Genomic DNA, 106415 nt, shown 5'->3' on the forward strand with positions numbered 1-106415 from the left:
AGATCGTTCCCGAACGACGCCGTCTCCGAGGTGAACCGGTCACCCGTCAGCTGCATCCCGTCACCCGAGTCACCCGCAAACCGGATGATGACCCGGTCCAGGCGCTGTACGTCCTTGTCGCCCGCGTGCTTGCGCTGCTCTCCGACCACTGCACCATCGGCCTGCTCGGCCGGGCTACTGACCTGGCTGGTCACTGAACTGGACCTCCCTCGAGGCGGCTCTGCGGGAGTGGCCGGCCGACCGGCCCCTCCATGGCCCACCCTACGTCGGTAAGGGTCGCCTTCCCCGGATGGTTCGCATGATGGACGTGACAATGAGACACCTCAATGACCTTGTTTGTCACGATTTACCCACCCCCGCGGCCCCCCGTTCGAAGACGCGCCCACTCATCCTTTGGTTCTAGGGCCGGTTCGGGTCCGGCCCGGAGCCGCTCCGGAACCGGCCGGCCGATTCCCGCCATATCTGACAGGGTGTCAGGTCGTCACGAGTTCAGGTAGGTGAGCACCGCCAGAACGCGCCGGTGATCCCCGTCACTCGGGGACAGCCCCAGCTTCAGGAAGATATTGCTGACGTGCTTCTCCACCGCGCCGTCGCTCACGACCAGTTGACGCGCGATCGCCGAGTTCGTCCGCCCCTCGGCCATCAGGCCGAGCACCTCACGCTCGCGCGGGGTCAGTCCCGCCAGCACGTCCTGCTTGCGGCTTCGTCCCAGGAGCTGGGCCACCACCTCGGGGTCGAGCGCCGTACCGCCCTGCGCCACCCGCACCACCGCGTCCACGAACTCGCGCACCTCGGCCACCCGGTCCTTGAGCAGATAGCCCACGCCGCGGCTGGAACCGGCCAGCAGCTCGGTCGCGTACTGCTCCTCCACGTACTGCGAAAGGACCAGTACCCCGAGCCCCGGGTGCTGTTTGCGCAGCAGGACTGCGGCGCGCACGCCCTCGTCCGTGTGCGTCGGCGGCATCCGCACGTCGGCGACCACGACGTCCGGCAGCGCGCCCTGCGCGGCCAGGTCGGTGATGGTCTTGACCAGCGCGTCCCCGTCGCCCACGCCCGCCACCACGTCGTGCCCGCGGTCGGTCAGCAACCGGGTCAGGCCCTCCCTGAGCAGCACTGAATCCTCGGCGATGACCACTCGCACTCTGTCCTCCACGATTCTCGGCCCCCCACAGCCCGTCCCACCCGTTCAACAGCCATCAGCTTCAACAGCCATCAGCTTCAACAGCCATCAGCTTCAACAGCCATCAGCTTCAACAGCCATCAGCATCCCAGTATCCGGACAGTCCCGGGCCGCGGTGGCGGGATTGGCCGGGAAGCGGGATCGGCAGAAGGGATGCCAGGCGGACGCGCGTGTGCGGTGCACCCCCGGAAGGGTGCACCGCACACGCGCGAGCTGGTCGTCAGGCGCGCCGCCAGGGCAGTTCCGCCGTGATCCGGGTCGGGCCCGTCGCCGGAGAGTCCACCAGGAGGATCCCGTCGACGGCGTCGAGCCGCTCGGCGAGCCCCGCGAGGCCGGAGCCGGCGAGGGCGTCCGCGCCGCCCACGCCGTTGTCCGTCACCTGGAGCATCAGCCGGTTCTCGACCCGCCACACGTCGACCGTGGCGCGGGTCGCCCGGCTGTGCTTGCTGACGTTCTGCAGGAGCTCGCTGACCGTGAAGTAGGCGATGCCCTCGATGGCCGGCGCGGGCCGCGCGGGCAGGTCGACCTCGACCTGCACCGGGACCGTGCAGCGGGAGGCCACGGAGGACAGGGCCGCGTCCAGGCCGCGGTCGGTCAGGATGGCCGGGTGGATGCCGCGGGCCAGGTCCCGCAGCTCCTGGAGCGCCGTCTTCACCTCGCCGTGCGCCTCGTCGACCATGGCGGCAGCGGCGTCTGGGTCCTCCAGGAGCTTCTCCTTGGCGAGACCCAGGCCCATCGCGAGGTTGACCAGGCGGGCCTGCGCGCCGTCGTGCAGGTCGCGCTCGATGCGCCGCAGGTCGGCGGCGGCCGTGTCGACGACGACGCCGCGGTCCGACTCCAGCTCCACGACGCGCGTGGCGAGCCGCGAGGGGCTGAGCAGCCCGCTCACCAGGGCACGGTCCACGGAGGCCAGCGCCCTGATGATCCACGGTGCCGCGAGCGTGACCAGCAGGCCGACCGCCGCGGTGACCGTGATCTCGAAGGGGTTGTCCAGGTACACGTTGTGCGCGCCGTCGCCGTACAGCTGGATGCCGCCCTGGCCCGCGTACATGGGCAAGACCCACTGCCACAGCGGATACGTGAGCAGGGACCAGCCCACCGTCCAGAAGACCAGTGCCACGTTGAACGCGAAGACCGCCCACGGGAAGTGCACGACCGCGTACAGCAGGTTGCGCCACGACTCGCCGCTCTTGAGGACGGCGCCCATCCACGCCATCGGGCCTTGGGCGCGGGGCCGCAGCGGAGCCGGCGCGCCGACGTCGATGCCGAGGAGCGCGTGCGCCCTCGCCCGCTCCATCGCGGCGAACCCGCGCGCCCCGGCGAGCGCGCCCGCCAGCACGGGGATGCCGAGGAACGTGATCAGCAGGCCGGCGCCGAGCGACACCATCGTCACCGCGTACACGAACGTGATGATGCTGACCGGGAGGCTCAGGAGCAGGTAGCCGAACTCGCGGAACGTACGGGCCTCGAACGGCGCGCGCAGCCCGGCCGGGAGACGGTGGCGCCGCTCCCAGGCCACCGCGTCGTCGCGGTAGCCGTGTCCCTGTCCGTGCTGCGTGGGCGTGGTCATCGGTGGGGTCCGTCCGTTCTGCTCGTCCGCCTGGTACTTCCAGATTCCCCGCGGCGGCGCCTCGCGGCCATGGAGCCGGTCGGCGTCTTGGACCGGGGGTTTTCCCTACCACCGGGCCAAGACGCCGTGTGCTCACGCGGGCGTGCGGTCGCGCCAGGGCAGCTCGGCGGTCACCGTCGTCGGGCCGCCCTCCGGCGAGTCCACGACGAACAGGCCGTCCACCGCGCCGAGCCGGTCCGCGAGGCCCGACATGCCCGTGCCCTTGTCGAGGCTCGCGCCGCCGCGTCCGTCGTCCTGTACCTGGATCAGCAGCCGGTCCGCGGAACGCCACACGTCGACCGACGCCGACCGCGCACCACTGTGCTTGCTGACGTTCTGGAGCAGCTCGGACACCGTGAAGTACGCGATGCCCTCGATCGCCGCGGCGGGCCGCTGCGGCAGGTCCGCCGTCACCTTCACCGGGACCGTGCAGCGGGAGGCCACGGAGGACAGGGCCGCGTCCAGGCCGCGGTCGGTCAGGACGGCCGGGTGGATGCCGCGGGCCAGGTCCCGCAGCTCCTGAAGGGCCAGCTTCACCTCGCCGTGCGCCTCGTCGACCATGGCGGCAGCGGCGTCTGGGTCCTCCAGGAGCTTCTCCTTCGCGAGGCCGAGGCCCATCGCGAGGTTGACCAGGCGGGCCTGCGCGCCGTCGTGCAGGTCGCGCTCGATGCGCCGCAGGTCGGCGGCGGCCGTGTCGACGACGACGCCCCGGTCCGACTCCAGCTCGGCGATCCGCCGCTCCAGCTCGTCCGACGGGGACAGGAGCGCCCGCGCCATCGCCCTGTCCGCGTTGGCCAGGCCCCGCACGATGAACGGAAGCACCGGCCACAGCACGAAGAGCCCGGTCAGCGTGATGGCGAACGTGAGCACACCCCACGGCAGCCGTATGAACTCGTACAGCACCGTCCGCCAGCCCACCGGGTCCTTCAGGCCGGACCACAGCCGGCCGAAGAAGCCGTTCTCGCTGCTGCGCGGCAGCGGGCTCGGCTCCTCGATCGTCAGCCCGAGCAGCGCGCGGGCCCGTGCCCGCTCACCCTTCCCGAGGAGGCGCGCACCGAGCAGACCGGCGGCGAGCACCGGCAGACCGATCACCGTCACGGCCAGGCCGACGCCGGTGGCCACCATCGTCACGACATAGACGAAGCCGAGCACGGCGACCGGCAGATTGCTGAGGAGATACGCGATCTCCTTCCAGGTGTGCCGGTCGAAGGCGAGGCGCGGGGCCGGCGGACGGTCCACGTCCGGCTCTGGGGTGATGATGCGAGCGGTCATATGCGACAGCGTGCCCGGCCGGGCGCCGGGGCGCCATGAGGCGGGCTGCCGGACCTGACGGGGGATAACCCCACCTCAACCCTGGACGCCTGCTTACCGTCTCTTTAACAGGCCCTAGACTCCCGTGCGTACAGATCGTCGAACACCACGAGCGAGGGGCGGACGTGCCGGAACCGACCATGGTCGCCGCGGACTACTTCCAGTCGTACTCCGTCGTCGGCGTGCTCGCCGTCGTGGGCGTCCTCTTCGTGGCCGTCGCCTTCGGCGCGGGACGGCTGCTGCGGCCCGTGGTGCCGACCCCCGAGAAACTCCTGACGTACGAGTGCGGCGTCGACCCCGTCGGCGACGGCTGGGCCCACACTCAGGTCCGCTACTACGTCTACGCGTTCCTCTACGTGATCTTCGCCGTCGACTCGATCTTCCTCTTCCCGTGGGCGACCGTTTTCGCCGATCCGCAGTTCGGCGCGGCGACGCTCGTGGAGATGTTCATCTTCCTCGGCTTCCTCGCCGTGGGCCTGCTGTACGCATACAAGAAGGGCGTCCTCACATGGACGTGACCCCCTCGGAGCCCGTGCTCCTGCCGGATCCCGTCGGCCCGAAGAAGCTGGGCGTGCTGTCCCGCCTGGCCCCCGAACCGATGAAGGTGGTCCTCAACTGGGGCCGCCGCTACTCGCTCTGGGTCTTCAACTTCGGCCTGGCCTGCTGCGCCATCGAGTTCATCGCGGCGTCCATGGCGCGGCACGACTTCATCCGCCTCGGCGTCATCCCCTTCGCGCCGGGCCCGCGCCAGGCGGACCTGATGATCGTCTCCGGCACGGTCACGGACAAGATGGCCCCGGCCGTGAAGCGCCTCTACGAGCAGATGCCCGAGCCCAAGTACGTCATCTCGTTCGGCGCCTGCTCGAACTGCGGAGGCCCGTACTGGGACTCGTACTCGGTCACCAAGGGTGTCGACCAGATCATTCCGGTCGATGTGTACGTGCCCGGGTGCCCGCCCCGGCCGGAGGCACTGCTCCAGGGGATCCTGAAGCTTCAGGAGAAGATCGCGCGCGAGTCGCTGGGCGAGCGGTACGCGTCCGCCGACGCGGCGGCCGGGCGGCCTTCGGCGGCCGCCCTCAGCAGCGGCCTCGTGAAGCCCCCGGTCCCCGCGGCCGGCAACTCCGGGGAGGGCGAGCGGTGACCGGCTGGCTGCCCCGCCCCGTCGAGGAGCTCTTCGGCCCGGACGCCACGGCCGAGGAGTCGTACGAGGTCCTCACCGTCGACGTTCCCGCGGACACCTGGACCGCCGCCCTCGAAACGGCCCGCGCCACGCTGGGCTGCACCTACTTCGACTGGCTGAGCGCGGTCGACGAGCCCGGCACGGGATTCCGCGTCTGCGCGCACGTCGTCGCCCTGTCTCCCGTGCGTCGGCTGCTCCTGCGCACCACCGTCCCGCACGACGCCCCCGTCCTGGCCACCGCGGTCGACGTGTACGCGGGTGCGGGCTGGCACGAGCGCGAGACGCACGAAATGTTCGGCGTCCACTTCGAGGGCCACCCGCACCTGGTGCCGCTCCTCCTTCCCGACAGCTTCGAGGGCCACCCCCTGCGCAAGGACTTCGTACTCGCGGCGCGCGTCGTGAAGGCGTGGCCGGGGGCCAAGGAGCCGGGGGAGGCTGCGGCGGGTGCGGGACACGGTGGGCCGAAGCGACGGCAGATGCTGCCGCCTGGTGTTCCGGATCCGAACGAGTGGGGCCCGCTGAAGGGCCAGCTTCCGCCCGCCCCGGCCCGCCCGGCCCGTGGCGCGGGCCGCGCGGCGGGCGACCGTCCGGCGCGGCGGACGCGCACGGCGGGGGAGGGGTCGGCCAGCCAGGCGGGTCCGGCGGGAACGGACGCGGCGGCGGGTCCGGCGGGAACGGATGCGGCGGCGGGTCCGGCGGGAACGGATGCGGCGGCGGGTCCGGCGGGAACGGATGCGGCGGCGGCCGCGCCGCCGAGGCGTTCGCGGAGTGCGTCGCAGGGGTCGACTTCACAGACGCCGGCGACTCCTGAGACGCCGGCAACCCCTGAGGCACCTGCAACCCCTGAGGCACCTGCAACTCCGGGGGCCCCTGCGGCGCCTGAGACACCTGCCGCGCCCAAGCCGGACGCCGCGGGCAAGCCCGGCGACACCGGCGACGCGCCCTGGCACCACGCCCGCCCGGCCTTCGACGAGCCGAAACCGGCCGCGCCGGAGGAGCCCACGCCTGAGGCACCGGACTCCCCTGAGGCACCGGCCACCCCGGAGGCACCGGCCACCCCGGAGACGGCACCGGAGGCACCGGACTCCCCGGAGGTACCGGCCACCCCGGAGACGGCACCGGAGGCACCGGACTCCCCGGAGGTACCGGCCACCCCGGAGACGGCACCGGAGGCACCGGCCACCCCCGAAACCCCGGAAGCCGAAGAAACCCCCGACGCCCCCGACGCCCCCGAAACCCCCTCAGGAGGAACGGAGTGAACGACGTGCTCGATGTCGCTCTGCGGCTCATCGTCGTCTTCGTCGCCTTCCTCGTCCTGCCCCTTGTCGTCGGCCAGACCGAGCACAAGGTGATGGCGCACATGCAGGGCCGCCTCGGCCCCATGTACGCGGGCGGTTTCCACGGGTGGGCGCAGCTCGTCGCCGACGGTGTGAAGTTCGCGCAGAAGGAAGACATCGTCCCCGCCGACGCGGACCGCCGCATCTTCCAACTCGCGCCCGCCGTCGCCCTCTTGCCGTACCTCCTCGTCCTGCTGGCCATCCCCGTCGGCCCGAGCGAGGGCGCGGTCGGCCAGGTCGTCGACGCCGGCATCTTCTTCGTGCTCGCCGTCATGGGTGTCGGAGTGCTCGGCTCGCTCATGGCGGGCTGGGCATCGGCCAACAAGTTCTCCCTCCTGGGCGGCCTGCGCACCGCCGCGCAACTCCTCGCCTACGAACTGCCGATGCTGCTCGCCGCCGCCTCGGTCGCGATGGCCGCAGGCACCGTCTCGCTGCCCGGCATCCTCGACGCGTTCGCGTGGTGGTGGGTGCCGTGGCAGATCGTCGGTGCCCTCGTCTTCTTCGTGGCGGGCCTCGCCGAACTCCAGCGCCCGCCCTTCGACATGCCGGTCGCCGACTCCGAGATCATCTTCGGCGCGTACACCGAGTACACCGGCCTTCGCTTCGCCCTGTTCCTGCTCGCCGAGTACGCCGGGATCGTCGTTCTGTGCGGCCTCACCACCGTCCTGTTCCTGGGCGGCTGGCACGGGCCGTGGGGCGGCGACGGCCTCGGCTGGGTCTGGACGCTGCTGAAGACGGCCGTCCTCGCGTTCGTCGTGATCTGGCTGCGTGTCACCTACCCCCGTCTTCGCGAGGACCAGCTCCAGAAGCTCTCCTGGACCCTCCTCGTCCCCCTCGCACTCGCGCAGATCGCGCTCACCGGAATCGTGAAGGTGGCGATCAACTAGTGGCTCCGATCCCAGGCGCAGGTCTCGCCAAGGGCCTCGCCGTCACCCTCCGCACCATGACGCGGAAGACCGTCACCGAGCAGTACCCGGACGTCCAGCCCGAACTGCCGCCCCGCACGCGTGGCGTCATCGGCCTGTTCGAGGAGAACTGCACGGTCTGCATGCTGTGCGCCCGTGAGTGCCCCGACTGGTGCATCTACATCGACTCCCACAAGGAGACGGTGCCGGCCGCCGTCGAGGGCGGCCGCGAGCGCAGCCGCAACGTCCTCGACCGCTTCGCCATCGACTTCGCCCTGTGCATGTACTGCGGTATCTGCATCGAGGTGTGTCCTTTCGACGCGCTGTTCTGGTCCCCGGAGTTCGAGTACGCGGAGACGGACATCCACGAACTCACGCACGAGCGCGACCGCCTGCGCGAGTGGATGTGGACGGTCCCTGCTCCGCCCGCGCTCGACCCGGCGGCCGAGGAACCCAAGGAACTCGCCGCCGCCCGCAAGACCGCCGACAAGCTGGCCGCCGCGGAGGCCGCCGCACAGGCTGCCGCCCTCGAAGAGCCCTCCGGCCCGGAAGCCACCGGCCCTGGAAAGCCCGGCCCCGCAGAGCCCGGCCCCGGACAGGAGGGATCCGCGTGAGCGCCCTCGCAGCGGCCGCCGCCGCGGCCACGCAGACCCGCGGTTTCCTCTCGCCGACCGGCGTCGAGATCGCGTTCCTCCTTGTCGGCCTGGTCACCTTCGGCGCCGCGATCGTCACCGTCACCACCAAGCAGCTGGTGCACGCGGCCCTGTGGCTGGTCGTCGCCCTCGGCGGCCTCGCCGTCGAGTACCTGCTGCTCACGGCCGAGTTCATCGCCTGGGTGCAGGTCCTCATCTACGTCGGCTCCGTCGTCGTCCTCCTCCTGTTCGGACTGATGCTCACGAGGGCGCCCATCGGCCGCTCCCCGGACGCCGACTCGGGCAACCGGTGGGCCGCGCTGACGGTCGCGGTCGCCGCGGCAGCCGCCCTCGTCTGGGTCGTCGTGGACGCCTTCCGTGCGACCTGGGTCGACCTCGACGGTGCTCCTCAGGGCACCACCGAGGTGACCGGATCGATCCTCTTCCAGCACTGGGTGCTGCCCTTCGAGGCCCTCTCGGTCCTGCTGCTCGCGGCCCTCGTCGGCGCGATCGTCCTGTCCCGCAGGACCGCCAAGGCACAGGACATGAACACCAAGGCCCGGGAGGGGAACCGCTGATGCACCTCGCCTACCCCGCCGTCCTCTCCTCCCTGCTCTTCTGCACGGGTCTGTACGGAGTGCTGGCCCGCCGCAACGCGGTCCTGGTCCTGATGTCCGTCGAGCTGATGCTCAACGCCGTCAACCTCAACCTCGTCGCCTTCGACGTCTGGCTCAGCAAGGCGGCCCGCGACACCCTCCACTCCGGTCAGGCGCTGACCCTCTTCACCATCGCCATCGCCGCCGCCGAGATCGGCATCGGCCTGGCGATCGTGCTCGCCGTGTACCGCGGCCGCGGTACCTCCGACATCGACAAGCTCCGCGACACCGCCGAGTCCCCGGACGACGGCGGACCCCACGGCTCGGCACCGGACGGCTCCGCCCCGGACGCCGGCGCCGGGGCCGCGACGGACGAGAAGGCCGAGGCCACCGCGTGACCACCACGACCCTCGCCGTACTCGTCCCCCTCCTCCCGTTCCTCGCTGCCGTGGCGGGACTGCTCCTGGGCCGCACCGCCCCCGGCTTCGTACGGCCCCTCGCCGTACTGCCGACCCTCGCGGCCCTGGCCCTCGCCGTCCTCGTCGCCGTGCGCCAGGCCGGCGGCCCGAGCATCGACGCGGCCACCGAACTCACCCCGACGGGCTCGGTCCCCATCGAGCTCGCCCTGCACATCGACGGCTTCGCCGCGCTCGTCGCCGTCCTGGTCTGCTTCGTCGCGTCGTGCGTGCAGATCTACTCGACGGCCTACCTGCGCGACGACCCGCGCTACGCGTCGTACGCCGCGCTCGTCTCCCTCTTCACCTCCGCGATGCTCCTCGTCGTCTACTCGGGCGACCTGATGGTGCTGCTCGTCGGCTGGGAAGTCATGGGCATCTGCTCGTACTTCCTCGTCGGGCACTACTGGGAGACACCCCAGGCGCGCGCCGCCTCCCTCAAGGCGTTCCTGGTCACCAAGCTCGGCGACGTCCCCTTCCTGATCGGCCTGTTCGCGCTCGCCACCGACGCCGGGTCCTTCCGCATCACCAAGGTGCTCGGTGCCGTCGCGAGCGGCGGCCTCGACCACCCCACGCTGATCGCCCTGCTGCTCCTCGCGGGCGTGGCGGGCAAGTCGGCGCAGTTCCCGCTGCACACCTGGCTGCCCGACGCGATGGCCGGCCCCACGCCGGTCTCCGCGCTGATCCACGCGGCGACGATGGTCGCCGCCGGTGTCTACTTCGTCGCCCGGCTCCTTCCTGTCTTCGCGGCCTCCGGCGCCGCCCTGGTCGTCCTCGCCGTCATGGCCGCCGTCACGATGACCGGCTCGGGGCTCGCCGCCCTCGCGCAGGACGACATCAAGCGTGTCCTCGCGTACTCGACGATCGGCCAGCTCGGCTACATGACCGGCGCCCTCGCCGTCGGCGACCGCGGCGCCGCCGTCTTCCACCTCCTGTCGCACGGTGCCTTCAAGGCGCTGCTGTTCCTCGGGGCCGGTGTGGTCATCCACGCCGCCGGAACGAACTCGCTCGCCGCCATGTCCCGCATGAAGAACCTGCGGGAGCGCGTCCCGGACGCCTACTGGACGATGACCGTGGCGCTCCTCGCGCTCGCCGCGATCCCGCCGTTCAGCGGCTTCTTCTCCAAGGAGGCCGTCCTCGGCTCCGCCGAGCACGCGGCCACCGGCCACGCCGAGGCGATCCCGTCCTCGGCGGGCTGGATCGTCCTCGTGTCCGGCCTCCTCACGGCCCTGCTCACCGCCGCGTACGCCACGCGCCTGTGGCTCCTGGCCTTCCGGGGCCACGGCGCCGAGGCCCCGGACCATGGCAAGCAGCCCGTCGCGATGAACGCCGTCCTGTGGGTCCTGGCGATCCCCTCGCTCGCCTTCGGCCTCACCGTCGGTGTCCTGCCCGGCTGGTTCGACGGGCGCTCGCTGACCCCGACCCTCACCACCTCCGTCCTCGGCACGGGCGTCGCCCTCGTCGGCGGGCTCGTCACCTACGCGGCCTGGCGCCACACCACGGCCCTCGCCGCCGGCGCCCCGCTGGGCGCCGTGGCCGCCCACCCCGACGCGGACGGCGGCCTCGTCGAGGCCGAGGCCATCGCGACCCACACGGCCGCGTACGGGGACATCGCCTACGCTCCCGACCCGGCGGACCCCGGCCGTCTCCTGCTCGGCCCGCTGCACCGCCACGTGGCCACCGGCTTCCACCTGGACGCCGTCTACACGGCCCTGTTCGTCCGGCCCGTCCTGGCCGCGGCCTCACTGGTCCGCTTCCTCGACCGCGAGGTCGTCGAGACCTATGTGCGCGGCGCCGCCGCCGTACCCAACTGGCTGGGCCGGGCCGTCCGCCGCGCCCAGACCGGCAACGTGCAGACCTATCTCAGCGCCCTGCTCGCAGGGACCGTCGTCCTGGCGATCGCCGTCGTCCTCGTCGCCACCGCCGGAGCGTGAGCAGCCGTGATCGATATCAGCGAATCCGTGATGCAGTTCCTTCTCGCACTGATCGTCGTCGGCCCGCTCATCGGCGCCGCCGCCGCTCTTCTCCCCGCCCCGCCCGGACTGAAGGGGAAGTCCCCGGACCAGGCAGTGCTCCGCCACGGCGTGACCGTGACCGGCGTGATCCTCGTCGCCGCGATCGTCCTCGCGCTCGGCTTCGACCATGACCACCCGTCAAAGATGCAGGCCACGACCGATATCAGCTGGATCCCCGCACTCGACGTGCGCATCCACCTCGGCATCGACGGCATCTCGCTCCCCCTCCTGGTCCTGACCGCGCTGCTGACCTTCCTCTGCGCGCTGTACAGCTACTTCAAGATGCCGAAGGGCCCGTCCCCCAAGGCATTTGTCGCGCTGATCCTCGTCCTCGAGTCCGGCACCCTCGCGACCTTCGCCGTGCTCGATCTGCTGCTCTTCTTCCTCGCCTTCGAGATGGTCCTCATCCCGATGTACTTCCTCATCGCCCGCTGGGGCGGTGAGCAACGAACCAGGGCCGCCTGGAAGTTCATCCTCTTCACGCTCCTCGGCTCCGTCGTGATGCTGCTCGGCATCCTCCTCATCGGGCTCAAGTCCGGCACCTTCGACATGGTGGCACTCGCCTCTGACAATGGCCGCGGCCTGAGTACGTCCGTGCAGGTCACCGCCGTTCTGACAATCGGGATCGGGCTCGCGGTCAAGACGCCGATGTGGCCGCTGCACAGCTGGCTGCCGGACGCCCACACCGCCGCGCCCACCGTCGGCTCGGTCCTCCTCGCCGGCGTACTGCTGAAGATGGGCACGTACGGGTTCGTCCGGATCCTGCTGCCGATCACGCCCGACGGCATGCGCACCTTCGCGCCGTACCTCGCCGCGTTCGCCGTCGTCGGGATCATCTACGGGTCCCTGGCCTGCCTCGCCCTCGCGCGGCCCGGCGCCAAGGGCGACCTCAAGCGCCTCATCGCGTACTCGTCCGTCGGGCACATGGGCTTCGTCCTGCTCGGCATCTCGACGATGTCCCCGACCGGCGTCAACGGCGCCCTCTTCGCGAACATCGCCCACGGCCTCATCACCGGCCTGCTGTTCTTCCTCGTCGGCGCCCTCAAGGACCGCACGGGCAGCTCGGACCTCGACACGTTGGCCCAGCAGGGCGGCATGGCGCTCTACGGCAAGGCGCCCCGCCTCGGCGGCCTCCTCGCCTTCGCCGCCGTCGCCTCTCTCGGGCTGCCGGGCCTCGCCGGGTTCTGGGGCGAGATGCTCGCCCTGTTCGGGGCGTTCAAGCCGGCCGCCGGCCTGAGCCGCCCCGCGTTCCTCACGTTCATGGCGATCGCGGCGTTCGGCACGCTGCTCACCGCCGCGTACATGCTCGCCGTCGTCCGCCGGGTCTGCATGGGCCCGCACGAGGCCGAGACGCCGAAGCTCGCCGACGTCCAGGGCTACGAGTTCGCCGCCTGGACCCCGCTCGTCGCCCTCACCGTCGTCGGCGGGCTCTGGCCCGCGGCCCTGATCGGCCTCACCGACCCGGCCGTGCAGAAGCTCCTCGCAGGAGGCCTCCAGTGACCGCCGTCGCCGCGCCCTCCGTGGTGTCCCTCGTCCAGTCCGTCGACTGGCTCGCGATCGCGCCGCCCACCATCGCGGCGGTCGTCGCCCTCGTGGTGCTCGTCGCGGACCTGTTCCTCGGTGAGCGCAGGAAGGCGCTGCTCGGCTGGGTCTCCGTCGCGGGCCTCGCCGCCGCCGCGCTCGCGCTGCTGCCGCTCCTGGACGGCGACCGCTCGACCTTCTGCCTCAGGACACTCAAGGGCGAGCAGGCGGCGTGCAGCTACACGGCCGACCACTTCACGCTCGTCATCCAGTTCCTCGTCCTGGCCGGCGCCCTGCTGACCGCGCTGCTGTCCATCACCGGCATCAAGGACGCGAAGAACACGGCAGCCACGGCGCCGCTCCCCGAGGGGGAGTTCTGGTTCCTGCTCCTGTCCTCCGCCGCGGGCGCCGCGCTGCTGCCCGCCTCGCGCGACCTGGCCACCCTCGTCGTCGCCCTGGAAGTGGCGTCCCTGCCGGCGTTCGCCCTCGTCGGCATAAAGCGTGACGACCGGCGCTCCTCCGAGGCGGCCCTGAAGTTCTTCCTGTCCTCGGTCACGGCGACGGCGGTCACCCTCCTGGGCGTCAGCTTCGTCTACGCGACGACGGGCACCCTGCACCTCACGAGGATCGCCACCGCTCTGACGCACGTCGACGGGCAGTTCCACACCCTGGCCCAGGCGGGCGTCGCCCTCACTCTCGTCGGCTTCGCCTTCAAGACCGCCGCCGCGCCCTTCCACTTCTGGGTGCCCGACACCTACGTAGGAGCCCCCCTCCCGATCGCCGCCTACTTGTCGGTGATCGGCAAGGCGGTGGGCTTCTCCGGGATCATCCTCGTCACCGTCGTCGCCTTCCCGTCCTACGCCGACGTGTGGGGCCCTGCCCTCGCCGCCCTTGCCGCGCTCACCATGACCGTGGGCAACGTGGCGGCCCTGCGTCAGCAGGCCACGCGCGCGTACAGCGCGGTACGCCTGCTCGCCTGGTCCTCGGTGGGCCAGGCCGGCTACCTCCTCGTCCCGATCGCCGCGGCCGCCTACTCCAAGGACGCCGACAAGGCCATCGGCTCCACCGTCGCGTACGCCCTCATGTACGCCGCCGTGAACCTCGGGGCCTTCGCGGTGGCCGCCCTCGTCGCCCGCACGAAGCCCCTGAACCGCATCAGCGACTACCGCGGCCTGTATCAGTCCCGCCCGCTGGCCGCCCTGGTCCTCGGCTTCTTCCTGCTCTGCCTCGCGGGCCTGCCGCCCGGCATCATCGGCCTCTTCGCGAAGGTCACCGTCTTTTCGGCGGCCGTCGACGCGGGCCTCGGCTGGCTCGCCGTCGTCATGGCCGTCAACGTCGTGATCGCCCTCTACTACTACCTTCAGTGGACGGCGACCCTGTTCCGCTCCGCGGAGGGCGAGCAGGCGGTACAGCGGATTCCGGCTCCGCTCACCGCGGCGATCGGGCTCACCGCCGTCATCGGGGTCGCCCTGTCGGGCGCACCTCAGATGGTTCTCCGTTTTGCCTCGACGGGCCTCTTCTAGGCACCCTCGTACCGACCCCCCGACGTCGTACACCAGGGAGACACTGCCGTGCTGAGCGGGTTCAAGGACTTCATCCTTCGCGGGAACATCGTGACCATGGCGATCGGCCTCGCCGTCGGTTCCGCCTTCACCGCCGTCGTCACGGGCTTCAGCACGGCGTTCATCGCCCCGCTCATCGGCCTCGCGACGAGTTCGGCCGGCGACTTCAGCAAGGCGCACTTCCAGGTCGAGGGCACGGACTTCCCGTACGGCAAGTTCGTCTCCGCGGCGATCGCCTTCGTGATCACTGCGGCGGTGCTCTACTTCCTCGTCGTCGTCCCGATGATGAAGCTCCAGACCCGCCTCGACCGCGGCAAGCCGGTCGACCTCAAGGCCACCCTGCGCGACTGCCCGCGCTGTTTCAGCCAGATCCCCGCGATCGCCACCCGCTGCTCCCACTGCACCAGCGAGCTCAAGGCCGACCCCGAGGTCCTCGCGCTCGCCGGGCTCCCCGAACAGCGCTGACCCCGGCCGGTGGGGCACCGCCCCACCCGTACGGCCTACACGCGCCCTGTGCGCGCGCAAGGGAACTCGTCCTCCTCGTCTGGCGTTGACCAGTACAGGAGGGTCCACTGGAGCGTGGAAGCACCCAGCACCAGCAAGCAGAGGGTTCCCCTGCCGCACCACATGGAGGGCGTACCGTGCACCGCCGGCACAACGGGCTGAAGACCGCCGTACTCCTCGGCGGACTGTCCGCCCTCATCATCGTCATCGGCAGCTTTTTCGGCCGTACGGGGCTGATCGTGGGCCTCGCCATCGCCCTCGCGACGAACGCGTACGCGTACTGGAACAGCGACAAGCTGGCCCTGCGCGCGATGCGCGCGCGCCCCGTGAGCGAGTTCGAGGCCCCCGCGCTCTACCGCATGGTCCGCGAGCTGTCGACGCAGGCCCGCCAGCCGATGCCCCGCCTGTACATCTCGCCGACGGAAGCCCCCAACGCCTTCGCGACGGGCCGCAATCCGCGCAACGCCGCGGTGTGCTGCACGGAAGGCATCCTGCGGATCCTCGACGAGCGCGAGCTGCGCGGTGTCATCGGGCACGAGCTGAGCCATGTCTACAACCGCGACATCCTGATCTCGTCGGTCGCCGGCGCCCTCGCCTCGGTGATCATGTTCCTGGTCAACTTCGCCTGGCTGATCCCCATCGGCCGCTCCAGCGACGACGACGGGCCCGGCCTGCTCGGCATGCTGATGATCATGATCCTGGGCCCGCTCGCGGCCACGGTCATCCAGCTCGCCATCAGCCGCTCCCGGGAGTACGAGGCGGACGCGTCGGGCGCCCAGCTCACCGGCGACCCGCTGGCACTGGCGAGCGCCCTGCGCAAACTCGACGCGGGGACGAAGCAGTTGCCCCTCCCCCCGGAGCCGCGGATCGAGACCGCAAGTCACATGATGATTGCGAACCCTTTCCGTCCCGGGCAGGGCATGTCCAAGATGTTCTCCACGCATCCGCCGATGGCGGAGCGCATCTCCCGGCTCGAGCAGATGGCAGGTCGTCACCCGTGAAGACAATCCTCAACATCATTTGGCTCGTGCTGAGCGGCTTCTGGCTGTTCCTCGGCTACCTGCTCGCGGGCCTGATCCTCTGCATCACGATCATCGGCATCCCGTTCGGCATCGCGGCGTTCAGGATCGGCGTGTACGCGCTGTGGCCGTTCGGCTATACGACGGTCGAGCGCCAGGACGCGGGCGCCCCGTCCTGTATCGGGAACGTGCTGTGGCTGATCCTGGCCGGCTGGTGGCTCTGCCTCGCCCACATCGTGACGGGCATCGCGCAGTGCATCACGATCATCGGCATCCCCCTGGGCATCGCCAACTTCAAGCTGATCCCGGTCTCCCTGATGCCGCTCGGCCGCGAGATCGTCAAGACGGACCAGCGGTTCGGGGCGCGGTAGCCGGACGGGATCAACTCCGCTGTACGGCCAAAGAGTTGTCCCCACTTTTGCGTAGCAAAGGGACCCCGCGTGCTCCGTGTGGAAGCATGGTCGGTGCACGGGGGAGGTGGGCAGGGCAGGCCCGAAACGTCGTGAAGCCGTGGCCTGCGCGCGAAGATGCAGCACGATTCCGCAGAGAGTGCACAGAGTCCGGACAGTCCCGAAACCGGTTCCAAGAACGGCTCGGGCGGCGGTCCTCGAGGCGGTCCCGAAGGCCGTTCCGTGCGCCTCTTCACGGACGGCTTCCTCGACCCGGACGCCCTCGGGGACGAGCGCACCGCGGCCGTCCTGCTGTCCGCCGCGGAGCGCGCCACCGAGCGGCTGCGCCCCGGCGACATCCTGTACGCGGTGCTCGACGCCCGCGACCTCGCGGTCCTCCCCGCGTTCGAGGGCGCGCTCGCCGAGGGCGCGGCCCCGCACCACCTCCTGGAGACACTCGCCGTCTACGCGCCGCCGGGGAACGGCTACGCGTTCGACGGCGCGCGCGACCACGTGAGCCCCGAACTGGCCGCGGCCTTCGAGGAGTTCGAGGACCGCTGCGTACGGGAAGCGGTGGGGGCGGAGGTCCGCCTGGAGCTCCTGCTGGCCTGCCTGCTGGACGCCCCCTCCGCGGACGAGCGGGACTTCCTGGCCCCGCTCCTCGACCTGCCGCTGGCCGCCGAGGCGCTGCGCAGGCAGGTGGGCGTCCACGCCGACGAGCCGCCCGAGCTGTACGACGACGCGTCCGGCCGGCTGCGCTCCGAGGAGTTCACGAACGACGCCTGGGCGGTCCTGGAGCTCGCCGCCCAGCGCGCCGCCGAGCTCGGCTACGACCGGCTGCTCCCCCCGCACTGTCTGATGGCTCTCCTCGCGGAGACCGAAGGGCCCGCCGAGCGCCTCTTCAGGCTCCAACTGCCGCTCCAGGTCGGCCTGGTGAAGGCATTGGAGATCATCACGCAGGCGTTCCGGATCACCGAGCAGGGCAGCCGGACCGCCCCCCGCCTCGACCGCGACGGGACCGGCGAGTCCCTGCGGGACCTGCTGCACGCGGCGCGCGCGACGGCCGCCCGCTGGGACGCCGAGCAGATCGACACCCCGCACCTGCTCGCGGCCCTCCTGGACAGCCCGCCGCAGCGGCTCGCCTCCGTCCTGTCCGCCGAGCCGCTGCGCCTCGACATGAAGCGACTGCGGGAGAGCGTCCGCGACGTACTGGGTGAGTCCCGGTCGACGGCGCCCCGCGAGGTCCCCTTCCGGCTGCCCGCGTTCCTGCCGCCCTCCGAGGACCTCACCTGGCTCGCCAGGACCGGGGCCATCGGCCCGGCCGCCCACCTCGACGGCTATTTCGAGCCGCTGTGCCGAGCCCTGCACCGTACCGAGAACAACCACGTACTGCTCACCGGCCTGCCCGGCATCGGCACCACCACCCTGCTGCGTGAGCTGGCCCGGCGGGCCGCCGCGGGCGAGATCCCGTTCCTGCGCCGCAAGCGGTTCCTGCGCGTCGACTGCAAGGACGTCGCCGCCGAGCGCAGCGGCGAGCAGCTGACGGCGCTGATCAGCCAGGTCGCGGGCCGCACCGACCTGGTCGTCTGCGTCGACGGCCTGGGTCCCCTGCTGCGCGGCCCGCACGGCGCCGACCACCTGCTGGAGCTGCGCCGCGCCCTGAAGGAACGCAGCATCCACCTCATCGGAGTGCTCGCCGAGCACGACTACGACGACCTGGTCGCCGCCGACCACGTCCTCCAGGAGCTGACCTGCCGCATCGACATGGCAGAGCCGGAGCGGGACGCGGCGCGGGCCATGGTGCGCCTCGCGGCGGACGCGCTGGAGACGGAGTTCACCGGGATCCGGATCGAGCACCACGCGGTGGCCAGGGCCGTGGTCCTGGCGGGCGACTTCGTCCGCCACCAGCGGCTGCCGTTGTCCGCCGTCAAGGTGCTGCGCCGCGCCTGCGAGGACCTCGACTACGCGCGCAGGCAGCACGGCGACGAGCGCAGCGCCGTCACGCTGGACGAGGTGGCCGACGTGGTGTCCGAGCTGTCCGGGATGCCGCGCGAGCAGATCGCCGGCACGGGCGGCGAGCGGGTCGACTACGCCATGGCGCTCGGCGCCGATGTGGTCGGGCAGGACCAGGCGGTCCGGGTGGTCGCGGACGAACTGCGGCGCATCAAGGCGGGCCTCGCGGCGGTCAGTTCGGGACCCGCGTCCGTGCTGCTCTTCGCGGGCCTGACGGGCGTCGGCAAGACCGAGCTGGCCAAGCGGGTCGCCAGTCTCTACTCCGCGTCCAAGCGGCTCCAGACGTACCCCATGGAGAACTTCACCGAGCCGCACAGCGTGTCCGGCATCCTCGGCTCCCCGCCGGGCTACGTGGGGCACGATCGCGGCGGGCGGCTCATCAACGAGCTCAACAGCGACCCGTACTGCGTGTTCCTCCTCGACGAGGCGGAGAAGGCGCACCCCGAGGTGCTGCGGCCCTTCCTCAACCTCTTCGACGAGGGCTGGATCACCGACCAGCGGGGCGTCAAGGCGCACGGTGACCGCGCCATCTTCATCCTCACGACGAACGCCGGGCACGAGATCATCTCGCGTTTCGGCGAAGGCAGTTCGGACGAGGAGATCTCCGCCGCCGTGCGCGCCAAGCTCGCGTCCGAGCGCAGCCGGGACGGCACGCCCGTGTTCACCCCCGAGTTCCTGGCCCGCGTCCGCCGCATCATCGTCTTCCGCCCGCTCGCCGGCGACGCGATGACCGCCATCGGCCGCAAGGTGCTCGACCGGCAGGCGGCCTTCTGGCGCGAGAAGCGGGAGAAGGAGCTGATCGTCCCCGAGGACCTGGTGTGTTACGCGGGTGCGCTCGGCCACCGTCTCAACTCCGAGGCGGGCGGCCGCGAGGGCGGCCGCATCATGGCCAAGGTGCTCTCCGACCTGGTCGAGAACCCCGTTCTCGCGGCGGCCGAGGAGCGGGCCGAGGAGTTCCAGGCGTGCGACCGGATCGTCGTCGAGTTCGTGCCCCCACCGCCGCCGGGCGTGCGTGACGCCCTGTTCTCCGGCCGGGACGAGGCGCCCGACGCATCCCGTACGCGGGTGCGCTTCCTGTCGCCGGAACCGGCGGACGGGGCACAACTGTCCTCTGTGGAAGGCGGGTTGACCAAGTCGGGCGGGAGCGGAGAGGGGGACGCACACGATGAACCAGGCCGCACCGGATGAATCCGATCTGCGCGGACTCGAAGGCCGGGTGGTCGACGGCCGCTACGCACTGAGCGGGTGGATCGGCGGCGGCGGTTTCGGCGCGGTCTTCCGTGCCGACCAGTACATCCTCGGCCATCCCGTGCGCAGCGTGGCCCTCAAGCTCTCCCGGCGCTCGGGCCTGACCGAGGAGAACGCCGCGGAGCTGTTCCAGGACGTCCTGCTGCTCGCCGAGGCGATGGACACCATGGCGGACGCCGAGGCGCGCCGCCATCTCGTGCACGTGTACGACGGCGGCCTCGCCCAGGGCCTCGGGGGCCGCGCGTTCCTCGCCATGGAGTACGTCCCCGGGGCCACTCTCGCCGGACAGTTCGCCGAGATGGGGCGGGTCCCGGCACCGCTCCTGGTCAAGTGGGCGCGGCAGATCTGCGTGGCCCTGCGCGGCCTGCACCGCCTGGACCCGCCGCTTCTGCACCGCGACCTCAAGCCCGACAACGTCCTGCTGGGCAGCGACAACTGGGTCCGGCTCATCGACTTCGGCCTGGCCGCCAGGATGCTGGAACTCGGCCATGTCCCGGGCACGGTCGGCACCCTCCAGTACATGGCGCCGGAGACCGCAGCCGGCTCCAGCGTTCCCGAGTCCGACCTGTACTCGCTGGGCCTCCTGATGTACGAGGGCCTCACCGGACGCCACGCGTACGCCCATCTGACACCGCCGCCCGCCCTGCCCGAGTCGGCGCACGGCGACTGGCTCCAGGAGCAGAAGCGCAACGCGCCGCCCCTACGCCCCTCGGTCCACAACAACCTCGTCCCGCCCGCACTGGACGCCCTCGTGATGCGCCTGCTCGAACTGCGGCCCGCGCAGCGGCTGCGGAGCGCGGAGGACGTGATCGCCGCCCTGGACGTGGCCCTCGACAAGCCGGTCGTCCGGCAGCCGGGCGAGGCCGAGCTGGAGAAGGGGCGGCAGTTGAGGGCGCAGGGCCAGGCCGCGGCCGCCGCGGCCGTGCTGCGCAGGGGCCTCGAACGCAGCCACGTCCCCGACCCGTTACGCCTGGGCCTGCTCACCGAACTGGGGCAGGTCCACGAGTCCACCGGCGATCACCTGGCGGCGGCCCACTCCTGGGCGGACGCCTGTGAACTCGTCCGCGGGCGCGCCCTGATGCCGTCCGGAGCGGACCGCGCCAGGCTCGCCCGCCGAGCGGAGGAGGCGTTCCGCAAGGCCGGTAACCGTTTCCAGGCGGAGCGGTTCGGGCGCCTCGCCCGCGCCGAGCGGAACGGGGGGTGACGGGTGGAGCCACAGCGGTCCCTGAGGAAAGGTCTGTCCCGGCGCGGCCGACTGGAGAACGCCTGGGCGAGCGCGCTCGCCGACGCCGATCCGCGCACCGGCCTGGAGAGTCTGCGCGGGGTCCTCGCCGGCATCGAGGAGTACCCGGACCGCACCGCTGACCTGTGGCCCTCCTTCCAGCAGTCCTTTCTCGGCCCCCGCTTCCTGCCGCTCGTCGAGGCCGCCGACCTGGACCGCCTCGCCCAGGCCGGCGAGCGCCTGGCGGCCGAGGGGCGCATCGGACTCCACCAGAGCTGGGTCCCGCTCGCCGACGCCGCCGTGGCGCGGTCCGGCGCAGGCGACCGGGACTTCGCCGTGTCCCTGTACACCCGGCTCTACCGCAGTGCGTTCGTCCACGAGGAGTCCCGCTCCATCGCCGCCACCGCCCTGGCCCGGCTCGGCGCCGACCAGGACGACCAACTCGCCATCTACGTGGACATCTTCAGGCGGTACGCGACCGTGCCGCCCGAAGTGCACCAGGTGGTGGGGCGCCTCCTCTCGGCCGGATTCGCCGACGAGACCGGTCGTGTGGAGCGGGCCTTCGCGTTCGCCGGGCAGCTGTCCGCGGCGGGCCTGCGCCTCGCCGGCCTCGACCGGACGCTCGGCCTCGGCGCCCTGCTCCTGCACCGCGAAACGGCCGGCGCGGCGGACCACTTCACCCGCGCCTGCACCGCCGACCCCACCGACGGCGAGGCCCTGCGCGGTCTCATCGCCGCCCGCCTGCACAGCGGCGCGTACGCCGACGCCCTCGCCGCCGTACGCGGACGGGAAGCCGTCCTCACCCCGCGCGGCGCCGAACTGACCGACCTGTGCCGGATGCTGGAGTGGCTGGAACTGGATCCCGGGCGCGAGGGACCACCGGGCCCCGCCACCCCGCCCCCGCTGACCGCCGTACGGCTCGCCACGATCGGCGAGGGCGGCGACAGCCGGCCCTGGGGGCGCTACGCCCTGGGCCGCGCCCAGCTCCTCGAAGGCAACGCCGACCTGGCCACCAAGAACCTCGTCGTGGTCGCCGACGCGTTCCCGGACCGGCCCGACCTCGGCTACCACGCGGCCTGGGCCCAGCTGCTGTGCGGCGAGCACGAGGAGGCGGGGCGCCGCTGCCGCGCGCTGCTCGCCGGCGGCGACGCGCGCGTCTGGCCGCTCGGCTGCCTCCTGACGGACGCCGATCCCGGCCACCGCGCCACCGATGAGGAACGTACGGTCATGAAGGGCGCGGCACACGCCTTCACCGCGGTGGTCACGGCCCGGCTGAGGCTCGCCGAGGGACAGGAGCCCGGCGTCGACCTGGCCTGGGACCCGCTCGGCGCCGAGGGCGCCACCGTCCCGGAGCTCCTGGAGGCGCTGCGCACCCTCCTCGGCGCAGAGGTCGCCGGCGGCCGCCGGAATGCGGTCGGCCACCTGACCGCACTCTCCCTCTTCGGACGCCTGCCCCTGCCCGAACAGCAGCTGTGGCGCGGCCTGCTGGCGCTCCCGGAGGACCCCGGCCGGGCCCGCTCCCTGCTCGAACAGGCCCACGGCCAGGGCCACGACCGCGCCACCCTCGTCCTGGCGGTCACCGAACTGAACGCCGGACACCCAGACCGGGCGGCGGACCTGCTCGAAGGCACACGCGGCCCCAAGGCCGAACTTGTCCGCGCCCGCGCCGAACTGGCCCTCGGCCGCACGGCCGAGGCCGGGCGGCGCCTCGACCGCCTGCCCATGCCCCGGGCCCGTTACGACAGCGGCGTACTGGCGCTGCGCGAGGCCACGGCGCTGTGGGCCGCGGGGGAGAGCGACCGGGCCGTGCAGTGCGCCGAGCGGGCGGCGGCGCGGCTCATCGACGCGCAGGTCGGCGGGGACGGCGCCCTCCCGCCCGTCCCCGCCGACGCCGGACGCCTCGCCCGCGCGGCCCGCCTCCTCGCCGAACGGGCCGGGCGCCCCGCCGAGGGCACGGGCGCCGCACCGTGGCGGGTCGTGCGCCATCACCCCCGTACGGCCTGGCAGCTCGGGCTCGGACAGCTGCTGGTGGACCCCCGCGGGGCGGAGCCCGTACTGGTGGAGGCGCTGGTGGGGTGGGCGGGGGAGGCTCCCGACGGTCCGGCCGACCGTGATGAGGGCGACGCCCGTGCCGTGGAGGTGCTCGCCATGGGGCTGGGGCGGGCCTGCCTGCTGGCCGAAGACCCGGCGGGTCAGGGCGAGTTGGCGCAGGCGCTCGGCCTGCTCGCCGAGGCGTGGCCGCTTCCGGTGGTGGCCCGCGAGGCCCGCCGTGCGGCGTCGCTGGCCGGGCTGCACGACGCGACCGTCCCGCAGGCGGATGCCACGGCCGACGTCAGGGACGACCCGCTGCTGGCGCTGCCCCTCGCGGCGGCCGCCCTCACGGCCGGCGACAAGGCGGATGCGGTACGGCTGCTACGGGCAGTGGGCGGCACACGGGGTGAGGGCGCGGAGGACGCCGAGGGCACGGACGGTACTGATGACGCGGCCGAGGGCACGACCGGCACTAAGGACGCGGTCGAGAGTACGGACAGCGCCGCCGAGGCCCCCGACCACGCTGCCGTGCACGTCGTCGCCTTCCTCGCCGAGGCCCTCGAAGGCAAGCCGCCCAAGGAACTCCCGCCCGTCAGCGGCAACCCCGCCCTGCCCGCCCCCCTCCTCGTCGTCCAGGCGGCCGGCCACCTCCCGGCCCAGCGCGCGAAGGCGGCCGAGGCGCTCACACTGGCCCTGCGCGACCACGACCTGACCGGCCTGGTCGACGTGGCCGCGACCCTGCCCGCGCTCTGCGCCAGGGTGGCCCGCGCAAGGCGGCGGGACGGCCGCGCCCAGGCCCTGGCAGAGGTCGTACGCCGCCTGGCGGACCGCCTCCCCGAGGGCGCACCGGAAGGCGGAGCGCCGGACGAGGACGGCCCCGTCCCGCTCGACGCCCTCACCCTCGCCCGGTGCGCCGCCGCCGTCGGGGACCACGAGGTGGCCGACGGGCTGTGGCGGCGCGTTCTGAACGCCGACGCCGACGCGGCCGCCGCCGAGTACGGGAAGTACCTCTGCCACCGCGCGGTGGCCGCCCACGCGGACGGCGACCCCGCACGGGCCCTGGACCTCCTGGGCCGGGCGGCCGGTCATCTCCCCGGGGAACACCCGGCCCACCGGCACCACGACGACCTGGAGCGCAATGACCGTTCCGGCGCCCTCCTGAAGCACCTCTTCCCGGGCGCGGCCCACACCTGGGAACGCCCCGGCAGGCTCCCGGCACTGGAGGACGCGATGGCGGAGCACCCCGTGTGGCAGGCCCTCGCGACGGATCAAGCAGACGCCATAGAGCGGCAGTTGAGGGGGTTCTTCGCGCGCAAGGCCGCCCGTGACGACATTCCCGTACTGCACTCGCTGGCCGTGGTCTACCGCGAAGAGGCTCTGGCGAAGCTGGCCCGCACGGGAGCCGCCGACGAGGACCTGGTCACCGCGACGGTCCTGTGGGTCCTGCTGCTGTGCCACCCGGGCTTCTGGGAGGCGTTCGCCGTCCGCCCGGGGGCCGACGACACGGGAGATCCCGGTGCCGACGCGGCGACCGCTCCCGACGCCGGGTATCTGCGCACCTCGTTGACCGAGGAGCTCCTGACCCTGCACCGGAGCCACGGCGCCCGTGCCCTCGCCGAGCACCGCGAGGACCAGGCCCGCCTCCATCTGAACTGCCTGACCGCCCTGCGCCAGGGCATCCACGTCACCCGCACCCTGCTGGCGGAGGGGCCGCTGGCCGGGGTGCTGCCGGGCGTGGACGAGGACCTCTTCGCCGTCGTCGCGGACCGCGCGGGCGCCCTGCTCGACGACTGGTCCACCGACCTGGTCCGCGCGGCCGAGAAGCGCGTCGACGACCCCGAGCGGGTCCGTGCCCTGCCGGACGGCATCGACAAGGACTACGAAGAGGGCATCAACAGCCTGGCGAACGCCGTCGACCACGGCTTCGCACCCACGAGCGTCCTGAGCACCGTCGTCGCCTGGCACAACGAGTGGCAGAACTGCCTCTACCAGATGGGCGACCGGGACCACATGCGTACCGTCGTGACCAAGGCGGTGCGGTACGCGGAACTGCTCGCCCGGGGCGCCGTCCAGGGGCGCCCGCACCTGCGCGAGAACCAGCTGCTCGCCGCCCACTACGTGGACCGCGGTCTCCTCGACCGGGACACCGGCAAGGCCATCGCGTACTTCGAGCTGGCCACGGCGTGGAACCCGGCCAACACCAACGCCCCGCAACTCCTGGAGCAGTACCGCCAGGACGCCCTGTTCAGCACCGCCCTCGACCACATCAAGGCGCGCCGCTACCCGAAGGCCCTCGCCGAACTCGACCGCGTCCCGAGGAACGACGCCACCAGGAAGACCCTCGACCGGCTCCGCACCAGCACTCTGATCAACCACGGCTACGTCCTGCTCGACGCCGAACGGCTCGACGAGGCGGAACGCGCGATGCGCGACGCCGAGCGCATCGCGGCCGCCGGCGACGACCCCAAGATGCGCGAAGAGGCCGCCAAGGCGCTGCGCGCGCTGGCCACCGGGATGAACAACCGCGCGGTGGCCATGAGCAACTCCGCACTGAGCAACATCGAACGCTCCGTCCGCACCGGTCCGAACGCCGTGGAAGGTGAACTGCGGGCGGCCGTCACCCTGTTGCGGCGGGCGGAGCGGATCGCCCCGGAGGCTGCCACCCGGGACAACATCACCCGTATCGAAGACATCTTGCGAAGGCTGCGCTCATGACGACACCCGCGTCGGCGAACCGTCGGCCCAACCCGTTCCACGTACTCGGACTTCCCGTCGACGCCACCAAGGCGCACATCGTGGAACGGGCCGAGGAAGGCATCCAGACCGCGTCCACCGCACAGGACCGCGACCTCTACAACTGGGCGATGCGGGAGCTGATCCTCAACCGGCGGGACCGGCTGCGGTACGAGGTGACCGAGCCGCCCGGCACCGATTACCGCGACCGCCGCTGGGACGCCTTCGCGCGCGCTCACCGCACCTACCCGGAGGACCTCGGTGGCCAGAACCTGCGGCCCGAGGACTTCGATCTGCCCCAGGCGCTGCGCCGCACCGTCCGCGCGCTGGCGACCGCGCCCGTCGCGGGGACCGGCGACGCCCTGCGTACGACCCCTGCGGCAGCCCACGCCCAGGACGAGGAACCAGAACTGGAGGTGCGTGATGTCCTCTTCGGCTGAGCCGGGCGACCTGCCCGGCTGGGACGACTTCGCCGAGCGCCCGGTCCCCGAGGTCCACGGAGCGACCACCGCGCCGGAGGCCGAGCTGGCCGGCGTACTGCAGCGACGTCAAGAAGAACTGGCCGCGGCCCGCGGCGCCTCCGCGGCGGCGGCGGCGCGCGCGCAGGCGCACCTCTTCGAACTGGCGGTGCTCGTCGGCACGTTGGAGCAGCAGGTCACCCGGGCGGAGGAGCCGCTGGCGGCCGTGGGTGAACAGCTCCGGCACCGCGAGCTGAAGAACGTCAAGGACCGGATGCTCGACCTGCTGCGCGGCGCCGGGGTGGAGGTGCGCGACCCGCTCGGCCTCCCCGCCGAGGACGTCCTGGACTGGGCGGACCCGGTGCACTGGATGCAGAGCCCGGACTTCGACGCCGAGGTCGTGGCCGAGACGAACCGGTACGCCGTGTTCCACGACGGCGCGGTGGTGAGCTTCGCCCAGGTGGTCATGGGCGCCCCGGCGCCCGCCCCGGAAAGCGAGCCCGAACCGAAGCCGGACCCGGAACCGAAGCCGGATCCCGAGGCCCAGCCGGATCCCGAGGCGCAGCCGGACCCCGAGCCGAAGCCCGTCCAGGACCCCGCGCCCACGGACACCTGACACCACCTGACACGGACGCCTGACACGCACGCCTGACACCGACCCACCTGGACGAGCAGGCCAAGAAGGAGCGGTCACCCCACATGAGCCAGCAGATCGTCAGCAAGGCCGTAGGCATCGACCTCGGCACGACCAACAGCGCCGTAGCCGTCATGAACCCCTCCGACAGCGAGATCGTGATCCACCGGGACCCGATCTCGAAGTCGTACACGACGCCCAGCTGCGTCTGGCGCAGTCCGGCCGGCGGTGAACTGGTCGTGGGCCGCAAGGCGTTCGCCCGCAAGGGCAGCAACCCGGAACCGGTCACGTCGGTGAAGCGCCTGATGGGCAGCCGTACGACGGTCGACCTGGCCGGCGAGGAGTACACCCCGCCGCAGGTCTCGGCCGCGATCCTGGCCGAGATGAAGCGCCGGATCGAGACGGACGTGGCGGCGTTCGACAGCCCGGACGTCCGCTGGATCGTCGACCGCGCCGTGGTGACCGTGCCGGCGTACTTCGACCAGCCGCAGATCGACGCCACTCGCAAGGCCGCGGAGCAGGCCGGGCTCGAAGTCCTCGGTCTGCTCCACGAGCCGACCGCCGCCGCCAGCCACTACTGCTGGCGCACCGCCACCCGCGACGGCACCTTCCTCGTGTACGACCTCGGCGGCGGCACCTTCGACGTCAGTGTCCTGCGCTGCACGGCGGGCACCTTCGAGGTCCTCGGCATCAGCGGCAACAACCGTCTGGGCGGCGACGACATCGACGAGGCCTTCGCCCGGCACCTCCAGAAGATGCTCCAGGCGGACGGCTACGCCCTCGACCTCGACCCGGAGAACGACCCCGAGGACCGGCTCCGCTTCAGTCAGCTGAAGATCCTCGCGGAGGGCGCCAAGAAGGCGCTCACCGACCAGCCCGACTACATGCTCCGCGACACCGGGCGCCTCACCGACCAGGAGAAGCGCCCGGTCGTCATCGACGCGCTCCTGGAGCGGCCCGAACTCGACGACATCGCCCGCCCGTTGATCGAGCGGACCTTCACCTACTGCGACGAGGCCCTGCGCCGTGCCGAGGACCGGGCCGGCATCACCCTCGCCGACGTCGACCACATCATCCTGGCGGGCGGCTCCACCCACATGCCGCTGGTCAGGGAGATGGTGACGCAGGAACTCTGCGCGAACCCCGCGCCCGGGTCCGCCCGCCAGGTCCGCGCGGCCTGCGAGACGCCGGTCGTCGAGCACGCCGACACGGCCGTCGCGCTGGGCGCCGCGGTCCGCGCGGCAGCCGTGGGCGGCCTGGCCGTCTACGACGAGGACCGCACCGTACGCGTCTCGTTCCGCGGCAGTGCCACCACGGGGTCGGCGGCCACGCACATCGGCGGTTCCGTCGAGGCGCTCACCGACGGTCTGGACTTCAGCGGCGGGTACGTCCGCCTCACCACCACCGCCTTCGAGGACCAGGCGGACCTCTCCGAAGAGGGCGCCTTCTCCTTCACCCAGGTCCCGGTACAGCCGGACGCGGAGAGCCTGCTCACCTTCGAGGTGTACGACGCCGAGGGCGACCTGGTCGCCACGGCGGGCCGCGCGGTCGCCCACAGCTCGGGAGAGCTCCCGCCGGACGGAGGCACGGGGGGAGCCGCCCTCAACTCCAAGGCGATCCACCTGGAAGTGGACCGGGGTGACGGGCGCACCGGCCGTCGCGTACTGATTCCGGCCATGGAACAGCTGCCTTACGCGGCCGACTACGACTTCGGACACCCCGGCACGGAGGACGTGGAGCTGCGCCTGTTCCAGCAGGGGGTGCCGATCCAGGTGATCAAGGTGAGGGTCCCTTCCTCGACACCTCGGGGAACGGCGATCAGGCTGAATGTGGCCATGCAGGAGAACGTGTCCATGACCGTCCAGGGCTCCATCGGCGAGGACACCACCTTCGACGCCCTCCTCGAAGTGCCGGTGGACCCGCCGCTGCCCGAGGCGCCGGCGGTCGACGAGCTCTACCGCCGCTTCGAGGAGAACGTCGGCTATCTCGCGGCGGGCCCGCAGGCCGTGGTCCGCGCCAAGTGGACCAAGGCCCGCCGTGCCTTCGAGGAGGCCCGCGACCGGGGTGACGTACCCGCGGCGGTCCACGAGTTCCGCGAGCTGGAGGAGATCGTGGCCGTCCTCGGCGAGGCCGGCCAGGAACTCCAGCCGCCCAAGCGGGACTTCGACGCCCTGGTCGAGGACTGCCTGCGGCTGCACGCCCACCTCGCCGAGTCGGGGCCGGCCGGTGACAAGCCGTTCGACGGCCCCGAGGTGATCCGTGCGATCGAGGCCCAGCGCGCCGAGGGGGAACGCGCCCACGCCGCCGGCGACCAGCGCCGGTACGGCGAGGCGATCGCCCAGCTCCAGGGCCACTTCACCTACTTGAGGAGCCTGCTGCGCTCCTCCCCGGGCGGCGAAATCTCCGCCCAGGACCGCGCCGAGGGTCTGCTGCGCTTCGGGTTCCAGCAGGTGGAGGAGCTGAGCCGGGTCGCCCTGGCCCGCGGCAGGACCAGTGAGGAACGCGACCTGGCCGCCGTCAAGAGCCGCCTCGAACAGCTCGTCCCGCTCCTCGCGACGAACCCGGATCAGGTGGTCCAGGACGCGGGCAAGCTGGCCGCACGGCTGCGCCAGCTCGCCCAGATCCTGCTCGGCGCCCAGAGCGAGGGCCCCGGCCTCCCGGAAGACCGGACCGGGAACTGGACGCCGTCGGGGGGGAACCTGTGACGCACGAACCGGGCCGCCTCGTCTGCCCCCTGCCGCGCTGCCGGGCCGTCAACAGCGCCACGGCGGAGACCTGCCGGGCCTGCGCCACGCCGCTGCGCGCGTGGGCGCGGCTGAGGGCCCACCCGGCGAATCTCTTCAACGCGGGTCTTCAGGCGGCCAGGTCCGGCCGCACGGCCACCGCGCGCGACCACTTCGCGGCCGTCGTCCACTGGTGCCCGGGCGACGCAGAGGCCCGCAGCGCCCTCGCGCTGACCTGCCTCCTCCTGGACGACCCGGAGGAGGCCCGCCACCACTGGGGCCAGGTCCTCACCCGCCGCCCGAACGACGCGACGGCCGTGAAGGGCCTGGCCCACCTGGACTCCCGGACCCCGGAGCCGACACCGGCGACGGGGGTCACAGTCACGGAGAGTCCGGAGCCTCCGCAGCCTCCGCAGACGTCTGAGAGTGGGCAGACGGAGCCTGCAGCGACTGAATGACCAGCTCCGGCGCCACCCCCAGGCGCCGCAGCATCGTCCGGGCCGTGGAGTCCTCGTCGGTGAGCAGCGCTATCAGCAGCGTCTGCTCGTCGACGGGCTCCTGCGCGTCCCGGCAGGTCTCCTGGACCTTGGACAGCGTCCGCGAGGAGAACTCCCTCGGCTTGGGATTCCCGAGCCCGGCCAGCTTCCGGTACGCGGCCGCGCCGTCCTCGCCCTGCGCGGCGAGCGCCCCGCGCAGCGCCTCGCTCCCGACGATTCCGAACGCCCGCAGCATCATGTACGTGCTGATCTTCTTGCGCTGCACCGAGGCGAGCAGCCGGGCGCACTGCACGGCGGCGGTCGCGCGCGGGTCGAGCGCTCCGATGTCCACCCGCTCGTCGTCGGCCTGCGCCGGCGCGTCCGAGTGCGGCAGCAGCAGCCGCTCGGGCGCGACCCCGATGAGCTGCAACAGCTCGGCGCAGCTTCCGCCGCCGGTCGCGAGGAACGCCAGGGAGATGTCGTCGACACCGATGTCCCGCCCGGCCTCCTGCGCCCGCGCCTCGGCCCCGTCGAGGACCCGGGTCACGGTGCCGGAGAGGCCGATCCGGGGCCGGTTGCCGTTGACGGCGGCGAGCGAGGCGCTGCTCGACCCGGCATGGGTCCCGCTCCCGCGGGGCGTCTGGCCCTGGATCTCGCGCAGCACCTTGGCGAGCAGGTCCATGCGCTGGGCGCCGATCCGCGCGGCGGCCCGCTCCCGTACCTCTTCGTCCTCCAGCAGGGCCATCAGCAGATCGACGGAGGTGACCAGGCCGCGTACGGCGGCGAACTTCCGCGTCTTGTGCAGCAGTTCGGCCGCTTCCGGGGTGAACTCGGGCCGCTCCGGCGCGGTGGCGGGCGGTGCGGCGGGCCCGGCCGCGGTGGAGATCCGCACCTCGGGATCCCCGTAGAGCACGAACGACGCCCAGGCCCAGTCCGCCCGCCGTTCCAGATCGGCCCGCGCCTGCCGCATCGCGGCCCCTGCGGTGATCTGGTCCTGGAGCTGGCCGTAGAAGGCCTCCGCGAAGCGCAGCGCGCTCCCGTCCCCGACCGGCGTCCGGGTGCCGACGACGGTCTTGGCCCCCATGACCATGAAGGACATGCAGGCGCTCATGGTGAGGGAGGCCTCGGCGAGCGCCCGCGAGGCCGGTTCGAGCGCGGGGTCGGCGGACGCGCAGCCGTTGATGAAGACGACGGGCGGCGCCCCGAGCCCGGCCAGCGGCTGGAGGGCGTCCATGTCGATGAGTTTGCGGTTGTGCACCATGAGCCCGGCGGCCCCGTCGACCCCGGACACATGCCCCGAGTAGTGGAAGAGGTCGTACGGCTCCTCGTCCTCGGCCAGCTCCTGGATCACCCGGACCAGGGTCGCGTCCCGCCCGATGAGGACCGTGCACGCGACGCCGTGCCCCTCCAGCCAGGCGCTGATCCGCTCGCTCTCCTCACGGGCCGACGCCAGGTCCCCCAGGGTGTCCCCGACGATGAGCGCCCGCCGCACCTGCGTGCACTCGCGCCCGCCCACCACCGGCCTGCTGACGACGGACCGCCGGCCGAGCTCGTGCACGAGGCCGAGGAAACTGTCCCCGTCGTGCAGCAACTCCCACGGCACCAGGGACTCGTTGGTGCTCACCAGGAGCGAACCCGTCGACTCCTTCAGCTGCCGCACCATCTCGCCCCCGCCGGTGCGCGGAAACAGCGAATCGAAGAGGAGTCTCCCCTTCTGCTTGAGCACTCGGCCCAGCGCCGGGTCGTCGTCACGGGCGTTCTTGAGCGCCTCGTCGATGTCCTTGCACAGGTCCTTGACCAGGTCCTGGCTGACATCGACGGCATGCTCCTGCTCCAGCGGCCCCACCACGGACCCGCCACCGGACTTCAGCCCGTACGCGTACTGGGTGCGCCCCGGACCGTGCGCCGAGGTGCGCACGTCGAGGGTGGTCATCGCCCGTCCCGCCGGTGCAGGTCCAGAAAGCGCGCGATGGCATCGCTCTGCGCCCGGTCCGAGGGATACGTGATCTCCAGGCGCTGGTCGCCGATGGTGATGACGACGGACGGGACCACGTCGTCCGCGCCGGCCGGGGCGGGCTGCCGCGCCGCAGCCTCCCGCCGCCCGGCGAGCCAGCCGCGTACGGCCTCGACGATCGCGACCACGTCCACCGCCCCGCCGACGAGCAGCGTGCAGACCTGGACCAGCTCGGCGACCCGCTGGTCGGAGCCGGGCGCCGTGAGCCGTACCTGATCGACACTGGCGGCCCCCGCGGCCGTCAGCGCCTCGTGGAGGGTGGCCAGATCGGGCCCCGGATCCGGCCCGTGCAACGCCAGTTCGAGGGTGGAACCTGCACCGACCGTGGGTTCTGCCGCCACAACAACCTCCAGTGCCCTGTGGGCAGCGGGAATCTAGTCCCACCAGCCTCGCACCGGGAGCGGCGGCAGACCATCACGTCAGGACAATTGCCCCTGCTTCAGCGACAGTTGCGGTCACCCTCTGGCTTTGTCCGCTGTCCTTACCGGTAGTTCACGAACTGCAGCGCGAAGTCGAAGTCCTGCCCCTTGAGCAGTGCCTGCACGGCCTGGAGGTCGTCCCGGCTCTTCGAGCTGACGCGCAGCTCCTCGCCCTGGACCTGCGCCTTCACGCCCTTGGGGCCTTCATCGCGAATGATCTTCGCGACCTTCTTGGCGTTGTCCTGCGAGATGCCCTCCTCGATGGAGGCGAAGATCTTGTACTCCTTGCCGGAGAGCTGCGGCTCTCCCGCGTCCAGGGCCTTCAGCGAGATCCCGCGCTTGACCAGCTTGGTCTGGAAGACGTCGAGGATCGCGTTGACGCGGTCCTCGGAGTTCGCCTCCATCAGGATCTTCTCGCCGGACCACGAGATCGAGGCGCCGACGTTCTTGAAGTCGTAGCGCTGCGAGATCTCCTTGGCGGCCTGGTTGAGGGCGTTGTCGACCTCCTGCCGCTCGACCTTCGAGACGATGTCGAAACTGGAGTCGGCCATGTCCTGTGGCTCCTTGTAATAGGGGTGTGAAACGGCTTGCGCCTGCATACGTCATCCACGGCCCTGGCTCCCTGGGCCGCACCCGCCAAGCCTAGCCACCGCCCCGCCCCCGGGTGCCGATCAATCGGGTGGCGAAGCACCCCCGTCCATCAGGTATCGTTTACGTCGTTGCCACGGAGCACCGCCCCACAGCGGAGATCCAAAGCAGCAAACCCATGGCGGTGTGCCCGAGCGGCCAAAGGGAGCAGACTGTAAATCTGCCGGCTCAGCCTTCCCAGGTTCGAATCCTGGCGCCGCCACTGGAAGGTAAAAGGTCCCCGACCTGCTGTTTCAGCAGGTCGGGGACCTTTTCTTTTGCCCTCACGCGGGGGCAGGACTGTCTCGCTCTCTCTCGCTCTCGAACGCTCCGTCTCAGAGCGCGTGGACGGGGCGTGGACGGAATCTCCAGGGCCTGTCCGGCGGATCATGTGACCAGCAGCGGAGGGATCCCTGTTCCTCTGGTGGGGCGGGGTGACCTGGCAGGGCATCGGTCCACTTGGCAACGGATCGCAGGACCGAGTGCGGGGTCGGCAGCGTCTGGTCGGTGGATCGCGGGCGGTATGACGGTGTGTCTGTACGGCCGCGCTGGGCGGGTGTGGCTTGATCGTCGGGCGGTCCCGGCAGGGGCCTGAACGCCAACCGACGTCCGTGGCATGTCCTGAGTGCCGCGCTCTTTGTCGAGGAGTCCCCATCGTGAGACCGACCCTGCAACATGCCATGTTCCTTCGACGTGGCGCCGGAGCCGCGGGTGAGCGGCGGCGCCCGGCCAGGCGTGTTGCCGTCCTGCTCGCCACGGTGGCGCTGCCGGCGGCACTGGTGGTGCCCTCGGCCACGCCCGCTGCTGCGGCGCCCGTGACGGTCACCTTCAACGCGGGCGCCAACCAGCCCTTCACCGTCCCGGCCGGCGTCACCCAACTGACCGTCGCCGCCACCGGCGCTGCGGGCCAGAACGGGACCGATGGCGGCGCAGGCGGGAGCGGCGCTACCGTCACCGGCAACGTCACCGTGCCGCCGAGCACCACCACCCTCTATGTCAACGTCGGCACGGGCGGCGGCGCCGGCGGCGGAGTGGTGGCTTTCACGGGCGGTGCCGGCGGCGGTTCCAGTGACGTCCGCACCTGCAGCTCGGCCGGCCCCGGCTGCACCCTGACCGGCGTCCCCGGCACCGACCCCCGCCTCATCGTCGCGGGCGGCGGAGGCGGCGGCGGAACCGGCGTCCCCGGAGGAGGCCAGGTCCCGGAGGCCACCGGCGGAAACGCCGGAAACACCGGGGGTGTCGGCGGCAGCAGAACGAACAGCGGCCAGGGCGGCGGCGGCGGAACCCAGACCGCCGGCGGCGCGGGCGGAGCCGTATGTCCCTACGCCGGTTCATCCGGCACTCCGGGCACGGGCGGTGCGGGCGGCAACGGCGGAGGCGGCTTCGGGGCGGGCGGAGGCGGGGGCGGCTGGTTCGGTGGAGGCGGCGGCGGAGGCTGCAACGTCATCGCGGGTGGCGCCTCTCCCAGTGCCGGTCCCGGTGGTGGCGGTGGTGCGTCGAACCGTGTCCCCACGGGTGGTACCTCCGCTCCCGCTGCGGGGCCGGCGCAGGTGACCATCACCTACGAGCCGCTGCCCCCCACCTGCGCGACTGCCACGGCCACCATCACCGGTACCAACGGCAACAACGTCCTGGTCGGCACTCCCGGCAATGACGTGATCTTCGCTCTCGGTGGCAACGACGTGGTTGACGGCCGCGGTGGCAACGACATCATCTGTGGCGGCGACGGCAACGACGTGCTGTCCGGCGGCGACGGCAACGACCGCATCGAAGGCGGCAACGGCACCGACAACCTGAACGGCAACAACGGCAACGACGCCCTCTTCGGCGGTCCCGGCAACGACGCCCTCTTCGGCGGCCCCGGCACCAACACCAACGACGGCGGCCCCGGCACCAACGCCTGCTTCAGCCCCTCCACCGGCCCCGGCTGCTTCTGACCCACCCCCACCCCACACGCCTCGGACCTCATCGACGAACATCAGAAACGGGCCCCGGCGCATCCCTCGTCGCAGGGCGACCCACGCACGAGGCCCGTTTCAACGCCCTCAGTCCTGCCGGTTCAACCGAGCGGAGATCTTGGCGTTCGCGGCGTCGTCCCCGTCGGTGAGGAACTTGGCGTACACCCGGAAGAGCACGGCAGCGGCAGCCCGCAACGCTGGATTCGCCACCGGATTCCCTCCGCCGGCCCGGCCCGTCGGCCGACGGCAGAACCGCGCAGCGGATACAGAGGGTGACATTCGCCGAACTATCCAAAGCACTTATTAACTGAATGGGTAGATAAAAGGAGTATGTCGCAGCTGCTCCTGCTACGGAGAGTCATATACGGTGACGCCCGTCGCGTCGACCGGGCGTCGGCGCGTGCCTGGTCCTTCGACCAGGTGCATGTCTGGCTCTTCAACCATCCAGAAGGAGTGAGCGTGAACGTTCGCTTTGGCATGAGCCGGGGGACGGCGCTCGTGGTCACCGCACTGGCCGCGATCGTCGCCTCGACCCTCCCGGGATCGGCATCTGCCGACTCGGGCGGAAAAGGAAGTTCCGATCACTGGGGCGTCATCGCGCGCAACACGGTCGGCTCTCCCGTTGCCGCGCTGCGAAAAGGCCCGTTCGGCACCTACGGCGTGCTGGGCCCCCTCGCCATGCCGCCCTATGGAGCGGGCAGCCTCGGGATCGAGGTGGCGGACCGTTCCACCTCGCAGGCAGATCCCGCCGAGAAGATCGACTTCGGCAACGAGGTCGACTTCTACAACAAGCCGGTGCTGGACTTGGACAAGCTCGGCTTCCACGTCTTCCAGACCGGTGAGAACGTCGAATACGGGGGCACGAAGAACCTGCCGAACATCAGGTTGGAGATCGACGCCAACCTGAACGACCCGACGACGGACGACTACACCACCTTGGTGTGGGTGCCGGACGCCGTCCCGGTGACCAATCAGTGGAGCGGCTACATCGACGCCACCGCCTCCGGCTACTGGTTCCTCACCGGCGCCGAGGGCACCGCCACCGGCTGCACCGCTTCCGCTCCCACGCCGTGCACCTTCGCCCAGGTGAAAGCCGCCCTCAACGACGGCGGCGACGCACCCAAGATCCTTACGGTCGCCGTGGGCAAGGGCCGCGACCACCTCTGGGTCGGCGCCGTCGACGGCCTCCGGATCAACGACACCATCTACGACTTCGAGGCCAACGGAGTCAGAGCCCTTCGCGCCGGCTGACGCGACCGGCCCGCCCCGCGTATTCCGTCGGAACGGGGCGATCTGACGCTCCGGCAGTCAGGACGCAGCACCCTCGGAGTGGACGGTCAGGGAGCCGGACACCCTGGCGTCGCCACACGGCAAACAACCCCCTCCGGACTGCGGAAACGCAGTTCGGAGGGGGTTCTTTGCATACCGCAGGGTTCTTTGCATTCCGTGCGCCCACGCTGCCCACTAGGGCGCGATGGGGAGTTGGCGCTTGTGGTCCGTGAGGCGGTAGCGGTGGACGATCGTCTCGAAGGCCCGCTCGTCCACCGGCTTGCCCTCCAGGAAGTCGTCGATGTCGTCGTAGGTGACCCCGAGCGCGTCCTCGTCGGCCTTGCCGGGGTCGAGGGTCTCCAGGTCGGCCGTCGGGACCTTCCACACCAGCTCGGCGGGTGCTCCCAGCGCGTCCGCGACGGCACGCACGCGGCGCTTGGTCAGGCCGGTCAGCGGGACCAGGTCGGCGGCGCCGTCGCCGAACTTGGTGAAGAAGCCGGAGACCGCCTCGGCGGCGTGATCGGTGCCGACCACCAGGCCGTTGTGCGCACCGGCCACCGCGTACTGGGCGATCATGCGCTGCCGGGCCTTGATGTTGCCGTGCACGAAGTCCTGGTGACCCTCGTCGCGGAAGCTCACCCCGGCGGCGAGCGAGGCTTGGAGCGCGGCGTCGCCGGCGGGCTTGATGTCCACGGTCAGTACGTGGTCGGCCCGGATGAAGGAGAGCGCGAGCTGCGCGTCGTGCTCGTCGGCCTGGACCCCGTAGGGCAGCCGCATCGCGTAGAACCGCGCCTCGTGTCCGGCGGCCCGGGCCCGCTCGACGGCGAGCTGGCACAGCCGGCCCGCGGTGGTGGAATCGACGCCGCCGCTGATGCCGAGCACGAGGGAGCGCAGGCCGGTGGAGGTCAGCCGATCGGCGAGGAAGGCCACCCGGCGTTCGATCTCACGCTCGGCCTCGAAGGTCTCGGTGACCTGGAGTTCCCGGGCGATCTCCTGCTGTAGGCCGTTGGACGCCGGCTCGCTCACGTCTGCTCCTTGCTCCGGTTCCTTAGGTGCTGGTCGCGCCCAGCCTACTTGGGGTGGCCGGCCGGTCAGGGGGCGCGGATGCGTCCCTCCGGGCTGTGACATCAGCGTTCGGAGAGGGCTTCTTCGTATGTCCGTACAGCCCGTGGCACAGACTGATCCCCATGTCCGTACCGTCGGCGTCTCGCCGCAGAAACTGCCCCGAGTGCCGCCGCGACATCGCCGTCGTGGCCGGCCGCTTCGCCCGCCACGACCCGCCCGGGGCCCGCAGCGCGGGAGAGCTCGTGTCCTGTCCCGGCTCCCGCAGGCCCGCGCAGCTCGGCGCCGCGCAGCCGTCCCTCGACGGCTACGTGGTGCCCGCAGTGCCCGGCCAGCTCCCGCTCTTCTGAACCGCGCTCAGTTCCCCGCGACCGACTTGACCGCCACCGACACCGGTGCCGACCCGGAGATCAGCTCCAGCGTCAGCCCCGCGGTGGCGGGGGTGTCCAAGAGCTCCGCGAGCGCCGCCGCCACGTCGTCCCGCGGCACCGGACCCCGCCCGGTGGACACCTCCAGGCGTACGAGCCCGGTGCCCGCGTCGTCCGTGAGCATCCCGGGGCGCACGATCGTCCAGTCCAGGCCGGACCGGGCCCGTACGGACGCGTCCGCCTCGCCCTTCGCCCGCAGATACGCGTCGAAGACCTCGTCACCCTGATGGGCCGGGTCCGCGCCGATCGACGACACCACGATGTGGCGCCGCACCCCGGCCCGCTCCGCCGCGTCCGCGAACAGCACGGCCGCGCCGCGGTCCACGGTGTCCTTGCGTCCGGCCGTACTGCCGGGCCCCGCGCCCGCCGCGAACACGGCCGCGTCCGCGCCCTCCAGAAGCCCGGCGACCTCCTCCACGGACGCCGATTCCAGGTCGCACACAAGGGGCTCGGCCCCGGCCTCCCGCAGGTCGTCCGCCTGCTCGGCACGGCGGATGATGCCCGCGACCTCGTCTCCGCGTGCGGCGAGCAGACGCTCGAGCCGCAGCGCGATCTGACCATGACCTCCAGCGATGACAATGCGCATGCTTCCGACCGTACGCCGGGCCGCTCCCGTTCGCCGCGCAACCCTGCACGTGCCTCGTGAGTCTCCTCAGCGACCCGTGCCGCCGGCGGCGGCCGGGTCTCTCATCGGACCTCTGCGGGAGACAGACATCAGCGCCATACGTACCACCACCCTCACCGCGGCCGGCTGCGCCGCACTGCTGCTCGCGACCACCGCCGCCTGCGGCACCGTCGAGAACCTGACGGCTGGTCAGAAGATCGCCAAGGCCGCGGACCAGCTCGGCGAACAGAAGTCGCTGTCCTTCGAGTTGGGCCTCGACGCGAAGCCGGACGCACTCCTGGACCTGGCCGGCGGGCAGGGCGACGAGGCCATGCCGCCGACCGTCGCCAAGGCGCTCGCCGGCGCCCACGTCACCTTCTCCGTACGGTCGAAGAAGCCGCTGTCCGACTCGGACGAGAAGGACTTCGTCGGGATGGGCGTGAAGCTCTCGGTCCCGGGCGGCACCCTGGCCGAGTACCGGCTCGCCGGAGACTTCGTCTACTTCCGCCTCGACATGCAGAAGTCGTCGGAGCTCATGGGCTTCCCCCTCCCTTCGCCGAAGGACCTCCCGAAGGGCGAGGAGGGGCTCGCGAAGGCCCTCGAAGGCGAGTGGGTCAAGGTGGACGTCGTGGACCTCAAGAAGAACACTTCGGGCAAGGGCTCCAGCGATTCCACGGGCTCCAAGGACTCCAAGAGCTCACTCGACGAGAAGACCCAGCGGAAGGTCCTCAAGGCCCTGCGCGGCGTCATCGCCGACGACGTCACCCTCCGCAGCGCCGGTACCGAGAACGGTACGGAGCGCATCGTCGCCAAGGCGTCCTTCCGCGAGCTCCTGACGGACCTCTTCGACAAGCTCGGGCCCCTGAAGGACGAACTGCCGCCCGGCGCCGGATTCCCCACCGCCAAGGACCTCAAGGACGCCCCGGCCAAGAAGGTCGCCGTCGACTTCTCCCTCACCAACGGCGCGCTGTCGAAGATCTCCTTCGACCTCGCGACCCTCGCCGACGGCGAGAAGGGCGCGAAGGTCCCGCTGGTGGTCAAGTTCGGCAAGGCGGGCGACATCAGCGCACCGTCCGGCGCGACCGAGGTCCCGCTCGGCGAGCTCGGCGGCCCGCTCCTGTCGGGTGCCCCGATGGGCGGCTTCTGACGGTCCATCAATGTCGCTGATGAGTGCGGCAGATGGGCTTGACGGCAGTCCTTGGCAGTAGTCCTTGACAGCAGTCCAAGGGCCCCGCGTGCGGGCGGGGCCCTTCAGCCCTGCCCGCAGCCCCCGCCCTCCAGCGGCTCACCCGCCCGCCCCTGCCGCGGCAGATCGAGCGCCGACGCCGAGTCGCAGAACTCCCGTACCGCACTGGTGCGCGCCACCACCCGCCCCCGGTGCACCACGATCCGGCTGTACGCGAGGGAAAGCGCACCCGCGAGCCCGTCGCCGCGTACGGCGAGGAGCTCCGCGGGGAAGCCCGCTTCCACGCGCACCTCCGGCAGCCCGAGCGCGGCCCGCGCCGCCCCGCTGACACAGTCGTACGCCTCCTCCGGGCGCAGCCCGTAACGCGAGGCCAGCAGGTACGCGGCCTCCAGCGGATCGCCGCGCCCCACCGGGTTCGCCACGTCCCGCAGCGCCCCGCTGCCCGCCGCGACCCGCACCCCGGCCGCACGCAGAAGCCGTACGGGAGCCGTCCCGCGACGGTCGACGCCCGTGCAGCCGCCCTGCGGCAGGCAGACCACCGTGACGCCCGCGGCGGCGAGTTGGTCGGCGGTGCGCGCGGCGACCTCGCGCGGCAGCCGCCCCAGCCCGCCGCACGGTCCGACCGTGACGCCGGGCCGCAGCCCTCCGGCCATCGTCGCGATCCGCCCGAGCCGGGCCGGATCGCCGCCGTCCGTATGCAGGTCCACCGCGCAGCCGTGCTCCGCCGCGATCTCCAGGACGGCCTCCACGTGGCCGGTCGGGTCGGGGTCGAGATCCGGGCACCCGCCCACCACGGACGCGCCCGTCTTCACCGCGTCCCGCAGCATCGCCAGGCCGTCGGCCCCTGCCAGGCCCGTCAGGAGCCGGGGCATCGCCACGGTCCGCAGATCGGTCAGCCCGCGCAGCGACCGCCGCGTCTGGAGCACCGCCTCCAGCGGGCCGAGGCCGTGCACGTCGCCGATCCGCACGTGCGCGCGCTGCGCGGTGGCCCCGTGCCCGAGCTGGAGCAGCGCGGCCTCGCAAGCGCGCTGCTGCACGTCGGGCCCGTCGTACGACACGGGCCCCTCCGTCTGTGCGGACAGCGCCGTGTCGGCATGGGAGTGGGGTTCGACGGGGGCGGGGAGCAGGAGGTAGCCACTGAGGTCCACGCGCGCGGGGTGGGCGGTGAGGCTGCCGGCCGTGCCGACGGCCGCGATGCGCCCGTCGTCGAGCCGCACGTCCACGGTCCGGCCGTCGGTGAGCCGGGCGCCGCACAGGAGGAGTGCGGTGCTCTCGGCGTTGGAGTCGTTACCGATGGGGCGGGGGTGCTGCGGCCGGCTGTCGGGCATCGCGCTCCTGGGGTTCGGGGGCGGCGGCCGCGTGGGCGGGGGCCGCCCCGGACCGGGGCGGGCCGGAAGGGGCGTACAAGATCACGCAGCGCGGGTCGAGCCTAGGGCTGCGGCAGGCCCGCTTCGCGGAGGAGCGCAATAGTCGTACTGCTGTGGTGCGCGGTGCCGATGAGGCGGCCGTGGGCGGCTGTTGCGGTTCCGGAAGGGCCGCGGTCCTGCCCATGGGCGGCGGCCGCGAAACGGATTTGGGCGATCGGCGGGCGAGCGTGTAATGTCTTCATCGCTCGCCCCAATAGCTCAGTCGGTAGAGCGTCTCCATGGTAAGGAGAAGGTCTACGGTTCGATTCCGTATTGGGGCTCTGGTGTGAAGTTCCCTCACCTTAGGGTGAGGGGCATCGCATCAAAGCGGTGTAGCTCAGTCGGTAGAGCAAGCGGCTCATAATCGCTGTGTCACCGGTTCAAGTCCGGTCACCGCTACACACAGTAGCCGATTGTGGGGTCGGTCCTCCGGTCGGCTACTATTCATGCGTTCATCCGTCAACCGTCCGTCCAAGGAGCACTCACGTGGCTGCCACCGACGTCCGCCCGAAGATCACGCTGGCCTGCGTGGAGTGCAAGGAGCGGAACTACATCACCAAGAAGAACCGGCGTAACGACCCGGACCGTCTTGAGATGAAGAAGCACTGCCCGCGCTGCAACCAGCACACGGCGCACCGCGAAACGCGCTGACTCAGGCTCGTACATGAGGCCGTCCCCTTTACCGAGGGGGCGGCCTCATGTCGTTATCGCGCGTGTGCGGCCGGCCGTAAGATCCGGCAACATCCGGCAACAGTGCAAAATCCAGGAGGTGCCGAGTCCATGGCGCTCGACCAGTCCTTCGTGGGACGGTCCTACCCGCCCACCGATCCCTATGAGGTCGGCCGGGAGAAGATCCGCGAATTCGCGGAGGCGGTGCGGGACGCCAATCCCGCCTACGTCGATCCGGAGGCGGCCAAGGCGCTCGGCCACCCCGATGTGATCGCTCCGCCGACCTTTGTGTTCGCCATCACGTTCAAGGCCGCGGGCCAGGTGATCGAGGACCCGCAGCTCGGCCTCGACTACAGCCGCGTCGTGCACGGCGACCAGAAGTTCGCGTACAAGCGCCCGGTGCGCGCCGGTGACCGGCTCACCGTGACCTCGACGATCGAGGCGATCAAGTCCCTTGCGGGCAATGACATCCTGGACATTCGCGGCGAAGTCCACGACGAGGCGGGCGAGCACGTCGTGACCGCGTACACCAAGCTCGTGTCGCGCGCGGCCGAGGGGGCGTGACCATGACGACGACGATTCAGTACGCGGACGTGGAGGTCGGCACGGAGCTGCCGGCCCAGACCTTTCCCGTGACCCGTGCCACGCTCGTGCAGTACGCGGGTGCCTCCGGGGACTTCAACCCGATCCACTGGAACGAGAAGTTCGCGGTCGAGGTCGGGCTCCCCGACGTCATCGCCCACGGCATGTTCACCATGGCCGAGGCGATCCGCGTCGTGACCGACTGGGTCGGTGACCCGGCTGCTGTCGTGGAGTACGGCGTGCGCTTCACCAGGCCCGTCATCGTTCCGAACGACGACAAGGGCGCGACGATCGAGGTCAGCGGCAAGGTCGCCGCCAAGCTCGACGACGGCCGTGTGCGCGTCGACCTGACCGCCACGAGTGACGGGCAGAAGGTCCTCGGGATGGCTCGGGCGGTCGTTCAGCTCGCCTGATCGGCATCTACGTAGCTGTGAGTAAGGGGCGCCCTCCGTGGAGGGCGCCCCTTACTCGTGTCCTTGCCCACATTCGGGGTTGACTTAGGTAGTGATTGGCCACTAACTTCATCGCATGGTCAGGATGAGTGCGGAGGAGCGGCGCGAGAGCGTCATTCGTGCGGCGATGATCGAATTCGCCCGCGGCGGCTACAAGGGCACGTCCACCGAGGCGATCGCCAAGCGGGTGGGCGTCTCGCAGCCGTATCTCTTCCGGCTCTTCCCGGGCAAGCAGGCCATCTTCCTTGCGGCGGCCCGCCGTTGCTGCGAGCGGACCACCGAGGTGTTCCGCAAGGCGTCGGAGGGCCTCGAAGGTGAAGCGGCCCTGCGCGAGATGGGGGCGGCCTATCAGGCGCTCATCGCGGACGACCCGGACGTGCTGCTCATGCAGATGCAGATGTACGTCGCCGTCGCCTCCGCGGAGGCGACCGGTGACCGGGAGTTCGGCGAGACGCTGCGGGCCTGCTGGATGGAGATGTATGACACGGCCCGGCTGGCGCTGGGTGCGGATGTCGGTGAGACGACGCAGTTCCTGGCCTACGGGATGCTCATCAACGTCCTGGTGTCCATGGGTTTCCAGCCCGACCACAGGGTCTGGGCCGGCTTCTACGAGTCGGCGCAGCCTCAGCGGTCTCAGCGATCCGAGTAGTGCGGCGCGTGTGTCACGGGGTGCGTATTTTTGCGCCCGCGAAAGTTAGTCATCAATAACTAACCAAGGTCTCAGGGGGAAGCGATGTCACAGCGGACAGCAGCACCACAGCGCGGGGGAGCCGTCTGGGCCCTCGTCATCACCAGCGTCGCCGGATTCATGGCGGCCCTCGACAACCTCGTCGTCACCACCGCACTGCCCTCCATCCGCAAGGACCTCGGCGGAGCGCTCGACGACCTGGAGTGGACGGTCAGCGCCTACACGCTCACCTTCGCCGTGCTGCTGATGTTCGGCGCGGCCCTGGGCGACCGGTTCGGCCGCCGCCGGCTCTTCCTCGTCGGCCTCACCGTCTTCACCGGCGCGTCCGCCGCCGCGGCCATGGCGCCCGGAATCGACTCGCTGATCGCCGCTCGCGCGGTCCAGGGCGTCGGCGCCGCGATCATGATGCCGCTGACGCTCACCCTGCTGACGGCGGCCGTCCCGGCGGCGAAGCGCGGGATGGCGTACGGGATCTGGGGCGCCGTCAACGGCCTCGCGGTCGCGAGCGGGCCGCTGATCGGCGGCAGTCTCACCGAGCACGTCTCCTGGCACTGGATCTTCTGGCTGAACGTGCCGCTCGGCCTCGCCCTGCTCCCGCTCGCCCGGCTGCGCCTCAGCGAGTCGCACGGTACCGGCGCCCGGCTCGACCTGGTCGGCACTCTGCTCGCCAGCAGCGGCCTCTTCGGCATCGTGTACGCCCTGGTCCGCGCGCCCCGCGACGGCTGGACCAGCGGACTCGTCCTGCTGAGCCTGTTCGCCGGCGCTGCACTGCTCGTCGCCTTCGCCCTGCACGGCACCCGTGCCAAGAACGCGATGCTGCCGATGCGCCTCTTCCGCTCCCGCGCCTTCGCCGGGATCAATGCGGCCAGCCTGCTGATGTTCCTCGGGATGTTCGGCTCGATCTTCCTGCTCAGCCAGTACATGCAGGGCGTCCTCGGCTACTCGCCCACCGAGGCGGGCCTGCGGATGCTGCCCTGGACCGGCATGCCGATGCTCGTCTCGCCGATCGCGGGGTACCTCTCCGACCGGATCGGCGGCCGCCTGGTCGTCGCCACCGGCCTCTTCCTCCAGGCCGCGGGCCTCGCCTACTACGCCTCCGTGATCGCCGCCGACGCCTCGTACACCGCCCAGCTGCCCGCCCTGATCATCAACGGCATCGGGATGTCCCTCTACTTCGCTCCCGCGTCCAACCTGGTCATGTCCAGCGTCCGCCCGCAGGAGCAGGGCATCGCGTCCGGCGCGAACAACGCGCTGCGCGAGGTGGGCGGAGCGCTCGGTATCGCCGTGATGTCGTCGATCTTCGCGGCGCAAGGCGGCTACGGGTCCGCGCAGGCCTTCGTCGACGGCATCCAGCCCGCGCTGTGGGTGGGCGCGGCCACGGTGGCCGTCGCGGGAGCCGCGGCCCTGCTCATCCCCTCCCGCCGGCGCGCGGCCGAGGGCCCCAGGAGCGAGCCCGAGCCCCGATCCGCCCCTGTCCTGGAGACCGCGTCGAACTGAGATCGGCCCCGCACCGAACCGGCACTCTTCGAAGGAGCCCGTCATGCCCACACTGCCCTGGACCGTCCCGAACACCCCGCCGGCCGGCGCAGAGGCCCACGTCATGGCCTCCCGCTTCGAGACCCGCACCCTGTGGGGAGCCCTCCGTTTCTTCGCGAAGACCCCCTCTGTCTGGCGCCAGGTGAGCAAGGCGCCCGGCGCGTACGGAGCCTCGGTGAAGGCGGCTCCCCTGCGGCGGACCTTCTGGACCCTGTCCGCCTGGGAGTCGCCGGACGCGCTGAAGCGCTTCGCGGGCTCGGCGCCCCACGGCCCGGCGGCTGGTGGTCTGCGCTCACAGATGAAGGACGCGAAGTTCGTGCGCTGGCAGACCACCACGGACGAGCTGCCGCTCGACTGGGCGGAGGCGCTGCGGCGCCTGACATGAGCCGTGAGGCGAGCTCGCCAGGTATCGAAGGAGAAGACTCGCCAGGTATTGAAGGAGACGAACGGCCCCGCCACGACCGGCGGGGCCGTTCTCGTACTCTTGAGCGCGTGCAGGAACTCCACGACGCCCCCCTCGCCCCCCTGACCACCTTCCGTCTCGGCGGCCCCGCGGCCCGGCTGCTGACGGCGACGACCGACGACGAGGTGATCGCCGCCGTCCGTGAGGCCGACGCGGCGGGCACCCCGCTGCTGATCGTCGGCGGTGGCAGCAACCTGGTCATCGGCGACAAGGGCTTCGCGGGCACCGCCCTGCGGATCGCCACGAAGGGCTTCTCGCTCGACGGTACGAACCTTGAGCTCGCGGCCGGCGAGGTGTGGACCGACGCGGTCGCCCGCACCGTCGAGGCCGGTCTCGCGGGCATCGAGTGCCTCGCCGGGATCCCCGGCTCCGCGGGCGCCACGCCGATCCAGAACGTGGGCGCGTACGGCCAGGAGGTCTCGTCGACGATCACCGAAGTGATCGCGTACGACCGGAAGGCCGGCGAGACTGTCACGATTCCGAACGAGGAGTGCGCCTTCTCGTACCGGCACAGCCGTTTCAAGGCCGATCCCGACCGCTTCGTGGTGCTGCGGGTGCGGTTCGGGCTCGAGGACGCGGGCGGCATGAGCGCCCCCATCAAGTACCCCGAGACCGCCCGCACCCTCGGCGTCGAGGCGGGCGACCGGGTCCCCGCGGCCCTCGCCCGCGAGACTGTCCTGAAGCTGCGCGCGGGCAAGGGCATGGTGCTCGACCCCGAGGATCACGACACCTGGTCGGCCGGGTCGTTCTTCACCAACCCGATCCTCACCGAGCAGGAGTTCGCCGCCTTCCACGCGCGCGTGGCGGACCGTCTCGGCCCCGACACCGCCCCGCCCGCCTTCCCCGCCGGCGAGGCCCGCGTGAAGACCTCGGCTGCCTGGCTCATCGACAAGGCCGGCTTCACCAAGGGGTACGGCAGCGGGCCCGCCCGTATCTCCACCAAGCACACGCTCGCCCTCACCAACCGCGGCGAGGCGACCACCGACGACCTCCTCGCGCTCGCCCGCGAGGTCGTGGCCGGCGTCCACGACGCCTTCGGCGTGACGCTGGTCAACGAGCCGGTCACGGTGGGCGTGACCCTCTGACCCTCTGACCCTCTGACTTTCTGACCTTCTGCCCTTCTGGCTGAACTTCTGGCCTTCTGACCTGCTAGTACGCGACCCCGACGCCCTGCTTCACCGTCGCGGGGTCGCCGATCATCGCCAGCATCGCGTGCGCCACATCGGCCCGCGAGATGCTCCGGCCGCTGCGCGGATTCCCGCCGACCACGGTCCGGTACGTGCCCGTGAGTGGCTTGTTCGTGAGCTTCGGCGGGCGTACGGAGGTCCAGTCCGTGGCGCTGGCCGCGAGCTCGCCCTCCATGGCCCGCAGATCGTCGTAGACGGGCTTGAGCAGCGAGTTGATGGCGCCGATCATGGCGCGGTCGAGGAGCGGTGAGCGCTCGGGCTCGGGGCCGACCGGCGCCGCGCTGACGACGAGCAGACGCCGTACGGCCTCGGCCTCCACCGCCCCCAGTACCGACCGAGTCAGCTCGGTCGCGATGCCCGCGTCCGCACGCTTGCGAGCGCCGAGCCCGGACAGGACCGCGTCCCGCCCGGCGACCGCGGGGCGCAGTGCCTCCGGGTCCCGCACGTCCGCCCGGAACACCTCCAGGTCCCCGCCCGTCACCGTGAACCGCGCGGGGTCCCGGACGACTGCGGTGACCTGGTGTCCCGACGCCAGCGCCTGCCGGACGATTTCCTGGCCGATACCGCCGGTCGCGCCGAAAACGGTGATCCTCATGACATACCCTCCTAGGGTGGGTGAGTGTTCACTCACCCCTTAGAGTGAGTGAACACTCACCTGCTCGTCAAGCTCGGTTGGAGTCCGCATGCATCAGAAGCCGGCCCGGGTCCGCATCGTCGACGCGGCCCATGAACTCATGCTGAGCATCGGCCTCGCGCGCGCCACCACCAAGGAGATCGCCAAGGCAGCCGAGTGTTCGGAAGCGGCGCTCTACAAATACTTCGCGAACAAGGAAGAGCTGTTCGTGACCGTTCTCAGCGAGCGGCTGCCCAAGCTCGGCCCCCTTCTGACCGACCTCACCAAGGAGCCGGGCGCGCGCAGCGTCGAGGCGAACCTCACGGAGATCGCCCGCGAAGCCGCCCTCTTCTACGAGCAGACCTTCCCGATGGCCGCGTCCCTCTACGCGGAACCCCAGCTCAAGCGCCGTCACGAGGCGGCCCTGCGCGAGATGGGCGCGGGCCCCCACCGGCCGATCCAGGGCCTGGACGCCTATCTCAGGTCCGAGCAGGACGCGGGCCGCATCAGCTCCGGCGCCGACACCTACGCCGCCGCGTCCCTCCTCCTCGGGGCGTGCGCCCAGCGCGCGTTCGCATACGACGCGGCCCCCGACCGCAAGCCCCCGCAGCCGCTGGACGAGTTCGCCGCGGGCCTCGCCCGCACTCTGCTCACAGGGATCGCATAGAGTCCCTCTTTTTCCGGGAGGGCAAGATCATGCTGCGAGGAAGAGCGCGCCGGGCCGCCGTGTCGGTGCTGGTGGCGGCGCTGACGGGAGTGCTTGCCGCCGGGTGCGGCCGGGGATCCTCCGGCGGGGACGGGACCTCCGACAAGAAGCCCGAACGGTTCGCGAACTCCGGGCAGTTGCCCGAACACCTCGCCGCCGACGGCACGACGGTCGTCGTCGGGTCATCGAAGGCGGACACCGTCGTACGGCTCTACGAAGACCTGCGCTGTCCCGTCTGCCGTGACTTCGAGGAGGACGGCGGCGCCGGCGCCCTGCGGAAGATGACTCTCCACGGTGAGGTCACGACCGAATACACCCTGGCGTCGTTCCTGGACGACCGACTGGGCGGCAAGGGCTCGAAGAAGGCGGCCAACGCGCTGCGAGCCGCGCTGGAACAGGGAAAGTTCGTCGAGTACCACGATCTCCTCTTCCAGGAACAGCCCGAAGAGGCCGTCGACGGCTACACGGACGCGTTCCTGCTCCGCATGGCCTCACGTGTGAAGGGCCTGCGCGGCGCCGAGTTCGACGCCGCGGTGAAGGGCATGAAGTACCGCTCCTTCGTCACCGCCTCCGAGAAGGCCTTCGAGGCGGACAAGGCGTCCGGCACTCCGGCCTTCGCCGTGGACGGCACCCTCCTCAAGAAGGACTGGTGGAACTTGATGTTCGACGCCGAGTCCGTTCCGCTGGTGGTCAGGATGGCCGTCGTGTCGAACTGACAGACGGGGGACCGGACCTGATCAGGAGGCGGCGGCCAGCCAGTCGTCGACCCCCGACAGCAGCTTCGCCCTGATGTCCTGTGGCGCCGCCGAGCCGCGCACCGACTGCCGTGCCAGCTCGGCCAGTTCGGCGTCGTCGAAGGCGTGGTGGCGGCGCGCGATCTCGTACTGGGCGGCCAGGCGCGAGCCGAACAGGAGCGGGTCGTCGGCGCCGAGCGCCATGGGTACCCCGGCCTCGAACAGAGTGCGCAGGGGTACGTCCTCCGGCTTCTCGTAGACGCCGAGTGCGACATTGGAGGCGGGGCAGACCTCGCAGGTCACACCCCGGTCCGCGAGCCGCTTCAGGAGCCGGGGGTCCTCGGCGGCCCGCACCCCGTGCCCGATCCGCACGGCCTCCAGGTCGTCCAGGCAGTCGCGTACGGAGGCGGGCCCGGTCAGCTCGCCGCCGTGCGGCGCGGCCAGCAGGCCGCCCTCCCTGGCGATGGCGAACGCCCGGTCGAAGTCCCGGGCCATGCCCCGCCGTTCGTCGTTGGACAGCCCGAAGCCGACGATGCCGCGGTCCGCGTACCGCACGGCGAGGCGGGCCAGCGTGCGCGCGTCCAGCGGATGCTTCATGCGGTTCGCGGCCACCAGGACGCGCATGCCGAGACCCGTGTCGCGCGAGGCGGTCTCGACGGCGTCCAGGATGACCTCCAGGGCCGGGATCAGCCCTCCGAGCCGCGGCGCGTACGACGTCGGGTCGACCTGGATCTCCAGCCACCCCGACCCGTCCGCGAGATCCTCCAGCGCGGCCTCGCGCACCAGCCGCTGAATGTCCTCGGGCTCGCGCAGGCAGGCCCGCGCGGCGTCGTACAGCCGCTGGAAGCGGAACCAGCCGCGCTCGTCGGTGGCCCGCAGCTTCGGCGGCTCGGCCCCGGTCAGGGCGTCCGGCAGCCGGACCCCGTACTTGTCGGCGAGCTCGAGCAGGGTCGTGTGCCGCATCGACCCGGTGAAGTGCAGATGAAGATGGGCCTTGGGCAGCTGCCTTACATCACGTGGTACGCGCTCCATTCCAGGATCTTGCCGCACGCACCCGCCACCCGGGAAGCGGCTTCCTCTTTCGTGGCCTTGCCCGAACGGAAATCCGGGCGAAGATCCGGACGAAGGTCCGGGCGGAAATCCGGACGAAAAAACGGGCCGCCCCCGGGAATCCCGGAGACGGCCCGCACCACGCGGAAGACGCGTCAGTCGCGCGCCTCGGCGAGCAGCTTCTGGATCCGCGAGACACCCTCGACCAGGTCCTCGTCGCCCAGGGCGTACGACAGACGCAGGTAGCCCGGCGTGCCGAAGGCCTCGCCCGGGACGACCGCGACCTCGGACTCCTCAAGGATCAGCGCGGCCAGCTCGACGGAGCTCTGCGGACGCTTGCCGCGGATCTCCTTGCCGAGCAGCTCCTTCACCGAGGGGTACGCGTAGAAGGCGCCCTCGGGCTCGGGGCAGAACACGCCGTCGATCTCGTTCAGCATGCGCACGATCGTCTTGCGGCGGCGGTCGAAGGCCTCGCGCATCTTCGCGACGGCCGTCAGGTCGCCGGACACGGCGGCGAGCGCGGCGATCTGCGCGACGTTCGACACGTTCGACGTGGCGTGCGACTGCAGGTTGGTCGCGGCCTTCACGACGTCCTTCGGGCCGATGATCCACCCGACGCGCCAGCCGGTCATCGCGTACGTCTTGGCGACGCCGTTCACGACGATGCACTTGTCACGCAGCTCGGGCAGGAGCGCCGGCAGGGACGTGAACTTGGCGTCCCCGTAGACCAGGTGCTCGTAGATCTCGTCGGTGAGGACCCACAGGCCGTGCTCGACGGCCCAGCGGCCGATCGCCTCGGCGTCGGCCTCGCTGTAGACCGCGCCCGTCGGGTTCGACGGCGACACGAACAGGACGACCTTGGTGCGCTCGGTGCGCGCCGCCTCCAGCTGCTCCACGGAGACGCGGTACCCGGTCGTCTCGTCGGCCACGACCTCCACCGGGACACCACCGGCAAGACGGATCGACTCGGGGTACGTCGTCCAGTACGGCGCCGGGACGATGACCTCGTCGCCCGGGTCGAGGATCGCGGCGAAGGCCTGGTAGATGGCCTGCTTGCCACCGTTGGTGACCAGGACCTGCGAGGCGTCGACCTCGTAGCCGGAGTCGCGCAGCGTCTTCGCGGCGATCGCGGCCTTCAGCTCGGGCAGACCGCCGGCGGGCGTGTACCGGTGGTACTTCGGGTTCTTGCAGGCCTCGATGGCCGCTTCGACGATGTAGTCCGGGGTCGGGAAGTCGGGCTCACCCGCGCCGAAACCGATCACCGGACGTCCGGCGGCCTTGAGGGCCTTGGCCTTGGCGTCGACGGCGAGGGTCGCGGACTCGGAGATCGCGCCGACACGGGCGGAGACCCGGCGCTCGGTGGGCGAAGAGGGAGGAGTAGCAGCAGCGCTCATAACCCCATCGTTCCAGACCGGAAACCCGACGGGCACACGGGTTTCACGGACGATCAACGACCGGCCCGGTTCTTTCTGTTCGACGGAGGGCCGCGGAACACGTACACTCACTGCTCGTTGGCCTTCACCGGCCGCCCTCTTCCGGCACACATCGTGCAGTCGGAAGGATGCGGTACGTTGGGGCAGACAAAGGGTCGTAGCTCAATTGGTAGAGCACTGGTCTCCAAAACCAGCGGTTGGGGGTTCAAGTCCCTCCGGCCCTGCTACACACTCCTTCGCCAGGACGTGTGCGCATGTACGTACTGCAAATGCACCGCCGTGCGGCTCAACCGGGCGCGGCACGGCCACGACCCGGAATTCAGGTGAGGACGCGTGACGGACGCCGTGGGCTCCATCGACATGCCTGATGCCCAGGATGAGGCGCCGGAGTCCCAGAAGAAGCCCCGTAAAGGTGGCAAGCGCGGCAAGAAGGGCCCCTTCGGCCGTCTCGCGCTCTTCTACCGCCAGATCGTCGCGGAGCTCCGCAAGGTTGTCTGGCCGACTCGAAACCAGCTCACCACGTACACCAGTGTGGTGATCGTGTTCGTCGTCATCATGATCGGTCTGGTGACCGTGATTGACTATGGCTTCAACCACGCCGTCAAGTACATCTTCGGCTGAGCCGAGAGCGAAGGGCGCCGTTCCCGGCGCCCCTTTCGCGTGTTCCACCCCTATGTATCCAGGAAGAAGCAGCCACAGTGTCTGACCCGAACCTGAACGAGGCGATCGAGCCCGTCGAGTCCGTTGAGGACGAGCTCGACATTGTCGAGGCGGCGGACGCCGAGAACGCCGAGGACACGGTCCAGGCCGAGGCTGCCGACGAGGCAGCCACTGAGGCTGACGCGCACGTCGAGGACGAGGTCGAAGCCGCCGAGGAGTCCCTCGAGCACGCCGCCGAGGACGACGCCGACGAGGAGTCCGCCGAGGACGCCCCCGAAGCCGAGGCCGACGAGGAGTCCGTCGAGGAAGCCGCCGAGGAGTCCGAGCCGGTCGACCCGATCGTCGCCCTGCGCGAGGAACTGCGCACGCTGCCCGGCGAGTGGTACGTCATCCACACGTACGCCGGTTACGAGAACCGCGTGAAGACCAACCTCGAGCAGCGCGCAGTCTCGCTGAACGTCGAGGACTTCATCTTCCAGGCCGAGGTGCCGCAGGAAGAGGTCGCGCAGATCAAGAACGGCGAGCGCAAGACCATCCGTCAGAACAAGCTCCCCGGCTACGTGCTGGTGCGCATGGACCTGACGAACGAGTCGTGGGGCGTCGTCCGCAACACCCCCGGCGTCACCGGCTTCGTGGGCAACGCCTACGACCCGTACCCGCTGACCCTGGACGAGATCGTCAAGATGCTCGCCCCGGAGGCCGAGGAGAAGGCCGCCCGTGAGGCCGCCGAGGCCGAGGGCAAGCCGGCTCCGTCCCGCAAGCTCGAGGTCCAGGTCCTGGACTTCGAGGTCGGCGACTCGGTCACCGTCACCGACGGCCCGTTCGCGACGCTGCAGGCGACGATCAACGAGATCAACGCCGACTCGAAGAAGGTCAAGGGCCTCGTCGAGATCTTCGGCCGTGAGACCCCGGTCGAGCTCAGCTTCGACCAGATCCAGAAGAACTAGCCCCTTCCGGGACCTTCTGGAACAAGCACTTCCGAACAGGTCAGACGGGCTCTCAAAGCCGGTCTGACCTGCTCGGTTTTTAGCCGCACTCGGATACCCGTTATCGTGGTGCGGTATGCCTCCATCCGGATGACCGGGTGGTCGGCTGAAAACTCTCACTAGGACCCGGAGAGAGCAATGCCTCCCAAGAAGAAGAAGGTCACGGGGCTTATCAAGCTCCAGATCCAGGCCGGTGCCGCCAACCCGGCCCCGCCGGTTGGTCCCGCACTGGGCCAGCACGGCGTCAACATCATGGAGTTCTGCAAGGCCTACAACGCCGCGACCGAGTCGCAGCGTGGCTGGGTCATCCCGGTGGAGATCACGGTCTACGAAGACCGCTCCTTCACCTTCATCACCAAGACGCCCCCGGCCGCCAAGATGATCCTCAAGGCTGCGGGCATCGAGAAGGGCTCCGGCGAGCCTCACAAGACCAAGGTCGCGAAGATCACCGACGCGCAGGTCCGCGAGATCGCCACCACCAAGATGGCCGACCTCAACGCCAACGACCTGGACGCCGCCGCGAAGATCATCGCCGGTACCGCGCGTTCCATGGGCGTCACGGTCGAGGGCTGAACACCCTCCTCCCCGTAAGACCTTTCAGTGGCAGGGCCAGCGCCGGCCCGGACCACGAACTCCATACCTGAACTCCAGGAGTAGCAGTGAAGCGCAGCAAGACTCTCCGCGCTGCGGACGCCAAGATCGACCGGGACAAGCTCTACGCCCCGCTCGAGGCCGTCCGTATCGCCAAGGAGACCTCCGCGACGAAGTTCGACGGCACCGTCGAGGTCGCCATGCGTCTGGGTGTCGACCCGCGCAAGGCCGACCAGATGGTCCGCGGCACCGTGAACCTCCCGCACGGCACCGGCAAGACCGCCCGGGTCCTGGTCTTCGCGACCGGTGACCGTGCCGCGGCCGCGGAAGCCGCCGGCGCCGACATCGTCGGCTCCGACGAGCTCATCGACGAGATCTCCAAGGGCAACCGCCTGAACGAGTTCGACGCCGTCGTCGCCACCCCGGACCTCATGGGCAAGGTCGGCCGCCTCGGCCGCGTGCTCGGTCCGCGTGGCCTCATGCCGAACCCGAAGACCGGCACGGTGACCCCGGACGTGGTCAAGGCCGTGAACGAGATCAAGGGCGGCAAGATCGAGTTCCGCGTCGACAAGCACTCGAACCTCCACTTCATCATCGGCAAGGTGTCCTTCGACGACACCCAGCTGGTGGAGAACTACGGCGCGGCCCTGGACGAGATCCTTCGTCTGAAGCCGTCCGCCGCCAAGGGTCGCTACATCAAGAAGGCCGCCATCGCCACCACGATGGGCCCCGGCGTTCCGCTCGACCCGAACCGCACCCGCAACCTCCTCGTCGAGGAGGACCCGGCTGCGGTCTGAGCCTGACAGCTCAGCCAAGTCGGCTCGGGCCCCGCACCTTTCGAGGTGTGGGGCCCGTTCCCGTTTTCCCGCTAACCCCTCCGGACGCCGGTGCGCTCCGCTAGCGTGCGGGGTCGACCTGGGGCTCGGCGGGGGGGAGCGTATGAACGGCAGGACATGGGTGCGGCGCGCGACGGTCTGCCTGGCGGTGGCCGGCCTGGTGTCCTGCGGCACCAAGGATGCGCCCAAGAGCGACGAGAGCGTCATCGGGGCGCTGAAGGCCGCCCGCTCCGAGGTCGCCGCCGCCGGGTCCGCGAGGATCGAGGCGACCAGCAGTACGGGCACCAGCCTGTCCTCGCGGAGCGTCGGCGTGCTGCGCTGGTCGGGCGGGCTGCGAGGCACTCTGAGGGTGACCACGACCGGCGGCTCGATGGCCTCGACGACCAGGCTCATGGGCGGCTCCCCGTCCCAGTCCCGCTTCCTGCCGGACGCGTACTACACGCGCATGACCGACAAGTTCGCCGCGCTGTCGGAGGGCAAGCACTGGATCAGATACCCGTACGACTCAGGGGCCGACCTCTCCCCGGCGGCCTCCCTGAAGCTGCTGCTGGCCTGCGGAAACGTGCGAGAGGTGGGCCGGGAGACCGTGCGCGGCGTCCGGGCCACGCACTACACGGGCACGGCCGACGGGCAGCGCGTCGACGTCTGGATCGGCCGGGGACACCTCCTGGTCAAGCGCGTCCAGCGGGCCCGCACGGCCTCCGGTGCCTTCTCCGGGACGGTGCACTACGCCGACTACGGCGCTCGCGCCTCGGCCGAGCGCCCGCCGGCGCGGGACACCGTCGACTTCAAGGACGTCGTCAATCGAAAGCCCGCCGCCTGACCCTTTCGGTAGGGTGCGCCCACCTACGTGTATCGATCATGTGTTTCTAGGGGTGGGGTCATGACAGCGAAGAGAGCGGTGGGGGCCGTACTGGCCGCCGCGGTGCTGTGCGGCGGGGCCGCCGCCTGTACGTCGTCGGGGGGCGACGGAGGGAGGCCGGATTCCTCGCCGCGGATGGCGGCGGCCGCGGCCGTCCTCAAGGCCACGAGGAACGGTGAGTGGCTGACCTCGTTCGGCTACCGGATGACCGGTGAGGTCCCCGGCTCCGGCCGGATCAACGGCGAGGCCGCGATCAGCGTGCAGCCGATGGCGATGCGGATGAGGATGACCTCGCCCGACCAGGGCTCCGACGGAACCCTCGAGATGCGCGTCACCGGCGGCGCCCTGTACATGGGCGGTGGCAAGGGCGCCGCCAAGGAGACGGACGGCAGGAGCTGGCTCAAGTTCGACATCTCCGGGCCGAAGTCGCAGGAGGCGGCGGCGTCGAACCCGCTGGCCGGCCAGGCGGACCAGAACCCGGCCGAGCAGGTCACGTTCCTCAACGGCTCCAAGGACCTCGAGCGCGTCGGCGAGGAGACCGTCGAGGGCGAGAAGACCGCGCACTACAAGGGCACCGTCACGCTCGACCAGATGCGCGAGAGCTACGAGAACGAGGACGCGGCCACCAGGAAGCGCCGCGACAAGAGCCTCTCGATGTACGAGGGCCTGGGTGTCGACAAGCTCGCGGTGGACCTGTGGATCGACCGGGACGACCGCACCAAGCGCTTCCGCACCCGCGGTGCGGCGGACAAGGGTCGCTTCGACATGACGATGACCTTCTTCGACTACGACAAGCCGGTCACCGTGCAGGCCCCGCCCGCCAAGGACGTGGTGGACCTGGCCGCGATGATGAAGGGCGCGACCAGCAGCTGAGTGCCCCGGCGGGGGCCGGCAAGGGCGGATTTGCCTGAGGCGGACCCCGTCACGTAATCTCCTCAAGAAGCCAAAGACCGCTGGTCGTTGCCGTGGCCTCGTGAGAGGAACCGGCGACCGAAGGATCTGCTGAAAGCAGACGACCTGCGCAGGTGACTGTGGAAAGTTCCCGGACGCTGTTCTTCATTGAGCACAGCCGGTCGAGCTACGCCCCGTGCGCCTGCGCCGGGGCGTTTTGTTTTGTACAGCCCCTTCTGAGCGGTCCTCATCACCCGGAAGGAGGCCGACGCTCTATGGCAAGGCCCGACAAGGCTGCCGCGGTAGCCGAGCTCACGGACCAGTTCCGCAGCTCGAACGCCGCCGTGCTGACCGAGTACCGGGGTCTCACCGTGGCGCAGCTCAAGACGCTGCGTCGTTCGCTCGGTGAGAACGCCCAGTACGCCGTGGTGAAGAACACGCTGACCAAGATTGCGGCCAACGAGGCCGGGATCAACACGCTGGACGACCTCTTCAACGGTCCGACGGCGGTTGCCTTCATCACCGGTGACCCGGTGGAGTCGGCGAAGGGTCTTCGTGACTTCGCCAAGGAAAACCCCAACCTCGTCATCAAGGGCGGTGTCCTTGACGGCAAGGCGCTGTCCGCCGACGAGATCAAGAAGCTTGCGGACCTCGAGTCCCGCGAGGTTCTGCTCGCCAAGCTGGCGGGCGCCATGAAGGGCAAGCAGACTCAGGCTGCTCAGGTCTTCCAGGCGCTCCCGTCGAAGTTCGTCCGCACCGCGGAGGCGCTTCGTGCCAAGCAGGCCGAGCAGGGCGGTGCCGAGTAATTCGGCTCGCGCAATGATCGCCGCCCGCTAGGGCGACGGTCGCAGCGGGCCGAACGTACGCCCGCCTACATGTAACTCCGGCACCTGCCGAATTAGTGGAAGGACGCCATCATGGCGAAGCTGTCCCAGGACGACCTGCTCGCGCAGTTCGAAGAGATGACCCTCATCGAGCTCTCCGAGTTCGTGAAGGCCTTCGAGGAGAAGTTCGACGTCACCGCCGCCGCGGCCGTCGCCGTTGCCGGCCCGGCCGGCCCGGGTGCCGCCGCTGAGGCCGTCGAGGAGCAGGACGAGTTCGACGTCATCCTCACGGGCGCCGGCGAGAAGAAGATCCAGGTCATCAAGGTCGTGCGCGAGCTCACCTCCCTGGGCCTCAAGGAGGCCAAGGACCTCGTCGACGGCGCCCCGAAGCCCGTCCTCGAGAAGGTCGCCAAGGAGGCCGCTGAGAAGGCCGCCGAGTCCCTCAAGGGCGCTGGCGCCTCTGTCGAGGTCAAGTGATCTCAGGAGTCTTCTGACTCCTTGCTGAGCGGCTCTCCTGTAGGGCTGTAACGCGAACGTACTGAAGGGCGATCACCCATCTGGGTGGTCGCCCTTCAGGCTTTTCGGATGGCCGCTCAGCGCTCCAGCTTCGGCTGCCTTGCACTGACGGTCCCGACGAGTATGGTGATCTTGGTTGTGCCTGGAGCCGGTGCCTGGAGCGGGTTCCTGCGGGCGCCCGCTGGTGAGTGCGGGGGTCGGGCCGGCCCCGTTCGTACAGGAGGGGGCCTTGACGAACCGCACGCGGCGCGCAATTCTCAGGACGCGTCGTCACAACGATCCGGATCCGAGGCATGGATCGACGACGAAGAGGGCAGTAAGGATGTGCGTGCCACGAGTGACGTGGTGACGTGTTGCAGCTGTTGAGAACAACGAGGGTCTGACGAGGGTCGTTGAGGACAACGAGGGTCTCAAAAAACCCGCACTGGACATCAGTGAGCCAAGTGGCTACACTGACCCTTTGCGCTGCCTGTTAGCTGCTCCCTGCCCGTCACCAGGGGCATGTCCTCGCTCCAGCACCGTTGGACTGAAGTCGTCCTGACCTGGCCCTCACCGGTCGATTCGGGAAGCTTCTGCCTCCGTGCCAGCTTGGGACCGGTACGCGCGTAGTGAGTCCGAGCCCTCGGAAGGACCCCCTCTTGGCCGCCTCGCGCACTGCCTCGACCGCGAATACGAACAACGGCGCCAGCACCGCCCCGCTGCGCATTTCCTTTGCAAAGATCAAGGAGCCCCTCGAGGTTCCGAACCTTCTTGCGCTGCAGACCGAGAGCTTCGACTGGCTGCTCGGCAATGACGCGTGGAAGGCTCGTGTCGAGGCGGCTCTGGAAAGCGGACAGGACGTCCCCAGGAAGTCCGGTCTGGAGGAGATCTTCGAGGAGATCTCCCCGATCGAGGACTTCTCAGGGTCGATGTCCCTGACGTTCCGCGACCACCGCTTCGAGCCCCCCAAGAACTCGATCGACGAATGCAAGGAGCGCGACTTCACGTTCGGCGCCCCGCTCTTCGTCACCGCCGAGTTCACCAACAACGAGACCGGCGAGATCAAGTCCCAGACGGTCTTCATGGGCGACTTCCCGCTCATGACCAACAAGGGCACCTTCGTCATCAACGGCACCGAGCGTGTCGTTGTGTCGCAGCTCGTCCGCTCGCCCGGCGTCTACTTCGACTCCTCGATCGACAAGACGTCCGACAAGGACATTTTCTCGGCCAAGGTCATCCCGTCCCGGGGTGCCTGGCTCGAGATGGAGATCGACAAGCGCGACATGGTCGGTGTCCGCATCGACCGCAAGCGCAAGCAGTCCGTCACCGTTCTCCTGAAGGCTCTCGGTTGGACGACCGAGCAGATCCTCGAGGAGTTCGGCGAGTACGAGTCCATGCGCGCCACCCTGGAGAAGGACCACACCCAGGGCCAGGACGACGCGCTTCTGGACATCTACCGCAAGCTGCGTCCGGGCGAGCCGCCGACCCGTGAGGCCGCGCAGACGCTGCTCGAGAACCTCTACTTCAACCCCAAGCGCTACGACCTCGCGAAGGTCGGCCGCTACAAGGTCAACAAGAAGCTGGGCGGCGAAGCCCCGCTGGACGCCGGCGTCCTGACCGTCGAGGACATCATCTCGTCGATCAAGTACCTGGTGAAGCTGCACGCCGGTGAGACCGAGACCGTTGGCAACAGCGGTGCCTCGATCGTCGTCGAGACCGACGACATCGACCACTTCGGCAACCGTCGTCTGCGTAACGTCGGCGAGCTCATCCAGAACCAGGTCCGCACGGGTCTGGCTCGTATGGAGCGCGTCGTCCGTGAGCGCATGACGACTCAGGACGTCGAGGCGATCACGCCGCAGACCCTGATCAACATCCGGCCGGTCGTCGCCTCCATCAAGGAGTTCTTCGGCACCAGCCAGCTGTCGCAGTTCATGGACCAGAACAACCCGCTGTCGGGTCTCACCCACAAGCGCCGTCTGTCGGCGCTTGGCCCGGGTGGTCTCTCCCGTGAGCGGGCCGGCTTCGAGGTCCGTGACGTGCACCCGTCCCACTACGGCCGTATGTGCCCGATCGAGACGCCTGAAGGCCCGAACATCGGTCTGATCGGTTCGCTGGCTTCCTACGGTCGCGTCAACGCGTTCGGCTTCGTCGAGACGCCGTACCGCAAGGTCGTCGAGGGCGTCGTCACCGACGACGTCGACTACCTGACCGCGGACGAGGAAGACCGCTTCGTGATCGCCCAGGCCAACGCCGGCCTTGGCGAGGACATGCGGTTCACCGAGAACCGCGTCCTGGTCCGCCGTCGTGGTGGCGAGATCGACTACATCCCGGGCGACGACGTCGACTACATGGACGTCTCGCCGCGCCAGATGGTGTCGGTCGCGACCGCGATGATCCCGTTCCTCGAGCACGACGACGCCAACCGTGCCCTCATGGGCGCGAACATGATGCGTCAGGCCGTGCCGCTGATCAAGTCCGAGGCGCCGCTCGTCGGCACGGGCATGGAGTACCGCTGCGCCACCGACGCGGGCGACGTGCTCAAGGCGGAGAAGGACGGTGTGGTCCAGGAGGTCTCCGCGGACTACATCACCACCGCCAACGACGACGGCACGTACACCACGTACCGCCTCGCGAAGTTCTCGCGCTCCAACCAGGGCACCTCCGTCAACCAGAAGGTTGTCGTGGACGAGGGCGCCCGCGTGATCGAGGGCCAGGTCCTGGCCGACGGTCCCGCGACCGAGAACGGCGAGATGGCGCTCGGCAAGAACCTGCTCGTGGCGTTCATGCCGTGGGAGGGTCACAACTACGAGGACGCGATCATCCTGTCGCAGCGCCTCGTGCAGGACGACGTCCTCTCCTCGATCCACATCGAGGAGCACGAGGTCGACGCCCGTGACACCAAGCTCGGCCCGGAGGAGATCACCCGGGACATCCCGAACGTCTCCGAAGAGGTCCTCGCCGACCTCGACGAGCGCGGCATCATCCGTATCGGTGCCGAGGTCGTCGCCGGCGACATCCTCGTCGGCAAGGTCACGCCCAAGGGTGAGACCGAGCTGACGCCGGAGGAGCGCCTGCTCCGCGCGATCTTCGGTGAGAAGGCGCGCGAGGTGCGCGACACCTCGCTGAAGGTGCCGCACGGTGAGATCGGCAAGGTCATCGGCGTCCGCGTCTTCGACCGTGAAGAGGGCGACGAGCTGCCGCCGGGCGTGAACCAGCTGGTTCGTGTCTACGTGGCGCAGAAGCGCAAGATCACGGACGGTGACAAGCTCGCCGGCCGCCACGGCAACAAGGGTGTTATCTCGAAGATCCTTCCGATCGAGGACATGCCGTTCCTCGAGGACGGAACTCCGGTCGACATCATCCTCAACCCGCTGGGTGTGCCGTCCCGAATGAACCCGGGACAGGTCCTGGAGATCCACCTCGGCTGGCTCGCCAGCCGCGGCTGGGACGTCTCCGGCCTCGGTGACGAGTGGGCCCAGCGCCTGCAGGTCATCGGCGCCGACCAGGTCGCCCCCGGCACCAACGTCGCGACCCCGGTCTTCGACGGTGCGCGTGAGGACGAGATCTCCGGTCTCTTCGAGGCCACGATCCCGAACCGCGACGGTGACCGCCTGGTCCAGCCGTCCGGCAAGGCCAACCTGTTCGACGGCCGCTCCGGTGAGCCGTTCCCGGACCCGATCTCGATCGGGTACATGTACATCCTCAAGCTGCACCACCTGGTCGACGACAAGCTCCACGCCCGTTCGACCGGTCCGTACTCCATGATCACCCAGCAGCCGCTGGGTGGTAAGGCTCAGTTCGGTGGCCAGCGATTCGGTGAGATGGAGGTGTGGGCGCTTGAGGCTTACGGTGCCGCTTACGCCCTCCAGGAGCTCCTGACGATCAAGTCCGACGACGTGACCGGCCGCGTGAAGGTCTACGAGGCCATCGTCAAGGGCGAGAACATTCCCGAGCCGGGCATTCCCGAGTCCTTCAAGGTGCTCATCAAGGAAATGCAGTCGCTCTGCCTCAACGTGGAGGTGCTGTCCTCGGACGGCATGTCCATCGAGATGCGCGACACCGACGAGGACGTCTTCCGCGCGGCGGAGGAGCTCGGTATCGACCTGTCCCGGCGCGAGCCGAGCAGCGTCGAAGAGGTCTGACGGGCCTGGCCGGGGGCTCCCACAAGGAGCCCCCGGCCATCCCCGGGACCGTTCAGACCATGATGAAGCGCCTAATTCTCGCTAACGCGAGGGGCACAACCCCGAAAGAGGGATTGACGCACAGTGCTCGACGTCAACTTCTTCGACGAGCTGCGGATCGGCCTTGCCACCGCGGACGACATCCGGACCTGGTCTCACGGCGAGGTCAAGAAGCCTGAGACCATCAACTACCGCACCCTCAAGCCCGAAAAGGACGGACTCTTCTGCGAGAAGATCTTCGGTCCGACCCGGGACTGGGAGTGCTACTGCGGTAAGTACAAGCGTGTCCGCTTCAAGGGCATCATCTGCGAGCGCTGCGGCGTCGAGGTCACTCGCGCCAAGGTGCGTCGTGAGCGGATGGGTCACATTGAGCTGGCCGCCCCTGTCACGCACATCTGGTACTTCAAGGGCGTTCCGTCGCGCCTCGGCTACCTGCTTGATCTCGCCCCGAAGGACCTCGAGAAGGTCATCTACTTCGCGGCGTACATGATCACGTTCGTGGACGAGGAGCGCCGCACCCGCGACCTGCCCTCCCTCGAGGCGCACGTCCAGGTGGAGCGTCAGCAGATCGAGAACCGTCGCGACTCCGACCTGGAGGCCCGCGCCAAGAAGCTCGAGACCGACCTGGCCGAGCTCGAGGCCGAGGGTGCCAAGGCCGACGTGCGCCGCAAGGTGCGCGAAGGCGCGGAGCGCGAGATGAAGCAGCTGCGCGACCGTGCGCAGCGCGAGATCGACCGCCTCGACGAGGTGTGGAACCGCTTCAAGAACCTCAAGGTCCAGGACCTCGAAGGTGACGAGCTGCTCTACCGCGAGCTGCGTGACCGCTTCGGCACGTACTTCGACGGCTCCATGGGTGCCGCTGCCCTGCAGAAGCGCCTGGAGTCCTTCGACCTCGAGGAGGAGGCCGAGCGCCTCCGCGAGATCATCCGTACCGGCAAGGGCCAGAAGAAGACCCGTGCGCTCAAGCGCCTCAAGGTCGTCTCCGCGTTCCTGCAGACCAGCAACAGCCCCAAGGGCATGGTGCTCGACTGCGTGCCGGTCATCCCGCCGGACCTGCGTCCGATGGTGCAGCTGGACGGCGGCCGCTTCGCGACCTCCGACCTGAACGACCTGTACCGCCGCGTGATCAACCGCAACAACCGCCTGAAGCGACTCCTTGACCTCGGCGCCCCCGAGATCATCGTGAACAACGAGAAGCGCATGCTTCAGGAGGCCGTCGACGCGCTCTTCGACAACGGCCGTCGTGGTCGCCCGGTCACGGGCCCCGGCAACCGTCCGCTGAAGTCGCTGTCCGACATGCTCAAGGGCAAGCAGGGTCGTTTCCGTCAGAACCTGCTCGGTAAGCGAGTCGACTACTCGGCGCGTTCCGTCATCGTCGTCGGCCCGCAGCTGAAGCTGCACCAGTGTGGTCTCCCGAAGGCCATGGCGCTGGAGCTCTTCAAGCCGTTCGTGATGAAGCGCCTGGTCGACCTGAACCACGCGCAGAACATCAAGAGCGCCAAGCGCATGGTCGAGCGCGGCCGCACGGTCGTGTACGACGTCCTGGAAGAGGTCATCGCCGAGCACCCGGTTCTGCTGAACCGTGCGCCGACGCTGCACCGCCTCGGCATCCAGGCCTTCGAGCCGCAGCTGGTCGAGGGCAAGGCCATCCAGATCCACCCGCTCGTCTGCACCGCGTTCAACGCGGACTTCGACGGTGACCAGATGGCCGTGCACCTGCCGCTCTCCGCGGAGGCGCAGGCCGAGGCCCGCATCCTGATGCTGTCCTCGAACAACATCCTCAAGCCCGCCGACGGCCGTCCGGTGACGATGCCGACCCAGGACATGGTCCTCGGTCTGTTCTTCCTCACCACCGACGGTGAACTCCGTGACACCAAGGGCGAGGGCCGCGCGTTCGGCTCCACGGCCGAGGCGACCATGGCGTTCGACGCCGGCGAGCTCGCGCTTCAGTCGTCCGTCGACATCCGCTTCCCGGTGGGCACCATCCCGCCGCGTGGCTGGACGCCGCCGGCCGCCGAGGAGGGCGAGCAGGAGTACCAGTCGGGCGACAGCTTCCGTCTGCGTACGTCCCTGGGCCGCGCGCTCTTCAACGAGCTGCTGCCCGAGGACTACCCGTTCGTCGACTACTCGGTGGGCAAGAAGCAGCTCTCCGAGATCGTGAACGACCTCGCCGAGCGCTACCCCAAGGTCATCGTGGCGGCGACGCTCGACAACCTGAAGGCGGCCGGCTTCTACTGGGCGACCCGTTCCGGTGTCACCGTGGCCATCTCCGACGTCGTGGTCCCCGCGGCCAAGAAGGAGATCGTCGCGGGTTACGAGGCGCAGGACGAGAAGGTCCAGAAGCAGTACGAGCGCGGTCTCATCACGAAGGAAGAGCGCACTCAGGAGCTCATCGCGATCTGGACCAAGGCGACCAACGAGGTTGCCGAGGCGATGAACGCGAACTTCCCGAAGACGAACCCCATCTTCATGATGGTTGACTCGGGTGCCCGAGGAAACATGATGCAGATGCGTCAGATCGCCGGTATGCGTGGTCTGGTGTCGAACGCCAAGAACGAGACGATTCCGCGTCCCATCAAGGCGTCCTTCCGCGAGGGCCTCACCGTCCTCGAGTACTTCATCTCGACCCACGGTGCTCGTAAGGGTCTGGCTGACACCGCTCTGCGTACCGCCGACTCCGGTTACCTCACCCGTCGTCTGGTCGACGTCTCCCAGGACGTCATCATTCGCGAGGAGGACTGCGGCACCGAGCGTGGTCTCAAGCTCGACATCGCCACGCGCGGCGCCGACGGCGTCCTGCGCAAGGCGGACGACGTCGAGACCAGCGTGTACGCGCGCTGCCTGGCCGAGGACATCGTCGTCGACGGGAAGGTGCTCGCCCCGGCGGGCGTCGACCTCGGTGACGTGCTCATCGACCAGCTGGTCAACGCGGGCGTCGAGCAGGTCAAGACCCGTTCGGTCCTGACCTGTGAGTCCGCCGTCGGCACCTGCGCCATGTGCTACGGCCGCTCGCTGGCCACCGGCAAGCTGGTCGACATCGGTGAGGCGGTCGGCATCATCGCCGCCCAGTCCATCGGTGAGCCCGGTACCCAGCTGACGATGCGTACCTTCCACACCGGTGGTGTGGCCGGTGACGACATCACCCAGGGTCTGCCCCGTGTCGTCGAGCTCTTCGAGGCTCGTACGCCGAAGGGTGTCGCCCCGATCTCCGAGGCCGCGGGCCGTGTCCGCATCGAGGAGACCGAGAAGACCAAGAAGCTCGTCGTCACCCCGGACGACGGCAGCGACGAGACGCCGTTCCCGATCTCGAAGCGTGCCCGTCTGCTCGTGGGCGAGGGCGACCACGTCGAGGTGGGCCAGAAGCTCACCGTGGGTGCCACCAACCCGCACGACGTGCTGCGCATTCTGGGCCAGCGTGCCGTCCAGGTCCACCTGGTCGGCGAAGTCCAGAAGGTCTACAACTCGCAGGGTGTGTCGATCCACGACAAGCACATCGAGATCATCATCCGGCAGATGCTGCGCCGCGTGACGATCATCGAGTCCGGCGACGCGGAGCTGCTGCCGGGCGAGCTCGTCGAGCGCTCGAAGTTCGAGACCGAGAACCGTCGTGTGGTCACCGAGGGCGGTCACCCCGCCTCCGGCCGCCCGCAGCTGATGGGTATCACCAAGGCCTCGCTGGCGACGGAATCCTGGCTGTCGGCCGCCTCCTTCCAGGAGACGACCCGAGTCCTGACGGATGCGGCGATCAACGCCAAGTCCGACAGCCTCATCGGCCTCAAGGAGAACGTCATCATCGGTAAGCTCATCCCGGCCGGTACGGGTCTGTCCCGCTACCGCAACATCCGGGTCGAGCCGACCGAAGAGGCCAAGGCCGCGATGTACTCGGCCGTCGGTTACGACGACATCGACTACTCGCCGTTCGGCACGGGCTCCGGCCAGGCCGTTCCGCTGGAGGACTACGACTACGGTCCGTACAACCAGTAAGGCGTATGTCTGACGAAGGGCGCCCATTCCGCTTCTGCGGGGTGGGCGCCCTTTCGGCTGTCCTGGGTCTGCCGGTGTGCCTCAGCGCGGTGGCTGCTGCGGTGGCTGTTGGGGCGCGTAGGGCTGGAGGTAGGGCTGCAGGTGGTGGAGCCGGGTGTAGTGGTCCGGGTGTGAGGAGAGCAGCCTGCTCAGGGGGCTCTCTTTGAGGGGGACGCTGCGGTTGAGGGCCTGCGCGGCGGCCGTCCGCTGCTGATCGGAACGGTGCAGCTTGTCCAGTACGCCGGCCAGCATGGGCGCGAAGCCGAGGCCCGCCGCGTGCCGGTCGGCGCGCAACTCCGCGCGCCTGCTGACCGCGGCGAGCGCGTACGGCAGGGCGAGGATCAGCAGCGGCAGTCCGTACAGGCTGCTGATCGTGGTGAGGGCGACGCTGCCGAAGACGAGCAGGAAGAACCCGACTCCGAAGCAGGAGAAGGACTTGGACACCTTGAACAGGGCCCGGCCGATGACTCGGAAGACCCGCCAGGCGACGCGGCCCGGCAGCGCGTACCAGTAGCCGAGCAGCGAGGACCAGGTATGGCCTCCGACGTGGTGACCCAGCTCGTGGGCCATCACCGCGGCCAGCTCGCCGTTGGGCAGCTCGTTCATGGCGAAGCGGGTGACGCCGACGATGTGGCCGGCCGCAGCGACCGCGTTGAGGTCGTCGCTGTCCTCCACCCACAGCTCGTACGCCCGCGCGTCTACGCCCGCGCGGGCGGTGACCTCCCGCCAGACCGGTTCGAGGCGCTGCCGCTCCTGTGCGGTGGGGTAGCGCAGATGCAGGAAGTGGCGGGCGATGGCGCTTTCGGTGGGCCGGTGGAAGACCAGCAGTCCGCTGATCAGCCAGGCGAGGACCACGAGGAGGCCGAGCCCGCCGAAGACGAGGGAGGCGAGGCCGATGACCAGCAGGCTGCACAGGAAGTTCGGGACGTACAGCAGCAGACTGCCGACCGCGGTGGCGTCGACACCCCGCTGATGCGAGCTCAGGTACGCGCGTCGTCGCTCGGTGGAGATGTGGTGGGGGTGCCCTTCCGCAGGCATGGCGGGCCCTGCGGCGTACTGGGATGGGACGGCGGGAGTGGGGCCCGGGTGGACGGGTCCGGGGGACGAGGGCTGAGCGCCCGTCGACGGGTACTGCGGCGGGCCGGGGGCCGGGCCGGCGGTGGGGTACGTGGGTGGCGGCGTCGAGGACGAGGGGTACTCGGGGGGCTGTGCGCCAGAGGGCTGGGTCATCTGGGATTCCTCCGTGTGGGAACGTCAGCCGATGAGCAGCGCCGCGGGGAGCAGCACCGTGCCGACGGCGAATGCGATCAGCCCCGTGCGGATCCACTGGTGTTTGCGCGCGGCGATCCGGCTGGTTTCGGTGAGCGCCCTAGTGAGCCCGTCGGCGGCGCGGCGTTCGGTGGCCATGAGCGCGGCGGTGAGCTGTCCGGCGCGCGCGGCCTGCTGGATGTCCCCGAAGTGCGTGAGCGGTTCACCCGGTGTCCAGCCCCTGCTGCGGTAGCGCGGCAGGACGGCGAGGAGCAGGGCGAACAGCGCGAGGGCGAGGGCCCCCGCCCCGGCCCACCAGGCAGCCGTGCCGGGACCGGAGAGCACGGCCGGTGACCAGCCGCCGCCCGCGAGGAGGCCGCTGAACACTCCCGCGGTCATGCCGAGCGCGGCGACGAGGACGGAGGCCTTGCTGTCGGCGCGGGCTATCTCGCTGCGCAGATCGGCCAGGAGCGTCTCACCGGTGCGGGCAGCTGCCTGCGAGAGGGGCGCTGCGGGTGCCGGTGGGTCGTCGGGGGTGGTGCGGTCCGGTGTGGCGGGGCCGCTCATGACGGGGTACCCGGGGTGTCAGGGTCTTCCTCCGGGGGCGGCGGAGCCTGATCCGTCCCCGGAGGGGTGGCGGGGGGAGCGGCCAAGGGCTGCGGAGGGGTGCCGGGCAGCGTGGGGGAGCTGCCGTAGCCGGGCGGCGGCTGCCACGGGGGAGCCGGGCTCGGCATGGTGGGCGGAGCGGGCTGGGAAGGGGAGCCGGCGGGCGGCGGGGTGTACGCGGTCGTGGAGGAGGGGGTCCGAACAGGAGGCGGGCCGTACGGGCGATCCTGCTGGGGCGCGGGCGCCGGCGCCGGCGCCGGGTGGCTCCCGTCTGCCGCGTCCTCCACGAAGCCGTTGGCCATGGGCCCCTGGCCGTCCGGCTCGGCCGGACCCTGCTGTTCGGGCAGCACCGCGGACGGCGGCCGGCGCTGAGCAGGGGGCGGATCCTGCGGAACGCCCGGCAGACGCTGGTTGAGGATGTCGCTGACCGTGCGCAGGGCCAGTTGCTTGGGACCCTCCAATTGGTGCATCTCCGCGTTGTCCCCGCTCAGGAGCTGGCTCACGAGGTCCATCTGCGCCTGGATGAGGCGTAGTTGGTCCGCCCGCATGCTCTCCATGACGAGCCGGGAGTCCTCCGGGTGCTGTGCCAGGTGCAGGGCCCACATCTGGACACCACCCTGCTGGAGGTGCCACTGATAGAAGTCGATCTTCTCGGTCTCGATCTTCTGGAGCTCCAGCTGCTGCCGGCCTTGGAGCATGGCTTGCTCGTGTGCCCACTCCAACTGCCGCTTGGCCAGCTCCTGCTGCTGCTCGCCGAACGCCGTGGCGCGGGACATCTGGAGCATGTCCTGCTGCCGGTTCCGCAGGTCCTGGGCCATGTCGACGGCCATGCCCTGCTCCTGCGCGGCGATCTGCTCGGCCGCGCTGTGCCTGATGGCCTGGATCCGGATCTGGTGGTCGATGTTCTCCTGGTCCCGGCGCAGCCGCACGGTCCAGGCGGCCTGAATGCCGGCCGCGAGCCCGAGCGGTCCTGTCGCGGCCAGGGCGCGCAGCATCTCCGTCTCGGCCGCGGCGCTGTCCCCGATGGCGTGGTGCCGCGTCACTGGGCGGGCCGCCTGCTGGAGTTCGGCGACGACCAGCGCGGGAACATCGCGGTGGCCGCTCGCCACGAACCGCGCGGGATCGGCGACCTGCCAGCTCAGTTCGACGGTCGCGCCGAACTCGAAGGCGTCGTTGTCGCTGGGCAGGGCGAGCTCCGTGCTGTACGGGTGGACGCCCATGTCCACCTCGTAGACGGACGTGTAGCGCTTGGCCGCCACCTCCGAGCGGGAGGGCCGCAGCGGTGGCAGGTAGGTGTCGTACGAGCCCTTCGGGCCGGTGAAGACCAGTGCGTGGTCCATGCGGGCGTGGGTCTTGCGGGAGAACTCGAAACGCGAGAGCTGGCGCACGGTCAGGACGGGATCGACGATCTCGCTGTGCCGGTGGGCCGGCTGCTGCCACTCGGGTGGCCGGAACTGCGGCATGGAACCTGTCTCCTGGAAGGAAGGGGCGAGGTGGGCGGGGCGGGGGAGGCGGCGGTTCAGCGGATTTCGGGCGGCAGCACCGTGTGCAGACGCACGGTGACGGGTGGCGGGGGCGAGCCGTCCTCGCCGGGCATCGTCCGCAGCAGGTGGGAAATCCGCTGCCGTTCGAGTTCGGTGGTCGTGAGCTCGGGCAGCAGGGACGCGAGGGCCCACTCGGCCGCGGTGTTCCGGTCGGCGACGAGTACCCAGTCGCGCAGCACGTCGAGGGCATCGCGGGTGAAGGCCATGGTGCCGAGCGCCGCCCGCCACAGGGCGGCGATGTTCTGCCGGGCGGTTCCGGCGGGTTCCGGAGCGGCTCCGTCCGGTGGGTCCTGCGCATACCAGCCGAGGATGAGCGGCACCCCGGCCGGCTCGTCCCGCTCGGTGTGGTCGCACGCGCCGATGAATCCGCCGAGCGCGAGCTCTTTGACGGCCTTGTCGTCATGGAGCGTGCGCAGGAGCTCGCGAAGCACCCGCTCGCGTGCGCTGGAGAGCAGCAACAGGGCGACGGACTCGGCGAGTTCACCCGCGAGCTCGGCGTCGGTGCCCTCGCCGTCCGTGGCGTTCTCACGCAGCCGGCGGGCGGCGGCGCGCAGAGCCTTGAGGGTCTCCTCGGGCCGCTCGTGCCCGATGAGTGCGTGGGTACGGATGGCGACCCAGCTCAGTCCCGGCTCACCCGAGTCGCACCAGTCGTCGAGGATGCGGGGGACGTTCGGGGTGTCCAGGAAGTACGTGAGCGCGAGGGCGTTCACTGCGACGAGCCTTCGGCGGTACCGGTTGGAGGACGCCCACGGCTCGATGACCAGAGCCATCGCGGACGGCAGATCGGTGCGGGCCAGGACGGCGACGGTGGAGGCGGCCCGGGTCCGTACGAGGGGGCGGCCGTCCTCGGTGAGCCGTTGCAGCCAGGCCACGAGGGCGGGGCGGGCCGAGGGGTGCCCCGTCCACAGCTCGCGCAGCAGCACCAGCGCGGTCCGGGCGTCCGTGAAGGCTGCCTTGGACTGGGTGACCGGGCCCCATTCGGTGGTCTCGTCCTCGTCGTAGCGGTGGGCACGGGCGAGCTGGAGGCGTTTGCCGATATGGGTTCCGAACACGGGCACAGCCGGGTGCAGGCCCGGGTTCTCGGTCCTGAGCAGGAACGCGTAGAGCAGGTCGCTCAGTTCGGCCGTGAGCGCGTACGGTCCGCCGTCGAACGAGGCGAGGGCGATGAGGAAGGCCTTGTCCCGCAGCTGGACGGTGGTCTCGTCCTCCTCGAACCACTCCTGGACCTGGTCTTCGAGGGTGGTGAGCGAGAATTCGCCGACCGCGGCCTCTTCGAGAGCACCGTCCGCGTACTGGCGCAGCACCTCGGCGAAGCGGCCGACCTCCCGTAACTGGTGGCCGTGGGCGAGGAATTCCGTCGTGGCGGGGAGCGCCAGCAGATCACCGGCACGCTCGGGGCCGGCGAGGACCTTCAGGTGGGCGGCGAGGACTTCGTGGGCGGGCGGGGATTTCCAATGCGTAGCGAGGACTCCGTCGAGAGCGGCGACCGGGCCGACCGTGATCACCAGATACGCGTCGTCCTTGGCCAGCCGCTCCCGCGCGGCGAGCAGATGGGCTTCCCTCAGGGGCCTGTCCCGGCGGGTCACCAGGTCGCACAGGAGATAGCCGCGGGCCCCAGGCTCCTCGCTGTCCGCGCCGGTACTCCCGCCGAGCGTGCCCAGACTCGCGGGGTCGGTGTTACGGACCAGCGTGCGCACCGGGGTGAGGCCGAGGCGGTGCAGCAGCATGAGGGCCGCTGTACGGCGCCCCGAGAAGTCGGGCCCGGAGAGGACGAGGACCCGTTCCTCCCGCAGCCGCTCGACGAGGGCCGTGAAGGCGGGCTCGGCAGCCACGAAGTACGGCGCGAGTCGGTCGAGCGTGGCACGGGGGATCTCCCCGGAGGTGTGCCCGGCCGATCCGGAGAAGCCGAAACGGTAGTGGATCTCCGTCTTGCTGCCCATGATCACGTCTCCGGCGACCCGGCCGCCGGAAACTCCGTGCTGATCTCGGCCGACGAAGCTGCCGCCGAAGCGGGCGTCGTCACCCACCTTCATCGTGCGGGGGCTGTGGTCCCACAGATCCCTGCGGGCCGACCACGCGTCCTGCGGCCGGTCCTGCTGCTCGCCCGCCTCTCCTTCGCCGGTGCTCTCCCCCTCGCCGGAGCTCTGGACGTCACCCGCCGCGGCGGCCGCACCGGCGTCACCGGGGGACGCCTTGTCCTTTCCGGCACCCGGTCGCCCGGGTGGCGCGGCGCCTGCCGCGCCGGGGGCCGGCTGCTCGTCCGCGCTCACGCCGGCTCGCCCTTTCCCGCCTCGCGCCCGCCGAGGTGGACGTCCCCGGTGACCTGGCCCCCGGAGACCCCATGCTGGTCGCCGAACACCTGACTGCCGCCGAATGAAGCGGCGCCCTGGAAGTGGACGGCGGGACCGGATTCGGGGCGCCGAGGCGACGGCGAGCCCGGCGCCGGATGCTCCCCCGGGCCACCCGGCGCCGGGCTCTCCCCCTCCCTCCGCTCACCGCGGCCGTCGCCGCCCGTGCCGCTCCGCGCCGGTACGGGACCGTGCAGCCACGCCCGCAGCGGGCCGTTCTTGCTGTCGGCCGTGACGGTGTGAAAGGCGTCGCGCGGGATGCCCGGATGGTCGTGGCGGACGATCCCGCTGTGCACGCTCTCCGAGACACACAGGGCGAAGTCGTCCGGGCGCTCGCCCAGCGCGTCCCGCAGCACCTGTGCGTCGAGGAGGCGGCAGGCGTGGTTGAGAGCGGAGCCGACCCAGCCGTCGAGCGGGTCCACGGCCACGAACCCGGTGGCCACGACCCCGCGCAACCGGATCTGGGCCGACCGCGACGCCATCCGGTTCACGGCATGCAGCTGTGCGGGAACCTCGGTCAGAAGGGCGCGCAGCAGGCCGGTGACGGAGGCGCCCGCGTCGATCAGCTCCATCACGGAGTCACCCCGGTCGGCCCGCATCCGCCGCGTTTCGTCGATCCCGGCGGCTTCCAGCGTCCGGTCGGCGATGGCGTACAGCATGCGCCGCAGATAGGCCTGTTCGACGTCGTCGCGGTTGCTGAAGCGCTCGATGTCGAACAGCAGGATCGTCCTGCTGACGGGCTCAGTAGTCATGCCCGGCAGCATGTCGCCGGTGGCGGGAGGGGTGTGAGGGCAGATGACTCACTGGAAGTGTGACCGTGTGCACAGTCCCACTTGCTGTGGCCCCAGGGGGGTTCAGCCCGCCAGCAGTTGCCTCAGGATGTCGGGCCGCAGAATCACCAGGGACCTGCGGCCGGTCACCACGGCACGCTGCTCACGCAGTTCCTTGAGCAGCCGCTGGACCATCTCCCGCGAGGCGCCCACGGATCCGGCCAGTTCCTGCTTGCTGAGCGGCACGGCGAGCTCGATACCCTCTTCCGTACGGCGTCCATGGGTGCGGGCCAGGTCCAGGAGCAGTGCGGCGAACCGCTCCCGCACGTTCAGGGAGGCGAACTCGAGGCGTCTGCGGTCGGCGGCCCTGGTGCGGTCGGCGGTCAGGCCGAGCAGTTTCAGGGCGACCTGGGGTGAGCCGGAGAGGAAGCTGGTGAAGCGGTCGTGTTCGACGGCCACGGCCTGTACCGGTTCGAGGGCGGTGACCGTCGCCGACCTGGAACGCCCGGTCAGCGCCGCGGACTCGCCGACGATGTCGCCGGGGCCGCGCAGGGCGAGCAGGGCCTCGTAGCCGTTGGCCGCGGCGGCGGTCACCTTGGTCCAGCCGTGCAGGATCAGCAGGACATGGGCGGACGGCTCGTCCTGGTGGAGCAGGGCCACGCGGGGGGAGTAGCGAAGGGCGCCGCCGAGGGCTAGCAGGGCCGCCCGGTCGTCCGCTTCCAGACGGGCCAGGAAGGGCACCCGGTCGTCAAGGCCTCCGTCGCCCGGTAACTGCACCACCGCTGTGTCCCCCCGATCCAGCAAGATCCAGCAAAGCCGATCGATCAACGTAACTGAAGCGGAACAGGCGGGGACGGGTGAACAACTGAATCGTGTCCATGCCGTGCGCGGGGGGCCTCGGGCGGAGCGTGACAAGTCCGGCGTGTCGCGGTGGACTGCATTTGTTTTGACCGAACCCGATGAGGTAGGTACGCTCAGACCTTGTGCCTGGGGTGTGCCTGGGCTCCTGTGCGTGTCGTCAGCCGCTACGGGAGTCCGCGATGGGCCACCGTAATCTGCGCCCTTCCCGCTTGGCGGCGGGAGTCCACAGTATTCGACACACCCGACCGCGTGGGTCGGGAAATGTTCCAGGTTAGCTTTACTATTCGGCACACAGAAACCGGAGAAGTAGTGCCTACGATCCAGCAGCTGGTCCGGAAGGGCCGGCAGGACAAGGTCGAGAAGAACAAGACGCCCGCACTCGAGGGTTCGCCCCAGCGTCGCGGCGTCTGCACGCGTGTGTTCACGACCACCCCGAAGAAGCCGAACTCGGCCCTCCGTAAGGTCGCGCGTGTGCGTCTGACCAGCGGCATCGAGGTCACGGCCTACATCCCGGGTGAGGGACACAACCTGCAGGAGCACTCCATCGTGCTCGTGCGTGGCGGCCGTGTGAAGGACCTGCCTGGTGTTCGTTACAAGATCATCCGCGGTTCGCTTGACACCCAGGGTGTCAAGAACCGCAAGCAGGCCCGCAGCCGCTACGGCGCCAAGAAGGAGAAGTAAGAATGCCTCGTAAGGGCCCCGCCCCGAAGCGCCCGGTCATCATCGACCCGGTCTACGGTTCTCCTCTGGTGACCTCCCTCATCAACAAGGTGCTGCTGAACGGCAAGCGCTCCACCGCCGAGCGCATCGTGTACGGCGCCATGGAGGGTCTGCGTGAGAAGTCGGGCAGCGACCCGGTCATCACGCTGAAGCGCGCGCTGGAGAACATCAAGCCGACCCTCGAGGTCAAGTCCCGCCGTGTCGGTGGCGCCACCTACCAGGTGCCGATCGAGGTCAAGCCCGGTCGCGCCAACACGCTCGCGCTGCGCTGGCTCGTGGGTTACTCCCGCGCCCGCCGCGAGAAGACCATGACCGAGCGCCTCATGAACGAGCTGCTCGACGCCTCGAACGGTCTTGGCGCTGCCGTCAAGAAGCGTGAGGACACCCACAAGATGGCCGAGTCCAACAAGGCCTTCGCGCACTACCGCTGGTAGTCGCTACCCACATCGAGACCGAGAGAAGACTGAGCCGAGATGGCTACCACTTCACTTGACCTGGCCAAGGTGCGCAACATCGGCATCATGGCTCACATCGACGCGGGCAAGACGACGACCACCGAGCGGATCCTGTTCTACACCGGTGTTTCGTACAAGATCGGTGAGGTCCACGACGGCGCCGCGACCATGGACTGGATGGAGCAGGAGCAGGAGCGTGGCATCACGATCACCTCTGCTGCCACCACCTGTCACTGGCCGCTGAACGACGTCGACCACACCATCAACATCATCGACACCCCGGGCCACGTGGACTTCACCGTCGAGGTGGAGCGTTCGCTCCGCGTCCTCGACGGTGCCGTGACGGTGTTCGACGGCGTTGCCGGTGTTGAGCCCCAGTCCGAGACTGTCTGGCGTCAGGCGGACCGCTACGGCGTGCCGCGTATCTGCTTCGTCAACAAGCTCGACCGTACGGGTGCCGAGTTCCACCGCTGCGTTGACATGATCGTCAACCGCCTCGGTGCGACCCCGCTCGTCATGCAGCTGCCCATCGGCGCCGAGATGGACTTCCAGGGTGTCGTCGACCTCGTCACGATGAAGGCGTTCGTCTGGTCCGCCGAGGCGGCCAAGGGCGAGGCGTACGACGTCGTCGACATCCCGGCCACGCACGTCGAGGCTGCCGAGGAGTACCGCGGCAAGCTGCTCGAGGCCGTCGCGGAGAACGACGAAGAGATGATGGAGCTGTTCCTGGAGGGCACCGAGCCCACCGTGGACCAGCTGTACGCGGCCGTGCGTCGCATCACCATCGCCTCCGGCAAGGGCGGCGACACCACCGTCACCCCCGTGTTCTGCGGCACCGCGTTCAAGAACAAGGGCGTTCAGCCCCTGCTCGACGCCGTCGTGCGCTACCTGCCCTCCCCCCTGGACGTCGAGGCCATCGAGGGCCACGACGTCAAGGACCCGGAGACGGTCGTCAAGCGCAAGCCGTCCGACGAGGAGCCCCTCTCGGCGCTGGCGTTCAAGATCATGAGCGACCCGCACCTCGGCAAGCTCACCTTCGTCCGGGTTTACTCGGGCCGCCTGGAGTCCGGCACCGCCGTGCTGAACTCCGTCAAGGGCAAGAAGGAGCGCATCGGCAAGATCTACCGCATGCACGCGAACAAGCGTGAGGAGATCGAGTCGGTGGGCGCCGGTGACATCGTCGCCGTCATGGGTCTGAAGCAGACCACCACGGGCGAGACGCTCTGTGACGACAAGAGCCCGGTGATCCTGGAGTCCATGGACTTCCCGGCGCCGGTCATCCAGGTCGCCATCGAGCCGAAGTCCAAGGGTGACCAGGAGAAGCTGGGTGTCGCCATCCAGCGCCTCTCGGAGGAGGACCCCTCCTTCCAGGTCCACTCGGACGAGGAGACCGGCCAGACCATCATCGGTGGTATGGGCGAGCTTCACCTCGAGGTGCTCGTCGACCGCATGAAGCGCGAGTTCCGCGTCGAGGCGAACGTCGGCAAGCCGCAGGTCGCTTACCGCGAGACGATCCGTCAGGCCGTCGAGCGTCACGACTACACCCACAAGAAGCAGACCGGTGGTACCGGTCAGTTCGCCAAGGTGCAGATCGCGATCGAGCCGATCGAGAGCGGCGAGACGTCGTACGAGTTCGTGAACAAGGTCACCGGTGGCCGTATCCCGCGGGAGTACATCCCGTCGGTGGACGCCGGTGCGCAGGAGGCCATGCAGTTCGGCATCCTGGCCGGCTACGAGATGACTGGCGTCCGCGTCATCCTTCTCGACGGCGGCTACCACGAGGTCGACTCCTCCGAGCTCGCCTTCAAGATCGCCGGTTCGCAGGCCTTCAAGGAGGCCGCGCGCAAGGCGAAGCCCGTGCTGCTCGAGCCGATGATGGCCGTTGAGGTCACCACGCCCGAGGACTACATGGGTGACGTCATCGGCGACATCAACTCCCGCCGTGGCCAGATCCAGGCCATGGAGGAGCGCAGTGGCGCCCGTGTCGTGAAGGGCCTCGTGCCCCTCTCGGAGATGTTCGGCTACGTCGGAGACCTCCGCAGCAAGACGTCGGGTCGCGCAAGCTACTCGATGCAGTTCGACTCCTACGCCGAGGTTCCGCGGAACGTCGCCGAGGAGATCATCGCGAAGGCCAAGGGCGAGTAACTCACCCGAGTTCACGCTTTAGGCTTGACACCGACCGCTGGGGTTCGTAACCCCGGACCCCGGCGGCGGGTTTCCCAGCAAAGATCACCTGGCGCCGATGAAGCAAGGCGTACAGAACCACTCCACAGGAGGACCCAGTGGCGAAGGCGAAGTTCGAGCGGACTAAGCCGCACGTCAACATCGGCACCATCGGTCACATTGACCACGGTAAGACGACCCTCACGGCCGCCATTACCAAGGTGCTGCACGACGCGTACCCGGACCTGAACGAGGCCTCGGCCTTCGACCAGATCGACAAGGCTCCTGAGGAGCGCCAGCGCGGTATCACGATCTCGATCGCGCATGTCGAGTACCAGACGGAGACGCGTCACTACGCGCACGTCGACTGCCCCGGTCACGCGGACTACATCAAGAACATGATCACGGGTGCCGCGCAGATGGACGGCGCCATCCTCGTGGTCGCCGCCACCGACGGCCCGATGCCGCAGACCAAGGAGCACGTGCTCCTGGCCCGCCAGGTCGGCGTTCCCTACATCGTTGTCGCCCTGAACAAGGCCGACATGGTGGACGACGAGGAGATCCTGGAGCTCGTCGAGCTCGAGGTCCGTGAGCTCCTCTCCGAGTACGAGTTCCCGGGCGACGACCTGCCGGTCGTCAAGGTCTCGGCGCTCAAGGCGCTCGAGGGCGACAAGGAGTGGGGTGAGTCGATCCTCAAGCTCATGGCCGCTGTGGACGAGTCGATCCCGCAGCCCGAGCGTGACGTCGACAAGCCGTTCCTGATGCCGATCGAGGACGTCTTCACGATCACCGGTCGTGGCACCGTCGTCACCGGCCGCATCGAGCGTGGTGTCCTCAAGGTCAACGAGACCGTCGACATCGTCGGTATCAAGACCGAGAAGACCACCACCACGGTCACCGGCATCGAGATGTTCCGCAAGCTGCTCGACGAGGGCCAGGCCGGTGAGAACGTCGGTCTGCTCCTCCGTGGCATCAAGCGCGAGGACGTCGAGCGCGGCCAGGTCATCATCAAGCCCGGTTCGGTCACGCCGCACACCGAGTTCGAGGCCCAGGCCTACATCCTGTCGAAGGACGAGGGTGGCCGTCACACCCCCTTCTTCAACAACTACCGCCCGCAGTTCTACTTCCGCACGACGGACGTGACCGGCGTTGTGACCCTCCCCGAGGGCACCGAGATGGTCATGCCGGGCGACAACACTGAGATGAACGTTGCGCTCATCCAGCCCGTCGCCATGGAAGAGGGCCTGAAGTTCGCCATCCGTGAGGGTGGCCGGACCGTGGGCGCCGGCCAGGTCACCAAGATCGTCAAGTAATTTCCTTGACGGTTTGACCTGGTAGCTCCAGCGAGCACCAGAAGGGGCCCGTACGACTTCGGTCGTACGGGCCCTTTCGTATGCCGATGCGCTGTCCCTTTTGCGCTGTTTCCCTTTTCTGGGGCTCAGATCTTGTTTCTGGGGCTCAGATCTTGCGGGCGGTGCCAGTGCCGGTGGAGCTGTCCGGGTACCACAGCCACGGCCGGGCGGCGGGGGAGAGGCCGGCGGCCACGGGGCCGTTCCGGGTGGCGCTCAGGGCGGGTCCGTCGAGGGTGACCAGGTCGCGCGCGGCCCGCTGGATCCGGCCGCTGCGGCCCCGGTGCAGGAGCTGGAGCGTTCCGCTGGTGTCCCGGCCCAGGAGGTACGGTCCGGCGGCGGTCACGGGGCCGTAGCCGGGGAAGTCGACCGGCGGGCCCGCCGTCGCCGTCAGCGCGGACGAGGCGGGGGTCCGGTAGTAGAGCCGGCCGCCCACGGCGGCGACGGCGTCCGCGGGGACGGGCAGCCCGGCGAGCGGCGCGGGCCCCTCCGGCGTCCAGTGGTGGACCGTGTCGCGGCCCGGCGCGTACACATGGACGCCGCCGTCCTCACCGACGACCGCGGTCAGACCGTCCTGCACGGGCCCGCCGCCGAGGCCGCGCCACGGCGACCAGCGCCCGTCGAGAGCGCGTACCCGTGTACTGATGCCCTGGTCCGCGTCCCGGACGAACAGATGGACCCGCCCGTCGCGTGCGGTGACGGCGACGGGGACGCCGATGCGGCGGCCACGCACGGGGTCGGTCTCCGGGTTGCCGAGGCCGGTCCAGGCGCCGAACTCCCCGCCGACGGCGCGCTGTTCGAGGACGACGATCTCGCGGAGGTCGGATCCGCCGCGTCCTTCGAGGGCCGCGAGCCGCAGGCCGAGGAGCAACTGCCGTCCGTCGCGGAGTGACGCGGAACCGAGGGCCGGCGCGAGCGGGCCGCCGCCGAGGTCGGTCGGCCGGCCGAAGACACCTTCCGCGGTCTCGCGCCAGCGGACGGCGCGCATGCCGAGGACGCCGTAGCCGGTCAGCTTCCCGTCCGGCTCCTGGGCGAGAGCGATCCGCGGGCCCGGGTAGCGGTAGTGCGTCGAGCGGACCCAGCCCTTGCGGTTGGTGAGGGGGCGGTACCCGCCGACGTTGTAGTCGCCGCAGCCGGAGGGGTTGCCGCACTGCCAGTCGGGGGCCGCGCCGTACGGCATCAGGTGCTCGGCCTTGGCGTGCAGCACGGACTCGGGGAGGTTCTCGGGCCAGTGGTGGTTGTAGTAGCCGCGGAAGGCGGTGGCCGCGAACGGGGGCGGCCCGCCCGCCGCGGTCTGCGACCAGCGGATCAGCGCGGCCCAGGTGAACGCGGCCACGGCCGTGTGGTCGGCGTGGTCGGAGAAGCCGGGCTGCTCGCTGTCGCGTATGCGCGTACGCAGATCGCTGTGCTGGATGTCCGGGTCCGGGTCGAGCGTGTGCACGAGGGTGGGCCGGTAGCGCTCGAAGAGGGCCACGAGTACGTCGACCAGGTCGTCGTAGTCGTACGTCTGTACCCGGCGCAGCGGCGACCCGTCGACGACGACCGTGCGCAGCGGCAGGCCGTTGTCCCGCCACAGTGCAGGTGCGCCCATGTGGCCCGCGGGCGTGTGCATCGCCAGATCGAGAAAGACCAGCTCGACGCGGCGGCCGCGGTGCTCCAGCGTGTTCACCTCGGCCTGGGGACCGCCCGCGAGCGTGGTGACCTCGGTGCGCCAGCCGCTGAAGACGGGCAGGCCGAGCTGGGTCGCGTAGGACTGGCGGAGGCCCTGGTGGCGGGCGGAGGCGTACGCAGACTTGTCGGCCGGGGGGTGCGGCCGGCCGGGCATCTTGTTGACGCCGTCGGCCTCGCCCGCGGTGACGTACACGCAGACCAGGGGGATGCCCGCGGCGACGGCCTGGCTGGTGTCCGGGTTCATGAAGTACAGGTCGTCGTCGGGGTGCGCGAGGACCTGGAGCAGCAGGGCGTGCTCCCCCTCGGCGGCGGGGCGGCCGGAGGCGGGGGAGGGGGCGGTGGCACGGGTCGGGGGCGGGGTCGCTCCGCGGGTATGGCCCACGATGGCGGCCGCGGTGGCGGCGACGGCGGCGGACCCGATGAGCAGGGCCCGGCGCCCGTGCAGGCGGGGTGCCGCCGGGGAGCCGTCGCCTCCGTGGACGCGGGGTGCCGCCGGGAAGCCCTCGCCTCCGTCGGCTATTCGGCTGCTGCTGCTGCTGCCGTCCTCCGCGCTCTGATCACGCTTGTCCTGTCTACGTCCGCGTCGCACGCGTCGCCCTCCGTCCGCCGTACGCAGCGGTCGGAATGTGCGCTGCTTCTCGGTGCTTCAGTCGAGAAGAGGCTCGTCAGTGGGGTCAGGTTCCATGCACGGACATGTTCTGTTCACACGTTTTGGGACTCTTGGGAAGCTCTTGGTTTCCCGTTGCTACGAGGCCTCAGCCACGCGCCCTCAGCCGCCGACGGCCCACCGCACGGCCGCGGTGACCCCGAGCATCAGGACGGGCACGGAGTGGGGTGATGCGTCCATTGCCGGGTGTTTTCCCTGTTCAGCGAGTGTCTGGCTGGTTCGGCTCAGGTGCATCGCCGGTGCAGTCCGGCGCGCGGCACTCGCGGCACTTGCCCGGCTCGGGGCCGCGGAAGGCGCGGTCGCACTCGTCGCAGTTCCGGAGCGGATGACGGACGGGAGGCGGGGCCGCGGCCGGGGCCCGGAACGGGGGCGGCGGTGGCAGCAGCGCTGTCAGCCGGTGGGCGAGGAAGGCGGCCGGGTGGCGCAGGCCCTCGCCGGGCAGATCGCTGGTCAGGGCGTGGCGTACGGCGGTGGGGGCGAGGTCGCGCTCCAGCCAGGCGGCGACGCCGGGTGCGAGGTGCTGTGTGTCGCGGGCCGAGAGGGTGAGACGGGGGTCGGTGCGATGCAGGCCGGCGAGGAGGTCGGCGGCGGTCTGGAGGAGGAGCGGGGAGGCGTGGGCGGGGTGGGGGACGGTCAGGGGTCGGGCCGGTCGCTTGGTGCGAGGCTGCGGCGCCGGGCAGGTCGGCACGTCGTCGCCCGCCGATGGCTCCGGCGCGGCGGCCGGTGTGTGGGCGGCGCGGCCCGGCTGGTTGCAGGAGACCGTGCGCGTGACGATGCGGCCGTCGGGTACGCGGTGGCGCTCGCGCCGGAGGTAGCCGTGGGCCTCCAACTCCCTTAGAGCAGCGGCGATACGGGTCGCCCCTTCGGGGAAGCGGGCGGTGAGGGTCTTGATGTCCACGCGGGCGCCGGTCGGCAGCGACTGGATGTGGACGGCCAGCGCGATCGCGACGAGCGAGAGCTCGCGGTGCTGGGCCAGGTGGTTGCCGATCACCGTGAAGCGGGTGGCGTGGCGGGTGTTGGCGTGGGTGATGCCAAGAGGCGCGGGGCCCCGTTTCGGGCGGGCTTTCCCGGCAACGCGGGACTGGGCGCGCGGGGGCGCGCTAGGGTTCTGGGTACCCATCGGGAAGCTCGATTCTTCCTCGGTGGTCAGGCCCTCGATCGGGATTGCGAGTCCCGGCCGGGGGCCGTCGCATGTCTGCGGTTGTTTTGAATGCTGAGGTCTCGCGCTGAGCGTATGGCAGTCAACAGGGGCTTTGGCCAGCTGAGTTGGCGACATTCACCTGTGTGAGTGAAGTGGCCCGGGTGGCTGCCGGCGGCGGGGCAGGTGGGGCTTGGCTCGGTTCCTTTTCCCCGTCCGTTGTTCCTTTGGGGTTGTCGCGTGGAGCACCGGAGCCCGCGTTCACGGGCTCCGGTCGTACGAGATCCAGTTCCGCCCACACCGTCTTACGCGGAACGGGTCCCTCCGCCACGCCCCAGCGATCGGCCAGCGCCTCGACGAGGAACAGGCCGCGCCCGGATTCGGATTCGGGGGCGGGTGGTTGAGGAATGAGGGGCGGCAGGCTGTCGCCGCGTGTGTCCGTCACCTCGATACGGAGCACGTGAACGTCGGCGCTGAGTACGACGAGAAAGTCGCGGCCGGGCAGGCGGGCGTGGGCGACGGCGTTCGCGGCGAGCTCGGCGACGACGTGCTCGGCCGCGTCAGTGACCCCGTACGGCAGATCACGGCACCGCAGCCACTCGGCGGCCAGCAGGCGTGCGAGGCGGGCGCCGCGCGGCGTGGGGGAGAGAAGGACCCTGAAGTGCCGTGCGGGGCAGGAGAGTTGGGCGGATTCCAGATTCACGTCACTCAGCGTGGCCGCGCACGCATAGCGTGAACAGTGACAACGCCGGTACGTACGGTGACTGTCCGGAGCTTGTCCAGTGCTGTCCGGGCTGTCCGGAGGGGGCGTACGGGTAGAGGTCGTCGGTGCGCGGGGTGCGGCAGCGGTACGTCGGAGGTGGGCGCGGGTGAGCGTGGATCGAGTGCAGGCGGTAAGCAATGGGGCGGACGAACCCGGGTGGGAGGTGGATCCGGACGATGAGCAGGGTGCGGCTGTCGTGGCGATGGTGGGGCGGCAGCTGAAGCTGCAACGGGAGGCCTCCGGGCTGCGGGCCGCCGAGTTCGGGGCGGCCATCGGGTACGGGGAGGGCCTGGTCTACAAGGTCGAGGCGGGGCGGCGGATCCCGAGGTCGGAGTACCTGGACAGGGCGGACGAGGTGCTGGGGGCGGGTGGGCTCATCGCCGCGATGAAGGGCGACGTGGCGGAGGTCCGGTATCCGAAGAAGGTGCGGGATCTGGCGGGCATGGAGGCCCGAGCTGTTGAGATCGGGGTCTATGTGGCGCACGGCCTGCATGGGCTGTTGCAGACGCCGGGGCACGCACGGGCGTTGTTCGAGGCTCGGCAGCCTGCGTATTCGCAGGATGAGGTGGAGCGGATGGTGGCTGCCCGCATGGCCAGGCGATCGATCTTCGAGCGATCGCCCGCGCCAGCCCTCAGCTTCGTACAGGAGGAGTCAGCGCTCAGGCGCCCCATCGGAGGCACAATGGAATGGCGTCAGCAACTCGAACATCTGCTGGATGTTGGGCAGTTGCGCAATGTGACGCTCCAAGTGATGCCTACTCACCGCGAGGCCCATCCCGGGATGGATGGGAAGGTCGAGGTGCTGAAGTTCCCGGACGGAACGGCGGTGGGGCGCTCGGAGGGGGCGTACAACGGCCGCCCGGTATCGGACGCGAAGCAGCTCCGGATCCTCGAACTGAGGTATGGCACCATCCGGGCCGAGGCACTCTCCCCGAGGGAGACGTTGGCCTTTGTCGAGCAACTGCTGGGAGAGACATGATCCGCAAGGCTTCCAGGCAAGGCGTTCCCGAGCTGGCCTGGTTCAAGAGCAGCTACAGCAGTGACGGAAATGAAGGTGACTGCGTCGAGGTAGCCACCACCCCCGGCACGGTCCACGTCCGCGACTCCAAGAACGCGCACGCCGCCCGCTTCGCCGTAACGGCTGACGCCTGGGCCGACTTCGTGACGTACGCGTCGGGGCGCTGACCGCTATCTCTGCTCACTACCCTCCGCTCAACGGGTCCTGGAAGGCTTCGCGTGACGTGCCCTCTGAGATCCTTCCGCAGTCCCGAGGGGGAATGGAGCATGACCTGGTGCCCGAGGTGTGACCAGGGATGGGTCGTTCAGTGCCGCATTCCGGGTCGACCGGAAACATTCCAAGTCTGCGAGGAATGCGAGACCGTCTGGGCGGACGGCGAACCGCGCAACTCTCAGCCTTTTGAAATTCTGGAGGAGTACATGGAAAAGTTTGGCCACCCGCCCCTCTGGTCCGAACTGGAGCGCATTGAGCGCGGCGCTACAGGCTGAGCTCGAGCAATGACGGACAACACTCTCAATTTCTTCGACGAGGCGTGCGTAACCAGCTTTTCGGCGAAGCCTGAGCTCGAAGGGACGCTTGGTGCGGTGCTCGGGATTTCCGAACCATGCGGCGCCGGAACACCCGTCGAATACGGGGTGATGCTCGATGATTACGGCCGACTCGTGTCCTTTCGCCAGGAGCACATCACGCCGACAGGCCGCATTCGCAGCCGCGAGGACTACTACTAGTTTCTTGGAGTCTGTGATGGCTGGATCGGCAGACGGCCTGCGATATCACCGGGAAGACTTCGAGGCCCGACGGCGCGCTACGCGACGTATGCGTGTTCGATGCCGAGCCGGGCGACTGGCAGAGGATGCTGGACGCGCTCAGGTCCGTCCCCTGGCCGGCTGTCTTCACTTGGGCGCTTTCTGAACCGGCAGCCGACGGCGCGATGCTCACCGCGCGCGAACTATGGGGGCGCCTCGAAGGTGACCCCGAGGACTCCGTCAGCCTCGCTGTCCAGGTGAGAGGAATCTGGTTCACCTGCTATTTCTTCGATGCCGACGAGATCGAGTTCTCCTTCGACCCGGCTGACGTGGTCGACATGGAGTCCTTCGCCCCGGTGTGTGACTTCGTCCGCTGGTTGGGGGATTCGACGCGCCGCGAGGTGATCGTCACCATGGAAGGCAACGATCACTCAGCCATGCCCTGGCTGCTCCACTACTCCGGTGTCCCGGACCGTTCGAAAGAACCCAACCTTGACTGACGTTTCGGTACTTGCCTCAGGGGTCGACGGGCCGTCGCCCGTCGTCCTCGTCATCTTCGTGCTCGCCGGCCTCGTCTGCCTGTGGTGCGGGGTGAACTGGGCGTTCGACGTGCGGGGGATCACCACCCGGCGATCCGAGCGGATCCGGCAGAGGAACGCGGGGATCCTGGGGATGCCGGGAGCGCTGGATGCCGCGCCGACCACTGTCTTCGGGTCGGTCGGCTATCTCCGGTTCCTGGGTGCCCTCATGGCGTTCGCGGGGCTGATCCTGCTCCTGGTGGCGTACGCGCTCTGGCACCTGGGCTGAGCCGAAGCCGGCACAGCTCCCCGGCTAGCGAAAGATGGGTGGCCCTGGGGTTCATCGATCCGGAATGCCGCTTACGACGTATGCGCTGTGGCACTTGGGGTGAGCCCGACTCCGCGAGCCCGGCTGATTCGTCAGCACTTCTGACGGAGCCTGCCTACCGCCCGACGCGGAGACCGGCTGCTATCTCTCGATGGAAACCGCATCGTCACCTTCTTCCCGGCAGGACGAGTCACACCTAATGATCACTCTGCAGTTCACCGTGCGGCCGGATCAGGGCGCCTCCAGTGGGTTCGATCTGGGTGACATGTCTGCCACAGGGGACCTCGGAACGGCCGACTCGGCCGGCCACACCCCCGACCAAGGCATGATGATCTACCTTTCCGTGACCCAACTCCTGGACAGCCTCGGCGACTTCTTGCGCGGCGATGCCGGAACCCTCGTCTTTACCGGCGTCGACACATCCTTCGGACTGGCGTTCCGTCGTACCAGGAGGGGTCTGTCCGTCGCGTCGAAGGACGGCGTCATCGCTCGCACGTCCGCTCCCGAACTGGGTGAGGCGGTCCTGCGTGCTGCCGACCAGCTCTCTCTCACTCTCCCTGCGGAGGACTCGGCCGCGGCGGACTTGAGCGCCGCCCTGGAATCGTTCCCCCGCCTGGCTGAGGAAGTCTGAGAGCTGTGCAGAGGAAGACGCACGGCATTTCTACGCAGTCAGAGGCGCCGCATATCGCGGCCGTCTCTGCTGACTACCCTCCGCTCAACAGGTCCTGGAAGGCTCCACGTGACGTGCCTTCTGGGAGCCACACGGGCCGGCAGTTGGCCTTGATGCGACGGCTTCAGGAAGGTGCTGTCGACGGGCCGACGTTCGCCCGCGGATGGCTTGGGGAGCGGCGTGGCGCGATGGCCGCCGGGGAGCGAGTGGGTGACGCGCTGGGCTCGGTCCTTGATGAGGTCTTCTACACGCTGGACGACTACACCATCGATCCAGCCATTCGCGACGCAGAGGACCTGACGGACGGAGAACTGCAGAGGCGCGTGGCAGCCGCCTTTGGCAAACTCGGCGACTGCGACGCGGGAAGCTGACGTAGCGGATGGAGTACACCTGGTGACGCACATCCTGTGGCACCTCAAATATCACCGGAGATAAATGGAGGCGGCCGCTTCTCGCCACGGAAGGTTGCAAATGAAGTACGTCACGGCAGTCTGGGAATCCGACGGGTTCTACTTGGATCCGAGGCCCTATCTGGCCGAAATCCCAAAGCTTCGGGACCAACTGCCGGAAGGTGCCTGGTCCTTTGCCTCAGATCCGGCGCATTACGATATGGGGCGCGGAAACATGCGCTGCGTCAAAGACCTTGAACTGTCTGGCGTCCAGGTGGCCGTCGATAAAAGCGGAGGGTTGACGCTGGATTTCGCTCCGAATCAGTGGAGGCACGATTCCGGGCTGCGTATCACTTATTCGGGAGTGACGCACTTCTCCATCGACTACGAGCACTCCATCGACTGGATGTCGGTCGACACCGTGCTGCTCGACGAGATACTCCCGGGCGAGGACGGCGGCTGCGTGCACGAAATCGGACTGACCGACGCGACTGTCACGGTCCGCTGCCAGGACCTGGAGGCCGTCTGGGGTGACGCGTCAGCCCTCCCGTCCTGAAAGGACGGGATCTCGACTGACTGACCCTGCCTGCCGTTGACTGTCGCCCGGGCGAGCGAGTGATCGCCGATGCGAGTTGGCAATCCTTGAATTACGCAATGAATTACGCCTCCGGGACGCACGGCCCGTCCCCGGTCCTTCTCGCCGTGTTCCTCATCGCCGGTCTCGTCGCCGCAGTAGCGGTGACGTAACGACTGCGTCGAGGTCGCCGTCACCCCCGCCAAGGCCTGGACCGACTCCGTCACGTATGCGTCGGGGAACTGACGCAGCCCTCAACCTCCCACGTGGCGAGCCCGATTGGACTGGCCGCCCGTCGCACTGGCTCCTCTGCTCCACAGGCCTGTTGCCGTTCCATACCGCGGACATCAAGGCCTCGGCGCCGGTGTTCCACGAGGGGCGTGCCCGCTGGTCCCGTCGTCAGCGGTACCGGATCACGTGCAAGGCCCGTACCCCCGTCGAGTCCATCGCGACCGGCTCGTCCGATGAGCCGTCGACCAGGATTGTGCCCGTCTCCGTGGTCAGCGCCGAGACCAGCAGGCCCACCGCCTCCCTGCCGCGGCCGTCCGTGCGGCGCACCCAGATCAGGGCGCGTGAGCCCGCCGGGAACGACGTGAGTTCGTCCACCGCCGACTTCCAGATCTGATGGTCGGAGGTGGACAGGACAGGGCCGAGATCGGCCAGCGTCGGCTCGAACCAGTACGCGCGTCCGGGTGCGGGCGGTGGCGGGAACGAGCCCGTTCCCGGCGTGCCGCCCTGGTCCCAATGAGCCAGCCAGGCCCACGGAGAGGAGTTGGGCAGGTGGAAGGGCGCGTCCGCGTCTTTGGGGACGACCACTGACGCGTCCAGAAGTGTGTCCTGCCAGCGGCCCTCGCGCAGGTGGCGCCGACTGTCGCAGGAGAACACCCAGCCGCGCTGGGTCTCGTCACCGGGCCCAGGCTCGACCAGCTCCACCTCGCCGCCGTACGCGCTGTCCAGCCACTGCTGTGCCTTGCCGCACGCCGCCTCGAAGCCGTACGCCTCACGCTCCCAGGGCGCGCGGCGGGGAGCGGACGATCCCGGCGCGGCGCGTACGAGAACCAGCTCACGCACGCCGGCCGAGTCCAGCTGCGCCAGTGAGGACGTCAGGCCGTCGAGAAAGACGACGCGGCCCTTGTTGTTGTGGGCGTAGACCAGGTGCCCCGACGCCTCGTGCCCGCCGATCTCACGCCGCACCCACACCACGCCCCGGGTGTCGGGGCCGGTCTCGGCGATCGCCTTGACGGCATCGTCCCAGCTGTTCACCGGCACCGGCTCGAACTCGGGGAAGTACCGGCGGTGCAGCCTGTTCCACCAGCCCGGGGCCTCGTCGGACGGCTGCCAGGGAAGCGGCGTCGAAGGGGCGCCGCCGATCATCGCGTTCAGCGTCACCAGGCAACCGCGAGCATTGATCCGGCGCGGCTGGTTCTGTACCCGGGTCAGTGCCTCGTCGTACGACGCGGCGGGCGCGAGGTCCGCGAACGGGGCGCTCGGCGCCGGATGGAACGGAGAGCTCCCGTCCTTGGGCACGACGACCGAGGCGGCGAGCATGGGGGTGTCCGGGTAGCCGGGCTGCGCAAGGGTGCGGCAGGCCATCAGCCAGGCGGTGGGGGACTCGTGTACGGGGTGGGGGGCGGCGAGCTCCACCAGGCCTCGGTAGACCTGGTTCAGCCAGGTCGCGGCCCGCTCAGCAGGGCTTGTCACATTCACTCCTTGGGCGGCCAGTCGCCCGAGGCGCGCCGGTTCATGTAGTCCGCCACTGGGAAGACGCTGGGCGGGAAATGGGCCTTGCCGCCGTCGTGCGGGACGATGACGACGCTGGTGACCGGTGACTGCAGCCAGTCACCGGACTCGATGTGTTCCTTGAAGTCGAAGCGGACGGCCCAGCCATAGGGGTACTCGACACACTTCTCCGGAAGCATTACCAGGGAATCCGCTTTCTCCGGATAAACCCTTCCGAGGAGCGCGGCCGCCGTTTCCACGGCTTCGGCTCTACTCAGCATTTATGGAGCCCCATTTCTGTACGGGACGTGCATGATTTCCTTCGCGTCTCTCTCCAGCATTCCGAGCTTTCCGCTCTGGCCGTCGAGGAACACCACCCCGTGCTCGGTGTTCACCGCGTTGAAGAAGTGTCCGGAGTCCCCGCGGCCGATGAAGACGGCACTTCTCGAACCCTCGCCCCTGGCCTGGAGATCGCGAATCACGTCATCGTAACTGTCGGCCCGGTGCCAGGCGGTCGACGGATCCTTGACGCCCAGCTGCTCCACGTCCAGGTGGCCCGGTCCCTGCCGGGGTGCCGCACTGACGTCGACGCCGTCGAGGCGACGGTCGACCGTGACCGTGGTGTGCGCGCAGTTCTGGGTGTATCCGTCCTCCCACCGGTTGTTGACGTCCTTCAGCCACGGATACTCCGAGTCCAGGAATTCCTGGGCCTTGTGCGGGTCCACCGAGTCATAGTGAATTGCTTTCTCTTTCACATGCTCGGCACTGCGCGCCAGATCGCTGAAGTCCTTCGGCGCCGCCCCGACCGCCTCGTCGCCGTACTTCAGTCCCTTGGACGCCATGTTCGACGCCGCGGTCTCCATTCCTTCCTTCACCCCGAGGCGCAATCCGCTGCGGGCAAGCCCCGCGCCCTTGGTGCCGACGACCTCTGGGATGAGGCGGCCGAAGAATTCGGAGGGGTCCTTCTTGAAGCCGTCCACCGCCGCCTGCACGACCCGCTCGGGGTGCGCCGCCGTGGACACGAGCCCGGAGAGCGTCATGGAGACGTTCTGCATGTACTCGGCGGGGTGGGTGAGGTTGTAGGGGTCGGTGGGGTTGAGGCCGCGGGCGAAGTTGAGCAGGCCCGCGGTGCCCTTGAGGGCGCCGCCTACGACGTGGGTGAGTTCCGTGTTGTAGGCCTGATAGCCATCGGTGACGTTGTTGCCGAGGCGGCTCAGGGGCGGGGGCTCGGCCGGGGCGTGGGCGAGTGCCGCCTTGACCTTGGTCTCTGCCGTGGAAGCAGCCGTGTTGCGCTGCTTGCGGGCCTCGGCCAGCTTCTCCCTGGCCGCCTTGATGTCGGCCTTGCCGGGGTCGTGGAAGGGCTCAAGGGCGGGGCCGGGGTCCTGATCGGCCTTGATCTTGGCCTTGTAGGCGTCGACGCGCTTGTTGTACGCCTCCACGGCTTTCTCGGAGGCGTTCTTGCCCTTCCTGTACAGCTCGATGGCTTCCTTGGCCTGCTCTTGCGCCCACTTGACGGTCCCCGCATACGAATCGAGCGCCTGGGCTGCCGACTCGCAGGCGTCGGAGGCGTGCAGCCACTTGGTCGGGTGCATCTCGAACTTCTTGCGGAAGCTGTCGCCGCCCTCGCCTCTCCAGTGGGAGGAGTCGAGCTTCTTCATGCCCTGGCCGACGCGGTCGAAGGCGGTGTGGAAGTCCTTGAGGTGCTTGGCGCTCTCCCGGATCTTCTCCGGTTTGCCGTGGACGAGTTCGTCTGCGTCCTCGGTCTGGCCGAGCTGCTGCTCGCCGGGGGTGGCGCCCAGGTCGGAGGCCACGCCGTCGCCCCAGTCCTGCACGGCGTCGGCTGCGCCGTGCAGGCCTACGTGGTCGAGGCCGTCTCCGACCTCGTTCGTGGCCCAGTCGACGCCGTGGCCCAGAGCCTTCTTGCCGGAGTCGATGCCGTCCTCAATGGCCCCGAGGCCGTCGTTGAGCCCGTCCTTGATGTCGCCGAAGACACCCATCAGCCGGCACCCCCGCCCGGCGCTCCCTGCTGCTGTTCGGCGGCCTTGGCGCGAGCTTCGGGAGAGGGGCCGAAAGTGTCGTCGAGCCACTTGTTGTACTCGGCGTCGGAGACACCGGCGGCGTTGTGCACGTTCTCGGGGTTGAGGCCCAGAGGGCCCGCGGTGTGGGAGGTCGCGATGTCGCGGCCGGCGTCCTTCCAGCCCTGCGCGCTGTTGGCCATGGCCGTCTCGAAGGACTCCTTGCTGTAGTCCGCGTGTGCGAAGGAGTTGTTCTCGGCCAGCTGGCCCCAGCTCATCTTGGTGATGTCGTCCTCGGACGCGTAAGGGTTGCCCATCAGAGAGTTCGCCCCGACCTTCAGAGCGCCCTCGACGTACTGATCCGTCTCGTAGTACGTACCGGCCGAGAGCCCCACGCCCTGCGCGAAGCTGTTGCCCTCGTGGATCAGGGCTCGCACGCCCCACTCCCAGCGTTCGCAGAACGAGGAGAGTGCGTCCGTCACTCCTTGTTCACCCAACTCGAGGCCGGACAGAGCGAGTTCGCCGAAGCCGCGTCCGGCCCCGGCCTCGCCGACCATGCCCAGCTCCTTCAGCTCACCGAGTGCCTCAGTCAGCCCTTTCGCGATGAGAGCCAGACCGCCGGTCTCAAGGTCCTTGCCGCCCGTCCTCGTCATGCCGAGCCCTCTGTGTGCTCGTCGGCATCCACCGCCACCTCGTCCGGCACGATGCCCATCACGGGCGGGAAGACCATGCCGTCCGGCCCGTCCGCACAGTCCAGTGCCACCCCGCACGGAACCCCGGCGGCGGGCACCGCCACGTCCAGCAGGCGTGCGCCCAACACGGTCTGGTAGGTCCACTCGCGCTGGTAAGCACCCCGCTCCCGCGCGTACCGGGCCAATGCCTGCTCGTCGGTGAAGGCGAGGATGAACCGGATGCCGTTCAGGTCAGCCGTCAGCATCCCGCGTTCGTCATCGGGACCGGGACCCTCGCCCAACGGCACCAGAACCGGCGTGCGTCGGAACTCGCCCAGTAGCGCGCCGAAGCTCCGCTTGCGGGCCGCGACCTCGGGGCCGTCGAGAACCGGGTCGGCGGGAGGCGGTGGCGCTGGGGGCTCTGCCTCGCCGCGGGGCTGCGGCTCGCGTGGCTGCCCGTCCATGCCGTCTGCGGCACCGCTCGAGACCCCCGCCAGATCCGCGTAGTCCGCCAGTCGTGATCTCGGAATGCTGGTCCGTGGCGGTTGGGCCGCCTCGCCCCCGTGCTCAGACATGGCGCACATCATCACAACCGGAATCCGCCCTACGCAACACGCGCAGTGTGTTCCGGCCGGGCCCCAGGCCTGAAAGGGAACGGGCATCCGGTCCGGTGAGAGTGGCGACAGACGCGGGGTCATCGGTGCCCCGTCGGTGGCGCGCGGGCCTCCCGGTTTGACCTCCGTCACCCCAGGGGTACTCTCTACGGCTCGATTGGCCAGGCGCAGCCGCTCTGTGGCAGACTGTCGGGGTTGCTCGGTTGAGTGCCGATGCTGCGCGCCTCCCGCCGGGAGGACCGGAAGCGAGTCCCACAGTACTCGTCGCCCCATCTGCCAGAAGGTCGAAAGATCTGCAGGCAGCGCTAGGGCGGACGTACGGGAATCTTCCGGGAAGTGCAGTGAGGTCGTTCAGCCAGGCGCCCGGTGGGTTTCTTCCCCCGGCTTCGCGGTCCCAGGGCTGCAGCTCCCGAGCAGGGAAATCCGTATGGATATTTCTGTCAGTGAGACTGCGACACGCCCGACCGCGTGGGTCGGAGGAGGGCGGAATAGGACCTGCCAGGTTCCAGAGCGTTTCGAGAGACAGGACTACTAGTAGCCATGGCGGGACAGAAGATCCGCATCCGGCTTAAGGCCTACGACCACGAGGTCATCGACAGCTCGGCGAAGAAGATCGTCGAGACGGTGACCCGCACTGGTGCGTCGGTCGCAGGCCCGGTGCCGCTGCCCACTGAGAAGAACGTGTACTGCGTCATCAAGTCGCCGCACAAGTACAAGGACTCTCGCGAGCACTTCGAGATGCGCACGCACAAGCGCCTGATCGACATTCTCGACCCGACGCCCAAGACCGTTGACTCTCTGATGCGACTCGACCTTCCGGCCGGTGTCGACATCGAGATCAAGCTCTAGGGATCGGTGAGCTGAGAATGGCTAAGCAGATCAAGGGCATCCTGGGCGAGAAGCTCGGCATGACCCAGGTCTGGGACGACAACAACCGTGTCGTCCCGGTCACCGTGGTCAAGGCCGGTCCGAACGTCGTGACCCAGGTCCGTACGAACGACATCGACGGCTACGAGTCGGTCCAGATCGCCTTCGGCGAGATCGACCCGCGCAAGGTGAACAAGCCCCTCAAGGGCCACTTCGCCAAGGCCGACGTAACCCCGCGCCGCCACCTGGTGGAGCTCCGTACCTCCGGCGCCAGCGAGTACACGCTGGGCCAGGAGATCACTGCCGAGGTCTTCGAGTCGGGCGTCAAGGTTGACGTCACCGCGAAGAGCAAGGGCAAGGGCTTCGCCGGTGTCATGAAGCGCCACAACTTCAAGGGTGGCAAGGCGTCGCACGGTGCCCACCGTGTGCACCGTATGCCCGGTTCCATCGGTGGCTGTGCCACCCCCGGCCGTGTCTTCAAGGGCATGCGCATGGCGGGTCGCATGGGCAACGAGCGGGTCACCACCCAGAACCTGACCGTTCACGCCGTTGACGCGGAGAAGGGCCTGCTCCTCATCAAGGGCGCAGTTCCCGGTCCGAACGGTGGCCTCGTCCTGGTCCGTACCGCGGCCAAGGGGGTTTGAGGAACCGATGAGCACCATTGACATCCTTTCGCCGGCAGGCGACAAGGCCGGGACGGTCGAGCTCCCCGCGGAGATCTTCGACGTAGAGAAGATCAGCATCCCGCTTCTCCACCAGGTCGTCGTCGCTCAGCTGGCCGCTGCCCGTCAGGGCACGCACAAGACCAAGCGTCGCGGCGAGGTCCGCGGTGGTGGGCGCAAGCCTTACCGCCAGAAGGGCACCGGCCGTGCGCGCCAGGGTTCGACCCGCGCGCCGCAGTTCGCCGGCGGTGGCGTCGTCCACGGCCCGCAGCCGCGTGACTACTCGCAGCGGACGCCCAAGAAGATGAAGGCCGCGGCCCTGCGCCACGCCCTCACCGACCGGGCCCGCAACGCTCGCATCCACGTCGTCACCGGCGTGGTCGACGGCGGAGTCTCCACCAAGGCCGCCAAGTCGCTGCTCGGCAAGATCTCGGAGCGCAAGAACCTGCTCCTGGTGATCGACCGTGCCGACGAGGCCGCGCTGCTCTCCGCTCGCAACCTGCCCCAGGTCCACATCCTGGAGCCGGGCCAGCTGAACACGTACGACGTTCTCGTCTCGGACGACGTGGTCTTCACCCAGGCCGCTTTCGAGTCCTTCGTGTCTGGCCCCAAGGCCGCTGACACCGAAGGGAGCGAAGCCTGATGGCTACGCGTCACCCGAGCATTGCCCCCAAGGCGGCCAAGGCCGCCAAGGCCGCGCGCGTCGCCAAGGCGAAGCGCCACGAGGCCGAGGGCAAGAACACCGTCGAGACGCCGCTGAGCAAGAGCTTCACGGATCCCCGTGACGTCCTCCTCAAGCCGGTCGTCTCCGAGAAGAGCTACGCGCTTCTCGACGAGGGCAAGTACACCTTCGTCGTGGACCCGCGGGCCAACAAGACCCAGATCAAGCAGGCCGTCCAGGCGGTCTTCTCGGTCAAGGTCACCGGAGTCAACACGATCAACCGTCAGGGCAAGCGCAAGCGGACCAAGACGGGCTTCGGCAAGCGTGCTGACAGCAAGCGCGCGATCGTGACCCTCGCTGAGGGCGACCGTATCGACATCTTCGGCCAGGCCTCCTAGCGGAGCGCCCTGGTCCGAATATCGGACGAGGACTGAGAAATGGGAATCCGCAAGTACAAGCCGACTACGCCGGGCCGTCGTGGCTCCAGCGTTGCCGACTTCGTCGAGGTCACGCGGTCCACGCCGGAGAAGTCGCTGGTCCGCCCGCTGCACAGCAAGGGCGGCCGTAACAACGCCGGTCGTGTGACCGTTCGCCACCAGGGTGGCGGACACAAGCGCGCCTACCGAGTGATCGACTTCCGTCGTCACGACAAGGACGGCGTGCCGGCGAAGGTCGCGCACATCGAGTACGACCCCAACCGCACCGCGCGCATCGCGCTGCTGCACTACGCCGACGGCGAGAAGCGTTACATCGTCGCTCCGCGTGGCCTGTCGCAGGGTGACCGCGTCGAGAACGGTCCCGGGGCCGACATCAAGCCGGGCAACAACCTGGCGCTCCGCAACATCCCGGTCGGTACCACGATCCACGCGATCGAGATCCGTCCCGGTGGCGGCGCCAAGTTCGCCCGCTCCGCCGGTGCCTCGGTGCAGCTGCTGGCGAAGGAGGGCACGATGGCCCACCTTCGTATGCCGTCCGGCGAAATTCGCCTGGTCGACGCCCGCTGCCGCGCCACGATCGGCGAGGTCGGCAACGCCGAGCAGTCGAACATCAACTGGGGCAAGGCCGGCCGCAAGCGCTGGCTCGGCGTTCGTCCGACCGTTCGCGGTGTGGCGATGAACCCGGTTGACCACCCGCACGGTGGTGGTGAGGGCAAGACCTCCGGTGGTCGCCACCCGGTCTCCCCGTGGGGTCAGAAGGAGGGTCGTACTCGTTCGCCGAAGAAGGCTTCGAACAAGTACATCGTCCGCCGCCGCAAGACGAACAAGAAGCGCTAGGAGCGGGTTTAGATGCCGCGCAGTCTCAAGAAGGGACCCTTCGTTGACGGCCACCTCGTAAAGAAGGTGGACGCTCAGAACGAAGCCGGTTCCAAGAACGTCATCAAGACCTGGTCCCGTCGCTCGATGATCATCCCGGCCATGCTGGGGCACACCATCGCGGTGCACAATGGCAAGATCCACATCCCGGTGTTCGTCACCGAGTCGATGGTCGGCCACAAGCTCGGCGAGTTCTCGCCGACGCGCACCTTCCGGGGTCACGTCAAGGACGACCGGAAGTCGAAGCGCCGCTAAGGCGGGGTGGAATCGACTATGACGAACACTGAAGGGACAACCATGGAAGCCAGGGCCCAGGCGCGGTACATCCGCGTCACGCCCATGAAGGCCCGCCGCGTGGTGGACCTCATCCGTGGCATGGATGCCACGGAGGCTCAGGCGGTCCTGCGTTTCGCCCCGCAGGCCGCGAGCGTGCCGGTTGGCAAGGTGCTGGACAGCGCCATCGCCAACGCTGCACACAACTACGACCACACCGACGCCAATTCGCTGGTCATCAGCGAGGCGTACGTGGATGAGGGCCCGACCCTGAAGCGGTTCCGTCCGCGTGCTCAGGGCCGTGCCTACCGGATCCGTAAGCGGACCAGCCACATCACCGTGGTCGTCAGCAGCAAGGAAGGAACCCGGTAATGGGCCAGAAGGTAAACCCGCACGGGTTCCGGCTCGGTATCACCACGGACTTCAAGTCCCGTTGGTACGCCGACAAGCTGTACAAGGACTACGTCAAGGAAGACGTAGCCATCCGTCGCATGATGACCTCCGGCATGGAGCGCGCCGGTATCTCGAAGGTTGAGATCGAGCGCACCCGTGACCGCGTGCGTGTGGACATCCACACCGCTCGTCCGGGCATCGTCATCGGCCGCCGTGGCGCCGAGGCCGACCGCATCCGCGGTGACCTCGAGAAGCTCACGGGCAAGCAGGTCCAGCTGAACATCCTCGAGGTCAAGAACCCCGAGACCGACGCTCAGCTGGTTGCTCAGGCTGTTGCCGAGCAGCTGTCCTCCCGCGTCTCCTTCCGTCGCGCCATGCGTAAGAGCATGCAGACGGCGATGAAGGCCGGCGCCAAGGGCATCAAGATCCAGTGTGGTGGCCGTCTCGGCGGCGCCGAGATGTCCCGCTCGGAGTTCTACCGCGAGGGCCGTGTGCCCCTGCACACGCTCCGCGCGAACGTCGACTACGGCTTCTTCGAGGCCAAGACGACCTTCGGCCGTATCGGTGTGAAGGTCTGGATCTACAAGGGCGACGTCAAGAACATCGCCGAGGTCCGCGCCGAGAACGCCGCTGCCCGTGCGGGTAACCGCCCGGCCCGTGGCGGTAACGACCGTCCGGCCGGTGGCCGCGGTGGTCGTGGTGGCGAGCGGGGCGGCCGCGGCCGCAAGCCGCAGCAGCAGTCCGCGCCGGCTGCCGAGGCCCCCAAGGCCGACGCTCCCGCCGCCGCTGCCGCTCCGGCTGAGAGCACCGGAACGGAGGCCTGACCGAAATGCTGATCCCCCGTAGGGTCAAGCACCGCAAGCAGCACCACCCCAAGCGCCGCGGTCAGGCCAAGGGTGGTACGACGGTTGCGTTCGGCGAGTACGGCATTCAGGCCCTCACGCCGGCGTACGTGACCAACCGCCAGATCGAGGCGGCTCGTATCGCGATGACCCGCCACATCAAGCGTGGCGGCAAGGTCTGGATCAACATCTACCCGGACCGCCCGCTTACGAAGAAGCCCGCCGAGACCCGCATGGGTTCCGGTAAGGGTTCCCCCGAGTGGTGGGTCGCGAACGTTCACCCGGGTCGGGTGATGTTCGAGCTGTCCTACCCGAACGAGAAGATTGCGCGTGAGGCGCTTACCCGCGCTGCTCACAAGCTTCCGATGAAGTGCCGGATTGTTCGGCGCGAGGCAGGTGAGTCGTGATGTCGGCCGGTACCAAGGCGTCCGAGCTGCGCGAACTGGGCAACGAGGAGCTTCTCAACAAGCTCCGCGAGGCCAAGGAAGAGCTGTTCAACCTCCGTTTCCAGGCGGCGACCGGTCAGCTCGAGAACCACGGTCGGCTGAAGGCCGTCCGTAAGGACATCGCGCGGATCTACACCCTGATGCGTGAGCGCGAGCTGGGCATCGAGACGGTGGAGAGCGCCTGATGAGCGAGAGCAACGTGACTGAAGAGACTGCCGCCCGCGGCTTCCGCAAGACCCGTGAGGGTCTTGTCGTCAGCGACAAGATGGACAAGACCGTCGTCGTCGCTGTCGAGGACCGCGTCAAGCACGCGCTGTACGGCAAGGTCATCCGCCGTACGAACAAGCTCAAGGCGCACGACGAGCAGAACGCTGCCGGCGTCGGCGACCGCGTCCTCATCATGGAGACGCGTCCGCTGTCGGCGACCAAGCGCTGGCGCATCGTCGAGATCCTCGAGAAGGCCAAGTAGGTAATTCCCGCAAGGGAATTCCAGCAAGTACAGCTCTGAGGGGTATCCCTCAGAGTTCGTTCCGCCAGGCTCCCGGGGCAGTTCGCTGAACTGCCCCGGGGGAACCGGCAGACAAATCAGGAGATAGACGTGATCCAGCAGGAGTCGCGACTGCGCGTCGCCGACAACACGGGTGCGAAGGAAATTCTCACCATCCGTGTTCTCGGTGGCTCGGGTCGCCGCTACGCGGGCATCGGTGACGTCATCGTCGCCACCGTCAAGGACGCGATCCCCGGTGGCAACGTGAAGAAGGGTGACGTCGTCAAGGCCGTCATCGTTCGCACCGTCAAGGAGCGCCGCCGTCCGGACGGCTCGTACATCCGCTTCGACGAGAACGCCGCCGTCATTCTGAAGAACGACGGCGACCCTCGCGGCACCCGTATCTTCGGCCCGGTGGGCCGTGAGCTGCGCGAGAAGAAGTTCATGAAGATCATCTCGCTCGCGCCGGAGGTGCTGTAAGCATGAAGATCAAGAAGGGCGACCTGGTACAGGTCATCACCGGTAAGGACAAGGGCAAGCAGGGCAAGGTCATCGCGGCCTTCCCCCGCGAGGACCGCGTCCTGGTCGAGGGTGTCAACCGGGTCAAGAAGCACACCAAGGCCGGCCCCACCGCCAGCGGTTCGCAGGCCGGTGGCATCGTCACGACCGAGGCCCCTGTCCACGTGAGCAACGTTCAGCTCGTCGTGGAGAAGGACGGCAACAAGGTCGTCACGCGTGTCGGTTACCGCTTCGACGACGAGGGCAACAAGGTTCGCGTTGCCAAGCGGACGGGTGAGGACATCTGATGGCTACCACCACGACTCCGCGTCTCAAGACGAAGTACCGCGAGGAGATCGCGGGCAAGCTGCAGGAAGAGTTCTCCTACGAGAACGTCATGCAGACCCCGGGCCTCGTCAAGATTGTGGTCAACATGGGTGTCGGCGACGCCGCCCGTGACTCCAAGCTCATGGACGGTGCCGTCCGTGACCTGACCACGATCACCGGTCAGAAGCCGGCCATCACCAAGGCCCGCAAGTCCATCGCGCAGTTCAAGCTGCGCGAGGGTCAGCCGATCGGTGCCCACGTCACGCTCCGTGGCGACCGCATGTGGGAGTTCCTGGACCGCACCCTGTCGCTCGCGCTTCCGCGCATCCGCGACTTCCGTGGTCTGTCTCCCAAGCAGTTCGACGGCCGTGGCAACTACACCTTCGGTCTCACGGAGCAGGTCATGTTCCACGAGATCGACCAGGACAAGATCGACCGCGTCCGGGGTATGGACATCACCGTGGTCACCACGGCGACCAACGACGCTGAGGGCCGTGCCCTTCTCCGTCACCTCGGCTTCCCGTTCAAGGAGGCGTAAGCGAGATGGCGAAGAAGGCTCTTATTGCCAAGGCTGCTCGTAAGCCCAAGTTCGGTGTGCGTGGCTACACCCGCTGCCAGCGCTGCGGCCGCCCGCACTCCGTGTACCGCAAGTTCGGCCTGTGCCGCGTGTGCCTTCGTGAGATGGCTCACCGTGGCGAGCTGCCGGGCGTGACCAAGAGCTCCTGGTAATTCCCCTTCGTCCTTAGGGGCTTGGGAATTACCGGACGCTCTCGGTAAGTATTTGGACGGCGGGAGCCCTCCCTCACATGCCGTAGGCTTGTGGGGTTGGGCGCCCGCCGCCCATACCGACTTACTACGCCGTAGGTCCCCGCACCGCACCCGTCCCGCCTCTGTGTGGGGAGAGGGATGGCGCATACAGGAAACCCCGGCGAGAGAGGCCGAAGGCCAATTCATGACCATGACTGATCCGATCGCGGACATGCTGACTCGTCTGCGTAACGCGAACTCGGCGTACCACGACACCGTGGCGATGCCGCACAGCAAGATCAAGTCTCACATCGCGGAGATCCTCCAGCAGGAGGGCTTCATCACGGGCTGGAAGACCGAGGACGCCGAGGTTGGCAAGAACCTCGTCCTCGAGCTCAAGTTCGGCCCGAACCGTGAGCGCTCCATTGCGGGCATCAAGCGGATCTCCAAGCCCGGTCTCCGGGTTTACGCGAAGTCCACCAACCTGCCCAAGGTCCTCGGCGGCCTCGGCGTGGCGATCATCTCCACGTCGCACGGTCTTCTGACCGGCCAGCAGGCAGGCAAGAAGGGCGTAGGTGGGGAAGTCCTCGCCTACGTCTGGTAGTCGGGAACGGAGGAAAAGCTAATGTCGCGTATTGGCAAGCTCCCCATCACGGTTCCCGCCGGCGTGGACGTCACCATCGACGGCCGTACGGTCGCGGTGAAGGGCCCCAAGGGTTCCCTCTCGCACACCGTCGTGGCGCCGATCGACATCGCTAAGGGCGAGGACGGCGTTCTGAACGTCACCCGCCCGAACGACGAGCGTCAGAACAAGGCCCTCCACGGCCTGTCCCGCACGCTGGTGGCGAACATGATCACCGGCGTGACCCAGGGTTACGTGAAGAAGCTCGAGATCAGCGGTGTCGGTTACCGCGTCCTGGCGAAGGGCTCCAACCTGGAGTTCTCGCTCGGCTACAGCCACCCGATCCTGATCGAGGCGCCCGAGGGCATCTCCTTCAAGGTCGAGTCGCCGACCAAGTTCTCGGTCGAGGGTATCGACAAGCAGAAGGTCGGCGAGGTTGCGGCCAACATCCGCAAGCTGCGCAAGCCCGACCCGTACAAGGCCAAGGGCGTCAAGTACGAAGGCGAAGTCATCCGCCGCAAGGTCGGAAAGGCGGGTAAGTAAGCCATGGCATACGGTGTCAAGATTGCTAAGGGCGACGCTTACAAGCGTGCTGCCATCAAGCGGCGTCACATTCGTATCCGTAAGCATGTTTCGGGTACGGCCGAGCGTCCGCGCCTGGTCGTGACGCGCTCGAACCGCCACATCGTGGCCCAGGTCATCGACGACGTTAAGGGTCACACCCTCGCGTCGGCGTCGACCCTGGACACCTCGATCCGTGGTGTCGAGGCCGACAAGTCCGCGCAGGCCGGCAAGGTCGGCGCCCTGGTCGCCGAGCGCGCCAAGGCCGCGGGCGTCGAGGCTGTCGTGTTCGACCGTGGTGGTAACCAGTACGCCGGGCGCATCGCCGCTCTGGCGGACGCCGCCCGCGAAGCCGGTCTGAAGTTCTGATCCGGTTCCGTAGCTAGCGGAAAACGAAGAGAGGTAATTCCAATGGCTGGACCCCAGCGCCGCGGAAGCGGTGCCGGTGGCGGCGAGCGGCGGGACCGGAAGGGTCGCGACGGTGGCGCTGCTGCCGCCGAGAAGACCGCGTACGTTGAGCGCGTTGTCGCGATCAACCGCGTCGCCAAGGTTGTGAAGGGTGGTCGTCGCTTCAGCTTCACCGCGCTCGTCGTGGTAGGCGATGGTGACGGCACCGTCGGTGTTGGTTACGGCAAGGCCAAGGAGGTGCCGGCCGCCATCGCCAAGGGTGTTGAGGAGGCCAAGAAGCACTTCTTCAAGGTCCCCCGTATCCAGGGCACCATCCCGCACCCGATCACGGGCGAGAAGGCCGCGGGCGTCGTCCTGCTCAAGCCTGCTGCCCCCGGTACCGGCGTTATCGCCGGTGGCCCGGTGCGTGCTGTGCTCGAGTGCGCCGGCGTTCACGACATTCTGTCGAAGTCGCTCGGCTCGTCCAACGCGATCAACATCGTGCACGCGACCGTGACGGCCCTCAAGGGCCTGCAGCGTCCCGAGGAGATCGCGGCTCGCCGTGGTCTGCCGCTCGAGGACGTCGCCCCCGCGGCTCTGCTTCGTGCACGTGCGGGAGCGGGTGCGTAATGGCCCGTCTCAAGATCACGCAGACGAAGTCGTACATCGGTAGCAAGCAGAACCACCGCGACACCCTGCGTTCGCTCGGGCTCAAGCGCCTGAACGACGTGGTCGTCAAGGAGGATCGTCCCGAGTTCCGCGGCATGGCTAACACCGTGCGGCACCTCGTGACGGTCGAGGAGGTCGACTGATCATGGCGGAGAACAACCCGCTCAAGATCCACAACCTCCGTCCCGCCCCGGGCGCCAAGACCGCGAAGACCCGTGTGGGTCGCGGTGAGGCGTCGAAGGGTAAGACGGCCGGTCGTGGTACCAAGGGCACGAAGGCCCGTTACCAGGTTCCGGAGCGCTTCGAGGGTGGCCAGATGCCCCTCCACATGCGTCTCCCGAAGCTCAAGGGCTTCAAGAACCCGTTCAAGACCGAGTTCCAGGTCGTGAACCTCGACAAGCTGAGCGCGCTGTACCCGGAAGGTGGCGAGGTCACCGTTGAGGGTCTCGTCGCCAAGGGTGCCGTTCGCAAGAACAGCCTCGTCAAGGTGCTCGGCCAGGGTGAGCTCACCGTGGCGCTGCAGGTGACGGTTGACGCCGTCTCCAACTCCGCCAAGGAGAAGATCACCGCCGCCGGCGGTACCGTCACCGAGCTCGTCTGACCTTTTCAGGCGTCTCGATGACATGAGCGATTCCCGACCGGGGATGCCCCATATTTGGGGCATCCCCGGTTGGTCGTTCCAAGGGGGGCATGGTCGCCGGTATGGTGGCCTGCACTGTGCTGTATCCGTCTGGGGCTGACGCCCTGGGCCGGGCGGTGTGTCCTGAAGGCGACGAGTCTGACGGATCTTCACCCGGTGCTTGACTGTTACGCATTCCTTCACTCATCGAACCTCAAGACCGTCACCTCTGACGCACGTGCGCGGGGGTCGCAGGAGGCACCGTGCTCACCGCGTTCGCCCGGGCGTTCAAGACGCCCGACCTGCGCAAGAAGCTGCTCTTCACGCTCGGCATCATCGTGATCTACCGCATCGGTACGCACGTGCCGATCCCGGGAGTCAGCTACTCGAACGTCCAGACATGTATGGACGCGAACAAAGGCACGCAGGGGCTGTTCGGTCTCGTCAACATGTTCAGTGGCGGCGCGCTCCTGCAGATCACGATCTTCGCGCTCGGCATCATGCCGTACATCACCGCGAGCATCATCCTGCAGCTGCTCACCGTCGTGATCCCGCGGCTCGAGGCTCTGAAGAAGGAGGGTCAGGCGGGTACGGCGAAGATCACGCAGTACACCCGATACCTGACCGTGGCGCTCGCCATCCTCCAGGGCACCGGCCTCGTCGCGACCGCTCGCAGCGGCGCCCTCTTCCAGGGCTGCCCCGTCGCGAACCAGATCGTCCCGGACCAGTCGATCTTCGTGACGATCACGATGGTCATCACGATGACCGCCGGTACCGCCATCGTCATGTGGCTCGGTGAGCTCATCACCGACCGCGGCATCGGCAACGGCATGTCGATCCTGATGTTCATCTCGATCGCCGCCACCTTCCCGAGCGCCCTGTGGACCATCAAGACGACCGGTGACCTCGCCGGCGGCTGGATCGAGTTCGGCGCCGTGATCCTGGTGGGCCTCGTCATGGTCGGCCTGGTGGTCTTCGTCGAGCAGGCGCAGCGCCGCATTCCTGTCCAGTATGCGAAGCGCATGATCGGTCGCCGGTCTTACGGCGGTACGTCCACCTACATCCCGCTGAAGGTCAATCAGGCGGGTGTGATCCCTGTCATCTTCGCCTCGTCGCTGCTCTACATCCCGGCCCTCGTCGCGCAGTTCGCGGGAGGCAACTCGGGGTGGAAGACCTGGATCAACGACCATCTGACCAAGGGAAATCACCCCTATTACATCGTTTCGTACTTCCTGCTGATCGTTTTCTTCGCGTTCTTCTACGTGGCGATCTCGTTCAACCCCGAGGAAGTCGCGGACAACATGAAGAAGTATGGTGGCTTCATCCCGGGCATCCGGGCTGGCCGGCCGACCGCTGAGTACCTCAGTTACGTACTCAACCGGATCACGTGGCCGGGTTCGCTGTATCTGGGTCTGATCGCTCTCGTACCGACGATGGCGTTGGTTGGCTTCGGGGCAAGCCAGAACTTCCCGTTCGGCGGGACCAGCATCCTCATCATCGTGGGTGTCGGTCTGGAAACGGTGAAGCAGATCGAGAGCCAGCTTCAGCAGCGCAATTACGAAGGGTTCCTCCGCTGATGCGTATCGTCCTCGTCGGGCCGCCCGGTGCGGGCAAGGGAACGCAGGCCGCGTTCCTTGCCAAGAACCTGTCGATTCCGCACATCTCCACGGGCGACCTCTTCCGTGCCAACATCAGCCAGGGCACGGAGTTGGGCAAGCAGGCAAAGGCGTTCATGGACGCCGGAAACCTGGTTCCGGACGAGGTCACCATCGGGATGGCCAAGGACCGCATGGAGCAGCCGGACGCCGTGAACGGCTTCCTGCTCGACGGCTTCCCTCGCAACGTCTCGCAGGCCGAGGCGCTCGACGTCGCCCTCAAGGCGGACGAAGTGAAGCTCGACGCGGTCCTGGACCTCGAGGTCCCCGAGGACGAGGTGGTCAAGCGCATCGCCGGCCGCCGCATCTGCCGCAAGGACTCCGCGCACGTCTTCCACGTGTCGTACAAGCAGCCGAAGCAGGAAGGCGTCTGTGACGTCTGCGGCGGCGAGCTGTACCAGCGCGAGGACGACACCGAGGACACCGTCCGCAAGCGGCTCGAGGTCTACCACTCGCAGACCGAACCGATCATCGACTACTACCGGGCCCAGGGCCTGGTGCGGACGATCTCGGCGCTCGGCAAGGTCGACGAGGTGACCGCGCGGGCCATGGACGCCCTCAAGCGCGACAAGTAAGCCGTTACGCTGCTCCGGCCGCGGTGCCCGTACAGGGCGCCGCGGCCGTAGTGTTGTCTAGGTAAAAACCCGTAGTCGGAAGACGGAGAGCGCAGGCCCCCATGGTGCAGATCAAGACCCCCGAGCAGATCGCCAAGATGCGTGAGGCGGGGCTGGTCGTCGCCGCGATCCACGCGGCGACGCGTGAGGCTGCGGTGCCCGGTGCCACTACCCGGGACCTGGACGAGGTCGCGCGCAAGGTGCTCGACGAGCACGGGGCCAAGTCGAACTTCCTCGGCTACGGGGGATTCCCTGCGACCATCTGCACCTCGGTCAACGAGGTCGTCGTGCACGGCATCCCGGACGACAAGACCGTCCTCAAGGACGGCGACATCATCTCCATCGACTGCGGCGCGATCATCGACGGCTGGCACGGGGACGCCGCGTACACGGCGTTCGTCGGCACCGGTCACGCTCCGGAGCTGATCGAACTCTCCCGGGTGACCGAGGAGTCGATGTGGGCCGGCATCGCCGCGATGAAGAACGGCAACCGGCTGATCGACATCTCCCGCGCCATCGAGTCCTACATCCGCCGCCAGCCCAAGCCGGGCGGCGGCAAGTACGGCATCGTCGAGGACTACGGCGGCCACGGCATCGGCACCGAGATGCACATGGACCCGCACCTCCTGAACTACGTCGAGCGCCGCCGCGGCAAGGGCCCGAAGCTCGTCCCCGGCTTCTGCCTCGCGATCGAGCCGATGGTCTCCCTCGGCACCCCGCGCACCGAGGTCCTCGAGGACGACTGGACCGTCATCACGACGGACGGCACCTGGTCCTCGCACTGGGAGCACTCCATCGCGCTGACCGAACAGGGCCCGCTGGTCCTCACCGCGCCCGACGGCGGCAAGGCGAAGCTGGCCGAGCTGGGCGTGACGGCGGCGCCGGACCCTCTGGCGTGACTCCGGCCGCTGCTCCGGATCCGCTTGCATAATGATCTTTACTGTGGGGCAAACTTCCCCGATTCGTCTTTCCGGGTGCCCTGACGTAGACTGACTCGTCGGCTCTCGTGCACACGCATGCCTGCATGTACGTGCTGAGTCGATCAAGGTAGTCGATTCGAAGGGCAAAGCGTGGCCAAGAAGCAAGGTGCCATCGAGATCGAAGGCACTGTCGTCGAGTCTCTCCCGAACGCCATGTTCAAGGTGGAGCTCCAGAACGGCCACCAGGTCCTGGCTCACATCAGCGGCAAGATGCGTATGCACTACATCCGTATCCTCCCTGACGACCGGGTCGTGGTGGAGCTGTCTCCGTACGACCTGACGCGTGGCCGGATCGTCTACCGGTACAAGTAGATCTTGCCCGCATCCCGCCTCGCGCGGGGTGGTGGCACTGACCCGGAGAACCTCACCAATGAAGGTCAAGCCGAGCGTCAAGAAGATCTGCGACAAGTGCAGGGTGATCCGCCGTCACGGCCGGGTCATGGTTATCTGCGACAACCCGCGCCACAAGCAGCGCCAGGGCTGACGCACGACTGCAGTTCGCAGATTTTCGCGCGACGCAATTAAGTACACATGCAGGACCCGTCCCTCTTCAGATCCTTTGGTAATGGAGGGCGACACCCCCGGTCGGAGGCCGGGGACCCAGGATGTACCTCATACGGCGCCTGGGAATGGTCCTGCTGAAGACCTCCGAAGTATCAACAGGAGCCTTGAATGGCACGCCTTGAAGGCGTTGACCTCCCGCGCGACAAGCGCGTAGAGGTCGCCCTCACCTACGTGTTCGGCATTGGCCGCACGCTGTCCCAGCAGACGCTGGACGCCACCGGTGTGGACCGCAACACCCGCGTTCGTGATCTGTCCGAAGAGGACCTGATCAAGATCCGCGAGTACGTGGACGCGAACATCCAGACTGAGGGTGACCTCCGTCGCGAGATCCAGGCCGACATCCGCCGCAAGGTCGAGATCGGCTGCTACCAGGGTCTTCGTCACCGTCGTGGCCTGCCCGTCCGCGGTCAGCGCACCAGCACGAACGCTCGTACCCGCAAGGGCCCGCGTCGCGCCATCGCCGGTAAGAAGAAGCCGGGCAAGAAGTAGTCCTCGCTCAGCGGTCTATCGACAGCTGTCGCTGCAGGACCGACCACCTCCCGTAGGAGTAATAGATGCCCCCCAAGGGTCGTCAGGGCGCTGCCAAGAAGGTGCGCCGCAAGGAAAAGAAGAACGTCGCTCACGGGCACGCTCACATCAAGAGCACGTTCAACAACACGATCGTGTCCATCACGGACCCGACCGGCAACGTGATCTCCTGGGCGTCCGCCGGCCACGTCGGCTTCAAGGGCTCGCGCAAGTCCACTCCGTTCGCCGCGCAGATGGCCGCCGAGTCGGCCGCGCGTCGCGCCCAGGAGCACGGCATGCGCAAGGTTGACGTCTTCGTCAAGGGTCCGGGCTCCGGCCGCGAGACCGCGATCCGCTCCCTCCAGGCCACGGGCCTCGAGGTCGGTTCGATCCAGGACGTCACGCCGACCCCGCACAACGGCTGCCGTCCGCCCAAGCGCCGCCGCGTCTGACGCACGGTTGTCTTAGGTTTTCGGGCGGTACGGCTCTTCGGAGGCGTGCCGCCCGTACCCTTGCAGCAGTACCAAATATCGGGCTACCGCCCGGTGAGTCGGGCATCAAATAGTGGGTGCCCATGACTGAAGGAAACGTTTCATGCTGATTGCTCAGCGTCCCTCGTTGACCGAAGAGGTCGTCGACGAGTTCCGCTCCCGGTTCGTGATCGAGCCGCTGGAGCCGGGCTTCGGTTACACCCTCGGCAACTCCCTGCGCCGGACCCTTCTCTCCTCGATTCCGGGTGCGGCGGTCACGTCCATCCGTATCGACGGTGTCCTGCACGAGTTCACCACCGTGCCGGGCGTCAAGGAAGACGTCACCGACCTCATCCTGAACATCAAGCAGCTGGTCGTCTCCTCGGAGCACGACGAGCCGGTCGTGATGTACCTGCGCAAGCAGGGCCCGGGTCTGGTCACCGCCGCCGACATCGCGCCCCCGGCCGGTGTCGAGGTGCACAACCCCGACCTCGT

Annotated in this window: 111 protein-coding genes, 4 tRNA genes and 1 pseudogene; 88 read left to right on the top strand and 28 right to left on the bottom strand. The window is 69.2% G+C overall.

The window, feature by feature from the left end:
- The 4 genes and pseudogenes from AC07EJ_RS38355 to AC07EJ_RS38370 all read right to left on the bottom strand — a co-directional run.
- Positions 1–194, bottom strand: a pseudogene (locus tag AC07EJ_RS38355) (2-oxoacid:acceptor oxidoreductase subunit alpha); the annotation flags it as partial.
- Positions 195–481: 287 nt separating this feature from the next.
- Positions 482–1141 (bottom strand): LuxR C-terminal-related transcriptional regulator, encoded by a 660-nt coding sequence (locus tag AC07EJ_RS38360; protein WP_389490137.1) that lies wholly within the window; start codon positions 1139–1141, stop codon positions 482–484.
- 259 nt (positions 1142–1400) lie between these two features.
- On the bottom strand, positions 1401–2750 hold the full coding sequence (locus AC07EJ_RS38365; protein WP_478885986.1) for a sensor histidine kinase: 1350 nt from the start codon (positions 2748–2750) through the stop codon (positions 1401–1403).
- Between the two features lie 132 nt (positions 2751–2882).
- Positions 2883–4061 (bottom strand): sensor histidine kinase, encoded by a 1179-nt coding sequence (locus AC07EJ_RS38370; protein ID WP_478885987.1) that lies wholly within the window; start codon positions 4059–4061, stop codon positions 2883–2885.
- Between the two features lie 179 nt (positions 4062–4240).
- On the opposite strand from AC07EJ_RS38370, the gene AC07EJ_RS38375 reads away from it, so the two are divergent.
- From AC07EJ_RS38375 to AC07EJ_RS38470, 20 genes are all read left to right on the top strand, one after another.
- Entirely contained in the window at positions 4241–4618 is a 378-nt protein-coding gene (locus AC07EJ_RS38375; protein WP_362904443.1) for an NADH-quinone oxidoreductase subunit A, read from the top strand.
- On the top strand, positions 4609–5241 hold the full coding sequence (locus tag AC07EJ_RS38380; protein WP_389490129.1) for an NADH-quinone oxidoreductase subunit B: 633 nt from the start codon (positions 4609–4611) through the stop codon (positions 5239–5241). The genes AC07EJ_RS38375 and AC07EJ_RS38380 overlap by 10 nt, the downstream gene beginning before the upstream one ends.
- A complete protein-coding gene (locus AC07EJ_RS38385) occupies positions 5238–6539 on the top strand; it encodes an NADH-quinone oxidoreductase subunit C (RefSeq protein WP_478885988.1) in 1302 nt (433 codons plus the stop codon). Before AC07EJ_RS38380 ends, AC07EJ_RS38385 begins: the two co-directional genes overlap by 4 nt.
- Complete coding sequence (locus AC07EJ_RS38390; RefSeq protein WP_389490124.1) at positions 6536–7504, top strand: complex I subunit 1/NuoH family protein; 969 nt, start codon at positions 6536–6538, stop codon at positions 7502–7504. The genes AC07EJ_RS38385 and AC07EJ_RS38390 overlap by 4 nt, the downstream gene beginning before the upstream one ends.
- Complete coding sequence (locus AC07EJ_RS38395) at positions 7504–8136, top strand: NuoI/complex I 23 kDa subunit family protein (protein WP_389490122.1); 633 nt, start codon at positions 7504–7506, stop codon at positions 8134–8136. Before AC07EJ_RS38390 ends, AC07EJ_RS38395 begins: the two co-directional genes overlap by 1 nt.
- Positions 8133–8732 (top strand): NADH-quinone oxidoreductase subunit J family protein, encoded by a 600-nt coding sequence (locus AC07EJ_RS38400; RefSeq protein WP_389490120.1) that lies wholly within the window; start codon positions 8133–8135, stop codon positions 8730–8732. Before AC07EJ_RS38395 ends, AC07EJ_RS38400 begins: the two co-directional genes overlap by 4 nt.
- Positions 8732–9148, top strand: coding sequence for an NADH-quinone oxidoreductase subunit NuoK (gene nuoK / locus AC07EJ_RS38405; RefSeq protein WP_389490118.1), 417 nt, complete (start codon positions 8732–8734; stop codon positions 9146–9148). Before AC07EJ_RS38400 ends, nuoK begins: the two co-directional genes overlap by 1 nt.
- Positions 9145–11139, top strand: a complete 1995-nt coding sequence (locus AC07EJ_RS38410) for an NADH-quinone oxidoreductase subunit 5 family protein (protein ID WP_478885989.1) — start codon at positions 9145–9147, stop codon at positions 11137–11139. Before nuoK ends, AC07EJ_RS38410 begins: the two co-directional genes overlap by 4 nt.
- 6 nt (positions 11140–11145) lie before the next feature.
- Entirely contained in the window at positions 11146–12720 is a 1575-nt protein-coding gene (locus AC07EJ_RS38415; RefSeq protein ID WP_389490115.1) for a complex I subunit 4 family protein, read from the top strand.
- Entirely contained in the window at positions 12717–14264 is a 1548-nt protein-coding gene (locus tag AC07EJ_RS38420) for an NADH-quinone oxidoreductase subunit N (protein ID WP_389490112.1), read from the top strand. The genes AC07EJ_RS38415 and AC07EJ_RS38420 overlap by 4 nt, the downstream gene beginning before the upstream one ends.
- Before the next feature lie 48 nt (positions 14265–14312).
- Positions 14313–14768: an MscL family protein gene (locus tag AC07EJ_RS38425; protein WP_389490111.1), complete on the top strand. Its 456-nt coding sequence runs from the start codon at positions 14313–14315 to the stop codon at positions 14766–14768.
- 176 nt (positions 14769–14944) lie between these two features.
- Positions 14945–15808 (top strand): zinc metalloprotease HtpX, encoded by an 864-nt coding sequence (htpX, locus tag AC07EJ_RS38430; protein ID WP_478885990.1) that lies wholly within the window; start codon positions 14945–14947, stop codon positions 15806–15808.
- On the top strand, positions 15805–16197 hold the full coding sequence (locus AC07EJ_RS38435; RefSeq protein ID WP_389490106.1) for a YccF domain-containing protein: 393 nt from the start codon (positions 15805–15807) through the stop codon (positions 16195–16197). The genes htpX and AC07EJ_RS38435 overlap by 4 nt, the downstream gene beginning before the upstream one ends.
- A gap of 261 nt (positions 16198–16458) precedes the next feature.
- Positions 16459–19416: an AAA family ATPase gene (locus AC07EJ_RS38440; protein ID WP_478885991.1), complete on the top strand. Its 2958-nt coding sequence runs from the start codon at positions 16459–16461 to the stop codon at positions 19414–19416.
- Complete coding sequence (locus AC07EJ_RS38445; protein ID WP_389490102.1) at positions 19394–20680, top strand: serine/threonine-protein kinase; 1287 nt, start codon at positions 19394–19396, stop codon at positions 20678–20680. The genes AC07EJ_RS38440 and AC07EJ_RS38445 overlap by 23 nt, the downstream gene beginning before the upstream one ends.
- Before the next feature lie 3 nt (positions 20681–20683).
- Positions 20684–25444, top strand: a complete 4761-nt coding sequence (locus tag AC07EJ_RS38450) for a hypothetical protein (protein ID WP_478885992.1) — start codon at positions 20684–20686, stop codon at positions 25442–25444.
- Positions 25441–25902, top strand: coding sequence for a hypothetical protein (locus tag AC07EJ_RS38455; protein WP_389490098.1), 462 nt, complete (start codon positions 25441–25443; stop codon positions 25900–25902). Before AC07EJ_RS38450 ends, AC07EJ_RS38455 begins: the two co-directional genes overlap by 4 nt.
- The gene (locus tag AC07EJ_RS38460; RefSeq protein WP_393587081.1) at positions 25886–26536 is read left to right on the top strand and encodes a hypothetical protein; all 651 of its coding nucleotides are present in this window, start codon (positions 25886–25888) and stop codon (positions 26534–26536) included. The genes AC07EJ_RS38455 and AC07EJ_RS38460 overlap by 17 nt, the downstream gene beginning before the upstream one ends.
- A gap of 83 nt (positions 26537–26619) precedes the next feature.
- On the top strand, positions 26620–29259 hold the full coding sequence (locus tag AC07EJ_RS38465) for an Hsp70 family protein (protein WP_393587083.1): 2640 nt from the start codon (positions 26620–26622) through the stop codon (positions 29257–29259).
- Positions 29256–29735 carry a tetratricopeptide repeat protein gene (locus AC07EJ_RS38470; protein WP_389490092.1) on the top strand — a complete coding sequence of 160 codons (480 nt, stop codon included), beginning with the start codon at positions 29256–29258 and terminating at the stop codon, positions 29733–29735. The genes AC07EJ_RS38465 and AC07EJ_RS38470 overlap by 4 nt, the downstream gene beginning before the upstream one ends.
- Here AC07EJ_RS38470 and AC07EJ_RS38475 read toward each other — a convergent pair.
- The 3 genes from AC07EJ_RS38475 to AC07EJ_RS38485 all read right to left on the bottom strand — a co-directional run bounded on the left by AC07EJ_RS38475 (position 29659) and on the right by AC07EJ_RS38485 (position 32737).
- Positions 29659–31686 (bottom strand): CHAT domain-containing protein, encoded by a 2028-nt coding sequence (locus tag AC07EJ_RS38475; RefSeq protein WP_389490089.1) that lies wholly within the window; start codon positions 31684–31686, stop codon positions 29659–29661. The genes AC07EJ_RS38470 and AC07EJ_RS38475 overlap by 77 nt on opposite strands.
- A complete protein-coding gene (locus AC07EJ_RS38480; protein WP_389490087.1) occupies positions 31683–32108 on the bottom strand; it encodes a hypothetical protein in 426 nt (141 codons plus the stop codon). Before AC07EJ_RS38480 ends, AC07EJ_RS38475 begins: the two co-directional genes overlap by 4 nt.
- Positions 32109–32248: 140 nt before the next feature.
- Complete coding sequence (locus AC07EJ_RS38485) at positions 32249–32737, bottom strand: YajQ family cyclic di-GMP-binding protein (RefSeq protein WP_116511131.1); 489 nt, start codon at positions 32735–32737, stop codon at positions 32249–32251.
- Positions 32738–32954: 217 nt separating this feature from the next.
- Here AC07EJ_RS38485 and AC07EJ_RS38490 point away from each other — a divergent pair.
- Together AC07EJ_RS38490 and AC07EJ_RS38495 are read left to right on the top strand one after the other, a co-directional pair.
- Positions 32955–33036, top strand: a tRNA-Tyr gene (locus AC07EJ_RS38490).
- Between the two features lie 433 nt (positions 33037–33469).
- Positions 33470–34750, top strand: a complete 1281-nt coding sequence (locus AC07EJ_RS38495; protein ID WP_478885993.1) for a calcium-binding protein — start codon at positions 33470–33472, stop codon at positions 34748–34750.
- A gap of 108 nt (positions 34751–34858) precedes the next feature.
- Here AC07EJ_RS38495 and AC07EJ_RS38500 read toward each other — a convergent pair whose 3' ends face one another.
- Positions 34859–34981 carry a hypothetical protein gene (locus tag AC07EJ_RS38500; protein WP_389486865.1) on the bottom strand — a complete coding sequence of 41 codons (123 nt, stop codon included), beginning with the start codon at positions 34979–34981 and terminating at the stop codon, positions 34859–34861.
- Between the two features lie 249 nt (positions 34982–35230).
- Here AC07EJ_RS38500 and AC07EJ_RS38505 point away from each other — a divergent pair, with 249 nt between their 5' ends.
- Complete coding sequence (locus AC07EJ_RS38505) at positions 35231–36022, top strand: hypothetical protein (RefSeq protein ID WP_389486863.1); 792 nt, start codon at positions 35231–35233, stop codon at positions 36020–36022.
- A gap of 213 nt (positions 36023–36235) precedes the next feature.
- Here AC07EJ_RS38505 and nadE read toward each other — a convergent pair whose 3' ends face one another.
- Positions 36236–37066: an ammonia-dependent NAD(+) synthetase gene (gene nadE, locus AC07EJ_RS38510; RefSeq protein ID WP_389486861.1), complete on the bottom strand. Its 831-nt coding sequence runs from the start codon at positions 37064–37066 to the stop codon at positions 36236–36238.
- Positions 37067–37227: 161 nt separating this feature from the next.
- Here nadE and AC07EJ_RS38515 point away from each other — a divergent pair, with 161 nt between their 5' ends.
- Complete coding sequence (locus tag AC07EJ_RS38515) at positions 37228–37452, top strand: hypothetical protein (RefSeq protein ID WP_266673295.1); 225 nt, start codon at positions 37228–37230, stop codon at positions 37450–37452.
- 7 nt (positions 37453–37459) lie between these two features.
- Here the strand turns inward: AC07EJ_RS38515 and AC07EJ_RS38520 are convergent, their stop codons facing one another.
- Positions 37460–38116: an SDR family oxidoreductase gene (locus AC07EJ_RS38520; protein WP_389486859.1), complete on the bottom strand. Its 657-nt coding sequence runs from the start codon at positions 38114–38116 to the stop codon at positions 37460–37462.
- Between the two features lie 76 nt (positions 38117–38192).
- Here AC07EJ_RS38520 and AC07EJ_RS38525 point away from each other — a divergent pair, with 76 nt between their 5' ends.
- Positions 38193–39281 (top strand): hypothetical protein, encoded by a 1089-nt coding sequence (locus AC07EJ_RS38525; RefSeq protein WP_389486857.1) that lies wholly within the window; start codon positions 38193–38195, stop codon positions 39279–39281.
- A gap of 104 nt (positions 39282–39385) precedes the next feature.
- Here the strand turns inward: AC07EJ_RS38525 and AC07EJ_RS38530 are convergent, their stop codons facing one another.
- Positions 39386–40648, bottom strand: a complete 1263-nt coding sequence (locus AC07EJ_RS38530; RefSeq protein ID WP_389486855.1) for an amidohydrolase family protein — start codon at positions 40646–40648, stop codon at positions 39386–39388.
- 286 nt (positions 40649–40934) lie between these two features.
- On the opposite strand from AC07EJ_RS38530, the gene AC07EJ_RS38535 reads away from it, so the two are divergent.
- From AC07EJ_RS38535 to AC07EJ_RS38575, 9 genes are all read left to right on the top strand, one after another.
- Positions 40935–41007, top strand: a tRNA-Thr gene (locus AC07EJ_RS38535).
- A 45-nt stretch (positions 41008–41052) separates the two neighbouring features.
- A tRNA-Met gene (locus AC07EJ_RS38540) sits at positions 41053–41125 on the top strand.
- An 87-nt stretch (positions 41126–41212) separates the two neighbouring features.
- Positions 41213–41377 carry a 50S ribosomal protein L33 gene (rpmG, locus tag AC07EJ_RS38545; protein ID WP_100594914.1) on the top strand — a complete coding sequence of 55 codons (165 nt, stop codon included), beginning with the start codon at positions 41213–41215 and terminating at the stop codon, positions 41375–41377.
- A gap of 129 nt (positions 41378–41506) precedes the next feature.
- Positions 41507–41959, top strand: coding sequence for an FAS1-like dehydratase domain-containing protein (locus tag AC07EJ_RS38550; RefSeq protein WP_478885994.1), 453 nt, complete (start codon positions 41507–41509; stop codon positions 41957–41959).
- A 2-nt stretch (positions 41960–41961) separates the two neighbouring features.
- Entirely contained in the window at positions 41962–42390 is a 429-nt protein-coding gene (locus tag AC07EJ_RS38555) for a MaoC family dehydratase (protein WP_389486850.1), read from the top strand.
- 115 nt (positions 42391–42505) lie between these two features.
- On the top strand, positions 42506–43078 hold the full coding sequence (locus AC07EJ_RS38560; protein WP_389486848.1) for a TetR/AcrR family transcriptional regulator: 573 nt from the start codon (positions 42506–42508) through the stop codon (positions 43076–43078).
- A gap of 84 nt (positions 43079–43162) precedes the next feature.
- Positions 43163–44614: a DHA2 family efflux MFS transporter permease subunit gene (locus tag AC07EJ_RS38565; protein WP_389486846.1), complete on the top strand. Its 1452-nt coding sequence runs from the start codon at positions 43163–43165 to the stop codon at positions 44612–44614.
- Positions 44615–44657: 43 nt separating this feature from the next.
- Positions 44658–45038, top strand: coding sequence for a DUF3291 domain-containing protein (locus AC07EJ_RS38570; protein WP_100594910.1), 381 nt, complete (start codon positions 44658–44660; stop codon positions 45036–45038).
- 47 nt (positions 45039–45085) lie between these two features.
- A complete protein-coding gene (locus AC07EJ_RS38575; RefSeq protein ID WP_389486897.1) occupies positions 45086–46201 on the top strand; it encodes a UDP-N-acetylmuramate dehydrogenase in 1116 nt (371 codons plus the stop codon).
- Positions 46202–46265: 64 nt separating this feature from the next.
- Here AC07EJ_RS38575 and AC07EJ_RS38580 read toward each other — a convergent pair whose 3' ends face one another.
- The gene (locus AC07EJ_RS38580; RefSeq protein ID WP_389486844.1) at positions 46266–46898 is read right to left on the bottom strand and encodes an NAD(P)-dependent oxidoreductase; all 633 of its coding nucleotides are present in this window, start codon (positions 46896–46898) and stop codon (positions 46266–46268) included.
- An 88-nt stretch (positions 46899–46986) separates the two neighbouring features.
- Between AC07EJ_RS38580 and AC07EJ_RS38585 the strand changes: the two genes are divergently transcribed.
- Positions 46987–47583 (top strand): TetR/AcrR family transcriptional regulator, encoded by a 597-nt coding sequence (locus tag AC07EJ_RS38585; RefSeq protein WP_389486842.1) that lies wholly within the window; start codon positions 46987–46989, stop codon positions 47581–47583.
- A 29-nt stretch (positions 47584–47612) separates the two neighbouring features.
- The gene (locus AC07EJ_RS38590) at positions 47613–48338 is read left to right on the top strand and encodes a DsbA family protein (RefSeq protein WP_389486840.1); all 726 of its coding nucleotides are present in this window, start codon (positions 47613–47615) and stop codon (positions 48336–48338) included.
- A 21-nt stretch (positions 48339–48359) separates the two neighbouring features.
- On the opposite strand, the gene AC07EJ_RS38595 is transcribed toward AC07EJ_RS38590, so the two are convergent.
- A complete protein-coding gene (locus tag AC07EJ_RS38595; protein ID WP_389486838.1) occupies positions 48360–49388 on the bottom strand; it encodes an adenosine deaminase in 1029 nt (342 codons plus the stop codon).
- 173 nt (positions 49389–49561) lie between these two features.
- Positions 49562–50800 (bottom strand): pyridoxal phosphate-dependent aminotransferase, encoded by a 1239-nt coding sequence (locus tag AC07EJ_RS38600; protein WP_393587098.1) that lies wholly within the window; start codon positions 50798–50800, stop codon positions 49562–49564.
- A gap of 190 nt (positions 50801–50990) precedes the next feature.
- Here AC07EJ_RS38600 and AC07EJ_RS38605 point away from each other — a divergent pair.
- From AC07EJ_RS38605 to AC07EJ_RS38655, 11 genes are all read left to right on the top strand, one after another.
- A tRNA-Trp gene (locus tag AC07EJ_RS38605) sits at positions 50991–51063 on the top strand.
- 109 nt (positions 51064–51172) lie between these two features.
- Positions 51173–51460: a preprotein translocase subunit SecE gene (gene secE / locus AC07EJ_RS38610; RefSeq protein ID WP_100594904.1), complete on the top strand. Its 288-nt coding sequence runs from the start codon at positions 51173–51175 to the stop codon at positions 51458–51460.
- Positions 51461–51537: 77 nt separating this feature from the next.
- Positions 51538–52446: a transcription termination/antitermination protein NusG gene (gene nusG, locus AC07EJ_RS38615; RefSeq protein ID WP_383895931.1), complete on the top strand. Its 909-nt coding sequence runs from the start codon at positions 51538–51540 to the stop codon at positions 52444–52446.
- Positions 52447–52623: 177 nt separating this feature from the next.
- Positions 52624–53058, top strand: coding sequence for a 50S ribosomal protein L11 (rplK, locus tag AC07EJ_RS38620; protein WP_100594902.1), 435 nt, complete (start codon positions 52624–52626; stop codon positions 53056–53058).
- 86 nt (positions 53059–53144) lie between these two features.
- Positions 53145–53873, top strand: coding sequence for a 50S ribosomal protein L1 (gene rplA / locus AC07EJ_RS38625; protein ID WP_100594901.1), 729 nt, complete (start codon positions 53145–53147; stop codon positions 53871–53873).
- A 142-nt stretch (positions 53874–54015) separates the two neighbouring features.
- Positions 54016–54735, top strand: coding sequence for an SCO4651 family lipoprotein (locus tag AC07EJ_RS38630; RefSeq protein ID WP_393587099.1), 720 nt, complete (start codon positions 54016–54018; stop codon positions 54733–54735).
- A 60-nt stretch (positions 54736–54795) separates the two neighbouring features.
- Positions 54796–55647, top strand: a complete 852-nt coding sequence (locus AC07EJ_RS38635; RefSeq protein ID WP_389486831.1) for an SCO4651 family lipoprotein — start codon at positions 54796–54798, stop codon at positions 55645–55647.
- 293 nt (positions 55648–55940) lie between these two features.
- The gene (gene rplJ / locus AC07EJ_RS38640; protein WP_362904097.1) at positions 55941–56471 is read left to right on the top strand and encodes a 50S ribosomal protein L10; all 531 of its coding nucleotides are present in this window, start codon (positions 55941–55943) and stop codon (positions 56469–56471) included.
- Positions 56472–56582: 111 nt separating this feature from the next.
- Positions 56583–56966, top strand: a complete 384-nt coding sequence (gene rplL / locus AC07EJ_RS38645; protein ID WP_266673324.1) for a 50S ribosomal protein L7/L12 — start codon at positions 56583–56585, stop codon at positions 56964–56966.
- A 677-nt stretch (positions 56967–57643) separates the two neighbouring features.
- A complete protein-coding gene (gene rpoB, locus AC07EJ_RS38650; protein WP_389486827.1) occupies positions 57644–61129 on the top strand; it encodes a DNA-directed RNA polymerase subunit beta in 3486 nt (1161 codons plus the stop codon).
- A gap of 123 nt (positions 61130–61252) precedes the next feature.
- A complete protein-coding gene (locus tag AC07EJ_RS38655) occupies positions 61253–65152 on the top strand; it encodes a DNA-directed RNA polymerase subunit beta' (protein ID WP_389486826.1) in 3900 nt (1299 codons plus the stop codon).
- 81 nt (positions 65153–65233) lie between these two features.
- Here the strand turns inward: AC07EJ_RS38655 and AC07EJ_RS38660 are convergent, their stop codons facing one another.
- The 6 genes from AC07EJ_RS38660 to AC07EJ_RS38685 form a co-directional block, all read right to left on the bottom strand.
- Entirely contained in the window at positions 65234–66421 is a 1188-nt protein-coding gene (locus tag AC07EJ_RS38660; protein ID WP_478885995.1) for a M48 family metalloprotease, read from the bottom strand.
- 24 nt (positions 66422–66445) lie between these two features.
- Positions 66446–67006 (bottom strand): Pycsar system effector family protein, encoded by a 561-nt coding sequence (locus tag AC07EJ_RS38665; RefSeq protein ID WP_389486822.1) that lies wholly within the window; start codon positions 67004–67006, stop codon positions 66446–66448.
- Positions 67003–68508, bottom strand: a complete 1506-nt coding sequence (locus AC07EJ_RS38670; protein ID WP_478885996.1) for a hypothetical protein — start codon at positions 68506–68508, stop codon at positions 67003–67005. The genes AC07EJ_RS38665 and AC07EJ_RS38670 overlap by 4 nt, the downstream gene beginning before the upstream one ends.
- A gap of 56 nt (positions 68509–68564) precedes the next feature.
- Complete coding sequence (locus AC07EJ_RS38675) at positions 68565–70859, bottom strand: hypothetical protein (RefSeq protein ID WP_478885997.1); 2295 nt, start codon at positions 70857–70859, stop codon at positions 68565–68567.
- On the bottom strand, positions 70856–71689 hold the full coding sequence (locus AC07EJ_RS38680) for a hypothetical protein (protein WP_389486816.1): 834 nt from the start codon (positions 71687–71689) through the stop codon (positions 70856–70858). Before AC07EJ_RS38680 ends, AC07EJ_RS38675 begins: the two co-directional genes overlap by 4 nt.
- A 102-nt stretch (positions 71690–71791) precedes the next feature.
- Positions 71792–72487 (bottom strand): Crp/Fnr family transcriptional regulator, encoded by a 696-nt coding sequence (locus AC07EJ_RS38685; protein WP_389486815.1) that lies wholly within the window; start codon positions 72485–72487, stop codon positions 71792–71794.
- A 390-nt stretch (positions 72488–72877) separates the two neighbouring features.
- Between AC07EJ_RS38685 and rpsL the strand changes: the two genes are divergently transcribed.
- The 4 genes from rpsL (at position 72878) to tuf (ending at position 77219) form a co-directional block, all read left to right on the top strand.
- On the top strand, positions 72878–73249 hold the full coding sequence (gene rpsL / locus AC07EJ_RS38690; protein WP_003948652.1) for a 30S ribosomal protein S12: 372 nt from the start codon (positions 72878–72880) through the stop codon (positions 73247–73249).
- Positions 73250–73251: 2 nt separating this feature from the next.
- Positions 73252–73722: a 30S ribosomal protein S7 gene (gene rpsG / locus AC07EJ_RS38695; protein ID WP_362904113.1), complete on the top strand. Its 471-nt coding sequence runs from the start codon at positions 73252–73254 to the stop codon at positions 73720–73722.
- A gap of 39 nt (positions 73723–73761) precedes the next feature.
- Entirely contained in the window at positions 73762–75888 is a 2127-nt protein-coding gene (gene fusA, locus AC07EJ_RS38700) for an elongation factor G (RefSeq protein ID WP_383895964.1), read from the top strand.
- A gap of 137 nt (positions 75889–76025) precedes the next feature.
- Positions 76026–77219, top strand: coding sequence for an elongation factor Tu (tuf, locus tag AC07EJ_RS38705; protein ID WP_389486812.1), 1194 nt, complete (start codon positions 76026–76028; stop codon positions 77217–77219).
- Positions 77220–77364: 145 nt separating this feature from the next.
- On the opposite strand, the gene AC07EJ_RS38710 is transcribed toward tuf, so the two are convergent.
- The 3 genes from AC07EJ_RS38710 to AC07EJ_RS38720 all read right to left on the bottom strand — a co-directional run bounded on the left by AC07EJ_RS38710 (position 77365) and on the right by AC07EJ_RS38720 (position 81434).
- The gene (locus AC07EJ_RS38710) at positions 77365–79371 is read right to left on the bottom strand and encodes a PIG-L family deacetylase (protein WP_478886003.1); all 2007 of its coding nucleotides are present in this window, start codon (positions 79369–79371) and stop codon (positions 77365–77367) included.
- Positions 79372–79792: 421 nt separating this feature from the next.
- Positions 79793–80713, bottom strand: a complete 921-nt coding sequence (locus AC07EJ_RS38715) for a helix-turn-helix domain-containing protein (protein ID WP_478885998.1) — start codon at positions 80711–80713, stop codon at positions 79793–79795.
- A 121-nt stretch (positions 80714–80834) separates the two neighbouring features.
- Positions 80835–81434, bottom strand: a complete 600-nt coding sequence (locus AC07EJ_RS38720; RefSeq protein WP_393587110.1) for an ATP-binding protein — start codon at positions 81432–81434, stop codon at positions 80835–80837.
- A 166-nt stretch (positions 81435–81600) separates the two neighbouring features.
- On the opposite strand from AC07EJ_RS38720, the gene AC07EJ_RS38725 reads away from it, so the two are divergent.
- The 8 genes from AC07EJ_RS38725 to AC07EJ_RS38760 all read left to right on the top strand — a co-directional run bounded on the left by AC07EJ_RS38725 (position 81601) and on the right by AC07EJ_RS38760 (position 85719).
- A complete protein-coding gene (locus AC07EJ_RS38725) occupies positions 81601–82473 on the top strand; it encodes a helix-turn-helix domain-containing protein (protein ID WP_478885999.1) in 873 nt (290 codons plus the stop codon).
- On the top strand, positions 82470–82679 hold the full coding sequence (locus AC07EJ_RS38730) for a DUF397 domain-containing protein (RefSeq protein ID WP_389486804.1): 210 nt from the start codon (positions 82470–82472) through the stop codon (positions 82677–82679). The genes AC07EJ_RS38725 and AC07EJ_RS38730 overlap by 4 nt, the downstream gene beginning before the upstream one ends.
- Before the next feature lie 330 nt (positions 82680–83009).
- Positions 83010–83240: a hypothetical protein gene (locus AC07EJ_RS38735; RefSeq protein ID WP_478886000.1), complete on the top strand. Its 231-nt coding sequence runs from the start codon at positions 83010–83012 to the stop codon at positions 83238–83240.
- A 92-nt stretch (positions 83241–83332) separates the two neighbouring features.
- The gene (locus tag AC07EJ_RS38740) at positions 83333–83758 is read left to right on the top strand and encodes a hypothetical protein (protein ID WP_389486800.1); all 426 of its coding nucleotides are present in this window, start codon (positions 83333–83335) and stop codon (positions 83756–83758) included.
- The gene (locus tag AC07EJ_RS38745; RefSeq protein WP_389486798.1) at positions 83751–84065 is read left to right on the top strand and encodes a hypothetical protein; all 315 of its coding nucleotides are present in this window, start codon (positions 83751–83753) and stop codon (positions 84063–84065) included. The genes AC07EJ_RS38740 and AC07EJ_RS38745 overlap by 8 nt, the downstream gene beginning before the upstream one ends.
- Positions 84066–84369: 304 nt before the next feature.
- Positions 84370–84735, top strand: coding sequence for a hypothetical protein (locus AC07EJ_RS38750; protein WP_389486796.1), 366 nt, complete (start codon positions 84370–84372; stop codon positions 84733–84735).
- 227 nt (positions 84736–84962) lie between these two features.
- The gene (locus AC07EJ_RS38755) at positions 84963–85145 is read left to right on the top strand and encodes a colicin immunity domain-containing protein (RefSeq protein WP_389486794.1); all 183 of its coding nucleotides are present in this window, start codon (positions 84963–84965) and stop codon (positions 85143–85145) included.
- Positions 85146–85245: 100 nt separating this feature from the next.
- Positions 85246–85719 (top strand): hypothetical protein, encoded by a 474-nt coding sequence (locus tag AC07EJ_RS38760; RefSeq protein WP_389486792.1) that lies wholly within the window; start codon positions 85246–85248, stop codon positions 85717–85719.
- Between the two features lie 417 nt (positions 85720–86136).
- Here the strand turns inward: AC07EJ_RS38760 and AC07EJ_RS38765 are convergent, their stop codons facing one another.
- From AC07EJ_RS38765 to AC07EJ_RS38785, 5 genes are read right to left on the bottom strand one after another with little or no spacing between them, the layout of a single operon-like run.
- On the bottom strand, positions 86137–87438 hold the full coding sequence (locus AC07EJ_RS38765) for a YrhB domain-containing protein (RefSeq protein WP_478886001.1): 1302 nt from the start codon (positions 87436–87438) through the stop codon (positions 86137–86139).
- A gap of 2 nt (positions 87439–87440) precedes the next feature.
- Positions 87441–87737 carry a YrhB domain-containing protein gene (locus AC07EJ_RS38770; RefSeq protein ID WP_362904123.1) on the bottom strand — a complete coding sequence of 99 codons (297 nt, stop codon included), beginning with the start codon at positions 87735–87737 and terminating at the stop codon, positions 87441–87443.
- Positions 87738–89453, bottom strand: a complete 1716-nt coding sequence (locus AC07EJ_RS38775; RefSeq protein ID WP_389486788.1) for a putative T7SS-secreted protein — start codon at positions 89451–89453, stop codon at positions 87738–87740.
- Entirely contained in the window at positions 89453–90124 is a 672-nt protein-coding gene (locus tag AC07EJ_RS38780) for a hypothetical protein (RefSeq protein WP_478886002.1), read from the bottom strand. Before AC07EJ_RS38780 ends, AC07EJ_RS38775 begins: the two co-directional genes overlap by 1 nt.
- On the bottom strand, positions 90121–90717 hold the full coding sequence (locus tag AC07EJ_RS38785; RefSeq protein ID WP_389486784.1) for a hypothetical protein: 597 nt from the start codon (positions 90715–90717) through the stop codon (positions 90121–90123). Before AC07EJ_RS38785 ends, AC07EJ_RS38780 begins: the two co-directional genes overlap by 4 nt.
- Before the next feature lie 579 nt (positions 90718–91296).
- On the opposite strand from AC07EJ_RS38785, the gene rpsJ reads away from it, so the two are divergent.
- The 29 genes from rpsJ to AC07EJ_RS38930 form a co-directional block, all read left to right on the top strand.
- A complete protein-coding gene (rpsJ, locus tag AC07EJ_RS38790) occupies positions 91297–91605 on the top strand; it encodes a 30S ribosomal protein S10 (RefSeq protein WP_003948644.1) in 309 nt (102 codons plus the stop codon).
- 17 nt (positions 91606–91622) lie between these two features.
- Positions 91623–92267: a 50S ribosomal protein L3 gene (gene rplC, locus AC07EJ_RS38795; RefSeq protein ID WP_362904130.1), complete on the top strand. Its 645-nt coding sequence runs from the start codon at positions 91623–91625 to the stop codon at positions 92265–92267.
- 7 nt (positions 92268–92274) lie between these two features.
- The gene (gene rplD, locus AC07EJ_RS38800) at positions 92275–92928 is read left to right on the top strand and encodes a 50S ribosomal protein L4 (RefSeq protein ID WP_362904132.1); all 654 of its coding nucleotides are present in this window, start codon (positions 92275–92277) and stop codon (positions 92926–92928) included.
- A complete protein-coding gene (gene rplW, locus AC07EJ_RS38805; RefSeq protein WP_362904134.1) occupies positions 92928–93344 on the top strand; it encodes a 50S ribosomal protein L23 in 417 nt (138 codons plus the stop codon). Before rplD ends, rplW begins: the two co-directional genes overlap by 1 nt.
- Before the next feature lie 39 nt (positions 93345–93383).
- Positions 93384–94220 (top strand): 50S ribosomal protein L2, encoded by an 837-nt coding sequence (rplB, locus tag AC07EJ_RS38810; protein ID WP_127832086.1) that lies wholly within the window; start codon positions 93384–93386, stop codon positions 94218–94220.
- A 12-nt stretch (positions 94221–94232) separates the two neighbouring features.
- Positions 94233–94514, top strand: a complete 282-nt coding sequence (gene rpsS / locus AC07EJ_RS38815) for a 30S ribosomal protein S19 (protein WP_389486781.1) — start codon at positions 94233–94235, stop codon at positions 94512–94514.
- Between the two features lie 42 nt (positions 94515–94556).
- Positions 94557–94904 (top strand): 50S ribosomal protein L22, encoded by a 348-nt coding sequence (gene rplV, locus AC07EJ_RS38820; protein WP_026249422.1) that lies wholly within the window; start codon positions 94557–94559, stop codon positions 94902–94904.
- Positions 94904–95749 carry a 30S ribosomal protein S3 gene (gene rpsC / locus AC07EJ_RS38825; protein WP_362904139.1) on the top strand — a complete coding sequence of 282 codons (846 nt, stop codon included), beginning with the start codon at positions 94904–94906 and terminating at the stop codon, positions 95747–95749. Before rplV ends, rpsC begins: the two co-directional genes overlap by 1 nt.
- Positions 95750–95754: 5 nt before the next feature.
- Positions 95755–96174: a 50S ribosomal protein L16 gene (gene rplP / locus AC07EJ_RS38830; protein WP_030782563.1), complete on the top strand. Its 420-nt coding sequence runs from the start codon at positions 95755–95757 to the stop codon at positions 96172–96174.
- Positions 96174–96398, top strand: a complete 225-nt coding sequence (gene rpmC, locus AC07EJ_RS38835) for a 50S ribosomal protein L29 (RefSeq protein ID WP_010036720.1) — start codon at positions 96174–96176, stop codon at positions 96396–96398. Before rplP ends, rpmC begins: the two co-directional genes overlap by 1 nt.
- Entirely contained in the window at positions 96398–96682 is a 285-nt protein-coding gene (gene rpsQ, locus AC07EJ_RS38840) for a 30S ribosomal protein S17 (protein WP_100594880.1), read from the top strand. The genes rpmC and rpsQ overlap by 1 nt, the downstream gene beginning before the upstream one ends.
- A gap of 129 nt (positions 96683–96811) precedes the next feature.
- Positions 96812–97180, top strand: coding sequence for a 50S ribosomal protein L14 (rplN, locus tag AC07EJ_RS38845; RefSeq protein WP_003974257.1), 369 nt, complete (start codon positions 96812–96814; stop codon positions 97178–97180).
- Positions 97181–97182: 2 nt separating this feature from the next.
- Entirely contained in the window at positions 97183–97506 is a 324-nt protein-coding gene (gene rplX, locus AC07EJ_RS38850) for a 50S ribosomal protein L24 (protein WP_100594879.1), read from the top strand.
- The gene (rplE, locus tag AC07EJ_RS38855; RefSeq protein WP_100594878.1) at positions 97506–98063 is read left to right on the top strand and encodes a 50S ribosomal protein L5; all 558 of its coding nucleotides are present in this window, start codon (positions 97506–97508) and stop codon (positions 98061–98063) included. Before rplX ends, rplE begins: the two co-directional genes overlap by 1 nt.
- Positions 98064–98068: 5 nt before the next feature.
- On the top strand, positions 98069–98254 hold the full coding sequence (locus AC07EJ_RS38860) for a type Z 30S ribosomal protein S14 (RefSeq protein WP_003948630.1): 186 nt from the start codon (positions 98069–98071) through the stop codon (positions 98252–98254).
- A 223-nt stretch (positions 98255–98477) separates the two neighbouring features.
- A complete protein-coding gene (rpsH, locus tag AC07EJ_RS38865) occupies positions 98478–98876 on the top strand; it encodes a 30S ribosomal protein S8 (protein ID WP_030221010.1) in 399 nt (132 codons plus the stop codon).
- 21 nt (positions 98877–98897) lie between these two features.
- Entirely contained in the window at positions 98898–99437 is a 540-nt protein-coding gene (gene rplF, locus AC07EJ_RS38870; protein ID WP_362904142.1) for a 50S ribosomal protein L6, read from the top strand.
- Between the two features lie 3 nt (positions 99438–99440).
- Positions 99441–99824: a 50S ribosomal protein L18 gene (gene rplR, locus AC07EJ_RS38875; protein ID WP_100594876.1), complete on the top strand. Its 384-nt coding sequence runs from the start codon at positions 99441–99443 to the stop codon at positions 99822–99824.
- A 42-nt stretch (positions 99825–99866) separates the two neighbouring features.
- Complete coding sequence (gene rpsE, locus AC07EJ_RS38880) at positions 99867–100472, top strand: 30S ribosomal protein S5 (RefSeq protein WP_362904144.1); 606 nt, start codon at positions 99867–99869, stop codon at positions 100470–100472.
- A complete protein-coding gene (gene rpmD, locus AC07EJ_RS38885) occupies positions 100472–100654 on the top strand; it encodes a 50S ribosomal protein L30 (RefSeq protein WP_041985698.1) in 183 nt (60 codons plus the stop codon). The genes rpsE and rpmD overlap by 1 nt, the downstream gene beginning before the upstream one ends.
- 2 nt (positions 100655–100656) lie before the next feature.
- Positions 100657–101112: a 50S ribosomal protein L15 gene (rplO, locus tag AC07EJ_RS38890; protein ID WP_100594874.1), complete on the top strand. Its 456-nt coding sequence runs from the start codon at positions 100657–100659 to the stop codon at positions 101110–101112.
- A 281-nt stretch (positions 101113–101393) separates the two neighbouring features.
- Positions 101394–102707, top strand: coding sequence for a preprotein translocase subunit SecY (secY, locus tag AC07EJ_RS38895; protein ID WP_389486775.1), 1314 nt, complete (start codon positions 101394–101396; stop codon positions 102705–102707).
- Positions 102707–103360, top strand: coding sequence for an adenylate kinase (locus tag AC07EJ_RS38900; RefSeq protein ID WP_389486773.1), 654 nt, complete (start codon positions 102707–102709; stop codon positions 103358–103360). Before secY ends, AC07EJ_RS38900 begins: the two co-directional genes overlap by 1 nt.
- Before the next feature lie 101 nt (positions 103361–103461).
- Entirely contained in the window at positions 103462–104298 is an 837-nt protein-coding gene (map, locus tag AC07EJ_RS38905; RefSeq protein WP_362904150.1) for a type I methionyl aminopeptidase, read from the top strand.
- Between the two features lie 171 nt (positions 104299–104469).
- The gene (gene infA / locus AC07EJ_RS38910) at positions 104470–104691 is read left to right on the top strand and encodes a translation initiation factor IF-1 (protein WP_003948620.1); all 222 of its coding nucleotides are present in this window, start codon (positions 104470–104472) and stop codon (positions 104689–104691) included.
- Between the two features lie 58 nt (positions 104692–104749).
- Positions 104750–104863, top strand: coding sequence for a 50S ribosomal protein L36 (gene rpmJ, locus AC07EJ_RS38915; protein ID WP_003974245.1), 114 nt, complete (start codon positions 104750–104752; stop codon positions 104861–104863).
- A gap of 188 nt (positions 104864–105051) precedes the next feature.
- Positions 105052–105432 carry a 30S ribosomal protein S13 gene (rpsM, locus tag AC07EJ_RS38920; protein ID WP_116511038.1) on the top strand — a complete coding sequence of 127 codons (381 nt, stop codon included), beginning with the start codon at positions 105052–105054 and terminating at the stop codon, positions 105430–105432.
- Positions 105433–105497: 65 nt separating this feature from the next.
- Complete coding sequence (rpsK, locus tag AC07EJ_RS38925) at positions 105498–105902, top strand: 30S ribosomal protein S11 (protein ID WP_003948617.1); 405 nt, start codon at positions 105498–105500, stop codon at positions 105900–105902.
- A gap of 142 nt (positions 105903–106044) precedes the next feature.
- The coding region (locus AC07EJ_RS38930; protein ID WP_467616257.1) for a DNA-directed RNA polymerase subunit alpha at positions 106045–106415 on the top strand (371 nt) is incomplete at its 3' end.

It is taken from the genome of Streptomyces sp. NPDC045026 (assembly GCF_056432625.1).

Excerpts from the sequence above, each read along its gene's own strand:
- AC07EJ_RS38365 (WP_478885986.1), bottom strand. The coding sequence starts at position 2,750 with ATGACCACGCCCACGCAGCACGGACAGGGACACGGCTACCGCGACGAC.
- AC07EJ_RS38370 (WP_478885987.1), bottom strand. The coding sequence starts at position 4,061 with ATGACCGCTCGCATCATCACCCCAGAGCCGGACGTGGACCGTCCGCCG.
- AC07EJ_RS38375 (WP_362904443.1), top strand. The coding sequence starts at position 4,241 with ATGGTCGCCGCGGACTACTTCCAGTCGTACTCCGTCGTCGGCGTGCTC.
- AC07EJ_RS38380 (WP_389490129.1), top strand. The coding sequence starts at position 4,609 with ATGGACGTGACCCCCTCGGAGCCCGTGCTCCTGCCGGATCCCGTCGGC.
- nuoK (WP_389490118.1), top strand. The coding sequence starts at position 8,732 with ATGCACCTCGCCTACCCCGCCGTCCTCTCCTCCCTGCTCTTCTGCACG.
- AC07EJ_RS38445 (WP_389490102.1), top strand. The coding sequence starts at position 19,394 with ATGAACCAGGCCGCACCGGATGAATCCGATCTGCGCGGACTCGAAGGC.
- AC07EJ_RS38455 (WP_389490098.1), top strand. The coding sequence starts at position 25,441 with ATGACGACACCCGCGTCGGCGAACCGTCGGCCCAACCCGTTCCACGTA.
- AC07EJ_RS38460 (WP_393587081.1), top strand. The coding sequence starts at position 25,886 with ATGTCCTCTTCGGCTGAGCCGGGCGACCTGCCCGGCTGGGACGACTTC.
- AC07EJ_RS38465 (WP_393587083.1), top strand. The coding sequence starts at position 26,620 with ATGAGCCAGCAGATCGTCAGCAAGGCCGTAGGCATCGACCTCGGCACG.
- AC07EJ_RS38475 (WP_389490089.1), bottom strand. The coding sequence starts at position 31,686 with ATGACCACCCTCGACGTGCGCACCTCGGCGCACGGTCCGGGGCGCACC.
- AC07EJ_RS38485 (WP_116511131.1), bottom strand. The coding sequence starts at position 32,737 with ATGGCCGACTCCAGTTTCGACATCGTCTCGAAGGTCGAGCGGCAGGAG.
- AC07EJ_RS38515 (WP_266673295.1), top strand. The coding sequence starts at position 37,228 with ATGTCCGTACCGTCGGCGTCTCGCCGCAGAAACTGCCCCGAGTGCCGC.
- AC07EJ_RS38520 (WP_389486859.1), bottom strand. The coding sequence starts at position 38,116 with ATGCGCATTGTCATCGCTGGAGGTCATGGTCAGATCGCGCTGCGGCTC.
- AC07EJ_RS38530 (WP_389486855.1), bottom strand. The coding sequence starts at position 40,648 with ATGCCCGACAGCCGGCCGCAGCACCCCCGCCCCATCGGTAACGACTCC.
- AC07EJ_RS38550 (WP_478885994.1), top strand. The coding sequence starts at position 41,507 with ATGGCGCTCGACCAGTCCTTCGTGGGACGGTCCTACCCGCCCACCGAT.
- AC07EJ_RS38555 (WP_389486850.1), top strand. The coding sequence starts at position 41,962 with ATGACGACGACGATTCAGTACGCGGACGTGGAGGTCGGCACGGAGCTG.
- AC07EJ_RS38560 (WP_389486848.1), top strand. The coding sequence starts at position 42,506 with ATGGTCAGGATGAGTGCGGAGGAGCGGCGCGAGAGCGTCATTCGTGCG.
- AC07EJ_RS38565 (WP_389486846.1), top strand. The coding sequence starts at position 43,163 with ATGTCACAGCGGACAGCAGCACCACAGCGCGGGGGAGCCGTCTGGGCC.
- AC07EJ_RS38570 (WP_100594910.1), top strand. The coding sequence starts at position 44,658 with ATGCCCACACTGCCCTGGACCGTCCCGAACACCCCGCCGGCCGGCGCA.
- AC07EJ_RS38580 (WP_389486844.1), bottom strand. The coding sequence starts at position 46,898 with ATGAGGATCACCGTTTTCGGCGCGACCGGCGGTATCGGCCAGGAAATC.
- AC07EJ_RS38585 (WP_389486842.1), top strand. The coding sequence starts at position 46,987 with ATGCATCAGAAGCCGGCCCGGGTCCGCATCGTCGACGCGGCCCATGAA.
- AC07EJ_RS38590 (WP_389486840.1), top strand. The coding sequence starts at position 47,613 with ATGCTGCGAGGAAGAGCGCGCCGGGCCGCCGTGTCGGTGCTGGTGGCG.
- AC07EJ_RS38595 (WP_389486838.1), bottom strand. The coding sequence starts at position 49,388 with ATGGAGCGCGTACCACGTGATGTAAGGCAGCTGCCCAAGGCCCATCTT.
- AC07EJ_RS38600 (WP_393587098.1), bottom strand. The coding sequence starts at position 50,800 with ATGAGCGCTGCTGCTACTCCTCCCTCTTCGCCCACCGAGCGCCGGGTC.
- rplK (WP_100594902.1), top strand. The coding sequence starts at position 52,624 with ATGCCTCCCAAGAAGAAGAAGGTCACGGGGCTTATCAAGCTCCAGATC.
- AC07EJ_RS38630 (WP_393587099.1), top strand. The coding sequence starts at position 54,016 with ATGAACGGCAGGACATGGGTGCGGCGCGCGACGGTCTGCCTGGCGGTG.
- AC07EJ_RS38635 (WP_389486831.1), top strand. The coding sequence starts at position 54,796 with ATGACAGCGAAGAGAGCGGTGGGGGCCGTACTGGCCGCCGCGGTGCTG.
- rplJ (WP_362904097.1), top strand. The coding sequence starts at position 55,941 with ATGGCAAGGCCCGACAAGGCTGCCGCGGTAGCCGAGCTCACGGACCAG.
- rplL (WP_266673324.1), top strand. The coding sequence starts at position 56,583 with ATGGCGAAGCTGTCCCAGGACGACCTGCTCGCGCAGTTCGAAGAGATG.
- AC07EJ_RS38660 (WP_478885995.1), bottom strand. The coding sequence starts at position 66,421 with ATGACCCAGCCCTCTGGCGCACAGCCCCCCGAGTACCCCTCGTCCTCG.
- AC07EJ_RS38665 (WP_389486822.1), bottom strand. The coding sequence starts at position 67,006 with ATGAGCGGCCCCGCCACACCGGACCGCACCACCCCCGACGACCCACCG.
- AC07EJ_RS38670 (WP_478885996.1), bottom strand. The coding sequence starts at position 68,508 with ATGCCGCAGTTCCGGCCACCCGAGTGGCAGCAGCCGGCCCACCGGCAC.
- AC07EJ_RS38680 (WP_389486816.1), bottom strand. The coding sequence starts at position 71,689 with ATGACTACTGAGCCCGTCAGCAGGACGATCCTGCTGTTCGACATCGAG.
- rpsG (WP_362904113.1), top strand. The coding sequence starts at position 73,252 with ATGCCTCGTAAGGGCCCCGCCCCGAAGCGCCCGGTCATCATCGACCCG.
- fusA (WP_383895964.1), top strand. The coding sequence starts at position 73,762 with ATGGCTACCACTTCACTTGACCTGGCCAAGGTGCGCAACATCGGCATC.
- AC07EJ_RS38715 (WP_478885998.1), bottom strand. The coding sequence starts at position 80,713 with ATGGGTACCCAGAACCCTAGCGCGCCCCCGCGCGCCCAGTCCCGCGTT.
- AC07EJ_RS38730 (WP_389486804.1), top strand. The coding sequence starts at position 82,470 with ATGATCCGCAAGGCTTCCAGGCAAGGCGTTCCCGAGCTGGCCTGGTTC.
- AC07EJ_RS38735 (WP_478886000.1), top strand. The coding sequence starts at position 83,010 with ATGACGGACAACACTCTCAATTTCTTCGACGAGGCGTGCGTAACCAGC.
- AC07EJ_RS38750 (WP_389486796.1), top strand. The coding sequence starts at position 84,370 with ATGTCTGCCACAGGGGACCTCGGAACGGCCGACTCGGCCGGCCACACC.
- AC07EJ_RS38755 (WP_389486794.1), top strand. The coding sequence starts at position 84,963 with ATGGCCGCCGGGGAGCGAGTGGGTGACGCGCTGGGCTCGGTCCTTGAT.
- AC07EJ_RS38760 (WP_389486792.1), top strand. The coding sequence starts at position 85,246 with ATGAAGTACGTCACGGCAGTCTGGGAATCCGACGGGTTCTACTTGGAT.
- AC07EJ_RS38770 (WP_362904123.1), bottom strand. The coding sequence starts at position 87,737 with ATGCTGAGTAGAGCCGAAGCCGTGGAAACGGCGGCCGCGCTCCTCGGA.
- AC07EJ_RS38775 (WP_389486788.1), bottom strand. The coding sequence starts at position 89,453 with ATGGGTGTCTTCGGCGACATCAAGGACGGGCTCAACGACGGCCTCGGG.
- AC07EJ_RS38780 (WP_478886002.1), bottom strand. The coding sequence starts at position 90,124 with ATGACGAGGACGGGCGGCAAGGACCTTGAGACCGGCGGTCTGGCTCTC.
- AC07EJ_RS38785 (WP_389486784.1), bottom strand. The coding sequence starts at position 90,717 with ATGTCTGAGCACGGGGGCGAGGCGGCCCAACCGCCACGGACCAGCATT.
- rpsJ (WP_003948644.1), top strand. The coding sequence starts at position 91,297 with ATGGCGGGACAGAAGATCCGCATCCGGCTTAAGGCCTACGACCACGAG.
- rplC (WP_362904130.1), top strand. The coding sequence starts at position 91,623 with ATGGCTAAGCAGATCAAGGGCATCCTGGGCGAGAAGCTCGGCATGACC.
- rplD (WP_362904132.1), top strand. The coding sequence starts at position 92,275 with ATGAGCACCATTGACATCCTTTCGCCGGCAGGCGACAAGGCCGGGACG.
- rplW (WP_362904134.1), top strand. The coding sequence starts at position 92,928 with ATGGCTACGCGTCACCCGAGCATTGCCCCCAAGGCGGCCAAGGCCGCC.
- rplB (WP_127832086.1), top strand. The coding sequence starts at position 93,384 with ATGGGAATCCGCAAGTACAAGCCGACTACGCCGGGCCGTCGTGGCTCC.
- rpsS (WP_389486781.1), top strand. The coding sequence starts at position 94,233 with ATGCCGCGCAGTCTCAAGAAGGGACCCTTCGTTGACGGCCACCTCGTA.
- rplV (WP_026249422.1), top strand. The coding sequence starts at position 94,557 with ATGGAAGCCAGGGCCCAGGCGCGGTACATCCGCGTCACGCCCATGAAG.
- rpsC (WP_362904139.1), top strand. The coding sequence starts at position 94,904 with ATGGGCCAGAAGGTAAACCCGCACGGGTTCCGGCTCGGTATCACCACG.
- rplP (WP_030782563.1), top strand. The coding sequence starts at position 95,755 with ATGCTGATCCCCCGTAGGGTCAAGCACCGCAAGCAGCACCACCCCAAG.
- rpmC (WP_010036720.1), top strand. The coding sequence starts at position 96,174 with ATGTCGGCCGGTACCAAGGCGTCCGAGCTGCGCGAACTGGGCAACGAG.
- rpsQ (WP_100594880.1), top strand. The coding sequence starts at position 96,398 with ATGAGCGAGAGCAACGTGACTGAAGAGACTGCCGCCCGCGGCTTCCGC.
- rplX (WP_100594879.1), top strand. The coding sequence starts at position 97,183 with ATGAAGATCAAGAAGGGCGACCTGGTACAGGTCATCACCGGTAAGGAC.
- rplE (WP_100594878.1), top strand. The coding sequence starts at position 97,506 with ATGGCTACCACCACGACTCCGCGTCTCAAGACGAAGTACCGCGAGGAG.
- AC07EJ_RS38860 (WP_003948630.1), top strand. The coding sequence starts at position 98,069 with ATGGCGAAGAAGGCTCTTATTGCCAAGGCTGCTCGTAAGCCCAAGTTC.
- rpsH (WP_030221010.1), top strand. The coding sequence starts at position 98,478 with ATGACCATGACTGATCCGATCGCGGACATGCTGACTCGTCTGCGTAAC.
- rplF (WP_362904142.1), top strand. The coding sequence starts at position 98,898 with ATGTCGCGTATTGGCAAGCTCCCCATCACGGTTCCCGCCGGCGTGGAC.
- rplR (WP_100594876.1), top strand. The coding sequence starts at position 99,441 with ATGGCATACGGTGTCAAGATTGCTAAGGGCGACGCTTACAAGCGTGCT.
- rpsE (WP_362904144.1), top strand. The coding sequence starts at position 99,867 with ATGGCTGGACCCCAGCGCCGCGGAAGCGGTGCCGGTGGCGGCGAGCGG.
- rpmD (WP_041985698.1), top strand. The coding sequence starts at position 100,472 with ATGGCCCGTCTCAAGATCACGCAGACGAAGTCGTACATCGGTAGCAAG.
- rplO (WP_100594874.1), top strand. The coding sequence starts at position 100,657 with ATGGCGGAGAACAACCCGCTCAAGATCCACAACCTCCGTCCCGCCCCG.
- AC07EJ_RS38900 (WP_389486773.1), top strand. The coding sequence starts at position 102,707 with ATGCGTATCGTCCTCGTCGGGCCGCCCGGTGCGGGCAAGGGAACGCAG.
- map (WP_362904150.1), top strand. The coding sequence starts at position 103,462 with ATGGTGCAGATCAAGACCCCCGAGCAGATCGCCAAGATGCGTGAGGCG.
- rpmJ (WP_003974245.1), top strand. The coding sequence starts at position 104,750 with ATGAAGGTCAAGCCGAGCGTCAAGAAGATCTGCGACAAGTGCAGGGTG.
- rpsM (WP_116511038.1), top strand. The coding sequence starts at position 105,052 with ATGGCACGCCTTGAAGGCGTTGACCTCCCGCGCGACAAGCGCGTAGAG.
- rpsK (WP_003948617.1), top strand. The coding sequence starts at position 105,498 with ATGCCCCCCAAGGGTCGTCAGGGCGCTGCCAAGAAGGTGCGCCGCAAG.